This is a genomic window from Veillonella sp. (assembly GCF_032470285.1).
GTDB lineage: Bacteria > Bacillota > Negativicutes > Veillonellales > Veillonellaceae > Veillonella.
In genome coordinates this window covers 115344-230686 of record NZ_JAWEKP010000003.1, presented here as the reverse complement: position 1 = coordinate 230686, position 115343 = coordinate 115344, and the positions used below count along the sequence as shown (strand labels likewise).

The following is a 115343-nucleotide window of genomic DNA, read 5'->3' as shown; positions in this document are numbered from 1 at the left end:
AGAAATTGGCAAGTTAGATCAAGAGGTACCTGAATTGGTACGTCACATACAGGAAATGATGAGGAGTTTAAATGGCCGTCGTTACTGTTGAGAAGGCACTCCAATTGTGGGATGAAGCCTTACAAACGCAAGTTCATAAAGTTGAAACGATTGCAGTTAAGACTGCGAAGGGATATGTACTAGCAGAGGATATTATTGCGCCAACGGATGTACCTGCTTTTTCAAAATCTGCTATGGATGGATATGCCATCGCCTATGAAGAAGGCCGTAATGAATATATCGTTGACGGTATCATTGGTGCTGGTGTTATATGGGAACATCCCGTAGAAGTTGGTCATGCGGTGCGTATTATGACTGGTGCACCGGTACCAGACACATGTGATACTGTCATCATGCAAGAACAAGTGGTTGGCACTGGTGAACCACAAACTACAATTACGATTCAAGGCAAATATCATTGTGGTGATCATATTATTCCACAAGGTGAGGAGTGTGTTGCCGGCACCATTGTGATTCCACGTGGTACAGAGGTAACATCTACAGTACAAACCATTTTGACGGGACTCGGTATTATTGAGATATCTGTTAATGCCATGCCTCGCGTGTTAGTTCTTACCTCTGGTCACGAGGTTATTGAACCTGGTGAAAGTTTAACACCTGGTAAAATTTACAACTCCAATCGAGCTATGATTTGTGGGCTCTTGGAGGATTTAGGATTTCACAAGATAACACACTATCATGTAAGTGATGCTCCGGAGGAGCTAGATTCTGAAATCAATCATGTTTTGAAACTTAGTGAAGAAGCAGATATTATTATCAGTTCTGGTGGTGTGTCGGTAGGTCTTTTTGATACGATGCCTCTTATTTATGAAAAATTGGGGGCAGAATCTATCTATGCCCGTATTCAAATGCGACCGGGTGCAGCATCCTATGGTGCGGTTACCACGAAAGGTCAGATTATCTTTGGTTTGTCCGGTAATCCAGGGGCTGCCTTTAATGGATGGCATTTAATCGTAGCGCCTACCTTGAAGCGTTATAAAGGGTTGGCTAATTGGACGACTCCAGTGGTGGCTTGTGTAATGGATACAGAAATCTTCAAACGTAATGCTTTTGATCGTTATGTACAAGGGAAAGTCATATTTTGCGGTGGAGCGCCACGTTTTGTGGCTAATCGTCACTTTAATAGTAGTAGTATGTTAGGGCTATATACTGTGAATGCGTTGGCATGTATTCCACGAGGAACTCATGAAGTACATCCTGGTGATACATTTAATGTGTATCTATTAGGCTTGCTGCCTGCAGTTTAGACCCTTTTGATTTTTAGATTCTTACTTTAAGGCGTTAGATTTTTTAGAGTTATAGAGTTTTAGAGTTATAGATACAAATATACTAGTTAAAAAACTATAATATTTATAGCTAATCATAATGTAAAAAGACGAGGTTTCTTAGGAGGCCTCGTCTTTGCGTTTATTCAAAATATTTCGTTTATCCAAAATAATTTTAATTTTGTTACCAAAGATACTGAAATTAAATCTCAATTAAATTATAATAAAATTAAGGGAAGGATATTTTTTTAGTTATATCAATTGGTTTTGATAAAATTGTTTTAATCTACTTTTTATTTACTTTTACTATTATATAGCTATATAAGGAGTGATTTCTATGAGTAAGACTTTCACAAAAAATATCCCAGTAAACGAAATTTTACATCTAGGTGAGCACCTAGAGTATAAAGAGGGTCAAGTGATTAGTATTACAATTGCTCAAAATGAGCGACTCAGCATTACACTATTTGCGCTGCCTAAGGGGGAAGAAATCTCTACGCATGTAACAGTAGGCGATGCGATTGTGCAAATCCTCGATGGAGAAGCGCACATCGTTGTTGGTGATACGGAGCATAATGTGAAGGCTGGTGAAACCTTGATCATGCCGTCTGAAGTGCCTCATAGTTTGGATGCACGAGAAAGCTTCAAGATGCTGTTGACTGTAGTTAAATAAATATATCATAATAAATGCATCCCTTATATCAATAAGGGGTGCATTTTATATGTATTCTTTACAAGCCAGAGCTACACCTAAAGAGCATCACGATGAAATTGTGAAATCTTTGGTATCTAATATTAATGAACTTGAACAGAGTGGACTTTTTGAAAGCGTTCAAGTGTATAAACGTGATTTAGTACGGGTGTATCATTCAAAACAATGCACTGAACCTGTTGGACCTGTGGTAGACCAAATTTTATTCGGTTCTTGGTCTCAGGATGAAATCGATTTGTTGGTGCTAGGTAGAATACAAGAACAGGAGCTGCGAAAGCAGTTATGTTAAAGGACTTTGGAAATTATGGATTACTTCGACTATTCATATAAACATAATTACATAGAGTTTAGCAGCAACATATATCGAGTTGGTACATACCATTACAATTGGTATGGGAAAACGGAGATTTTTATCTTGTTAAAAGGGCGCGTTGAGATGAGTTGTAATGATGAGGTGTTTACATTAGAGCCCTTTGATGCGGTTATTATTTCCCCTCAAGTAGGCCATTCAACACTAGCTCTTGAAGAAGATGTAATCGCTTTTTCAATTCGTGTAGGACATGAGTTTTATCAACAGTATGATTCAGAGTTTGGTTCGTACCATTTTGTTGTTCGTTCCGATGAAAGCACTCGTCATAATCAATTTTTTACAACCTTGCGCCACCATGCAGCTATGATGATGTTGTTGATGGCTAAAGGTGAAAGTCCCGTACATCGCATGTGGGTAGAGCATCATTATTTAGCATTAGCTGGCGATGTGTTTAGGGAGTTTGATCCAGTTAAACTTGTTCATGAAAATGTTAGACCTGGTGATATAAAGCCGGCTACCTTTGATAAGATGATTGCTTATATCGATGAACATTATCAACAAAAAATTGAGTTAGAAGATATTGCTAAAATTGGTGGCTATAATGTAGCTTATACCTCTCAGTTCTTTAAGCGACAAATGGGTATTTCCTTTATTGACTATCTATTACGTTTGAGACTAAGGGAGGCAACAACTCGTTTGACTAGCTCTGATGAGGCAGTTGCTAGGATAGCTAGCAGTTGTGGCTTTGCAGATATTAAAGCCTTTAATGTGGCTTTCAAAAAACATTTCCACTTGACACCAACAGAATATCGTAAACAAGTAAAAGAAATTGGACGTAAAACAACATTACAAAATGGGGTAGAAATTGTTTCTGTTGAAAATCAAGATGTTCTAGATTTGTTACACTCGTTCTTGTCCTACGAAGATGATTCAAGAGCTAAGAGCGAGCTAGAGTTTATGAGTCAAAAACTAGAAACCTTAAAGGCGAAGTTAGCTGATGTTGTAAAGGCGTTATAATTAGTAGTCTAAATTAATGGTCTGACTCCGACTTGTTGTAAATAGAAGTTGGCTTAATGTAAATTAAATTTTTTTGACCATATAGAAATATTGGAATTGGGTGATTTTCTATATATATATAAATACTCTAAAGGTACTAAAAAAGCACTCCTTTTGATAGATAGAGCTTTTTTGCATGTATTTTATAGGTAAATTTATATAATTTTATAGTCTCTAAATAAGAAAAACATATAGAAAACCTTAACTTTTGCTTAATTTAATTCAAAAAATTACCTTTTAATATGGATAGTTAGATTATCCAAACTGAGTAAAATATACTTCATCAGGAGTTCAAAATAATCAGTTAATAATTTTGGAGGATATATGAATCGAGTAAAATTTATGGAAAACTTAGGGAAGGTAGCAACTGTAACTGCTGTAGCAATGTATGTATCTTACTTCCCACAAATTATGAATAACTTAGCGCATCCAGGAACTGGTGATTGGATCCAACCATTAGTGGCGGCTATCAACTGTACATTATGGGTATTATACGGTTTGTTTAAAGAACATAGAGATATTCCAGTAGCATTAGCCAATGCACCAGGTATCTTCTTCGGTTTAGCAGCAGCTATTACGGCTCTTATGTAATATTGATGAGTAAGGCTGTTTTGTTATTAAAGTTTGGTATAAATATAATAATTAAGATGTCGTTGACCAAAGTTAAATAAATATATCATAATAAATGCATCTCTTAGATTAGGAAGGGATGCATTTTTGTATTTCGGTTTTAACTATCTGGTAGGTATTGAAATTAGTGGAGAAATCTTTGCTTGTATTATTTTTACCAGAAAAGATTACCTTTTAATAATTAGTTGTTTGATTTTACAGTGTTTACAGGGAATGATTAGATATCATGGATTACTTTCACTATACATATAAACACAATCATATAGATTTTAGTAGCCACATATATAAGGTTAGCACATATCATTACAACTGGCATGGAGAGACTGAAATTCTTATCTTGTTGAAGGGTCGTATTGAGATGAGTTGTAATAGTGAGGTTTTTACGATGGAACCTCTTGACTCTATTATTATTTCTCCTCAGGTGGGGCATGCCACCCTAGCGCTTGAAGAGGATACGACGGCTCTTGTTATTCATGTAGGGAAAGACTTTTTCCAGCAGTTTGATCCAAATTTTGGAATGTATCAATTTGTGGTGCGTTCAGATAAGTCGAATCGGCATAATTCGTTTTTTACCTCTTTACGACATCATGCAGCGATGATGATGTTGATAAAGGCGAATGGTGAAAGTCCCATTAATCGTATGTGGTTAGAACATCATTATTTAGCATTAGCTAGTGAGGTATACGATGAAATTAATGCGGTTAAGTCGATATATGTACATTCAAAGCCTGTGGATATGACTGTAGCTACCTTTGATAAGATGATTGCTTATATTGATGAAAACTATCAACAAAAGATTGAGCTAGAAGATATTGCAAAAATTGGTGGATATAATGTGAACTATACATCACAATTTTTTAAACGCCAATTAGGAGTCTCTTTTCTTGAGTATCTGTTGCGTTTGAGACTACGTGAGGCCACAGTTCGTTTGGTCAACTCTGAGGATGGGGTAGCGCATATTGCGAGTAGTTGTGGCTTTGCAGATATTAAAGCCTTTAATGTGGCCTTTAAAAAGCACTTCCATACCACGCCATCGGAATATCGCAAGCAAGCAAAAGAATTAGGACGTAAGACAAAGCTTCATGATTGGAAGGAGATCATCTCTACACAAGAGGAAGATATTATAGAAGTACTACAATCTTGCTTACCCTATGAACATGATACTAGGCATAAGCTTGAGCTAGAGGAAGCGAATCAAAAGTTACAAGATGTTAGAGCTCAGCTTGAAGTAGTTGTTAGGAAACTACAGGGCTAGGATCACATTTTTATATCACTGTAATGGTGGAATTATTTCATCATTTTAAGTTCTAATTATGATGAATATACAATCATTAGGTATAGGTAAATTTGTATATATTATAATCCTATAAAAATAAATGGTAAAAGAGCACTACTTTTCGATAGGTAGTGCTCTTTTTGATATTTTGGTATAGGTGTAATTGTATATTTTAAATGGGTAAAAATATAATCATATAGGTGATTTTGTATTAATTTGTCTTGCTTTCACCATCAAAAAACAACTTGTAAATTGGATAGTTATATTCTGAAAAAAGAGTACAATGAAATCATCGAAAGGAGCTAAGGTTCCTAAACAGAAAAAATCAGCATTTAAATAATGAAGTCCTTTTGGAGGTTTACGATGAGTACGAAAGAACAACAAGTACAAGAGATGACAAATGTCATTGCCAAGTTCATTGCTTATATGGCAAAGAAATTACCTGATGATGTGGAAGCTAAGATTAAAGAATTAGCAGCGGATGAAAAAAATCCATTAGCTAAAACAATTTATGAAACAATGCATAAAAATATGGATCTTGCTTACGAATTGAATCGTCCTTCTTGTCAAGATACAGGGGTATTACAATTCTGGGTGAAGGTTGGTTCTAACTATCCATTAATTGGTGAATTGGAAGAAATTTTGCGTAATGCTACATACCAAGCTACACAAGATGCACCACTTCGTCATAACTGTGTTGAAACATTCGATGAATTCAATACAGGTAAAAATATTGGCCGTACTGCACCATATATCATGTGGGATATCGTTCCTGATCGTGATGATGTAGAAATCTTTCCATACATGGCTGGCGGCGGCTGCTCCTTGCCAGGATCTGGTAAAACATTGATGCCAGGTGAAGGTTATGAAGGCGTTGCTAAATTCGTGTTAGATTTGATGACAAGCTATGGTTTGAATGCATGTCCTCCATTATTGGTTGGTGTAGGTATTGCTACATCTATCGATACAGCAGCGGTTATGTCCAAAAAGGCTTTGATGCGTCCTGTATCCTCTAAGGCTGAAAATGAAAAAGCAGCATATATGGAACAATTACTAGAAGATGGTATTAATGCATTACATCTTGGACCTCAAGGTATGGGCGGTGATAAATCCCTTATGGGTGTAAACATCGAACATGGTTCTCGTCATCCATCTGTAATTTCCGTAGCTGTTAACGTTGGTTGCTGGAACCATCGTCGCGGACATATGGTATTTGATAAAGACGGTAAGTACGAAATTCTATCTCACAAAGGAGTGACATTCTAATGGCTAAACATATTTTGACAACACCAATCCAAGCTTCTGATCTCGAAGGTATTAAAGCAGGGGATATCATTTACTTAAATGGTCACATCACAACATGCCGTGATGTAGCTCATCGTCGTCTTGTTGAATATGGTCGTGAATTACCAGTAGATGTTCGTAACGGTGCCATCTTGCATGCTGGTCCAATCGTGCGTGACCATGGGGATGATAAATTCGAAATGATTTCCGTAGGTCCTACTACATCCATGCGTATGGAAAAATTCGAATATGAATTTGTAAAGCAAACTGGTGTACGTCTTATTGTAGGTAAAGGCGGTATGGGGCCTGAAACAGCACGTGCCTGCAAAGATTTTGGTGCACTACACTGTGTGTTCCCAGCAGGTAATGCAGTTCTTGCTGCTACAGAGGTAGAGGAAATTGAATCTGCTAACTGGCGTGAACTCGGGATGCCTGAAACTTTGTGGACTTGCCGTGTAAAAGAATTCGGTCCACTCATCGTATCCATCGATGCAGAAGGCAATAACTACTTTGAAAATAAAAAAGTAGAATACAATGCGAAGAAAGAAGAAGTGTTAAAAGAAATCTATAAACACGTAAGCTTCATTAAATAATCTCATTGTGAGGATTAACTTAATAGGGGGATTATACGGATTTTGTACAATCCTCCTTTTTTGTACCTTTTTTTAGGTATATTACACGTATTGGGAGGTATTTATGGATACAAGTGTAATGATAACTCTTGGCTTCTTGGTGTTTGCCATCGTCATGTTTGCATGGGAGAAAATTCCATTGTCTATTACAGCGATGATTGTGGCTGTAGGCTTACATCTAAGTGGTGTATTATCCGCTAAAGATGCATTCGCAGGTTTTGTAGATCCAAATGTGTTGCTCTTTATGGGTATGTTTGTTATTGGTGCGGCTTTCTTCGAAACGGGTGTAGCCGTAGAGGTAGGGAATGTAGTTCATAAATTTGCTAAAACTGAAACATCCTTACTTGTAGCTGTTATGATGATTACAGGCATTTTATCTGGTTTTTTATCTAATACTGGTACAGCCGCTGTACTGATTCCTGTAATTATCGGTATTTGTAAAAAGAGTGGCTTTAAACAAACTAAATTGTTGATGCCATTGGTGTTTGCTGCTGCAATGGGTGGTAATATCTCTCTTATCGGTGCGCCTGGTAATATGATTGCACAAGCGGGCTTACAACAAGCGGGCCTAGGCTCTTTTGGTTTCTTTGATTATGGTTTAGTAGGTTTACCAATCCTTATCGTAGGCACTATATTCTATGCTACAATTGGTAAACGTTTCTTACCAGATGCTCCAAGTCATCAACCGGATGGTGCTTTTGAAAGTAATGAAGATTATAGCCATGTACCATCTTGGAAAAAATGGACAGCTGCCATCGTATTAATCTTGACAATTGTTGCTATGATTTTTGAAAAACAATTAGGTGTAAAACTCTATGTTAGCGCTTGGGTAGGTGCACTAGTCTTGGTGGCCACTAATGTTATAGGCGAAACAGCAGCAGTAAAATCTATTGATATGAAAACAATTATGCTCTTTGCTGGTTCCATGGCCCTTGGGGATGCAATGGTTAAAACCGGTACAGGTAGTGTTATTGCTGATATTATCGTGAATAGCCTTGGTGCGAGTCCATCCCCAATCGTTGTATTGGTAGTATTGTTTGTTCTTGGCGTGTTTATGACAAACTTTATGTCCAACACGGCGACCTGTGCTTTATTAGTTCCCATTGGGCTTAGCCTAGCATCTCAACTTGGATTTGATCCGAAAGCAGTTCTTGCGGCTATCGTAATTGCTAGCTCCTTAGCATATGCTACTCCGATTGGTATGCCAGCAAATACTATGGTATATAATATAGCGGGTTACAGCTTCATGGATTATGTGAAAGCAGGCTTACCACTTATTGTTGTATCTAGTATTGTGGCGCTTGTGTTATTGCCAATTCTATTCCCATTCTAATAATAAATATAATTTTATAGAAGAAGTCTTAATGCAAATTGTTTTAAGGCTTCTTTTTACTTTGTGTATAAGACTATAACTTAATTACATATGTAAATAAAAAATGATAATAAAAAAAGAAGCGCTTTATGTTTACATCAAAACGTTAAATTTATATACTATAAAAGTATGACTACCATGAAAGGAATTCTCATGGATTATAGTGTTGCTATTACATTGGGATTTCTTGTATTTGCAATTGTAATGTTTGCATTGGAGAAAATCCCATTGTCTATTACGGCTATGATCGTGGCCGTTGGATTACATCTTTCTGGTGTATTAACTGCAACGGAAGCTTTTAAAGGTTTCGTTGACTCTAATGTTATTTTGTTTATTGCTATGTTTATTATCGGCGCTGCTTTCTTTGAAACAGGTGTAGCTGTTGATGTTGGTAACGTTGTTAATAAATTTGCTAAAAATGAAACTATCCTTATTATTGCTATTATGATGCTTACAGGTATTATGTCCGGCTTCTTATCTAATACAGGTACTGCAGCGGTTATGATTCCTGTTGTTATTGGTATTTGCAAAAAGGGTGGTTTTAACCAAACTAAATTCTTAATGCCAATCGTATTTGCCGCTGCTATGGGGGGGAATATTTCCATGATTGGCTCTCCTGGTAATATGATTGCAAATTCTAATTTGCAAGAAGCCGGCCTTGGATCCTTTAGTTTCTTTGCTTATGGTGAAGTAGGTTTACCTATGCTTATCGTAGGTACTTTATTCTATGCATTCATTGGTAAAAGATTCTTACCTGAGGTTCCAACACGTGAACCTGATCCAAATTATCAAAAAAATGCTGATTTCAGTCATGTTCCAGTTTGGAAAAAATGGGTAGCTGGTTTGGTATTGGTGTTGACTATCGCTGCTATGATTTTTGAAAAACAAATTGGCGTATCCTTAGCGGTTAGTGCTTGGGTAGGTGCACTTGTTATCGTAGCGACAGGAGTTATTACCGAAAACGAAGCAGTTAAGTCTATCGATATGAAGACAATTCTACTATTTGTAGGTTCCTTAGCTCTTGGTACAGCAATGGTAAAATCTGGGGCAGGTGCATATATTGCAAATCTTATTGTTGATGCTTTGGGGGATACACCTAATCCATTGGCATTATTAGCGGTACTTTTCTTCCTATCTGTATTTATGACAAACTTTATGTCCAATACAGCAGATGTTGCATTGCTAGCTCCAATCGGATTGTCTTTAGCATCTCAATTAGGTTTTGATCCTAAGGCGATTCTTGTTGCAATCGTAATTTCTAGCTCTCTTGCGTATGGTACACCTATAGGGATGCCTGCGAATACTATGGTATATAATGTAGCTGGTTATAGTTTTAAGGACTATGTGAAAGCCGGCGTACCGTTGATTGTAGTATCTGCAATTGTATCTTTAGTGTTATTACCAATTTTGTTCCCGTTTAACCCATAATTATATTAAGGTTAGTCATACAAGGGGCTGTAACAGGATGTGGTTGTACCACATTCTAGTTGCAGTCCCTTTATAATATAAAAAATACCAAGAAAATTAAGTTTGTAACATCCTAGGTTTTCTTGGTATTTTTTGTTTTTAGATGCACCTAGGGTTGTTTTGTTACAGACCCTTATTTCTATACTATTTGGAGAAAATATTTTGGTAATAAGTTAATATAATATAGAGATAGGCAAGAATTGATTAGACATATGGTCTACTTTCATATATAATAGATTACTGTAGTTGCACAAATATACACCTACAGTAGACAGTTAATATTAAATATTGAATATTAGAGAGTAAGGTTATAGTTGTTATATAGTTTATAGATGGCCTTAGTGCCGAGGAGGCTTTATGTTAAGTGATATTGAGATTGCCCAACAGAATAGAATGGAAAAGATTCAGGTTATTGCCAATAAATGTGGTTTAACACCTGATGACATTGAACAATATGGTCATTATAAAGCTAAAATTTCTTTTGATGCTATTCGTCGTTTAGAATCTAAGCCAGATGGTAAGTTAGTGCTAGTCACAGCGATTACGCCAACACCAGCAGGGGAAGGTAAGTCTACAACGAGCATTGGTCTCGTACAGGGGCTACAAAAAATCGGTAAAAATGCTATCGCTACATTACGTGAGCCATCCTTAGGACCTGTTTTTGGGATTAAAGGTGGTGCAGCAGGTGGTGGTTATGCTCAAGTTGTACCTATGGATGACATCAATCTTCACTTTACAGGTGATATGCATGCTATTACAGCGGCTAACAATTTATTATCCGCTATGATCGATAACCATATCCATCAAGGAAATGAATTGCAAATCGATTTGCGTCAACTATCTTGGACACGTGTTTTAGATATGAATGATCGTGCTCTTCGCAATGTGACAGTTGCACTTGGTGGCAAAGTATGTGGATTCCCTCGGGAAGATCATTTTATGATTACCGTTGCTTCTGAAATCATGGCTATTCTTTGCTTAGCTAAGGATTTAGAAGATTTGAAAGAACGTTTTGGTCGCATCGTTATCGGTTGTAACTTAGCAGGTGATCCTGTTTATGTTCATCAACTTGGTTGCCAAGGGGCAATGGCGCTTCTCATGAAAGATGCTATCAAGCCAAATCTCGTACAAACATTGGAACATACACCAGCTATTGTTCACGGTGGTCCCTTTGCAAATATCGCTCATGGTTGTAACTCCATTGTAGCTACAAAACTAGGACTTAAGCTTGGTGATATCGTAGTTACGGAAGCGGGCTTTGGCGCTGACTTGGGTGCTGAAAAGTTCCTTGATATTAAATGCCGATACGGCGGTATTTTCCCTGATGCAATCGTTATCGTAGCTACATTACGAGCTCTTAAAATGCATGGTGGTGTACCAAAACAAGAGTTGAATACAGAAAATGTTGAAGCCGTAACTAAAGGTTTCAGCAACTTACAAAAAGCAATTGAAAACATGCGTTATTTCAATGTGCCTGTATTAGTGGCAATCAATAAATTTGCTAGCGATACAGATGCAGAAATTGCTGAGTTGACTCGCCTATGTGATGAGTTTGGCGTGCCTGTAGAGCTTAATGAATGTTGGGAAAAGGGCGGCGAAGGCGGCACTGATATGGCAAAAAAAGTCGTAGAGTTACTTGAAGGTCCTAAGCCAACACCTAAATTCGTATATGATTTGGAAGATAGTTTAGAGGATAAAGTTAATAAAATCGTTAAAACTATTTATGGTGGCGATGGAGTTATCTTTACGGACAAAGCCAAAAAGCAAATTAAACAATTAGCAGATTGGGGACTGGATCGTTTGCCTGTATGTATGGCGAAAACGCAATATTCCTTATCTGATAATCCAGCATTATTAGGGGCTCCAACAGGATTCACTATTACTGTATCCGATATTCGTGTTGCCAATGGGGCAGGCTTTATTGTATGTCGTACAGGTGATGTAATGGTAATGCCAGGCCTTCCTAAACGTCCTGCTGCTCTTAATATGGATATCGAAGCAGACGGCACAATTAAAGGCTTGTTCTAATAGAAAGTGTTTTTACATGAGGCTATGTTATGAAATTAGTAGAACAACGAGTAATAGATTTTGTGGCTGCTACTGCCTCTAAAGCGCCAACGCCAGGTGGTGGTGCTATTGCGGCATTGACTGCCGCAACGGGGGCGGCTTTAGCAGAAATGGTAGCAAACCTTACATTTGGTAAAAAAGGTTATGAAGCGGTTCAGACCGAAATGGAGGAGCTTCAAGCTAAAGCAGAAGCGATTCGCAAGCGCATGCTCGAATTATCTCAAGCTGATGCAGATGTATTTAATATCTTTATGAACGCCTTAGGATTGCCAAAGAATACAGATGAAGAAAAGGCTGCGCGTACAGCTGCTATTCAACAAGCATACAAAGATGCTGCTATGGTACCTTTTGAAATTGGAGAATTAGCGAATCAAATATTTGATTTAGCAGAATTAGCCTCTCGTAAGGGGAATCAAAACCTTATTACAGATGGTATTATTGCGGCTATTAATGCGCGTGCTGCAGTGAAATCGGCTTTTTTGAATGTGCGTATTAATTTATCTGGTATTAAAGATGAAAGTTTTGTAGCAGAACTAACATCTAAGATGTATGCCATTGAAAAAGATCTTGATGTTAAAGAGTCGTCTATCATAGGGTTATATGAATAATAAGAGATTATAATATAAATCGAATAATATAACCGAGCAAACTATAAAAGTTCGGGAAATAATATAAAGAGAGCCTATTAATACATATAAAATAATAGACTCTCTTTTTTCTATTGTTATAATCCGAACGATAGTGTAAAATAAATGGGTGATATTTCGAGGCTTTATGTAGGAGACATTATGACAGATCAGAACCAAATAAATACAGTCGATAGTATGTTGCCCATACCACAGCTCTTTGCCTTTGGTTTACAGCATGTACTTGCCATGTATGCTGGAGCTGTTGCGGTACCGATTATCGTGGCACAGGCGATGAATTTACCGGTGGAGGACTTGATTCGTCTTATTACAGCAGACTTGTTTACTTGTGGCATTGCGACCTTAATTCAAACATTAGGCTTCGGTAATATAGGTGGGCGTATCCCTATGATCCAAGGTGTTACTTTTGCATCTGTCGGACCTATGACTATGATTGGGGCACAGCATGGTATGACTGCCATTTACGGTGCCATTATTGTAGCAGGTCTATTTACTTTTATAGTAGCTCCATTCTTTAGCCGTCTAATTCGACTGTTCCCCCCTGTTGTAACGGGAACAATAATTACTCTTATTGGGATTAATTTGATGCCAGTTGCCATTAATTGGATGGGGGGCGGTGTAGGAAATCCAGAATTTGGAAGTTATACGAACATAGGACTTGGATTTCTTACGTTTTTAATTGTTGTATTTGTATACAAGTTTGCTAAAGGTTTCTTAAGTAATCTTTCTGTATTAATCGGTTTGATCGCAGGCACAGCAATTGCCTTTGCAATGGGCGTTGCTAATTTTGACGAAGTTGGTCGTTCTCAATGGGTTGCTTTCATTGAACCATTCTATTTTGGTTTGCCAACATTTGACTGGGCTTCTGTACTATCTATGATTATCGTCATGCTCGTTGTCATGGTAGAGACTACAGGTGATAGTATTGCTATTGGTGAAATTGTGGATAAGCCAATAGGTCGAAAAGAATTGGCTTCTGTTATTCGTGCTGATGGTATTTCCACTTTAATAGGGGGAATTCTTAATAGTTTCCCATATACAGCTTTTGCTCAAAACGTAGGACTTATTGCGGTTACAGGTGTTAAAAGTCGCTTTGTAGTAGCTGCATCTGGAGTAATCTTAATTTTGTTAGGATTATTCCCTAAATTAGCTGCTATAGTTGCTAGCATTCCAAATGCAGTACTCGGTGGTGCTGGCATTGCTATGTTTGGCATGATTGTTGCCAGTGGTATTCGCTCTCTTGGTAAGGTTAGCTTTGATGGTAATCATAACTTGATGCTTGTGGCGATTAGTATTGGAGTGGCTATGATCCCTATTGCGGCGCCGAACTTTTATGCTAATTTCCCTGATTGGGCACAAATTATATTAAAATCTGGCATTACCTTTGGTAGTATTATGGCAATCTTGCTTAATTTATTACTAAATGGTGTTAATAAAGGTGACGAAATTAAAGAAATGGGTCGCCGATAATAATAACTAGATGAGAACTCTACCTCTTTCGGTAGAGTTTTTTTAGTGAATAAAATCACAGGAAAAACATTAGAATATTATGCTATAATATATAGATAATTGTAGAACTATTTTGTGATGCTTTCATAAAATAGAAATATTAATTTGTATTTACAATTAAGTGTTTATAAAAGTTATGTATATGGAATGTTCCCATAAGAAGGGAAGGGCTACGTGGCAGACGGAAAAATTATTGCTATCTCCATAAGTGAGAGAAAAGGGCAAAAAAAACATAATATTGAATCCGCCAATCTCATTGTTGATCATGGGATGGAGGGAGATGCTCATGCAGGAAATTGGCATCGCCAAATCAGCTTGCTTGGTATTGCGAGTATTGATCACATGAGGGCACAAGGTGCAGATGTCAAACCTGGTGATTTCGCTGAAAACATTACAGTAGAAGGCATGGTTCTTTATGAATTAGCTGTAGGGACTCACTTACAAGTAGGTGATGATGTGATTCTTGAAATTACTCAAATTGGCAAGGAATGTCATCAAGGTTGTGAAATTATGAAACAAGTTGGTTCCTGCATTATGCCTACACAAGGTATCTTTGGTAAGGTTCTTAAAACTGGTATGATTCATGTAGGTGATGAAGTATCTATTATTAAATAATTTCGTATTAGTAAATGAGGTGTGTTATGAAAGACGCATGGGGTCGTACAATTGAATATGTACGTCTGTCGTTGACAGATGCGTGTAATTTTTGTTGTCCCTACTGCCGACCTGCAGAAATTACTCCTCAAAGTCAAACACAACTATTATCTGTTGATGAATGGATGAATATATTAGGGGCCTTCCATCATATTGGTGTGAAGGCAGTACGCCTCACAGGCGGTGAGCCTTTGCTCTATCCACATATCGAAGAGTTACTAGGTCGTATTAAAGAAACAGGTTGGTTTGAAGATATTTCTATGACTACCAATGGTAGTTTATTAGCCTCACGAGCGCAACGGTTAAAAAAACTTGGCTTGAATCGTGTGAATATTAGTTTGGACTCTCTTGAAACTGAAGCTTTTGCCACCTGTGTTGGTAAAGCGGGACAGTTGGAGTCTGTCCTCGACGGTATACGTAGTGCTATTAATGCTAACTTTAAATCCGTTAAGATTAATACGGTTTTATCTCGTTATTGGTCCGATGATGAAGTTAAATCTTTATTACAATATGTTGAAAAATGGCCTGTTGTTTGGCGATTTATTGAATACATGCCGTTCCAAGGTGATGCCTTTCATGGGCCTACCTTTGATGAATGGAAGGAACAATTAGAACGCGTTAGTGGCGGATCTCTCACAGAGGTTCATTCTGTTTATGGCTTTGGTCCAGCTACATATTTGGCATTACCTAGTGGTGAGGCTGTAGGCTTTATTTTTTCTATGTCTCATAGTTATTGTGATACATGCAATCGTGTGCGCCTTACATCTGATGGTCAAATGCGATTGTGCTTGTTGCGAGATGATGAGGCTGACCTTGTATCGCTCGTGCGCAATGGTGCCTCAGAAGAGGCTTTAGCCAAGCATATCGAACGTGCTTTGCAACGAAAACAAGAACGACATGATGGTATAGGCATGGAGCAACCAGAACGACCAATGTGGCGAATCGGAGGGTAGTATGGGATTTCTTGATTTTTTAAAGCCTAGATCAAAGGAGAATGTTGAATCATGCTGGCCTGGAGGCAAGATGCTTCAAGTCCATATAGAATACGATACACAAGAGTCTGTTTTTACCTATTTTGGTCGTTATGGTTTACAGTTTAGCGTTCCTAAGTCTAATTTGACGAATGTTATTGTAAAAGAAGTAAGTCGCACTCATAGTGTGCTTCAACTATATAGTGGTGAAAACTGCGTAGGGACTAGTGATCTACTCCCTACTGAGGCCTGTAATATTATGAAGGATTGGATATTACAATATTAATAATATGAATGTTGATATTTTATAGGAGTGTAATAAATTTTCTTTACATTCCTATAAAATAAGCATATAATTATTCATGTCATGGACCACTAGCTCAGCTGGCAGAGCACCTGACTCTTAATCAGGGTGTCCAGGGTTCGAACCCCTGGTGGTCCACCAGAGTAAAGAACTCACATTTTGTGTGAGTTCTTTTTTTGTGTAAATAATTTTCTTTTAGCTTTTTACATATCTTTTTAGCCTTTATATAGTTATTTACATGGTTAAAATACGTTGTGGTTTAATCCTATTTTTCTCAAACGAGTAGTCATTGATTTAATTAAGTTTATAAACTTTGATATTAATTGAATATAGTATTGATACAATATAATATATTTTATAGACAGTAAAACTATAATAGCTTATGATGGTTTTATAATAGTTTTTCTCATTAGGAGGTACCAAATGGCAGTAGATGTTTCTAGAACACAAGATGTGTATAAAGATGCTGGCCAAAGTGTCAACTTCACCACTTTGTTATTAAACCGTAAAGATTATGAGGCAGAGCTTGAAGTGATTCAAGATATGGCAGATCGTATTCAAGCCATTAAACGTTCTGTTAGTATTCGCGCTAATGGGGAAGGTTTGGGCATTGCCTTTGGCTTTAGCCGTAAGGCATGGGATTATTTGTTCCCTAATGCACCGGTACCAAAAGAGTTAGAAGACTTCCAAGGCATAAAAGGTGATAAACAAGATGTACCAGCTGTAGCAGCTGACTTATTTTTGCATGTCCGCTCTAATGATGAATCTGTTACGTATACTGTAGTAGATCAAATTATGGAGTTCTTACGCCCTATTACATCTGTTGTAGATGAAACCCATGGCTTCCACTACGAACAAGGTCGTGCGATTATTGATTTCGTTGATGGTACGGAAAACCCTGTTGGCCAAGAGGCTGTAGAGTGGGGCGTTATTGGAGATGAAGATCCTGAATTTACTAACGGTTCTTATGCATTTGCACAAAAATATGAACATGATCTTGATGCATGGCGTGCACTTCCTACAGAAATGCAAGAGAAATTCATTGGCCGCCGCAAATTTAGTGATATCGAATTGGAGGATGATGAAAAAGATCCGGCAGCTCATAATGTAGTGGCTCAAGATAATCGTGATGATGAAGAGCATAAGATCGTTCGTATGAATGTCCCATTTGCTCAACCTGGTCAAGGTGTCCGAGGTACATACTTTATAGGTTATGCTCGTTATTGGGATGTGACCAAAACAATGCTTACCAATATGTTTACACAAAACGATAAATTGCTCGATTACTCCAAGCCTATTACGGGCATGCTATTCTTTATTCCGTCTATTGATACATTGGATGCTATTGCAGAAGGTGAATTATAAGGGATTTCTGATTGATAGTGGAGACTAAACATTTATCTAATTAGTTAGTAATGTTTAGTTTTATCTATCAGATTAAAATTTATTATATAATTCTATAGAAAGCGCCCCAAGTGGGCGCTTTTATGCTATAATAAATCTATTAAACTCGTAAAAATCCATTGTAGTTATGAATGAGGTATTCCATGAATTATACTAGCACCCGCGGTACCGTTGCGGTAAATGAAACATATGCATTGTTGCACGGCTTAGCAGAGGATGGTGGTCTATATGTACCATCTTTATTCCCTACAAATTGCTTAACTTACAAAGATGTGAAAGATAAAAACTACCAAGAAGTAGCAGCCGTTGTTTTAGCAAAGTTGTTTCCATGCTTTTCCGAAGCTCATTTAAATGAAATGATTAATTCTGCTTACTGCGATGCTAATTTCAGCACCCGTGATATTGCACCATTACACTCTTTATTGGAAAAGGTTTCTGTATTGGAACTATTCCATGGTCGCACACAAGCTTTCAAAGATATGGCTTTGTCTTTATTCCCATATCTCTTAGTAGCTGCTAAAGAGGCCGAGGGCGAGAAAAAAGAAGTTCTTATCTTAACCGCTACATCTGGTGATACTGGTAAAGCGGCACTTGAAGGCTTTAAAGATGTACCTGATACTCATATTCAGGTATTCTACCCAACTGATGGCGTTAGTCCTATGCAAGCGGAACAAATGCAAAAACAAGAAGGGGCGAATGTCAATGTCACAGCCATTCATGGTAACTTTGACGATGCGCAACAATTCTTGAAACGTCTCTTTGTTGATAAAGCGACTGCTGAAGAGGTTGCTGAAAAAGGGGTTATATTCTCCAGTGCGAACTCTATCAATATTGGTCGTTTAGCTCCACAAGTAGTTTACTATGTAAATGCCTATGCTGAACTGGTTGCACAAGGTGCAATCCATGAAGACGAAGCTTTCAACGTTGTAGTTCCAACTGGTAACTTCGGTAATATTTTGGCTGCTTACTATGCTAAAAAAATGGGGATTCCTATCGGTAAATTGATTTGTGCATCTAATCAAAACAACGTACTTACTGATTTTTTTGAAAACGGTACCTACGATATGAATCGTCCATTCTATACGACGATTTCTCCATCCATGGATATTCTTGAATCCTCTAACTTTGAACGATTCTTATATTATATTTCTGGTGAAGATAGCGAACGTACAGCAGGATGGATGAAAGATCTTAAAGCAACAGGCAAATTAACTGTTAATGAAGAAGAGTTTAAACGTGTTAAGACTGATTTTGCTGGTGCCTATGTTGATGATGAAGAAACGAAAGCAATCATTGAACAAGTATACAATTCTTACGGTTATGTAATGGATCCTCACACGGCGGTTGCTATGGGGGCGTATATGAAGGAGTTGGAGAAGCATCCTGAAGATGGCGCTCGTCATACAGTGATTGCATCTACAGCACATCCATTTAAATTCCCTACACCAATCTGTGAGGCATTGGATATCAAGGTGGGCGAGACTCCTTATGAAAGCTTAGATAATATCTCTGCTGTAACGGGTGTTGCCTTCCCTAAACAATTGGAAGCCTTACAATCCAAACCATTGCGCTTTACAAAAGCAATCGACAAAGAGAATATGAAACAAGAAATCTTAGATTTTGTAGATACATTCTCTAAATAATACAATGCCGCCTTTCCTTAGAAGGGCGGCATATCTATATGTTTCTTATTGAGTAATCATTTTTTATTGATTAACTAACTAAATTTATTTTCTCACTAAATTAACATTCATCATATATAATATGGAATTTTGTTAGTATGTATTGATGTATCCATTATTTATAGAAATATGGGTTTATAATTATATAGAGAAATATAATTATAGGAGGGGCTATGGCTAAAAAAGGCCTTATATATGCATTATTATCTGCACTTTTATTTAGTACGATGAATGTATTCGTAAAACTGTTGGGGACGAATATTCCACCTGGGGAAATCGCTTTTGCCCGTGGATTCTTTGGGACTGTTGCGGTGCTCATTATCATGTATGTGAAGGGAATCCGTTTTTCAAAAGAGGATAGAGGGCTCCTCGTCATGCGTGGCCTATATGGCGGTTTTGGTATGGTATGTAATTTTATTGCTTTGGTACACATAAAATTATCTGATGCAACAATTTTATTTCAGACGACAGGAATATTTGTTTTTATCTTTAGTGCGCTGTTTCTGAAGGAATCGATACCAAAAGGGGCTGGTAAATGGCTCGGAGTCATTTTGATTGCTGTCTTAGTAATGGTAAATCCTTTTAGTTATGAATCATTTTCTTGGTATGCCTTGGTAGCAATTTTAGGTGCTGCTCTAGCTGCGGCGGCTTATACGACAATACGAACTATTAGTAAACGCGGACAACATAGTAATTTTGAAATCATGGCCTATTTTATGATTACTGGTATGATTGCGGGCCTTGTCACTACAGAACAGCTCGTTATGCCTCAAGGTACAGACTGGCTCATTATCTTTGCTATCGGTGGTATTAGTGTAGTGGCTCAGTTTTTCTTGACCGGAGCCTTTGTTACGACCAATGCTGTAGTGGCTCAATTCTTGCAATACGTTGGCGTATTTATTAGTTCCTTCTACGGGTTCTTGATCTTTGGTGAAAGCTTATCTATAGCAACAGTGGGCGCTGGTATTGCTATGTTTATATCTTCTGTTATGTTGGCGCGTCTTAAAGAACAGAGTGGTCCATTAAGAGAGGGCAAGGTCATAGAGGATAAAATCAAATAAATGTCGAATATATACAATATCAGATTGTATATGACAGTGGGGTGCTGATTACATTCGTGATTAGCACCTTTTTACATAAAAGAGATAATACAAGGGTATTAGTTAGTGATTTGTGGTAATGAAATATACTAGAGCTCTTTCATTTTGAAAGTAGCTACAGACGGAGGAGCTATGTATATAAAATGGATGCATATTGAAAACTATAGGAACTTAGCCGATGTAACGCTAAGCTTTCACAATGATATTAATTACTTTGTCGGTGAGAATGCGGTGGGTAAGTCTAATTTTCTAGATCTCTTAGAAATTATCATGGAGTGCCATGGGTTCATTGAAAGTGATTTCACGGATGTAAACAAGCCTATTCGCATTGATTTTGAAATATCTCTAGGTGAGTTAAATTATAAAAGCATGTATACTGCTGATGAGGGACCTACCTACCGTTTACGACTTGAACAAGTTGTACAAGAGGTATATCCACGATTATACAGAGTCACTGATGCAGGGATTGAGCCTATGCCGTTGTCTATGATTCGTCATGCTTTATATGTGTGTCATCGCGATACCTCAGAGCAGGAACTGTTTTCTATACCGTCCTCTATATATGTAGAATTAGGACAGCTATTACAAGCTTATGTGTCTCGATTAGAAATGCCTACTGATGATTTTCAGCGTGAAATTGTTAGTTTACGTAAGGATTTAGATCCTTACTGTATGCTCAATATTCAACATCTTGTAGAGGTATTGTCTACATCCTCCGCTATGGAACGTAAGTATTCTGCTGATAATGTACGATTGATTATGGCTGTGGCTCTCAAGATTTTGGCTCAAATTTATATGAAAGTGAGTAGTGCAACTACAAATTTAGAATCTTTACTTGTATATGATGCAAAGGGATACAAGTTTTTACCAATCTTTATAAGTGTGGATGAGCCTGAGCTACATTTAAGTCCGTATTTGCAACGGGCTGTGCTCAATTATTACCGTCAAATTGCAACTAATGAAAATGAAGAGTTTTTAGCATTGCTGCGAGATATTTTTAAAATAGATGGATTGTTAGGACAGCTCTTTGTGGTTACTCACAGTACGGATGCGCTAGTTGACGATTATCGTCATATTATTCGGCTTTATCGGGATGAAAATAATATGGTCTGTGCAGCGTGTGGAGTTACTTTCAATTTTCCTAAAGAGGTAGAGAAACACTTGATTATGCATTTTCCTGAGGCAAAAGAGGCTCTATACGCTCGGTGTATTATCATCGTAGAAGGGGAGACTGAGTACGGTAGCTTTACAGGCTTTGGTAAAAAATTAGGCGTGGACTTTGACTATTTTGGAATCTGTCTTATCAACGCTCGGGGCGAGTCCTCTATCAGTAAATTGCAAAAATTGTTTAATAGATTCTCTATTCCTACAGTAGCTCTCTATGATCGCGATGTAGAGGGAAAATATGCAAAAGCACATAGCAATATATTCTATACGGAGGAAATTTGTTTTGAAATGGATTTTGTATCGTATCTACTTGCGATGCACAAGCGTTCCATAATGGATGCCATCATCAAGGACATTATTGATGACGCTCGTCCAATGGTAACAAAGGATATGGCGCGGCGTGGTTATGCTAAATTAGGTATTACTAAAAGCCAAATTGTACAACGATGTTTACCAAATATTTCGGATCGTAAGTTGGATGATTTACATATCTATTACTTCTCTTGGTTTTATGCTAATAAAGGAGTAATTGTAGGGCGACGTATTAGTCAATTTTTAGATGCTTCCATGATACCACCTGCATTTATTGCAGTAATAGAGCGTGCTAAACTTCTTTCGCTAGGCTTAGGTTAATGGAGTAATACATTACTACTTCTAATTAATAGAGTCTGACCAAAGTTTTGTTAGACTCTATTTTTTCGAAGGTAACATAGCGTTTTAGAGTGTAGGCATAGGAAATATGGTGCAAAAAATACGCATAATAAGCGATTTATTACTATAATAGATAGAATTATAAAAAACTATATTAACTAAATTTTAAAAACTACATCGAAATTTCTTGACATCTTTTTATCTTTATTTTATGATTAGTACTGTTATTAATGCATTCTCAATTAAACGTATCTAGGAGTATGAAAATGAAAGACTTTCTAAATGACTTTAAAGCATTTGCTTTCAAAGGCAATATGATGGACCTAGCTATTGGTATGATTATTGGTGCTGCTTTCACAGCATTGGTTAATTCTGTTGTAAACAACTTATTCATGCCTATTCTCAGTGTATTCACAGGTGGTATTGATTTTAGTAATTTGTACTTGCCATTGAGCACAGGTTCTAAAGATGCATTCATGTCTGGTGCTGATATTGCTACAGCTCGTGCAGCTGGATCTGTATTGCCATATGGTACATTTATTACTGATTTGATTCAATTCTTGATTTTGGCATTTGTTGTATTCTTGATGGTTCGTGGTTTGGCTAAAATGATGAAATCTGCGAAAGAAGAGGAAGTTGCAGAAGCACCTGCAACGAAAGAATGTCAATTCTGTAAATCTGAAATCAATATCAATGCAGTTAAATGCCCTAACTGTACTGCAGATTTGAACTAGTTCAAATTTAAATTATACATAAAAGGAGTGAGGTTTTGACCTTACTCCTTTTTGTTGTATTACGTTAGCTTTCTAGTATAAAATATAATTATAATATATAGAATTTTTTAGGGAGGGATATACATGGAAAAGAAACCTCTAGTAGTAGTAAATGGACTGGTTCGCAAAGATGCGATTGCATATTTAAAAGAGCATGTAGATGTGCGCCAATGGACTGAAAAAGCAGTGATGCCTCGTGAGGTACTGAAGGAATGGCTCATTGATGCGGATGGTTTGTGGTGTGTACGACCTTTAGATGTAGATGGTGATCTTGTAAAGAATGCGCCAAATTTAAAGGTTATAGCACAAGCGGCCGTAGGTTATGATAATGTAAATATTGATGAACTAACAGTGGCAGGTATTCCTTATGGCAATACGCCAGGTGTTCTCAATGAAACGGTAGCAGAACTTGCATTTACGTTGATTGCCACGGCTAGTCGTCGTATTATAGAAAATGCTAACTTTGTAAAAGACGGTCGTTGGGCTCAAAGACCTTCTAATATTAAAGGTTTTGATTTAAGTCGTCGCACTCTTGGTATCATTGGCATGGGGGCTATCGGCGTATCCATTTCTCGACGTGCCCGTGCGTTTGGTATGACTGTTGTGTATCATAATCGTAATCAACGTTTGGATGATAAGATTCATAAGACTACTTATATGGAGTTAGATGATTTATTAGCCATTAGTGATGTAGTATGCGTTATGGCTCCATTGACAGATGAAACATATCATATGTGTGATGAAGCGTTTTTCAAGAAGATGAAGAATACAGCTTTATTTGTTAATGTTGGTCGTGGACCTATCGTAGATACTGATGCACTTATCAATGCTCTTAAAACGGGTGAAATCGATTATGCTGCCCTCGATGTAACGGATCCAGAACCATTACCAGCGGATCATCCATTGTTAGATGTAGAAAACTGCCTTATTGTACCGCATATTGGCTCTTACACAGATAGAACTCGTTATGACATGTCTATTTTGACAGCGGATAATATTATTGCCGGCGTTCATAAGAAACCTTTAAAAACATGTGTAAATGAAGAAGTAAATTATAAGAAACCTCAAATGGATGTAGAGTCTGCGCTAGAAGAGCTTAAAAAGGCTGGCGTTGATTTAACTGATTTCGACTAAAAGTGGAAGACATTAAAAGATATGCGGTTTTATACAAAATATGGTAAAATAAAAGAATATTTTTCCTATGGAGGTAAGAACGTTGGAACATAAAGACATTGAAAAAGATGTAGCTCCTGAAGAAGTTGTATCTGTTAACTTTATTGAAGCTATTATCAACAAAGATAACGAAACTGGCAAATACGGTGGCCGTGTATTGACTCGCTTTCCACCAGAACCAAATGGTTACTTGCATATTGGACATGCTAAATCTATTTGCCTCAACTTTGGTATTGGTAAACAATACAATGGCTTAACAAATCTTCGCTTTGATGATACAAATCCTGTAAAAGAAGATGTCGAATATGTAAACTCCATCATGGAAGACGTTAAATGGCTTGGATTTGATTGGAATGAACAACCACGCTATGCATCTGATTATTTTGACCAAATGTATGAGTATGCTAAGAAATTAATCACCCTTGGCAAGGCTTATGTAGATGATCAAAGTGCAGATGAAATTAAACAAAATCGCGGCGATTTCTCTACTCCTGGTGTCAATAGTCCATACCGTGAGCGTAGTGTAGAAGAAAACTTGGCACTCTTCGAAGAAATGAAGGCTGGCAAGTATAAAGATGGGGAAAAGGTATTGCGTGCAAAAATCGATATGGCGCATCCTAATATCGTAATGCGTGATCCTGTTATTTATCGTATTGTAAATACAGAGCATCATAATACGGGTAATGAGTGGAAAATTTACCCTATGTATGATTTTGCCCATCCTATTGAAGATGCTATTGAACGCATTACGCATTCTATTTGTACATTGGAATTTGAAGTTCACCGGCCATTATATGATTGGGTGTTAGAGGAATGGGATGATACTGAAATTCCTCAACAAATTGAGTTTGCTCGCTTGAATGTAACTAAAATGGTTATGTCCAAACGTAAATTGCGTGCTCTTGTTGAGGCAGGCCTTGTAGCTGGTTGGGATGATCCCCGTATGCCGACAATTTCAGGTTTGCGCCGCCGTGGTTATACACCGGAATCTATTCGTGATTTCTGTGATCGCATTGGTGTAGCGAAGGCGGATAGCGTTGTTGATATTGCTTTGCTTGAGTTCTGTATCCGTGAAGATTTGAAACTCAAAGCTACACGCCCTATGGTAGTTATTGATCCTGTGAAAGTTGTTATTACGAACTATCCAGAAGGTCAAACTGAACTTTGCACAGTTGAAAACAATCCAGAAAATGAAGAGTTGGGTAACCGTGAAGTTGTATTCGGTCGTGAAATCTACATTGAACGCAATGACTTTATGGAAGAACCAGTTAAGAAATTTTTCCGCTTGGCACCAGGTAAAGAAGTACGCTTAAAAGGTGCATACTTCATTACATGTACTGATGTTATTAAAGATGAAAATGGCAATATTACAGAAATACACTGTACATATGATCCAGAAACTAAGAGTGGTAGCGGTTGCACTCGTAAGGTAAAAGGGACATTGCACTGGGTTGAAGCATCTACTGCAGTAGATATTGAATCTCGCTTATATGATTATTTACTTAAAGAAGATTCGGATGGTAAAGACTTCTTGGGCGATTTCAACCATGACTCCTTACAAGTATTCCATAGTAAAGGGGAAGCATGTCTTGCTAATACTGTACCAGGTGATCATTTCCAATTCTTGCGTCAAGGTTACTTTGTAACTGATAAAGACAGTACTTCAGACCATATTGTGATGAACCGTATTGTTGGTTTACGCGATAGTTGGGCTAAGGCACAAAAGAAATAATATAACGCTTATTTTATATTACTATAATGTTAAAGAACCGCTCCTTGGTGGGCGGTTCTTTAACACTGGGTTATTACTATAAATACTTTAATGACAATAGATATTTAGAATAGCCTAAGCCATTGTTTGGCTTTAATCTCTAGATGTTGTATTGCTAGCTTATTATATTAAAGCTTTGATGAGGAAAAACATGAAGAAATTAGTATTACTTGCTACGGCAGCGGCTGTGTTGGCATCTGTGCCAGCTACTGGTTCTGCAGCAAATATCAAGTCCATATTAAGTAGAAGTCAAACTGTAACATATCAAGGTGTTAAATTGCCTAAAGGTGTTACTATGTATCAAAACAATCCTAAAGCATTATTTGCAGGGGAAGGGAAAAAAGACGTTAAATCTGTACTTCTTGAAGCAGGTGTATCTTCTGCAGATGTATATACATTAAATATTAAAACAGAAAACGAAATGCGATATGCTGTTTATGCTAATGTTGTATTAGGTAAACAATTATCTGGTCGTATGAGTGAAGCAAAACATATGAATACAGATTCTTCCTCAATTGGTGCATTGGCCGCTGCTATTAACAAGGGTGAGAGCCCTGCGCTTGGCACTTTTACGGTAATAAATCCATTAGTAAAACAAGGCAATGCCTATGAAGGTACATTGAAATATAAAAGTGTAGCTAATAATAATTCTTATAATGAGATATTACATATTAGTATTTCTGAAGATAAATATACAGGACCAAATGCTCATTTAATCGCTGTTGATGAAGCCAATGATAGTGTTGTATTCCCTAAAGTTAAAGGTTTATTACATACCAAATAATAAATAATTATTGAAAATATATATCAATTATTCTTGACAATTTTTCTCATCAAGAGTACTATGAGCCTATAGGAATTATTCTCATTAGAGGTAATTCTAACGATGTGCAACAGGCAGGTACTATTATGATGAATTCAATTGACCATATCATTGGATATCATTGTGCACCGGCAATTCGAGGTATTAAGCTATCGAACTTGGTTTCTATTCCACGGGACATGAATGAACAAATCCAATTTGTATTGATAGAGTATAATAAAGCGTTCAATGAAAAAGGATTGTTCTTCTTTGAATTATGTCGTTGTAAAGCGCGAAGACTATTATTGGTATTCCGTGAGAAGCAATTAAGAGACTATGTACGCCAACCTGCGGTGATGTTATTTTTGAAAGCCTACGGTTATCATGATCAAATGAGCATTATGGAGATGCTTGAACATCTTAGATATCGTATGGAAGTAAGCATTGAGTTTCCACATGAAATCGGCATTTTTTTAGGTTACCCATTAAAGGATGTGAAATGTTTTATTTCTTATCGTGGTGGAGGATACCGAATGTGCGGAGAGTGGAAGGTTTACCATGATGTGGTAAATGCGCAACGCTCTTTCTTGTGTTACAAAGCATGTCGTGAATTTTGTCAAACTCAATTGATGTTGGGAAAAACATTTAGTTCATTGGTCGCAAGAACGGCCTAGGAGGTACAAGATGATTGGTGTAATTTTTTGGTCCGGTACAGGCAATACAGAACGCATGGCTTATGAAGTAGCTGAAGGTATTAAAGCTGCAGGTCAAGAAGTTGAAGTAAAATCCGTTTCTGAAGTATCTGTTGATGAAGCAGCAGCTTATGAAAAATTAGCTCTTGGCTGTGCTGATATGGGTGCAGAACAATTAGAAGAAGGCGAATTTGAACCATTCTACACTGAACTAGAAGGCAAGTTGAGTGGTAAAAAAATAGCGATCTTTGGCTCCTATGGTTGGGGTGGCACTTGGTTGGAAGACTGGGGCACTCGAATTAAAGATGCTGGTGGCGAATTAGTGGCTGATGGCGTAGCAATCTTGGGCGAACCTGATGATGATGGTAATGCACAATGCCAAGAATTAGGTAAAACATTAGCAAATGCTTAATTTGATTTCAACTACTAAATAAATACTAATAGTTAATAATAAAAAGGCTGTAATGACGATAAGTCGTTATTACAGCCTTTTTTGTATGTATTTATGATTGATAGGATGAAGCATAGGTCATTAAAAATTTTAATATCATTAAGTAAATGTGATGAAAATCATAATATTTATTTATCTTTATCTCTATTCGTGTATATAAGCGCATAATTATAAATAACTTTAATGCATAATTATATTGCATTTTTGTACACATAGTCCTATAATTTAGTTAAAGAACCTAACAAAAATTTAGGTTAATACAAAAATAGTTAGGGTTAATTTTATATTAGCTATTAATCGGGCTGGCGTAATTTAAATTGGAAAGGTTAATTAATGACATTGGAAGAGGGGTTATTTCAATGAGTACATTAGAGCGAATAAAAGTCATAGCCCATGGATTAGCGGCGCAATTTGGCCCATCCTGTGAAGTATTGATTCATGATTTACAAGGGGATATCAATTCGTCTCTTGTATATATTGAGAATGGAACTATAACTAATCGACATGTTGGTGATGGTCCATCGCATGTGGTTTTAGATGTGCTGAGTCATGACGATGGTAGCGAGGGTAGATTTGGTTATCTCACAAAAACTAAAGATGGCCGAATATTAAAATCTTCTACTATGTATATTCGTGATGATACAGGTCGTATAGCATACTTGTTGGGGATTAACCAAGATATAACAGAGTTTGTTATGATGCATCGGCTTTTGGATAGTCTGGTCAATACAGGTCAGGAAGATACAGGATCTGTTGAAAAAATTACGACGAGTGTATCGGAACTATTAGATGATTTATTACTAGACGTAGAACGTATAGTTGGTAAACCAGGACCATTGATGAATAAGGTGGAACGCTTAAAAGCTATTACCTATTTAAACGAAAAAGGGGCTTTTCTTATCTCGAAGTCTTCTGAGAAGATAGCAGAGTATTTTAATATTTCTAAGTTTACTCTTTATAGTGATTTAAATACTGTAAAGGAAGAATCCTAGGAGGCAAATATGGAACGAATTCAGTGGAAACGTAATACGATGGCACCATCAAGTGACAAGTTTTTGTCCGTTATGGATGTTAGAGAGGTTAAGAAAGCTAAAGCGTTTCATGAAAGTTTTCCACAATATAGCATTACTCCACTTGTATCGCTTAAGAATTTAGCATCTCATATCGGTGTTGATGCACTCTTTGTAAAAGATGAATCTTACCGATTTGGCCTTAATGCATTTAAGGTATTAGGCGGTTCCTATGCGATGGCAAAATATGTGGCGCAACAAACTGGTAAAGCTGTTGAGGATGTACCATATGATGTATTAACATCTGCAAAATTAAAAGAAGAGTTTGGTCAAGCTACATTCTTTACTGCAACTGATGGTAACCACGGTCGTGGTGTAGCATGGGCAGCCAATAAATTAGGTCAAAAATCTGTAGTATTTATGCCAAAGGGCTCTACAGAATATCGTAGAAAACAAATCGAAAACGAAGGCGCTACCGTAACAATTGAAGACTTCAACTACGATGAGTGTGTACGCTTAGCAACTAAAAAGTCTAAAGAAGTTCCTAACGGTGTTGTAGTTCAAGATACTGCATGGGAGGGTTATGAAGAAATTCCAAACTGGATTATGCAAGGCTATGGCACAATGGCTATGGAAACAGCAAATCAATTAGAAGCTGATAATTGTAAAGTTCCTACACATGTATTTGTACAAGCTGGTGTAGGCTCCCTTGCCGGTTCTGTAGTGGGTTACTTCACTAATCTATACAGCAATGTGGCTAAAAAACCTAAATTAGTTGTTGTAGAAGCGGCAGCAGCAGCTTGTTTATACAAAGGCGCTGTAGCTGATGATGGTAAACCTCGTATCGTAGAAGGTGATTTAGAAACAATTATGGCAGGTTTAGCTTGTGGTGAACCGAACACGGTTTCTTGGGATATTTTAAGAAATCATGCAGATGTATTCGTTTCTGCGCCTGACTGGGTTGCACGTTTAGGCATGCGCGTTGGTGGTGCACCAATTAAAGGCGATACTCCAATTACTACTGGTGAGTCTGGTGCAGTTCCATTAGGTCTTGTAATGGCCATTATGACGATGCCGGAATATGAAGACTTACGGAAAGAGTTAGAATTAGATGCGTCTTCAAAGGTACTCTGTTTCTCCACTGAAGGTGATACAGATCCTGAAAGATATAAAAATATTATGTGGTATGGTGAAGATCGTTAGGAGGCATTAATTATGGATTTACAAGCAATTAAACAAGCAGCGGCAACTTATGGCCCAGCGATGACAAAGTTTTTACGTGAGATCGTAGCATTTCCAGGAGAAAGTGCTGAAGAAAAAGATCATGTAAAACGTATAGAACAAGAAATGAAAGACCTAGGATTTGATGAAGTTGAAGTAGATCCTATGGGGAATATTCTCGGATATATGGGCACAGGGAAAACTCTCATTGCCTTTGATGGACATATTGATACAGTTGGTATTGGCAATCGTGACAATTGGGATTTTGATCCATATGATGGTTTCGAAGACGAAACTAAAATTGGTGGCCGTGGCGTATCTGACCAATTGGGTGGTATTGTATCCGCTGTATACGGCGCTAAGATTATGAAAGATTTAGGACTTCTAAGTGATAAATATCGTGTACTTGTTGTAGGCACCGTACAAGAAGAGGACTGCGATGGCCTTTGCTGGGAATACATGATTAAAGAACGTAATATCCGTCCTGAATTTGTAGTATCTACAGAACCAACTGATGGCGGTATCTATCGTGGGCAACGTGGTCGTATGGAAATTCGTGTAGATGTACAAGGCGTATCTTGCCATGGTTCTGCTCCTGAACGCGGTGACAACGCAATTTATAAAATGGCAGATATTCTTCAAGACATTCGTGATTTGAATGCTAATTCTGCCGATGAAAGCACAAAAATTAAGGGCCTTGTTAAAATGCTTGACCCTAAATTCAACCCTGACCATTACGAAGAAGCTCGCTTCTTAGGTCGCGGTACAGTAACTACTTCCCAAATTTTCTATACTTCTCCAAGCCGTTGTGCAGTAGCTGACTCCTGTGCTATTTCCTTGGATCGTCGTATGACTGCTGGTGAAACTTGGCAAAGTTGTTTGGCAGAAATCGAAGCGTTGCCACATGTTAAAGAATATGGTGCGAAAGTATCCATGTACGAATATGCTCGTCCATCTTGGACTGGTTTAACCTATCCAATCGAATGCTACTTCCCAACATGGGTAATTCCTAAAGAGCATAAAGTAACAGAAGCTTTGGAAGAAGCATACACTAGCTTATATGGCAACGAACGTATTGGTGCAGAAGATACAGTTGAAATGCGTAAAGCTCGCCCATTAACTGATAAATGGACATTCTCCACAAATGGTGTATCTATCATGGGCCGTAATGGCATTCCATGCATTGGCTTCGGTCCTGGTGCAGAAGCACAAGCACATGCACCTAACGAAATTACATGGAAACAAGATCTTGTAACATGTGCTGCTGTATATGCATTATTACCATCCGTATATTGCAAAAATTAATATCACATACATTGAATTAGATTTAATATAAACGGAATAACTGGAAAATAGTTGATATTTAGAATTTCATATAGTGCCTCACTATTTGATGAGGCATCGTATAAAGTTAGATCCTAAGTAGCCCTTTAGGGAATTGAAAGAGAGGACTTACAGATGACAGACTTCAATAAAAGTATTGAAACTTTACAAAAATTAGACGTTAGTAAAATGTACGGCGAAGATTTCTTCTTAACTTGGGAAAAATCTGATGATGAATTGCAAGGTGTATGGGCAGTAGCTGATGCATTACGTGCTCTTAGAGAACGCAATATCTCTACTAAAGTATTTGACAGCGGTCTTGGCATTTCTTTATTCCGTGATAACTCTACAAGAACACGCTTCTCCTTTGCTTCCGCTTGTAATTTGCTAGGTCTTGAAGTTCAAGATTTAGACGAAGGCAAATCTCAAATCGCTCACGGTGAAACAGTTCGTGAAACAGCTAATATGATTTCCTTTATGGCAGATGTTATCGGTATTCGTGATGATATGTATATCGGTAAAGGCAATGCTTATATGCATCAAGTTTCCGATGCAGTTAAAGAAGGTCATGAAGATGGTGTATTAGAGCAACGCCCAACACTTGTAAATCTACAATGTGATATCGACCATCCTACACAAATCATGGCTGATACAGCTCATATCATCAAAGAATTTGGCGGTGTAGAAAACCTTAAAGGTAAAAAGATTGCTATGACGTGGGCGTATTCTCCATCCTATGGTAAACCTTTATCAGTACCTCAAGGTGCTATTGGTTTATTCACTCGTTTAGGTATGGAAGTTGTATTAGCACATCCAGAAGGCTACGAAGTAATGCCGGAAGTTGAAGAAATCGCTAAGAAACAAGCTGAAGCTAGCGGCGGTTCATTCCGTAGAACTAACGACATGAAGGATGCTTTCAAAGATGCAGACATCGTATATCCTAAGAGCTGGGCTCCATTCGGTGCAATGGAAAAACGTACAAAACTGTATGGTGAAAATGATCATGAAGGTATTAAAGCATTAGAAAAAGTTCTTCTTGAAGAAAATGGTAAACATAAAGATTGGGCATGTACGGAAGAGATGATGAGTCTCACAAAGGACGGCAAGGCTCTTTACTTACATTGCTTACCAGCAGATATTACAGGTGTAAGTTGTGAAGAAGGCGAAGTAGATGCAACAGTATTTGATCGCTACCGCATACCTCTTTATAAGGAAGCAAGCTACAAACCATATGTTATTGCAGCTATGATTTTCCTTAGCAAATTTAAAAATCCTGTAGAAACCTTAAAAGAATTAGAACGGAAGGGAACCGAACGAGTTCAACCGTAAAGTAAAGTTTAGGGGCCATCCGTATTGATGGCTCCTTTTATTCTTAATAGTTTGTTATGAGGCATAACATGAAAAAGAGAGTTGTAGTAGCACTAGGGGGGAATGCATTAGGCAATTCCTTACCAGAACAGAAAATTGCAGTAAAAAGTACAGCTAAAACAATCATTGATTTAGTAGAAGCTGATTGTGACGTAGTGGTAACACATGGTAATGGACCTCAAATTGGTATGATCAACAATGCGATGGCTGCATTGACTCGTGAAGTAGAAGGTCAACCAAACACTCCATTATCTGTATGTGTAGCAATGAGCCAAGCTTATATTGGTTATGACTTACAAAATGCTCTTCACGAAGAGCTTTTAAATCGTGGTATTAAAGATTTGCCAACAATGACTATGGTTACACAAGTACTTGTTGATCAAAATGACCCAGCTTTTCAAAATCCTACAAAACCAATTGGTCATTTTATGACTCAGGAAGAAGCTGAATACGCAGAAAAGAATTACGATTATGTGGTAAAAGAAGATGCGGGTCGTGGTTATCGTCGTGTGGTGGCATCTCCAGCACCAAAAGAAATCATTGAACTAGAAGCAATTAAAGGTTTAGTAGGTAAACAATTAATTGTTGCTTGTGGCGGGGGAGGTATCCCAGTAACTAAAGAAGGTAATGAACTTCATGGTGCAGCTGCTGTTATCGATAAAGACTGGACTAGTAGTTTATTGGCCCAAGAAATTGATGCTGATGTTCTCGTTATTTTAACAGCTGTTGAAAAGGTTGCCATTAACTTTGGTAAAGAAAATGAAAAATGGCTTGATGAAATAACCGTTACACAAGCTAAAGAATATGTATCAGCTGGTGAGTTTGCAGAAGGCTCGATGAAACCAAAGGTAGAAGCCGCTATAGCATTTGCAGAATCCAAAAAAGGCCGTGTCTCAATTATCACATTATTAGAGAAATCTAAAGATGGTATAGCAGGAAAAACAGGCACACGTATCGTATTATAATAATATATAAGTTTATAAGTATGCTTTTCAACGAATCGTTGAGGAGGTGCCCACATGATTATATTAGGAAAAGGTACTGTTATTACTCGCGACGCTGATAGACCTATCATTTATGATGGTGCTGTTGCTATCGACGGGACTCAAATTGTTGATATTGGTAAATATGATGAATTATGCAAAGCTTATGCAAACGCAGAAATTATTGATGCTCATGGTGGCTTGATTATGCCAGGTTTCATTAATGCACATCATCATATTTACTCCGCTCTTGCACGAGGCTTATCGTTGCCAGGTCCAGCACCGACTAACTTCGGTGAAATCTTGGAAGGACTTTGGTTCTACTTAGATAATAAATTGACGGCTCCAGATGTAAAAGCAAGTGCATTACTTACGTATTTAGGCTGTATCGAAAATGGTGTAACTACTATTTTTGACCACCATGCAAGTTATGGTGAAGTTCCTAACAGCTTATCCATCATTGCAGATGTAGCTAAACAATTCGGCGTTCGCTCATGTTTATGCTATGAAGTATCCGACCGCAATGGCGTAGACCAAATGAAAGCCGCTGTTGCAGAAAACGTACGTTTTGGTAAAGAAGCAAAACAAGATCCATCCAGACTGGCGGCGATGATGGGCTTGCATGCATCTTTCACATTGAGCACGGAAACATTAGATTATGTGAAAGCTCATAATGAGGATCAGTTGGGTTATCATGTTCATGTTGCAGAAGGTCCTGAAGATGTGGCCGATAGTAAAGAAAAGTATGGCATGACACCTGTTAGACGCCTCGTAGAGGCAGGTATTTTATGCCCTAAGAGCATCGCTGGTCACTGTGTACACGTAACTAACGAAGATGTGGCATTATTGAAAAAATCTCAAGCTAAGGTCGTACATAACCCAGAAAGTAACATGGGTAATGCAGTAGGCACGACAGATATCTTGAAACTATTAGATGCAGGGATCACTGTTGGGCTTGGCACAGATGGTTATACAAATGATATGCTCGAATCTTATAAAGTAGCGAATTGTCTCGTGAAACATGAGCAACATAAACCATATGTAGGCTGGGGTGAAGTACCTCATATGCTATTTGAAAACAACCGCAAAATGGCTAATGAATTCTTCGATACTACGGTAGGCATCCTTAAAAAAGGTGCTGCAGCTGACGTAATTGTTCTTGATTACGCAGCACCAACACCACTTGATGAAAACAACATCAATGGTCATTTACTATTCGGTGCTAATGGTATGTATGTGGTAACAACTATTAGTGATGGTGTACCACGCATGATTGATCGTAAATTACAAGGCATTGATAAAGCTGAAGTAATGAACGAAGTTTTAGCAACATCTAAAGGTTTATGGAAACGACTAAACCCATAACGCAAACGCTTTAAAGGAGTGTGACATTATGAGTGACATTATGTATCCGGTAAGTTTCGGAAATTTGATGAACCACATTATGACTGAGTACAAGATGTACAATCGTATTTACAATGTAAATAAAATTCATCGTACGAATCATAATCAACGCTTATCTATCTTTGGTAAATCCATTGAAAATCCTGTAGGCCCAGCAGCTGGCCCTAATACACAGTTGGCACAAAACATTGTGGCATCCTATGTAGCTGGTGCTCGTTGCATTGAATTAAAAACCGTACAAATTATGTATGGTGAAGAACTAGGTATTCCTAGACCTTGTATCTACTCTGTAGACGAAGCATATAACGTAGAATGGTCTTCTGAATATAGCTGTGATGAAGCTGCTGATGAATACATTAAAGCTTGGTTCGCATTGAAATTAATCTCTAAAGAATTAGGATTAGGTGATCCAGATGGATTTTTATTCATCATGAGTGTTGGCTATAACTTGGCTGGTATTAAGAGCCCTATGGTTGATAAATTCATCAATACAATGCGAAATACATCTCAATCTCCTATGTGGGATACATGTAAGCAATGGTGTCTTGACCATGTAGATGAATTTGAGCATATTGATGCTGATTATATTAACTCTATTAGTGATGAACTTTGCCAAGCAATTACATTGTCCACAATGCACGGTTGCCCAGCAGAAGAAATCGAATCCATTTGTTCGTACCTTATCAGTGAAAAAGGTCTTCACCTATACTTAAAATGCAACCCTACATTGTTAGGTCCAAAACGCATTAGAGAATTATTGGATAACGCTGGTTTTGAGTACATTGACTTTGAAGATCATCAATTTGAAGTTGACCTTCAATTCGATAAGGCTGTTCCAATGTTAGAGCGTCTTATCGCTCTTGGTGAAAAACACAATAAGATTTTCGGTGTTAAATTGACAAATACATTCCCTGTACAAATTCACAACAATGAATTGCCAGGCGAGCAAATGTATATGTCTGGTAAATCCTTGTTACCTGTAACAATTGGTGTAGCTGAGCTCTTAAGTGCTCAATTCGGCGAACGTTTACCTATGTCTTATAGTGGTGGTGCTGTAAAACAAAATATCAAAGCTATCTTTGATTGTGGTATTTGGCCTGTAACAGTATGTACAATTCTTCTACAAGGTGAAGGTTACAATACTTTCAAAGGCTTAGCAGACGAAGTAGAATCTACTGATTACAATGCTGCTTTAAAAGTTCATAAAGAACTTATAGCTAAACTTGCTAAAGACATCGCTGAGAACAAAATCTTCAAGAAGAGCGATGCAATGAAGAAAAAACGTGAAGCAATGCCATCCTTCCCAGGTACACGTAGTTCTGACTACCACTGCCGCGTTGTTTGTGGTGCTTGTGTTCGCGTATGTCCTAATAGATGTAATGAAGTCGTTACTGTAAATGATGCTAAATTGATCATCCATGTTGATCAAAGCTGTAATGAATGTGGTAACTGTGCGTGTCATTGCGTAGAACCTTGTCAACCATACAAGGATCGCATTACATTCTTCCACAATGCTGAAGCTTTAGCAGATAGTACAAATGATGGTTTCTACATCAAAGGCACTAGCTGTGGTTATCGCTTTAAAGGTGAAGAAGCCGTATGTGACATTGATGCATTACCTGAAGAATTGAAAGGAGTTGTACATGCCTTCTGTAAAGAGCATGTGTACTATGTATCATGATTATCATACAACAAGGGGAATTGGTCTTAACTGACAGAATCCTTACCGGAGATATATTAATTGATGGCGACAAAATTGTCGCCATTGATGAACACCTTTCTGTTCCAGAAGGGGCTAAAGTTCTTAATGCAAAAGGTTGCTATGTGTTCCCTGGATTTATTGATCCTCATACACACTTTCAAATGACAAATGCCTTGGCGTCTACTGCAGATGATTTTGATAGTGGTACAAAGGCTGCTATTCTTGGCGGCACTACTTCAATCATCAACTTTGCTTCTCCTGAGGATGGATCCCTTTGTAAAGGGTTAGAAGTTCATAAGGAGCGTGCCTTGGGGCATTGCTCCTGTGACTACAAATTCCATATGGAGCTTGTAGAAATGAATGAAGAGGTATCTCATGAAATACCAAAGGTTGTAGAAGCTGGTGTATCGTCCTTTAAAGTGTACTTAGCGTATGGCTTCCGTTTAACAGATCGAGAAATTTATGATGCTATTGAAGCTATAAAACCAACGGGTGCGCTTGTAGGGGCTCACTGTGAAAACGGTGATCTTATCGATGCCTTTGTAGCAGATAAACGTAAACGTGGTGAATTAGATGTAGACAATCATCCACTCACAAGACCGGCCATGATTGAATCGGAAGCGATTAAGCGATTTAGTACAATTGGTGCTGCATTAGAGTATCCCGTGCATATTGTGCATGTAAGTTCTAAAGAAGGCGTAGATGAAGTTCTACGTGAGCGGGCATTAGGACATCAAGTGACTTGTGAAACATGTCCACAGTATTTGGTGCTTGATGAATCACGATATAAATTACCTGATTTTGAAGGGGTTAAATATGTGATGAGTCCTCCACTTAGAACGATACAAGATCAAATGGCATTGAAGGATGCACTAGTAAATGGTGTATTCCAAACCATTGGTTCCGACCATTGTAGCTTTACCTTTAATGATCAAAAATTAAAGAGTCGTTATGACTTTACCCGAATTCCTGGAGGTATTCCTGGAGCCGAAGAACGGGGCATCATTGCTTATGATGTGTTGGTTAACCAATGCAATATGAGCGCTGTAGATTTTATGAAATTAGTTAGTGAAAACCCAGCAAAGCTATATGGCATGTATCCCAAGAAGGGTACATTAGCTGTAGGTAGTGATGGGGATATAACAATTGTAGATAAGCATATAGAACATATGCTTTCAAAAGAGTCCGCCCATACAAAGGCTGACTATATACCTTACGAAGGAATATCTGTAACTGGCAAGGTTCGAGATGTTATCCTTAGAGGTCACCATGTGGTACAAGATGGATCCTTAACAGAATCGTATCTTGGTGAATGTATTCCTTAATGAGAGGAGGGCTATATATGTACCGCTTTCAAGTGAATGGCACCCAATATGAGGTTCAAGAGGATCAACGTTTAATTGATTTCTTGCGAGCTGATTTAAAGTTGACGGGCACTAAAGAAGGTTGTAGTGCTGGTGCATGTGGTACGTGTACAGTAATTATAGACGGAAAAAAAGCAAAGGCTTGTGTAAGCAAACTATCTCAATTAGACGGTAAATCAATTGTCACGATTGAAGGTTTATCTGAACGAGAAAAAGCAGTATACACCTATGCTTTTGGTGAATGCGGAGCGGTGCAGTGTGGTTTCTGTATACCAGGTATGATTATTAGTGCAAAAGTATTGATTGACGAAAATAATGACCCTACACCTGACGATGTTAAAAAGGCGATATTAGGTAATATTTGCCGTTGTACAGGCTATGTAAAAATTGAAGAGGGCATTATGCTAGCTGCAAAAATGTTCCGTGAGAATTTACCTGTTCCGGAAAAGGATACTAATGCTGCTGTAGGCGCTCGTTTACATCGTGTAGATGCTGAGGAAAAAGCATTAGGTACTGGACAATACTCTGATGATATCTATATGGATGGCATGATTTATGCCAAAGCATTGCGTTCTAAATACCCACGAGCTAGAGTTGATCGTGTTGATGTGTCTAAAGCTCTTGAACATCCAGCATGTGTAACGGCATTGACTGCTAAGGATGTACCATTCAATAAGACTGGTCATTTAGTACCGGATTGGGATGTACTTATCGCCGAAGGTGATATTACACGTTATGTAGGCGATGGAATTGCACTTGTTGCAACTACAGAAAAGAAATACTTAGACGAAGTATTGGCTCTAGTTGAAGTTGATTATACTGAATTAGAACCCGTACTAGATCCATTGGAAGCACTAAAACCAGATGCTCCTCAGTTACATCCAGAGGGAAATGTATTATCTCGTCAAACATTATCTCGTGGCGATGTAGATAAGGCTATTGCAGAGGCTGCTTTTGTAGTAACAAATCATTATTCCACACCTCAAACCGACCATGCATTTATGGAACCAGAATGTGCCGTTGCATATCGTGAGGGTGATGAAATTCATCTGCATTCAGGTAGCCAAAATGTTTATGATGATCGTCGTGAAGTTGCTCGTATGCTTGGTATTCCGAATGAGGCTGTAAAGGTTCACAGTATGCTCGTAGGTGGTGGCTTTGGTGGTAAAGAAGATATGACCGTACAACATCATGCATCACTCGTAGCTTGGCTTACAGGAAAACCAACTAAGGTACTTTTCTCCCGTCAAGAAAGTCTCAATATTCATACTAAACGTCATGCGATGGAAATGGATATTACAACAGCTTGTGATGCGGAAGGTAATTTGGTAGCAAGTAAGGTAAATATCGTTTCTAATTGTGGCGCGTATGCATCTTTAGGTGGTCCTGTACTTCAACGTGCTGGTACTCATTCTTGTGGCCCTTATCACTTTGATAATTTTGCCTTTGATGGTGTATGTGTTTATACAAATACTGTTCCTGGTGGTGCATTCCGTGGGTTTGGCGTAACACAAACTATCTTTGGTCAAGAGCAAAATATTGATGAATTAGCTGCGTTGGTAGGCATGGATCCTTGGGAATTCCGCTACAAAAATGTTGTACGCCCTGGTGACTCATTACCAAACGGCCAAATTTGTTCCAAAGAAACCGCTTTAGTAGAATGTTTGGAAGCTGTAAAAGATGCATATTATGCCTCTGATCGTACTGGCCTTGCGGTATGTTTGAAAAATAGTGGTATTGGTGTAGGACTACCTGATACGGGTCGCGTTATTTTAGAAGTACGTGATGGTAAAGTTCGTATTCGTACGGGTGCCGCTTGTATTGGTCAAGGCATGGCTACTATGGCAACACAAGTACTTTGTGAAACGACAGGCTTAACGGCGGATAAAGTATTTGTAGAACGACCTGATACAGTACGTACACCAGATTCTGGTACAACTACTGCATCTCGCCAAACGCTCTTTACCGGTGAAGCAACGCGTAAAGCAAGTCTTCGCTTAAAAGAAATGTTAGATACTAAAACATTAGAAGAACTGAATGGCGTAGAGATTTATGAAGAGTTTCTCGGTGAAACAGATCCATTTAATTCTGATAAATCGCATCCAAAAAATCACGTTGCCTATGGTTATGGTGCATGTGTAGCAACAATTGGTGAAGACAATAAGGTTGCTAATTTACATGTAGCATACGATGTAGGTCGTGTAGTGAACCCTCAATCCTGTACAGGTCAGGCCGAAGGTGGTGCCATTATGGGAATGGGGTATGCCGTTACAGAAGACTTCCCTTATAAAGAAGGGTATGTAACATCTAAATACGGTACGCTAGGACTTCTTAGAGCTACCCAATGTCCTCCAATTCATGTAAGTCTTATCGAAAAAGGGACACCAGAACAATATGCATACGGTGCTAAAGGTATTGGCGAAATCTCTAGCATTCCGATTGCACCGGCTATTGCAAATGCGTATCGTCGTATCGACGGAGAACCACGTAGGTCCTTGCCGATTAAACATACAGGTTATAAAAAATAGAATATTTGCTTAATGGTAGGGGCTTTTGCCCCTAGCCATCAAGGTTCCCACGTGAAGTCGATGAGATTTCTAAACTCTATCATGTACGATAGTATGACTATATTGTTTAACTAGTAACTAAAACGTAAGATATGAGGTGATTCTTATGAGTAAAGGTGCATCTGGTGTCGACCATGTAGATGGTATGCTGCCAATCCCGCAGTTATTCGCTTATGGTTTACAGCACGTTCTGGCTATGTATGCTGGGGCAGTAGCTGTACCAATTATTATTGCACAAGCTATGCATTTGCCAATTGAAGATTTAATTCGTTTGATTACAGCTGACTTATTTACATGTGGTGTAGCTACATTGATTCAAACATTAGGGTTCGGACCTGTCGGTGGTCGCATTCCTCTTATTCAAGGTGTAACATTTGCTTCTGTAGGTCCAATGATTCTGATTGGTCAGCAGCATGATATTACTACCATTTACGGTGCGATTATCGTAGCTGGTCTCTTTACATTCCTTGTGGCACCATTTTTCAGTCGTTTGATTCGGCTATTCCCACCTGTAGTAACAGGTACTATCATTACTATTATTGGTATCAACTTGATGCCAGTAGCTGTTAACTGGATGGGGGGGGGCGTAGGCAATAAAAACTTTGGCGATCCACTATACATAGCTCTTGGTGTAGCTACATTTGTTCTCGTTGTATTAACTTATCGATTTGGTAAAGGTTTCCTTGGTAATTTGGCAATCTTAGTTGGGCTTATTCTCGGTACAGCCTTAGCTATGATTGTTGGTATTACAGATTTTTCAGAAGTAGGGCGTTCTCAATGGATTTCTGTTGTGACACCATTCTATTTTGGCCTTCCAACCTTTGACTTTGCTTCTATTGTATCTATGATTATTGTAATGCTCGTAGTTATGGTAGAAACAACTGGTGATAGTATTGCAGTTGGAGAAATCGTAGATAAACCTATTGGTCAAAAAGAGTTGGCTGCGGTACTTCGTGCGGATGGCTTATCCACTATTATTGGTGGTATCCTTAATAGTTTTCCGTATACAGCATTTGCTCAAAACGTAGGTCTTATTGCTGTAACACGTGTTAAGAGTCGTTTCGTTGTAGCAGCATCTGGTGTAATTTTAATTTTATTAGGCCTTTTCCCTAAATTAGCCGCTATCGTAGCTTGTATTCCAAATGCTGTACTAGGGGGCGCAGGAATTGCTATGTTCGGCATGATTATCGCCAGTGGGATTCGTTCTCTTGGTAAAGTTAGTTTCGATGGTAACTATAACCTGATGCTAGTTGCCATTAGTATTGGGGTATCCATGATTCCTCTTGCAGCACCTCAATTCTATACACACTTTCCAGCATGGGCTCAAATTCTTTTGAAATCTGGTATCACAGCTGGTAGTATAGTAGCTGTTATTTTAAATGTAATGTTTAATGGTTTTGGTTATAAAACTGTTAATGAACCTAATCGTGCGACTCGTAAATATCGTCACTTCACACGATTCAAAGGTTATCCTAAACATTTCTACCAATAAGATATAGTTAGACGAGTTTACTCTCATGCGATTATATGTATTGTCTCTCACAGTAGAAACCTTGTTAGTATAGGTAAAACATCAATATATATGTTTTCGTTTGTTAAAAAGATCTCACTCTGATTTGGAGTGAGGTCTTTTTTTATGGAATCGTATACTACTTTGGTATATAATTAAATAATATTATTGTAAAGGAGACGCATTATGAAAGACGAGCGATTTATAGTTATATATAGAATAGAAGCGAGTACATATGAAGAAGCAAAATCAATTGCTTGGGCTGTTCAAGTAGAGCAAACCATAGAATTTCCTTATGAGTTTGTGACGGATCCATACATTAAAGAAACTATTACTGGTCGACTAGAATCTCTTGAACCTATAGTAGAAGACTCTCCTTATATCAATGTAGGTGTGATGCCAAATGCTGTAATTGACACCTCTCGTTACTATTTGGCTCGTATTTCATATCACGTAGATACCACGGCCTTAGAGGCTACACAATTTTTAAATGTTGTCTTTGGTAATTCTTCGTTACAGCCACATATTTGGGTAGTAGATATTGAACTATGTCCAACACTTTACGATGTGTTTAAGGGACCACGATTTGGCTTGCAAGGAATTCGTTGTTTAGTGGAAACCCCGACGCGTCCAATGATTCAAGCCGTTGTAAAGCCGATGGGAACACCAAACGGGGAATTGGCTCGCATGTGTGGAGCCTATACACGTGGTGGGGCAGATGTCATAAAGGATGATCATGGTATTTCTAATCAGTCCTTCTCTCAATATAAAGATCGTGTAAAACGATGTGCTTCTATGGTACAGGAAATGAACACTACACATGGGACACATACATTATATGCAGCAAATGTATCTGGTGATGGCACAGACGTATTGGAACGCGCTTATTTTGCCAAAGAGGCTGGTGCTACAGCTCTCATGGTGGCTTCAGGTCTCGTTGGTTTCGGTTGGTTACACAAATTAGCTACTGATGAAAAATTACGATTGCCTATTATTCATCATCCCGCTTATTCTGGTGGATTTGTGAGCCCTGGTGTATCTGGTGTAGCCGATTACTTACAACTAGGTTTATTACCTCGTATTTTTGGGGCTGATATGCCAATCTTCGTATCTTATGGTGGACGCTTTACTTTTACAGAGGAACAATGCAAGAGGATTTCCTCTTACATTAAACGACCAATGGGCTTGATGAAGGCGGCTTGCCCTGCACCAGGTGGTGGCGTTACAGATACTCGTCTTAATGAACTTGTTGAGCTGTACGGAAATGATACGATGTTCCTTGTTGGAGGCGATATGTTCCGCAGAGGGCCAGATATTGAGGCTAATATGTCGTATTTTGTAGAGCGTCTGACTAAATTATCTGAAAGAACGTAATAATAGCTTGAATTTAAATGAGTTAATACAATATTTAACTAAATAACTAAGCTATTGACTTTTACAGAAATAATAGATTTATGATTAAGTATATGGAGTGTTTTGATGAGTGAATCCTCACCGTTGGAGGTCCATGTCCTTGCCAGTGGTAGTAAGGGCAATTGTACAGTGATAAAAAAAGGGAACTCCGTCATATTGCATGATGTAGGCATCAGTTGTCGACGCATTGTCAATGGGTTAAAAGAATTACAAATTGATATGGCACAGGTAGAGGGTATATTTGTCAGTCATGAACATAGTGATCACATTGCGGGATTACAACAATTACTAAAACGATTTGATATTCCTGTGTATACGAAGCAAGGCACCTGGCGTGAAATCCAAGATAAGTTAATCGTGCCAAAGAATCGATTAATCGAGCTTACAAAGGGCAGTTTGACGTTGGGGAGTCTAATTGTGGAACCTTTTTCGGTAAGTCATGATGCGGCTGATCCAATTGGTATAAATGTGTTTGCTGGGAACGATAAGGCAACTATTGTCACTGATACAGGCGTGATTTCAGATGATATTTTACGTAGAATTGATGATACGACTCTGTTAGTGCTAGAGGCGAATTATGATCCTCATATGTTGCGATTCGGACCATATCAGCCGTTTTTGAAACAAAGGGTGGCTAGTGATGAAGGTCATTTGAGTAATGAAATGGCTGCGCAAGCACTACTCATGATGAAACGTCCTGATTTTATGCAAGTTATATTGGCCCATCGTTCTGAAAATAATAATAACTCTGTCCTTGTTACCCAAACTATTGGCAAAATGCTTGTTGATGGTGGTGTTCGTATTGGACCTGAAATGAAGTTACAACATGGTCAGCCTAATGAAATTGTGTCCATCCAATCTGTGAAGAGGTAAAAATGAGATTTTATGTAGTCTGTATCGGCAAATTGAAGGATGCTTATTTACGTGAGGGCGTAGCAGAGTTTGTGAAACGCATGCGCCCCTATGGTGGCATTACAATTACAGAGCTGAATGAAAGTAAAATTGGAGATAAGCCGAGTAATGCGGATCGCAAACAAGTCGTTGCAGAAGAAGGAGACCGTTTATTAAAAGCGGTCCCTAAAAATGCGTATACCGTATTACTTGACGTGTATGGCAAACCAATGTCCTCTGAAGAACTCGCTAAGACGGTATCTAAGCTTGAGGTGGATGGTGTTAGCGATATGGCTTTCATTATTGGTGGTGCCTTTGGGGTGAGTGATATATTACGTCAGGCTGTAAATTATAAATTATCTTTTAGCCCTATGACTTTTACTCATCAAATGGTTCGATTGCTACTTGTAGAACAAATTTATCGAGCATCAAAAATCAATCGTAATGAACCTTATCATTGGTAGAAGACGTAGACTTAAAAATTATTTGTATAATACTTTCAGAAAAAAGGAGTTTTATTATACTGTGGCGAATAGTATAATAAAGCAAGATGTATTTGTAAGGAGGAATTCACTATGAAAATCCAAGAAGTAATGAATAAATACCCTGTTACTGTTGGCAAAGATGCGCCGATTTCTGATGTAGCTGATTTATTGGTTAAATATAATTTAACAGCGGTGTCCGTAGTGGATGATGATAATAAGTTGTTAGGTATTATCTCTGAAGGTGATTTACTATATAAAAAAGTACGTCCTCATGTGCCTCATTATGTTAATGTATTAGGCGCTAGCATCTATTACAATGGCATTGGCGAATACAATGCTCAATTCAAAAAATTATTGGCATCTCACGTTCATGAGTTGATGACTGATGAAGTAATTACAACCACACCGGATAAAGATGTAGAAGAAATTGTATCTGTTATGCTTGATCAACATTTGAAAAATGTGCCAGTTGTAGATAAAGAGTATCGTTTGATCGGGATTTTGTCTCGTCGTGACATTATCAAATTGATTGCTAAAGATAACTAATTAGCATAATTATGTAAAATATGTAAAGACCACCCATTTTGGGGTGGTCTTTTAGTGTATATTGAGAAGAATTGCATTGACCTTGCATTTATGTTATTATTAGGAGTGCATAATATACTACAGAAATTTGGGCATATTGCCCTTCGAGGAGGACATATTTTAAATGAAAGCAACTGTAAATCCTGTTGATCAACACGTAGTAACGTTAACTATTGAAGTACCTGCAGCAGAAGTAGATAAGGGCATTAAACAAGCTGTAAAACGCATTGCAGGTCAAGTGAACATCCCTGGCTTCCGTAAAGGACATGCGCCTCGCCGTATTTTGGAAATGAACTTCGGCAAAGAAGCTATCTTGGAAGAAGCATTTGAAGTATTGGCTAGCCAAAACTATAGTGCTGCACTTCGTGAAAATGATATCGTGCCTGTATCTGAACCTGAAATCGAACGGGAACAATTCGAAGAAGGCAAAGATTTGATTTTCAAAGCTACTGTAACTAAACGCCCTGAAGTTAAACTTGGCGATTACAAAGGCTTAGAAGCAGAAAAACAAGATGCTACAGTATCTGATGAACAAATCGAAGAACAGTTGAACAATATTCGTGAACAACAAGCAAAAATGGTTGTTGCTGAAGAAGGCGCTACAATTCAAAAAGATGACTTCGCAGTAATCGACTTTGCTGGTTCCGTTGATGGTAAACCTTTTGATGGTGGTGAAGGTAAATCCTACCCATTACAAATCGGTTCTGGTAGCTTCATTCCTGGCTTCGAAGATCAATTAATTGGCGCTAAAGCTGGTGATGATGTAACTGTAAAAGTAACATTCCCTGAAGACTACTTCGTAGCAGAACTTGCTGGTAAAGAAGCAGAATTCAAAACTCATATCCATGATATTAAACGTAAAGAATTGCCTGAATTGAATGATGAATTTGCAAAAGAAGCAAGCTCTTACGAAACTATTGAAGAATTGAAAAAAGATCTTCGCACTAAAATGGAGGAAGAAGCTTCCCGTCGTGCAATCGATACTTACAATGCTGACTTGATTCAAACAGCTGTTAAAAATGCAACTGTAGAAATCCCAGAAGTAATGATTAAAGATCGCGTAGAACAAATGATTCAAGAATTGGCTATGAATATGGAAGGCCGTGGCTTGAAACTTGATGACTACTTGAAATTCTCCAATAAAACTATCGAAGATTTACGCTCTGAATACAAAGATTCCGCAGCTGAAAACGTACGCGCTGATTTAGTATTGGATGCTATTGCAACTGCTGAAGGTATCGAAGTAACTCCAGATGATATGAACCGTGAAATCTTCATTATGGCTCAAAACTTTGGGGCAGATCCTAAAGAAGTTTGGGATATTATTGCAAAAGAAGGTCGTGTAGCTATGTTGGCAGGCTCTGTAGCTCGCAAAAAAGCAGCTCGATTCATTATTGATAATGCAAAAGGCGCTGAAGCGGCTGAATAATAGTTTGCTCAACTAGGTACATGAAAAGGTGATTACATGTATGTACCAATCGTAGTTGAACAAGGTGAACGCGGAGAGCGTTCCTATGATATTTACTCTCGCTTGTTAAAGGATCGCATTATTTTCCTTGGTGGCCCCATCGATGATAATGTGGCAAATGCGGTTATTGCGCAAATGTTATTCCTGGAAGCAGAGGATCCTGATAAGGATATCCATTTGTACATCAATAGCCCTGGTGGTGTTGTAACCGCAGGTATGGCTATTTATGATACGATGCAATATATTAAACCAGATGTGTCTACTATTTGTGTAGGCTCTGCAGCGAGCATGGGTGCTGTGCTTTTAACAGCTGGCACTAAAGGTAAACGATATGCGTTACCTCATGCGCGCATCATGATTCACCAACCATTAGGTGGTGTACAAGGACAAGCATCTGAAATTGAAATCCATGCCCGTGAGATTCTTCGCATGCGTGAAGAGTTAAATGGTATCTTAGCTTCTCGCAGTGGACAAGATATTGAAGTAGTAGCTCGCGATACAGATCGCGATAACTTCATGAGTGCTCAGGATGCCGTTGAATACGGCTTAATTGATGAGGTGCTCACAAGAGAACCTGTAGAAAGCAAGTAATGGAGGCGCCCCTTGGCAAAAGATAAAGACACTATGCGCTGCAGTTTTTGTGGACGCACAAGCGAAGAAGTCCGCAAATTAGTGGCGGGGCCTAACGTGTATATTTGTGATGAATGCGTTGAAGTTTGTGAACGCATCATTGCAGATGAGTTGGGTGCGGTTGAGACGGACGACTTCAATTTAAAAGAATTGCCAACGCCTAGAGAAATTAAAGCTCATCTTGACGAATATGTCATTGGTCAAGATGATGCTAAAATCTCTTTAGCCGTGGCTGTATATAATCACTACAAACGTTTACAAACAGATAATGTAGTTGATGATGTAGAATTACAAAAGGCTAATGTTTTATTCATTGGTCCTACTGGTAGTGGTAAAACACTATTGGCTCAAACCTTAGCGAAAATGCTAGAAGTACCATTTGCTATTGCAGATGCTACAAGCTTAACTGAGGCTGGGTATGTAGGGGAAGATGTAGAAAACATCTTACTCAAAATTATCCAAGCTGCAGATTATGATATAGCTCGGGCTGAACGTGGCATTATCTATATCGATGAAATTGATAAGATTGCTCGTAAGTCTGAGAACCCTTCCATTACACGTGATGTGTCTGGTGAAGGCGTACAACAAGCATTGCTTAAAATCTTAGAAGGTACTGTCGCTTCTGTTCCCCCACAAGGTGGTAGGAAGCATCCTAATCAAGAAATGCTTCAAATTGACACTACGAATATTCTCTTTATTTGTGGTGGTGCATTTGATGGTATGGATAAGGTTATTACTAAGCGTACCGCTAAGAAAACACTTGGCTTTGGTGCAGATGTACAGCGTAAAGAAGAACGCAATGTATCGGCTATCTTAAAAGATGTTGTACCTGAAGATTTATTAAAATTTGGCTTGATTCCTGAGTTTATTGGACGTTTGCCAGTAATGGTGACATTAGATCAATTAGACAGAGATGCGTTAATTCAAATTTTGACAAAGCCTAAAAATGCATTAACAAAACAATATGAAAAAATTCTATCCCTTGATGGTGTAGAATTAACTTTCACTGAAGATGCATTAGAAGAAATCGCTGATGAAGCATTACAGCGAAAAACAGGTGCTCGTGGTTTGCGTGCTATCATTGAAAAGGTGATGAAACGCGTAATGTTTGAGGTTCCTTCCATGCCGGAAGTAACTAAGTGCATTGTGAATCGTGAATCCGTATTAAGCACAGGTGAACCTATACTCAAAAATGAGGCAGACCAAGACATCCAGTTGAAATCGTAATTCGAAGAAACTCATTTCTGTGTAGGAATGAGTTTCTTTTCATAATATATATACCTGGAGGAAGTATGAATTTACTCGAAGTTGGGATCCCTACCGTACCTCTCAGAGGCATGGTAGTATACCCGAATATCGTGATTCACCTCGATATCGGTCGAGACAAATCCATTAAGGCGGTGGAAGCCGCAATGAATGAGGACCGCATTTTAGCCGTCGTAACTCAAAAAGATGATGCTGTAGATGCACCAACAGTTCATGATTTAGCCCAAATGGGTACATTAGTAAAAATTAAACAAATGTTGCGCTTACCAGGTGGTATAGTACGTGTTCTTGTAGAGGGCATCACTCGTATTCGTCTTATGAATATTACTAGCATGGACCCTTATTATATAGGAGACTATGAACGAGTGGCGTCTGAATTTGAAGACGATGTAGAGCTTGAAGCTTATCGTCGTTTGGTTCAAGCTAAATTTGGCGAATGGGCAGAAGAAGCTAAATCAGTTACTGATGAAGGTGTAACGCGCGTTATGGAATTACGCAATCCTTGTGAATTAGCTGACCAAGTTGCATTTCTATTGCCTATTAATAATTTGAAACGTCAAGAGTTACTTGAAGAATTATCTGTGGCTCGTCGTCTTAACATGATTGTAGGCATTTTAAATATGGAATTACAAATCTCTGATTTGGAAAATTCCATCAATAATCAAGTGCGTCAATCTATGGAAAAAGCGCAGAAGGAATATTTCTTGCGCGAAAAAATCCGCGTTATCCACGATGAGTTGGGGGATAAAGGGGATCCCGAGGAGGAGGCAGAAGAACTACGAGTTAAGTTAAAAGCACTTAACCTAAGTGAAGACGTACATACGCGTATTGATAAAGAAATTTCTCGTTACAGCCGCATGCCTCAATTGATGCCGGAAGCAACAATTTTGCGCAATTACCTAGATTGGGTATTGGCATTACCGTGGAACGAATTAACGGAAGATCGTTTAGATATTAAGGGCGCTCATGCTATGCTCGAGGCCGATCATTATGGCCTTGAAAAGGTTAAGAAACGCATTTTAGAATTTTTAGCGGTTCGTAAATTAACCGGTAAAAATAGTGGCTCTATTCTTTGTTTAGTAGGCCCACCAGGCGTTGGTAAAACCTCTTTGGCTACCTCTATTGCTAAAGCAATGAATCGTAAGTTTATCCGTGCATCCTTAGGTGGTGTTCGTGATGAAGCTGAAATTCGTGGACATCGACGTACTTATATTGGTGCTTTACCTGGTCGTATGATTCAGGGGTTAAAAAATGTAGGTACTAAGAATCCTGTATTTTTATTGGATGAAATTGATAAATTAGCATCTGATTATAAAGGTGATCCATCCTCAGCGTTATTAGAGGTATTGGATCCAGAACAAAATAGCACATTTAGTGATCACTTTATCGAAGTACCGTTCGACTTCTCTGAAGTTTTCTGGATTACTACGGCTAACGTAGCATCTAATATTCCTGGTCCATTGTTAGATCGTATGGAAATTATTGAGTTGTCCAGCTATATGGAAGAAGAAAAACTAGAAATTGCTAAGCGTTACTTAACACCTAAGCAAATTAAGAAAAATGGCCTTGAAGATTACAAGGTTAAATTATCTGATGCTGTGTTAAGAAAGGTAATTTCCGAATATACTCGCGAAGCAGGTGTTCGTACTTTAGAGAAAACAATTGCTAAGATTTGCCGTAAGATTGCTTTCAAAGTAGTTGAAGAAGGCGGAGACGCACCAAAAGTCACTACTAAGAATCTTCACGAATTCTTAGGCGCACCAATCTTTGTTGACCAAGAGCGAGAAAAGAAAGCACAAGTTGGCTATGTAAATGGATTAGCTTGGACATCTGTTGGTGGTGTAGTATTACCATGTGAAGCTACAACTATGAATGGTACCGGTAAATTGGCTTTAACTGGTAGTCTCGGCAAGGTTATGCAAGAGTCTGGTCAAGCGGCTATGAGTTATATTCGCCATAATGCAAAAGCTTTAAAGATTGAAGAAGATTTTTATAAAAAGCTTGATATTCACGTTCACTTGCCAGAAGGGGCAACCCCTAAAGATGGTCCTTCAGCAGGTATTACAATGACATTAGCTATGGTATCTATTTTGACTAACCGCAAGGTTCGTTCTGATATTGCCATGACTGGTGAAATCACATTGCGTGGCCGCGTATTACCAATAGGCGGCTTAAAAGAAAAATTATTAGCAGCCTTGTCTCATGGTATTAAAGAGGTGTTGATTCCAAAAGGCAATGAAAAGGATATTGCAGAATTACCTGACATTGTGAAAGAAGGCCTCATCATTACGCCAGTTAAGACAATGGATGAAGTATTAGCAAAGGCATTTGTGTAATGCAAAAGAAGAAAAAATCCACTAAACCAATGGGCCCAAAACCACAATATACACGAAAAGAACCAAAGGGGCCTCGTATTATAGCTGCAAAATATAATACTTCCTGTGTGAAGGCGGATCAATATCCTGAAGGGGATACCGTAGAAATCGCCTTCCTTGGACGCTCTAATGTGGGCAAGTCTTCGTTGATTAATTCTTTATGTAACTATCGTGGGTTAGCCCTCGTTAGTGGTCAGCCAGGTAAGACTAAGACGATAAACTACTTTGATATTGAATCAAAAGAGGATATTTCTGAAACCGAGGAACGCAGATATAACTGGTTTCTCGTTGACCTTCCTGGTTATGGTTTTGCAAAGACAAATAAAGGAAACCGCAATCTGTGGTCTTCCTTTATTGCCGATTATATTTTACATTCTGAACGATTGATGTTGTTGTGTTTACTTATCGATGGTCGCCATCCTGAAATGGCCATTGATAAGGTGGCCTTTGATTGGCTCGTCGAAGCCGGTGTTCCGTTACAAATTGTAGTGACCAAGGCCGATAAATTGACGGCTAAAGAAAAGTCTGCAAACTTGTCTATTATTAAAGAGCTATATCCAACGGCTACCCCGCCGATTTTGTACAGCTCTTTAAAGCATACTGGACGTGAGCTTTTACAACAACGAATCAATAAAATTTTGGTAGGAGATGAAGCATGAGTCAAACGAACGAATTAGAGATTATGGAACGCATTGCTCTAGATTTAGAGCGTGTCGAAGAGTCTCTTGCATCATCTTTTAATACCGGTGCAGAGGACTTCAATGCACTGATTCGACCGTTATCAGCAGCAGGTGGTAAGCGTTTGCGTGCTCAATTGTGTCTATTGATTGCTAATGCAGGTACATCTATAGAGCGTCAACGCATTAAAATTGCTGAGGCTGTTGAAATGCTTCATTTAGCAACACTTATCCATGACGATGTTTTAGATCAAGCTGAAATTCGCCGTGGGGAGGATACAATTCACATGCATAAAGGTAATAAAGTAGCTATCCTTAGTGGTGATTATTTATTTGCTAAAGCATTTAAAATCGTATCTGAAATGACGAATATGAAGTATCTTCAAGTATTCTCTCATATTATCACATGCCTCGTAGAAGGTGAGTTCATGCAAATGGAAGATGTATATCGCATCGATCAAGGCATAGAGCGTTATATGACAAAGACGCAAAAGAAAACAGCAGACTTTATGGAAGGCTGTATGGAGCTTGGTGGTCTCTTAGGAGATTGGCAAGCGAATGAAATCATAGAGTTGAAAAAATATGGTCATGCATTAGGCATGGCATTCCAAATTACAGACGATATTATGGATTATCGTGAAACAGCGGAAACAACGGGAAAGCCTGTAGGGAATGATCTTCGAGAGGGACTATTGACGTATCCGTTATTAAGCATCGTTAACGATGGTAATAAAGATAAATTGCTTGAAGATATTAAAGGCTTAAATAATGGTGGTAATGAGCAAGACATTATTGATTATGTTATTGCTCAAGGTGGAATTGATAATACATTAGCTGTAGCTGATAAATATTGTAAAGATGCTCTAGCGGCACTCGCTGCAGTGCGTGATTTCCCAGGGAAGGAATTCCTTGTGATGGCTGTAGAAAATCTGGCTGATAGAAAGGTATAATATGGAACCATTCGAACCAAAATCGGATTTCGAATATCCCATGCAAAAACCTTCTTTTGATAGTGTAGTTCGTCAAAAACGGCGTGAAGCAGAACAAAAGACTGAGCAAGAACGATATAAGGTGGCAACTCAACACATTCCTGAGGATGTGGAAGATGAACCAGTTTATACGGCTATAGAGCAGAAGATGATGGATGAAGCAAGGGAATTGTCTCTTGTAGGACATCTTTCAGAGCTGCGAAAACGATTGATTATAATAGCTGTAGCAGTTATTGTGGGAACTTGTATTTCTTATTATTATGTAGACTTATTATTGGAAATACTCCTAAAACCGGCTGGCAAGCTCTATTATATGAGACCTACTGAAGCATTTTTTACATATATGAAGGTGTCTGTTGTAGGTGGCTTAGTCATAGCCGCTCCCATTATATTGCATCAGATTTGGCTATTTGTTAAGCCTGCACTAACTGTGCGAGAAAAGCAGCTATCTAACTGGATCTTACCAGTAGCAATTGGTCTATTCGGGATAGGTATTGTATTTTCTTATTTTCTCGTATTGCCTGCAGCGGTGAAGTTCTTTATGGGCTTTGCTACAGATGAATTACAGCCGATGTTTTCTATTGGTCAGTATATGGACTTTGTATTATCCTTTGTATTGCCCTTTGGATTTATCTTTGAGTTGCCGTTGATCTTAATTATTTTGGGATATTTCAACTTAATTACATCACGCTTTTTAAAAACGAAGCGAAAGATATTTATTCTTATATCCTTTATCATAGGTGCTGTCATTTCACCTACACCGGATATGTTCTCGCAAACGATGATTGCATTACCTATGATATTGCTATATGAAACAAGCCTATTTGTATTGGCTAAAATTATGAAGCGCTAAGGAGTCTTTTAGGAGGAACGATGAAAACCTACGAAAATTTAACCACATATAATCCTGGTGAAATAGAAGGCAAATGGTATTCTTATTGGGAAAATCAAGGATACTTTCACGAAGAAGTAGACACGAATAAAGAGCCATTTAGTATCGTATTACCACCTCCTAATGTAACTGGTATGTTGCATATGGGGCATGCCCTTGATAACACATTACAAGACATCCTCATCCGTTTCAAACGCATGCAAGGCTACAATGTATTGTGGATGCCAGGTACAGACCACGCTGGTATTGCTACACAAATCAAAGTAGAAGAGATGCTTGCTAAAGAAGAAGGAAAATCTCGCTATGATTTGGGCCGTGAAAAATTCGTAGAGCGCGTGTGGGAATGGAAAAAAGAATATGGTGATACTATTGTAAAACAAATCCGTAGCCTTGGCGCATCCTGTGATTGGACCCGTGAGCGATTTACTTTGGATGAAGGATACTACCATGCAGTGCGCGAAGTATTTGTAAGCCTTTATGAAAAAGGTTTGATCTATCGCGGTGAACGCATCATCAACTGGTGTCCTCGTTGTGCCACTGCGTTATCTGATGTTGAAGTTGAGCATGAAGACGAACATGGCCATTTATGGCATATTAAATATCCTGTAAAAGGTGAAGATAATCGTTTCGTTGTTGTTGCTACAACTCGTCCAGAAACAATGTTTGGTGATGTAGCAGTAGCAGTAAATCCTGATGATGATCGTTATAAAGATCTCATTGGTAAAACATTAATCTTGCCATTTGTTAATCGAGAAATCCCTGTAATTGCCGATGACTATGTTGATGCTAGCTTCGGTACAGGCTGTGTAAAAATTACACCTGCTCATGACCCTAATGACTTTGAAATGGGTCAACGCCATGATTTAGAGTCCATCGTTGTTATGAACAATGATGCAACAATGAATGAAGGTGCTGGCAAATTTAATGGCTTACCTCGTGAAGAAGCGCGTAAACAAGTAGTAGCTGAACTTAAAGAATTAGGCCTACTTGAAAAAATCGATGATCATGACCATGCAGTAGGTCATTGCTCTCGTTGTAATACAATCATCGAACCAATGGTATCTAAACAATGGTTCGTAGATATGAAACCATTGGCAGAGCCAGCTCTTAAGGTTGTTAAAGACCACGAAGTAGAGTTCGTTCCTGAACGTTTTACAAAAACATATGTGAACTGGCTTGAAAATATCCGCGATTGGACGATTTCTCGTCAATTGTGGTGGGGCCATCGCATTCCTGCATGGTATTGTGATGATTGTGGTGAAACTATCGTTAGCCGTGAAGATATTACAGAATGTCCTCATTGCCACGGTCATGTTACACAAGATCCAGATGTTCTTGATACATGGTTTAGCTCTGGTTTATGGCCGTTTGCCACACTGGGTTGGCCTAAGCAAACTCCAGAACTTAAACAATGGTATCCAACAAGTGTGCTTGTAACTGGTTACGATATCATCTTCTTCTGGGTTGCTCGTATGATCTTTATGGCTCTTGAGTTTGAACATGAAATTCCATTTAAACATGTATTTATTCATGGTCTTGTTCGCGATAGCCAGGGCCGTAAAATGAGTAAATCTTTGGGCAATGGTATTAATCCGCTTGAAGTTATCGACCAATATGGTGCTGATGCATTGCGCTTTACTCTTGTAACTGGCAACACACCTGGTAACGATATGCGTTTCTATATGGAACGTGTTGAGGCTAACCGTAACTTTGCCAATAAGATTTGGAATGCATCAAAATTTGTATTGATGAACCTTACAAATTATGATGAAAGTTTCGTTCCAACAGTAGATGATTTGACATTGGCTGACCAATGGATTGTTCAAAAATACAATGAAACTGTACAAAATGTAACATCTAACCTCGATAAATTCGAATTAGGCGAGGCTGCTAGTTCAGTATATGACTTCATTTGGAATACATACTGCGATTGGTACATTGAATTAGCGAAACCTCGTTTGTATAGTGAAAGTGACGAACGTGATCGTCGTACAGTTCAATATTTACTTGTAACAATCTTACGTCATATGCTCGAATTATTACATCCATTCATGCCGTTCGTAACTGAACATATTTGGCAACATTTGCCACACGAAGGGGACAGCATCGTTGTTACTAAATGGCCTGAAGCATTGAAATTCGATAATCTTGAAGGGGCAGCACGTCAAATGGAAGTTATGATGGATGCTATCAAAGGTATTCGTAACATGCGTGCTGAAATGAATGTGCCTTTAGGTAAAAAAGCTGAGGTTATCGTAGCGCCAACAGATGAAGCATTAGCTAAAACTGTAGCAGAACATAGTGACTACTTCGTAACATTGGCTTGGGCAGAGAAAGTAACAATTCTTGGTACCGATGATCCAAAACCAGAAAATGCGACTGTAACCGTTGTCAATGGTATGGAAGTATATCTCTTACTTAAAGACTTGATTGACGGTGAAAAAGAAAGAGAGCGTATTGCAAAGGAAAAAATCCAAATGGAAAAAGAAATTTCTCGTTTGGAAGGTAAATTGTCTAACCAAGGCTTCTTAGCAAAAGCTCCTGAAGCTGTAGTAGCAAAAGAAAAAGAAAAGTTAGAAGAATATAAACAAAAACAACAAGCGTTATTGGAACGTGAAGCGTTCCTTGAAACCTTATAATAGGAGGTTTATATGACATATCAGGAGGCCTTAGCCTATTTGGAGCAGGCATCTTCATTTGGTATTAAACCTGGCCTTGAACGAATTACGGCTTTTATGGATGTGTTAGGGAATCCACAAGAAGATTATAAAATTGTTCATGTTACAGGTACAAATGGTAAGGGCTCGGTTACCTCATATATTTCCTACGCACTGTTTACAAGTGGATTACGGGTGGGGCGATTTACATCGCCTCACCTTCAATCCTATACGGAGCGTATTCAAATTAATGATGGAAATATAACAGAGGAAGCCTTTGGAAAATTAATTAGTCGCGTAAAGATTGCAGTAGATACTATTATTAGTAATGGAATAGAAGCGCCAACACAATTTGAAATATTAACAGCTGCCGCATTTTTATTCTTTAAGGAGCAAGGTGTCGACTATGCTGTAGTAGAAGTTGGTTTAGGTGGCTTACTAGATTCTACTAATATCGTGACTCCAAAAGTATCTGTTATTACTAATGTAACAATAGATCATCAAGCATATTGTGGTGATACTGTCGAGGAAATTGCACGCCATAAAGCGGGGATTATCAAATCTAAGGTGCCTGTAGTGACAGCTGCACAAGATACACCTCTTAATGTTATTGAGGACGTAGCTAAAAAACAACATGCTAAGCTTTATGTTTTTAATAAAGATTTTGGTATCGATAGCCGCAGCGCTGTAACGGGTGGTCAAATGATTACGGTTAGTTCTAACGATGCTGCACCTGCTATGCTATTTACGACGATGGCTGGCATTCACCAATCTGTAAATCTCGCTTGTGCATTGATGGCCGTACGCCTGTTGATGAAAGAGGATACGAACATCAGTGAAGAAACGATACGTGAAGGATTTGCCCGCACTACGTGGGCGGGGCGCTTTGAAGTTAAACGAGGCTTAGATCGTACCTTTATATTTGACGGTGCTCACAATGCGGCAGGGGCTGAGTCTTTTGCCATGACGTACAATGAACTATTTAAGGACACACCGAAAACGGTGGTAATGGCTATCCTTAAAGATAAAGACCAAGAGGCTATTATTCGTGAAGTAGTTAAATCTGGCGACACAGTCCTCGTTGTACCTGCACCAACAGATAGAACAGAGGTACCTGAAAACTTGGTCGAAGTGATTCGCCGTACTGTACCTAAGGTGACGGCTCAAACTGCAGAATCTGTTGAGGCTGCATTAGCATTGGCTTATAAACATACAAAGACTGGTGATATCATTGCTGTATGTGGTTCTTTATATATTCTAGGGGATGCTCGTCAGTGGTTTTTCCATGAGATGAGTCATTGAGGTGAGAATATGGAACTCTCACTCATTCCTAATCAGAAACGACTTACCTTTTATATTGAACGATTAATCTATGGTGTTGTCATTGCGATGCCTCTTCAACCAATGGTAGGAGATGTACTTCTCTGGTTGGCTATAGGTTTGGCATTATATGATTTAATTTCTAGTAAATCATTGAGTTTGCCGACAGGCTATCTATCTTGGACTGTTATGATCTTTGTTATCTGGACAGGTATATCGTCGTTAATGTCCCCAAACTGGGATTGGTCTATTCAGAGCTGGTTCTACCAAATTGTAGCGGGTGGGGGCATGTACTATTTAGTTCGTACCTATATTCGAACACCTAAACAGTGGAACTATTTTCTTCGTGCTTTTTTAGGTACAGCCGTTCTTGTATGCATTATTGGGGCCTATCAGTATATATTTGTTCCCAATATACATATAAAAGAATGGGTTGATGCAGCACAATTCCCTAAATTGATGCGTCGAATGGCGTCTACATTGCAAAATCCTAACTTGTTAGGGGCCTATCTATTGATGGTACTAAGTGTATGTATTAGCTATATTCTTGTTTATATGAAAGAGAATCGTACTCGTGAAGTTGTTACAATGCTGATTATTGGTGTTGTATTATTTTTAACGATGTTATTAACCTATTCGCGTGGTATTTGGATTAGTTTTGCGGCCATGATTCTGTATTGGGCTATTTTCGTAGAACGAAGACTATTCTTATCCTTGTTAGTGGTACCGTTAATTCTATACTTCTATGAAGGGGAAGTTGCTTCACGACTTTGGTCTATATTCCAAGGTCATGATACGTCATCAGATCTTCGCTGGGCTCTATGGGATAGCACAATGTATATCGTACGAGAAAACCCAATCTTTGGTATTGGGTGGAATACATTCTACTTAGTTTATCCAGAGTATAACTATTACATTCAAGGTCCTAATGTGTTGATGTATCATGCCCATAATTTATATTTAAATATATTGGCTGAAACAGGTATTCCTGGCTTGCTATCATTCCTAGCAGTTATCGTCGGTCATGTTATTACATCTGTTCGTTTGAAAGGGGATATGTTCCGACAAGCTGCACAGATAGGTATAGGCGCTTTAGCAATCGGAGTTCTTTTTAGTGGATTGTCTGATTTTGAGCTCTATAGCCATCAAGTTACTATTGTTTTTTGGCAACTCCTTGGTTGGGTTGGTGCCTTTGTGAAAGTACAACTTTCCACAAAGGCCCATATGTAAAAGGTATATTTTGTATAATTAGTAAGTTTTATGGTAGCGATACAATTTCATAGTATGGTATAATTTATACATACCTTAGCAGGGTAAGCTTAAGTATATTTAACCGGTTTTCTAATGTTAGAATAATTGAACATTATTGCTTGCATTTGAAAACCGGTTTTTTGTATATCTATATTTTTATAGGAGGTGTAGCGGTCAGTTTCTGTATATATTATTTCTTTATTATATTGATAAGGCTCTATATGTTGTATTGAGATAGTTCGATATACATAAAAAACAACAATATATACTATTAAATTGATAATTCCTGTGAGTTATATCGGTGTGAATAAAACTTATGTAAAAATGTAAAAACCTATGCGTTTTGGTCATAATGCACAGTCGGAGTGTGATAAAAAATACATTTTAGTCATATAAGTTGACAATACATTGGATGTGGACTACGATGAAGTCGGTTTAAGGAACGTATTAGACCAAAGAGATTCAATTGTCGTTTAACAATGTTACTCTTAAAGGAGATGGTTATGGTGATAGACATCAAAGACCGCGTAAAAAATGTGGACCTGCAAGGTAAAATTGTCACTGCTTATGATGCAGCTCAGTTGATTAACCCTAATGACAAAGTTGGTATTTCCGGCTTTACACCATCGGGTTATGCAAAAGTTGTGCCATTGGCATTGGCAGAACGAATGGAAAAAGAACCATTCAAAATCGATTTGTGGACAGGTGCTTCCGTAGGTGATGAAGCTGATGGTGCGTTAACTCGTGCTAATGGTATTAATCGCCGCTTTCCATATCAAACCAATAAAGATATGAGAAAGGCTTTAAATGGTGGAGATGTTAAATACATCGATATGCATTTAAGCACAATGGCACAAAATATTCGTTATGGATTTTTCGGAGATTTAGATGTAGCAATAATTGAAGTATGTCAAATCAACGAAGATGGTTCTTTAGTACCGACTACCTCTGTTGGTAATTCTCCAACATTTGTTAGTCAAGCTAAAAAGGTTATCGTAGAGGTAAATGTATCTCAACCATTATCCTTAGTTGGTATGCATGATATCTATGAACCGTTGGATCCGCCATATCGTAAACCAATTCCGTTGGAACAGGCCGGCGATCGCATCGGTACAGAAGCAATACCTTGTGATCCTAGCAAAATTATTGCTGTGGTTCCAAGTGATGTACCTGATACAACAAGACCTTTAGCTGCTATTGATGATGATGCAAAGGCAATGAGTCAACATCTTATCAAATTCTTTGAACAAGAAATTGCAGAAGGTCGTTTGCCTAAAAACTTGCTTCCATTGCAATCCGGCGTAGGTTCTGTAGCAAATGCGGTAATTAGTGGCTTGGCTCAAGGGCCTTTCACAGATTTATCTATTTATACAGAAGTAATTCAAGACGGTATGTTTGACTTGATCGATGCTGGTAAAGTAACTGTATGTTCCGGTACTGCATTGAGTCCTTCTCCAGATGGATTGAAACGTTTCTATGCGAATATTGATGAATATCGTAAAAAAATTATTCTTCGTCCGCAAGAAATTTCCAATAACCCTGGTATTGCTCGTCGTATTGGTGTCATTGCCATGAATACCGCTATCGAATTTGATATTTTTGGCAATGTAAACTCTACTCATATTATGGGTAGCAAAATGATGAATGGTGTTGGTGGTTCTGGTGACTTTGCACGTAGTGCATATCTCACTATCTTCTGTACCAATTCCGTTGCTAAAAATGGCGACATCAGTTCTATCGTTCCATATGTATCCCATGTGGATCATCCAGAACATGACACTATGATTTTCTGTACAGAACAAGGTGTTGCTGACTGTCGTGGTTTGAGCCCAGTGGAAAGAGCTCGTTTGATTATTGAAAAATGTGCTCACCCAGACTACAAACCTATGTTAACTGAATACCTAGAAAAAGCATTAGCTGCAACAAAGAATGCCCATACACCAATGTTGCTTGATGAAGCTCTTTCTTGGCATAAACGCTTCACAGAAACTGGAAGCATGAAAAAATAACCTGTTTTTTTAGGAGGATGATGAAAACATGGCTTACGAAAACTTAAAAGCCCAAATTGCTGAGTACAACAAACTTTGTGACGAAAAATGCGCAAAAACTCCAGAACGTCAAAACTTAAAATACAACCGTGTGTATACACCAGTTGATATTGAAGGCTTTGATTATGAACGCGATTTGGGAATGCCTGGCGAATTCCCTTATACTCGTGGCGTACAACCTACTATGTACCGTGGTCGTTTCTGGACAATGCGTATGTATGCAGGCTTCGCTACAGCTGAAGAATCTAACAAACGTTACCGCTACCTAATCGAATCTGGTGCAACAGGTCTTTCCTGTGCGTTCGACTTGCCAACTCAAATCGGTTATGACTCTGATGATGTTATGGCTGAAGGCGAAGTTGGTAAAGTAGGTGTAGCGATTGACTCTTTGGCAGATATGGAAATCTTGTTCGATGGCATCGACCTTGGCAAAGTATCCACTTCCATGACAATCAACGCTCCAGCATCCGTTTTGTTGGCAATGTATATCGCAGTAGCTGAAAAACAAGGTGTACCTTCCACAGAATTGAAAGGTACTATTCAAAATGATATTTTGAAAGAATATGCAGCTCGTGGTACTTACATTTTCCCTCCAAAACCATCTATGCGTTTGATCACTAATATCTTCGAATATTGTTCTCAATACGTTCCAAAATGGAATACAATTTCTATTTCCGGTTACCACATCCGTGAAGCAGGTTCCACAGCAGCACAAGAAATCGCATTTACAATTGCTGATGGTATCGCATACGTAGAAGCAGCTTTGAAAGCTGGTCTTGATGTTGATACATTTGCTGGTCGTCTTTCCTTCTTCTGGAATGCTCATAATAATGTACTTGAAGAAGTTGCTAAATTCCGCGCATCTCGTCGCTTATGGGCAACAATCATGAAAGAACGTTTTGGTGCTAAAAAACCAAAATCTATGATGCTTCGTGTACATACTCAAACAGCTGGTTCCATGTTGACTGCACAACAAGTTGATAACAACATCGTTCGTGTTGCTCTTCAAACTGCAGCAGCTGTAATGGGCGGTACTCAATCTTTACATACAAACTCTCGTGACGAAGCTTTGGCTCTTCCTACAGAAGCATCTGTACAAGTAGCTCTTCGTACTCAACAAATCGTGGCTTACGAATCTGGTTTGGCTGACGTAGTTGACCCATTGGGCGGTTCCTACTATGTTGAAGCTATGACTAACGCTATCTATGACGAAGCTATGGCATACATCAAGAAAATTGATGAAATGGGCGGCGCTGTAGTAGCAATCGAAAAAGGCTACATCCAAAAAGAAATTCAAGAATCCGCTTACAAATGGCAAATGGAAGTTGAATCTGGCTTGCGCACAATCGTTGGCGTAAACAAATTCCAAGTTGAAGAAGAAGCTCCAAAAGACTTGCTTCGCGTAGACGCTTCCGTAGGTGCTAACCAATCTAAGAAAACTCAAGCAGTTCGTGCTAACCGCGATCAAGCCGCAGTTGATAAAGCCTTAGCTGATTTGAAAGCTGGCGCAGCTGACGAATCTGTTAACTTGATGCCATTAATTCTTGCAGCAGTTAAAACATATGCTACTTTGGGTGAAATTTGTAATGTATTGCGCGAAGTATTCGGTGAATACGAAGCTCATTCCACATTATAATATCGGCTGATTTCGGAGGTAATATATCATGGCAGAAAAACGTATTAGAGTAATTGTAGCAAAACCAGGTCTTGATGGTCATGACCGTGGTGCAAAAGTAGTAGCACGCGCACTTCGCGATGCTGGTTTCGAAGTAATCTATACTGGTCTTCGTCAAACACCAGAACAAATTGTTGAAGCAGCGCTTTCTGAAGACGTTAATGTAGTTGCATTATCTCTTCTTTCTGGTGCTCATAATACATTGTTCCCTAAAATTGTTGAACTTTTGAAAGAAAAAGGCATGGGGGATGTTCTTGTAATCGGTGGTGGCGTTATTCCTGACGCTGATATCCCTGGCTTGAAAAAAGCTGGCGTAGCGGCAGTATTCACACCTGGCACACCAACTAGCGATATCGTTAACTTTATTAAAGAAAACGTAAAATAATTGCTTGGGGCAAAGAGGGGTGCAACTTGAATAGTTGGCTCCCCTCTATTCCCATATTCGAAGATAGGTGGTGAGGCGAATGGATTTAGTTAAAGGCCTTTTTGAAGGTTCTAGACTAGCCTTAGCACGGTCCATAACAGCTGTAGAAAACGAGTATGATAATGCCATCGATATTATGAAGGCAATTTACCCTAAAACGGGGAACGCACGTATTCTCGGTATTACAGGGGCCCCTGGTGCTGGTAAAAGTACTTTGACCGATAAGGTAGTTAAACATTATTTAGATCAAGGTAAAAAAATCGGCATCGTTGCCATCGACCCAACTAGCCCATTCTCTGGAGGTGCTATCTTGGGGGACCGTATTCGAATGAATGATTTAACATTAAATGAAAATGTATTCATTCGAAGCATGGGCACGCGTGGTAGTCTTGGTGGATTATCTAAGAAGACTGCAGACGTTGTAAAACTCATGGATGCCTTTGGCATGGATTTAGTAATTATTGAAACTGTAGGCGTAGGTCAATCTGAAGTAGATATTGTAAAAAATGCTGATACTACATTGGTTGTACTGGTTCCTGGTCTCGGTGATGATATCCAAGCTATCAAGGCGGGTATTCTTGAAATTGGCGATGTATTTGCTATCAACAAAGCTGACCGAGATGGTTGCGATCGTTTGAATGTAGAAATTGAAATGATGCTTGACCTAGATTCTCGTGAAGTAAAATGGCGCCCACCAATTAAGCGCACAATTGCTAGTAAAGACCAAGGCGTAGATGAACTTATCGACGCTTTAGATGAACATTTTGAGTATCTTGAAGATTCTGGTGAATTGGAATCTCGTCGGGCAGAACGTACTCGTGATGAAATCATCGCAATGATTAATGAACAAATTGGTCGTTATGTAGCTGATAAAATTGTTACAAGCGACGAATTTAATAGCCAAGTGGCAGCTGTTAATGAACGCGAAAGCGATCCATATACAGTTGTTAATGGCGTAATGACAAGCGTGCTAAAGTAGACGGCGACTACATAGCATTAGAGATTTAGCCTTGAAAAGGAGATAATCAAAATGGCTTTTAAAGTATTACAAGTGGATCACATCGGTATTGGTGTTAATGATTTAGCAGCAACTAAAGAATTCTATAAAAATGCATTAGGCATTGAACATCTTCCTGAAGACGAAATCGTAGAAGAACAAAAGGTAAAAGTATCCTTCTTCCCTTGTGGTGATGCTGAACTTGAATTCTTAGAAACTACAACTCCAGATGGCCCTATCGGTAAATTTATCGAAAAAAATGGTGGTCGTGATGGTATCCAACACGTTGCATTGCGCGTTGACAATATTGAAAATGCTATTGCTGATTTGATGGCTAAAGGCGTTCGTATGATTGACGAAAAACCTCGTTATGGTGCAGGCGGTTCCTCAATTGCTTTCTTACATCCAAAAGCAACTGGTGGTGTATTGCTTGAATTATGTCAACGTATGAAATAATACAGTATCCAATTCACATCACTATATATGAGTTGTAGATATACATATACATATAATTCTACGTTATATATTAAATATGTATGCTTCTTGAACTTTATTCATTTATGAAATAAAATGATACTGTAACAAGTTTTATTTGGAGGTGCTATAATGGCAACAGTGCAGGAAAAAATCGAGTTATTGCACGAAAAGCTAGCTAAAGTTAAAGCTGGTGGCGGCGAAAAACGCGTTGAGAAACAACATGCTCAAGGTAAAATGACTGCTCGCGAACGCTTGGCTAAATTGTTCGATGATAATTCCTTCGTTGAACTTGATCAATTCGTTAAACATCGTTGTGTTAACTTCGGTCAAGAAAAGAAAGAATTACCAGGCGAAGGTGTAGTAACAGGTTATGGTACTATCGACGGTCGTTTAGTATATGCATTCGCACAAGATTTCACTGTAGAAGGTGGTTCTCTTGGTGAAATGCATGCTGCTAAAATCGTTAAAGTACAACGTTTAGCAATGAAAATGGGTGCTCCTATTGTTGGTATCAACGATTCCGGCGGTGCTCGTATTCAAGAAGCAGTAGATGCCCTTGCTGGTTACGGTAAAATTTTCTTTGAAAATACAAATGCATCTGGTGTTATTCCACAAATTTCCGTAATCATGGGCCCATGTGCGGGCGGTGCTGTATATTCTCCAGCATTGACTGACTTCATCTACATGGTTAAAAATACTTCTCAAATGTTCATCACTGGTCCTGCAGTAATCAAATCTGTAACTGGTGAAGAAGTAACCGCTGAAGATCTTGGTGGTGCAATGGCTCACAACTCCGTGTCTGGTGTTGCTCACTTTGCAGCTGAAAATGAAGATGATTGTATCGCTCAAATTCGTTACTTATTAGGCTTCTTGCCATCCAACAATATGGAAGATGCTCCATTGGTAGATACTGGTGACGATCCAACTCGTGAGGATGAAAGCTTGAATAGCTTGTTGCCAGATAACAGTAACATGCCTTACGACATGAAAGATGTTATCGCAGCTACTGTAGATAATGGCGAATACTATGAAGTACAACCATTCTATGCTACTAATATCATTACTTGCTTCGCTCGTTTTGATGGTCAATCCGTTGGTATCATTGCTAACCAACCAAAAGTAATGGCTGGTTGCTTAGACATTAACGCTTCTGACAAATCTTCCCGTTTCATCCGTTTCTGTGATGCTTTTAATATTCCAATCGTTAACTTTGTTGACGTTCCTGGTTTCTTGCCTGGCACAAATCAAGAATGGGGCGGTATCATTCGTCATGGTGCTAAAATGTTATATGCTTACTCTGAAGCTACAGTACCAAAAATTACTGTCATCACTCGTAAAGCATATGGCGGTTCCTACCTCGCTATGTGTTCCCAAGATTTAGGCGCAGACCAAGTATATGCTTGGCCTACATCCGAAATCGCTGTAATGGGTCCTGCTGGTGCAGCTAATATTATCTTCAAGAAAGACGAAGATAAAGATGCTAAAACAGCTAAATATGTAGAAGAGTTTGCGACTCCTTACAAAGCTGCAGAACGTGGCTTCGTAGATGTTGTAATCGAACCTAAACAAACTCGTCCAGCAGTTATCAACGCTTTGGCAATGCTTGCAAGCAAACGCGAAAACCGTGCTCCAAAGAAACATGGTAATATTCCATTATAATTCGATTCGGTAAACATATCATCGAATTTGGGAGATACCTTTCTTTACTACTTTTTTAGAAAGGGGAATGATTATGGAAGGACAAGCAGTTACTACCAATCCTTGGTTAATCATGGCGATTAATATGACAGTTGTATTTGTTGTGTTGATTCTTTTAGGTATTTTGATGACAATCGTTCATTTGATTGACCCTACTAAGAAGAAAAAAGACGTACCACCAAGTGCACCTGTTGCGGCTCCCGCAGCTACACCGGTGGCTGCACCAAATGCATCTGCTCAAAATGAAGGTGAAGTAGTAGCAGCTATCGTAGGTGCCATTGTGGCGATGGGGTACTCATCTGAACAAATTGCATCTATTCGACCTACAGCAACTAGTGCTAAATGGCGCTTGGAAGGTCGCTTAAGCGGTAGAGGTTAAAATAATTTTAGGAGGCATTTGTAATGAGCAATGCTACAACAACTAACGGTAAAGCTCCATCTCAAGATGTAGTGGCAGTAATCGTTGGTGCATTAGCGGCAATGGGTTATTCCGCTGATCAAATCGCGCATATCCGTCCAATCGTAAGCTACAATTGGAAAATGGAAGGCCGTTTGCGTGGTAATCGATAAGATAATTGGCTAATTTGATAATCCATAGGATTACTCAATTATATGTGTAAAAATATTTATAAGTTTTGTGTAGAAATTACACATTTTGGAGGAATTTAAAATGAAAAAATTCAACGTTACAGTAAATGGTACAGCATATGATGTAGAAGTTAATGAAGTGAAAGCAGCGGCTCCAGCAGCAGCTCCTAAAGCAGCTCCAGCAGCAGCTCCAGCTCCTAAAGCAGCTCCTGCACCAGCACCAGCTCCTGCTGCAGCAGCAGCTCCAGTTCCAGCAGGTGCTGAAACTGTAAAAGCTCCAATGCCTGGTAAAATCTTATCTGTAGCAGTATCTGCTGGTCAAGCAGTTAAAAAAGGCGAAACTTTGTTGATCCTTGAAGCTATGAAAATGCAAAATGAAATCGCAGCTCCACATGATGCTGTAGTTTCCGAAGTTCGCGTATCTGCTAACCAAACTGTATCCACTGGTGACGACATGGTTGTTCTTGGCTAATACCAAGTGTTGTATGACGTGGCTGCGCCACGTCATCTAACAATTTTATATTTGTGAAAGGGGAACGCATATGGAGGCTTTTGCTGTTGCGATTCAATCCGTTATTACAGATAGCGGGTTCCTCGCATTTACAACAGGCAATGCTATTATGATTCTTGTAGGTTTGATCCTATTGTATTTGGCATTTGCTAAAGAGTTTGAACCTTTATTGTTGGGTCCGATTGCGTTTGGTTGTATACTTGCCAATATTCCTCGTAATGGTTTCGAAGAAGGCGTTATGGCACTTATTAGCGCAGGTATCTCCCAAGAAATCTTCCCACCTTTAATTTTCCTAGGTGTAGGTGCAATGACTGACTTTGGTCCACTCATTGCTAATCCTAAAACATTGCTTTTAGGCGCTGCCGCTCAAATCGGCGTATTCGTTGCTTTAGGTGGCGCAATGATGCTTGGCTTCACAGCTCAAGAAGCAGCTGCTATCGGTATCATCGGTGGTGCTGACGGCCCTACATCCATTTACTTAGCTACTAAACTAGCTCCTCATTTATTAGGTGCTATCGCGGTTGCCGCATATTCCTATATGTCCTTGGTACCGTTGATTCAACCGCCTGTAATGAAATTATTCACTACGCAAAAAGAACGCGAAATTGTTATGGAGCAATTGCGTGAAGTTACACGTTTTGAAAAAATCGTGTTCCCAATTGTTGCAACGATCTTCATTTCCTTATTGCTTCCTTCCATTACATCCCTTTTAGGTATGTTGATGTTAGGTAACTTGTTCCGTGAATCTGGCGTAACTGAACGTTTGTCCGATACTTCTCAAAATGCGTTAATCAATACTGTTACAATCTTCTTGGCAACTGGTACTGGTTTAACAATGAGTGCGGAACATTTCTTAAGCGTACAAACAATTCTTATTATCTGCTTAGGCTTAGTTGCATTTATCGGTGGTACTGCTGGTGGCGTATTATTTGGTAAATTGATGAGCTTAGTAGATGGTGGTAAAACAAATCCACTTATTGGTTCTGCCGGTGTATCCGCGGTTCCAATGGCGGCTCGCGTATCTCAAGTAGTAGGTGCGAAAGCTAACCCAGCTAACTTCTTGCTCATGCATGCTATGGGTCCTAACGTAGCTGGCGTTATCGGTACAGCAGTAGCTGCAGGTACAATGCTTGCTATGTTGTCTAACCACTAATAATTTAATAATTATTCACCCAGGTGTACCTAAATAGGTACACCTATTGGTGAATCAAAAAGCCCTTGGTCATTATGTAATCATACATAAAAAGGGAATATTTGCAATAAATGCTTTTCAGATCGGTCATTAGGTGATTAGCAAGATTTCACAGAATAACCTTCTAGTGCTTTATATATAGTAGAGGTGGTCACTTGTTATCAATTGAATTAAAAATACTGATTTGTTTTATATGGGCATTTATTGTTTTTTTTATTACAGCGCTGATTATCGGTAATAAAGGCAAAGCTAAGTGGTTTCAACAAAGAACAAAATATTCTTGGTTTAATCGTCGAGGATTTTTAGGTGAAACTTTATTATTTGGGTATCCTAAAACAAGAGAGGGATATGGGATTACTTTTTTGATGGCTTCTGCCATTGGTATCGTAGGTTATATTTTATACCTATTATAACTATATCAGTGCATTTCTCTGAAGGGAGATGATGATGTATGGGTACTGCAGAACAAACCTTAATCGTCCTTGCAGTCATGGCTGTTTTATTCGTTACGGAAATTATTCCTCTAGCTATTACTTCTTTAGGCGGCGCAATTACATTAGGCCTTATGGGTATTATTACTCCTAAGGTTGTATTCTCTGGTTTATCTGATAGTACAGTTGTGTTGTTTGCAGGCATGTTCGTTGTTGGTGCTGCATTATTCTACACTGGTTTGGCTCAAAAAATTGGGGAAACCGTAGTATCTCATGCAGGAACTAGCGAAAATGGCTTGATGCTTGCGATTATGCTCGTAACAGCTACCATGTCCGCATTCTTATCTAATACTGGTACAACAGCTGCGTTACTTCCTGTGGTTGTTGGTATCTGTGCTGTTGCTAAGATTCCTGCATCTCGCCAATTAATGCCTTTAGCATTTGCTGCAGGTATCGGTGGTATCATTACAATGGTTGGTACACCACCTAATATCATTGTAAGTGGTACATTATCTAAATTTGGCATTGAACCATTTGGTTTCTTTGAATTTGCTTGGATTGGTATTCCTTTGACTGTTGCTACTATCGTATTCATGATGCTCGTTGGTAAACATCTATTACCTAAACATGAAATTACTGATGCTGGTGATGTTGAACAAGAAGTAGCTGCTGAAGATATTTCTAACGATCCTAAGAAACAATTATACTCTGGTCTTATTCTTTTAGGTGTAATCATTGCTATGATTTTAGGGGATCCTCTAAAAACATATTTTGGTATTAATTTACCATTGAGCATGGTTGCAGTTATTGGCGCAATGCTTTGCGTATTAACTGGTTGCTTGAACGAAAAACAAGCTTACACATCTATTGACTGGGTAACAATCTTCTTATTCGCTGGTATGATGCCAGTGGCAACTGCACTTGACCAATCTGGTGCAGGTAAAATGATTGCTGATGCAGTAATCGGTGTTATGGGGTCTGATCCTAGCCCTTACTTTGCAACAGCAGTATTATTTGCATTGTCTTGTATCATGACTCAATTCATGTCTAACACTGCATCTTGTGCATTATTGGCACCTATCGGTATCTCCATTGCTCAAGGTATGGGCGCTGACCCTCATGCAGTATTGATGGCTATCGGCGTTGCTGCATCTTGTGCATTCGGTACACCTGTAGGTACACCTCCAAATACACTAGTACTTGGTCCTGGCCAATACAAATTTACAGATTATGTAAAAGCTGGCGTTCCATTGATTTTAGTTTGCTTCGTAGTAAGCTTAATTATCATTCCAATGGTATGGCCATTCTTCCCTGGTAAATAATAGGGAATAGGTTACTCTACTATACAAGCACACACGAGGTCGAATCGTAAGATTCGGCCTCGTTTTTTATGATTTTAGTCTATATGATTTTAATATAGATTACATATAAGTGTAATCAAAAGCAATATGAATTAAACTAATTTGCATGATTAATTTTACACAATTGACTACATCGAAAAAAATATGATATAGTATATTGTGTAAGATATAATAATGTAATGTTGAATAAGGAGGTCATCTATGACAAAAGAAAGATTTAACATGTTAGTTGGTTCTATTGGTGCATTTATTGGTGTATTTGTATTTTTAGCCTATATCCCACAAATAATTGCTAATCTTCATGGTCAACCTAGTCAACCATGGCAACCATTATTTGCAGCAGTATCCTGTTTGATCTGGGTATTATATGGTTGGACAAAATCACCTAAACGTGATTATATTTTAATCGTACCAAACCTTGCAGGCGTTATTTTAGGTACACTAACATTCTTAACATCTTTCTAAGTGCTATAAGAAAAAAATAGTATTATTGTTATATAGTGAATAATAGTAAAGATATTACTTTACTTTATAAATATAAATGAGGTCGAATCGTATGATTCGGCCTTTTTTAGAGTGAAGTTTATATGTTAGATTAAAATATAGATAAGTGTTAAATCTGTTGTAATAAAAAAATAGTTTTTATGATAATAAATATTGATAATTGAATTCCTAGTATAATAGTACGTATTTTAATTGAAATGATAATTAGTGCATTCTCAATTATTGATTATTAAACTCAATTACATAAATGAAAAGAAATATCAAAATACATATAAATATAGGCTTTTTATGATAAAAAGGAACAATTATTATGCAAAATATTATATAATTTTTTATCATTTTCATTTGACTTTCAATTTGAACTGTGTGATAATGAGAACATAAGTTGAGGCAAGTGCCTTTCTAAATGATAATAAAAAGTTTTGATCTATATTTTGATGGAGGTCCTAATTATGAGAGTTATTGCTGATGGTTGCATTAAATGTGGTTCTTGCGCATCTGTTTGCCCAGTTTCCTGCATTACTGAAGGCGAAACTAAATACGAAATTGGCGATGCTTGCATCGATTGCGGTTCTTGCGAATCCGTTTGCCCAGTTTCTGTAATTTCCGCTGAGTAATCACAAATAAAACACGCCCCTCATTGAGGGGCTTTTTATTTTGCCTAAATTTGCGTAATTTAGTATAATAGGACTATTAAGACTTATATTATAGTAAGGGAGTTAATCTTGTTTTATACAGTACTTATCATTTGGTTATTATTGGACCAATTAACTAAATATTATGTAATGAATCATTTTTTGTTAGGTGAATCTTTACCTGTTATTCCTAATGTATTTCATCTTACCTATATTATTAATCGCGGTGCAGCCTTTGGCATGTTAGCGAATCAACGATGGTTTTTCTTACTAGTAGCTTTTGTTCTATTAGCTGTTTGTGCTTTTTATTGGAAGCGATTAGCTAAGGGCCATTGGACTTTGCAAATCGGATCCGCCTTATTAGTCGCAGGTGCAATTGGTAATGGCATTGACCGATACATGATTCATGGGGTAGTGGACTTTTTTGATTTTCGTGTATGGCCTATTTTTAATGTGGCAGATATTGGTATTTGTATAGGTGTAGCTTTTGTTGTATTTTATTTGTTTTCATTGAAAGAGGACCATGAATAGCTTTCATTATTAGGGCCCTTTATAGATTATTGACTTAATTCGTCAATAAATATATATCTTATACTTGACTCAAAGAGGAATAGAGGATGAATGAATATATTGTAAGTGCTGAGCAAGAAGGCATGAGACTAGATATATTTTTAACTGAACAGATGGAAGGATCTCGTAGCTATATTCAAAGTTTAATTAAAGGTGGTCATGTTACAGTAGGTGATAAAGTAGGAAAGGCTAATCTTCGGCTTACACCTGATACTGTAATTCATGTAGAAATCCCAGAGCCTGAATCGATTGAGGTTAAACCTGAGGATATCCCTTTAGATTATTTATACGAAGATCACGATATTGTTATTGTTAATAAACCTCGTGGCATGGTGGTGCACCCTGCAGTAGGAAATTATTCTGGAACCCTTGTAAATGCTCTATTATTCCATTGTAAGGACCTATCAGGCATTAATGGTGAAATTAGGCCAGGTATTGTGCATCGCTTAGATAAAGATACGTCTGGCGTTATGATGGTGGCAAAAAATGATGCAGCGCATATTGGTTTAGCAGAACAAGTAAAAGCACATTCTGCAAGACGTACGTACTGGGCGCTAGTACAAGGCAATATTGTAGAAGAAAAGGGGACTATAAAGGCGCCTATTGGACGCCATCCTAAGGACCGTATGAAAATGGCTGTTGTCTTTGAAAACAGTAAAGATGCAGTAACACATTTTAAAGTATTGGAGCGTTATGGTCATCAAACATTGGTTGAATGTAATTTGGAGACTGGCAGAACCCATCAAATTCGTGTTCACTTTGCTCATATTGGACATCCTGTTGTTAATGACCCATTTTATGGATATAGACGTATGGATCTTCCTATAGAAGGGCAAGCATTACATTCTAAATCGTTAGATGTTAAACACCCTATTACAGGTGAAGAAATGCACTTTGAAGCACCGGTACCAGCTGATTTTGAGGCGTGCTTAGAATTTGCTAAGACCTACCGTGAAGATAAACGAAAATAGTCTAAATGTTTACATTGATTGTTTAAGTACTTATTTTTACTACTTATTTGGATATAGGGGCATAGAACAATCCTATGCTGTAAGGGCGTATATATGGAAAAGAAACGCTTATTAATGGATCAAGACGCTATAATGCGTGCGATTCGTCGTATTAGTCATGAAATTTTAGAACGCAATAAAGGTTTATCTAATGCGTTAATTGTAGGTATTGAACGGCGTGGTGTCATTTTGGCAAAACGTTTACAAGCGGAAATTGAGCGTATAGAAGGTATTCATATTGATTGTGAGTCTTTGAATGTTGCAGTGTATCGTGATGATCGTGATGCTCGTCCTAAAGAGGGGGAACCGTGTACGATTGATACAACGGAAAAGACAATTATCCTTGTAGATGATGTTTTGTATACGGGCCGTACTATTCGTGCTGCTTTAAATGCATTAATGACGGCTGGCAGACCAAGATCTATTCAATTGGCCGTCCTCGTCGATCGTGGTCATCGTGAATTGCCTATACGAGCGGACTATGTAGGTAAAAATATTCCTACATCACATCTTGAAAGTGTACGCGTTGCCGTCGCTGATCTGGATGGTGAAGAAGGGGTTACAATACAGGAATAATCTGTATTGTAACCCCTTCTTCTTTTTGAGTATTACTATATAATAAGATGATTAACTTAATAAAATTAAATTATTTGACTCTTATATTTATGTGCAGAATGTTTCTACCAGATTGTAGTTCTGCTTATTTTATGTATTGTGGCGTATAGGTGTAGTCCATATGACCCATTCGTTTAACTTCATTATGTAAGCATAAGGCTTGTATATCTGTAGCTAATGTATCAATTTGATGCATCGTTTGTCCCAACGTATTTAATTCATTAGGTGCTTTGGCCCATTTTTGAATAAGTGGTATTTCAAAATCATTTCGAAGCCATTGACGACCTCTATCGTTGAAGGCCAGTAAACGAGCATATTGTGGCGATTCCTGTATAGCACTTTGTAGTAAATCTTTTTGTATTCCTAAGGTGAGATAGGCTCCCATTCGTTGTAAACGGGCATAGGTATAGCGCTTTGATTTTATTTGCTTCATAACCAGGTCCCACGTAGGTTGTTGGGCCGCTTTGGACCATAAGTGTTCAATGCCTTCACTGAACTCTCCAAAGCTTTCTAGCTCCTTAGTTGAAGTACGACGACTTAAGGTATGGACCATATCATAGTAGCGGTTATAGTTTACATAAGCACCATTAGAAATTATATTAGTCATATCGTCTGCAATAGTCTTAGGAATGATTGACTGAAGTTGTAACTCTATTTTACTATTTAGTGTATTTAATTTTGTTAATGTAGTTGCAGTTGCAGTTGAATTTGTACTTGTCGTTGTATCTATATCTGTAGAAGTGTAGATACTATTTTTATTACAATTGTTACTACCTGTAGCCATATTTGTTATAAGTTTACGCAATGCTGTACCAGAAGGAAAATCTTTTGTAATATTCGCGTCGTGATGATCTGATGTGCGTAAGATTGGTATATATTTTAAGGAAGGATAATAGGTAAGTCCTGCCCGAATATATTCAAGTCCTAACAGTGCATTAGGGGTGTTGAGCATCTCTGTATTAAGGGCTTTACGGAAGGCAGAGCCATAGGACATACCTTCGTTAATATAGGTCCGTAATACTGTTTGAGTACTTTCACAATCCATACGTTTAGTTATATCAACGAGTGTATCTAGATCAGCCGTTTCAGAACCAAAGGAGAGTGCATCGATATGTAAAGCTTTTACCATGCGAATAGCACCTGTTCCAAACAGTTGTGCACTACCCAAAGAATAGAGTGTAGGTAGCTCGATAACGATGTCTGCACCACCGAGAATAGCCCAACGAGCACGGTCAAATTTAGAAAAAATAGCAGGTTCTCCTCGTTGTACAAAGGAACCACTCATGATACAAATGCGCAGCGCTTCAGGATGCTCTTGTGCTAAGGTATGTAATTGATGCGCATGTCCATTGTGAAATGGATTATATTCACAGATGATACCGATTGTTTTCATAGTGACTCCTTTCATTATTGTTAGTGTAACAAAGCGAAGAAATGCTGTAAATAACATTTCATGATATCCATATAAAAGGTCTGGTTATAGAAATGATGTTATGTGCAAATATTAAGTTTAGTATAGATTTTCTTGACACTATAGGCTATAATTAACTGTAAATGCTGAATTGATGTGAGGTATATGATGAAACAAAATTGGAAACGTACATTACAAGGGGCTCTGCTCGGTGCTGTGCTGCTAGCAATGGCGGGATGTGGCTCTACAAATGTAATGGATACATATAGTTTTGGCCATCAAGTTATCCGTGCTGGTCAATCTGAAATTACCATTGCTTTGCCTTATGAAATGGGTAAAAGTACAAAAAATATGTCTGATAAGGGGTATCCAATCGATATTTATGGATCTGTTACAGAACATATGGTAATTGAGGTTGAGGCTTTACGGCCTGGTGAAAATAAACCGTTACCTACGGTAGATGAGTATATTAATCACAGTAAGTCTGAATTTGCTAAAGTAGGCGCGACCATCAAAGAAGAGTCCGTAGCATTAGAAGGTGCATCTGCTAAAAAGCTTGATGTTACTGTTACATCGCAAGGACAAATATTTAGAATTTCTCAATACGTATTCTTAGATCATGGCGTATTGTGGAATATAGTCTACCAATATCCTGAAAAGGATCAGGTAGGTGCTGATATCAGCAAAGAAATTCAAAACAAGATTCAAGTTACACAACAGAAAGAGGGTTAATCGATGAACGTATTAGTAGTTAACTGCGGTAGTTCTTCTTTGAAATATCAATTACTTGATATGACAACTGAAACAGAATTGGCAAAAGGTCTTTTTGAAAAGATTGGTGATCAAGATGCTATCTTCACTCACAAACGTCCTAATGCAGATAAATTAGAACGGGTTGAACCAATTTTGAACCATAAAGAAGCGCTTCGCATTTTGCTAGATATTTTAGTTGATGCTGAATTTGGTGTTATTTCTTCCATGGATGAAATCGATGCTGTAGGTCACCGTGTAGTACACGGCGGTGAAAAATTTGCTGATTCCGTATTGATTACTCCAGCAGTTATGGAAGCATTGGAAGAATGTGCTTCTCTTGCACCATTGCATAACCCACCAAACATTCAAGGTATTGAAGCTTGTGAAGCTATTATGCCAAATGTACCTCAAGTTGCTGTATTTGATACTGCATTCCATCAAACTATGCCAAAAGAAGCATATATGTATGCGCTTCCTTACTCTTATTATGAAGATTATGGTATTCGTCGTTACGGCTTCCATGGTACGTCCCATAAATATGTAGCACAACGTTGTGCAGAATTAATGGGTAAACATATGACTGATCTTCGTATCATCACATGCCACTTGGGTAATGGTTCCTCTGTGGCTGCTATTAAAGGTGGTCGCTCCATCGATACTACAATGGGCTTTACTCCATTGTCCGGTTTGATCATGGGTACGCGTACAGGTGATATTGACCCTGCTATCGTTCCATTCTTGATGGAAAAAACAGGTATGACCTATGAAGAAATCGATAGAGTTATGAATAAAGAATCCGGTGTATTAGGGATTTCTGGTGTATCCAATGACTTCCGTGTGATTGAAGAAGCTGCTGCTAACGGCAATAAACGCGCACAATTGGCATTGAATATGTTCCATTACAAAGTTCGCCGTGTAATCGGTGCCTTTGCTGCTGTTATGGGCGGTGTAGATGCTATCATCTTTACTGCTGGTATTGGTGAAAACGGTATTGGTAACCGTGATGCAATCTGTAACGGTTTGGAATATTTAGGTACTCGTATTGATTCTGAACGCAATAATGTTCGTGGTAAAGAACAAGAAATCAGTGCTGAAGGCTCTAAGGTTAAAATCTTTGTAATTCCTACAAACGAAGAAATCATGATTGCTCGTGATACTCAACGTATTACAGCAGCGTTGAAAAAATAATATAGTTCGCATCTGAACTGAGTGACTAATAGAGTCATAAAACCCCGTCTATATCTCGGATATGGACGGGGTTTTTGTAGTTTTTATGCATAGAATATCTTATAATAGGATGTATAGTTATTAATTAGTGATTTCTTTAAAAGGGGTAAAGCATGACAGTATTATATGAAGAAAAATCTCAGCGCACCAGAAGTGCAGAGTTATTGGTAGTATTTTTTGTGATTTTATTGTTGTGTGCAGCAGCTTATACAACGTATCGCAGTATTCAATTACATACGGTTTTATTAGCTGAGTATTTTATTGAAATCATGGCCATCATTGTTATGGTTAAACAGGCTGTTAGTAGATATACATATATTTTGACAGATACAAAGCTTGTGATTGAAGAGCACTCTATCTTTAGAAATCGTCATTTTGAAGTAGATTATAACATGATTGATGGGGTGTTCAAGTTTGAACGTGAGTTGTTGACAAATATTAAATACCGCTATAAATATAGAAAATGTTCTACCTCTGACCCGCGCCCGATTTGGTCTCTTGTGTATTCTATTGTAGATGGAAATAAAGTTAAAAATGGTCGTTTGCTGTTGAAAGCCGACGATAGATTCTTTGAAATATTAGAAGAGCATGTGCCTGGCCGTATTCGTGTGCCTCAAGCGGATATTGTATTTTATGCAGCGGTGCGAGCTGATGCGGTAAAACATGGGGAAGATGTACAAGAATATTATGAAAGATTAATTTCTTCAAAAGAAGATAAAGGAACAACTATGTAAGGGATGGTAAGTTCTGGGGGATAGGCAGGATAGTTTAGTTATACCAAGAATTTTATGTACAAGTTTTTTAATACGAAGGAGCGTATATGGCTGGATTATATTTGGCGAGTCAATCACCACGTAGAACTGAATTATTAACACAGGTTGGGATTGATCATACTGTTGTATCCAGTACTTATGAGGAATCTAATGAGGGTTACGACAACCCTATTGAAATGGTGAAAGCCCAAGCATTAGGTAAGGCTCGTTGTGCTGTAGGTGTTCCAGACGGAAGTATTGTGTTAGGCGCAGATACTATTGTTGTCCTTGATAATAAAGTATTAGGAAAGCCACATGATGAATCCGATGCACGCCATATGTTGGAGCATTTATCGGGTAGAGCACATTCTGTAATCACTGGAGTCGCGTTACTCATCAAAGGGGAGGAGATAGTTTTTCACAATGAAACAAAAGTATATTTTAAACAATTAGCACCCTTTGAAATTGAGTCTTATATTGCTAGTGGGGAACCGATGGATAAGGCTGGAGCTTATGGCATCCAAGGAAAAGGTGCATTATGGGTAGATAAAATAGAGGGCTCTTATACTAATGTGGTAGGGTTACCAGTTGAACATGTATACGAGGAACTGTGCAAGGCGTTAGGGGCAAAATAGTACTAGCGTATTAGACAGATAGTGATATAATTGGCTGTGCTGTGCTGTGCTGTGCTGTGCTGTGCTGTGCTGTGCTGTGCTGTGCTGTGCTGTGCTGTGCTGTGCTGTGCTGTGCTGTGCTGTGCTGTGCTGAATAATTTTTAAGAGAGTAGATGTGTTTATTGTTTGATTTACAAATGGTGTTATCTATTTGAATGGAGAGATTCTATGGAAGTACCAACAGTAAGTGTAAAAGATATGCTACCATTCCAGCGCCCGCGAGAAAAATTTCTCGCCTTAGGCCCTTCACATATGGCGATGGAGGAGTTGTTGGCTATTTTATTGCGTACAGGGGTAAAGGGGCAATCTGCGATTTCTTTGGCAAGTGATATCGTACAATCCTTTGATGATGGCGTATATGGTCTTAACCGAATGACCGTAGATAATCTAACCAAAATCAAGGGTATTGGTAGAGATAAAGCAGTGACGCTATGTGCAGCACTTGAAATGGGTAGGCGTCTAGGGGAGCTTAAGATTAAAGAGACTTATGAAGATTTTTCGCAACCTTTTGTAATAGCTCAATATGTGATGGAACGACTGCGGCACGAAGATGTGGAACATGTGTGGGCTGCCATGCTAACATCTCGAAATAAGCTTATTCAGTTGGAGCATATCTCTAATGGTGGATTGGTATCAAGCCTTGTAGAGCAAAGAGCAGTATTTAAAAAAGCTATAGCATGCAATGCGGCGGCTATTATTCTAATCCATAACCACCCGTCAGGTGATAGTAGACCAAGTGATGAAGATATACGGCTAACGAAAATGTTTGTTAGTGCTGGTCAATTTATGGGGATTCCTGTACTTGATCATATTGTTATAGGGGATAATGAATTTACGAGCCTCAGCGAAATTGGTAAATTGAGCTGAGCCTAAATAAACTGAACAAAGCCAAGTAAGATTATTAAAAGCACTCATTTTGAACTATACCTAATTTTGACGCATGGGTAAGTTCCTATAAATGAGTGCTTTTCCTTATTGTGTATGAGATTATATGTATGAAGTTATGTAATTTTTATGTATGACTTATGAGTACAGGGATTATGCGTTATCTGTGCTTTTAACAAAAGGAAAGGTACTGATATCAATGGAAAAAGTCGCGTTATATATGGTAAAATGGAATGATGATGTAATGAAGGAGAAATTACTATGAGTTCCATTTTACCTACTCTAGGAAAAGATGTAAGTATAGATATTGGTTCCATACAAACGCGCCTCATGGGGGGGACGCGAGGGACTGTTATAAGCGAACCATCGATTATAGCAACTGATACAAAACAAGAAAAAGTAGTAGCCGTTGGTGATGAAGCGGCGCGCCTCGTATTGCGCATGCCCGATATGTGGCGTCCGTTAACGCCTTTAAAGGATGGATTTATCGTTGACTATCGTGTTATGCATACTATGCTTAGCTACTTTCTTAATAAGGTGTCTAATGCGTTGCGTCGAGCCCGCGTTGTCGTAGGGGTTCCTTGTGGCATGACCGATGTTGAGCAACGAGCTATGATGGATGCTGTTATTCAAGCTGGTGCTCGAGAGGTATTCCTCATTGAACGACCTGTGGCAGCTGCTATTGGTTGTGGTGTGCCTATCTTTGAAGCGCAAGGATCTATGGTTATTGACATCGGTGGTGGCACTATTGATATGGGGATTGTTTCTTTAGGTGGTATCGTAGATAGCAAAACAATTCGTTTTGGTGGTTCTGATATTAATAATGCCTTATTGCGCTATGTGCGTGAGTGTTTTGGCGTTATCGTATCTGATGAGACCATATTAGATATTAAGCATACATTAGGTACAGCTATCGCTCCTTTAGAGGATGCAGAGTATGCCTTTCAGGGGCGCGATATGATGAACGGCTTAGGTAGACGTTGTGTGATTCATCAATCTGAAGTGTACCAAGTTGTAAATGAATGTTTGATAGGACTCTTAGATGAGGTTAAGCAAATGATTCGTGCTACGGCACCAGAAATCGTGGCTGATATTATGCAACATGGCATATGGCTTACTGGCGGTACGGCAAGACTATCTGGCTTAGCGGATCGGATTGGTACTGAAGTAGGTGTACCTGTTCACGTTCCTGAAGCACCTGAAACAAAAGTTGTGGTAGGCCTTAATGGGGCCTCATCTGATTTGGTGAGCTTATCGCGTTTTATTGTAAATTCTAAGAATAGAAAGGGCCGAGACTAGCATGATACAGTCAGATAAAAAGTTAATTATCATCGTTGTCATTGGTTGTATCCTAATGGCATTGCTCGGCTTTGCGTGGAAGCAACGGACTAGTATTCCCTTTGTTACGGTTACCCTTGAAGGAATTACAACGCCTTTCTCTTATGGGTCAGCTCGTTTATTAGAGGGCGTCCAAACTAGCTTTACAGTACTTAATAATGCTATTTTCTCTACTATCGAACGTGAAGAGGAAGCATCTCGTAAAGCTACATTGGAACAAAAGGTAGTTAACTACGATGAAGTAGTAGCAGAGAATATTCGCCTTCGTCAGCTTTTAAACTATAAGAGTAGCCATCCAGAATTCTCCATGACCCTAGCAGGTATCATTACAAAGGATTACGGTACTTGGACAAATACTTTCACCATTGATAAAGGGAGTGAAGAAGGTATGGCAGTTAATATGGCTGTTGTTGTACCTAGTGGTGTCGTTGGTTTTATTACAGATGTATATCCGCATTCTGCTCGCGTTCAAACCATTCTTGATCCGCGTAGCGCAATAGGTATCCTTGTACAACGACCTGAATCTCGTTTGTCTGGCGTTGTAAAAGGTAATGGCAATACACCTCGTACACCATCTATGGTAAATATTGCTCGTGATGGTGATGTATTGGTAGGTGATAAGTTGATTACCTCTGGATATGGAGGCATTTATCCGAAAGGTCTACCTGTTGGCAACGTGCAATCTATCGAAAATGATTCGGAAGGATTTGTTAAAAATGCGGTAGTCACACCGAGTGTAGATTTTCATCGTTTAGAAGAAGTTTTTGTGCTTACCTCGTCTTCTCTAAGTGCACCACAAAAACCAGAACTTGAACCTAAACTTGTGCCTCAAACACAACGAGATCAAGTAGAGGGTGCAAAGGGGGCCGTTAAACAATGATGCGTCTAGCTTTAGCTCTCTCTGGATTTTTAATATATTTTATACAAGCGCAATTATTGCCTACTATTTTCCATACAAATTGGTTACCAAACTTAATTTTGACGATAATTGTTATGATTACTTTATTTAAAGGTCGTCGTATGGGGCTGATATCCGCTGTTGTTGGGGGTATCGTACATGATGTATTGATATCTAACTTTTTTGGGCTCCATCTATTCCCTTACGTAATTGTGGTATACCTACTATCTGCCGTAAAGCATCGTATCTATGAAGAACGCTGGTATTGGTCTAGCGGTATAGTAGCTACTTGTACGCTACTAGATGGCGTTATTCGTAGCTTTATGATATTAGCTAGTGGTGGCGATTTGCACTTTGGACTATACTTGTGGCATATGGTATTACCCGTGATGTTCTGGAATGGCTTGTTAGGCGCTATTGTGCATGGTTTGTTATGGCGTAAAGATGATGAACAACAAGGTTATATTTGGTAAGGATTAAGGGGGTGAAAGAGTGCTTGAAGGCCTCTATAAACGAAGAAAAACGAATCGCTTTGATGTACTCTTTTACATTGTAGCCGGCATATTTATAGTCTTGGCATTACGCCTGATGTCGTTGCAAATCTTGTCTGGTGGTTATTACCAAGCTAAGGCAGAAGGCAACCGTTTGCGCATGGTATCCATGACAGCTGCTCGTGGTATTATGTACGATCGAAATGGTCAGATCTTAGTAGGTTCTAGACCGGCATACACTATCTCCATTTTGCCTACGGGGAAGGCTCTAGACGAAGGTGAAGTTGCTAAGTTGGCAACTTTGCTGAAAATTAAACCAGAAGATATTACAAAAAAGGTAAATGATCATAAATATGGTTATGAGCCAATTCGTATTGCTAATGATATTTCTATGGATGTAGTTACAAGCATCGAAGAGCATCGTCATGAATTACCAGGTGTTACCATAGATGTAGAACCACTTCGCTATTATCCATATGAAACGATGGCTTCTCAGCTCTTTGGGTATGTGGGTGAAGTGAGCGAAGAAGAATTAGAAGAGCTAAAACAGCAAGATCCAAATACCCTTATTAGTGGTGGTACTATTTTAGGCCGTTCTGGTCTTGAAAAACTATATGATTCCATCTTGCGTGGCACTGATGGTGGTAAACAGGTAGAGGTTGATGCTACAGGCCGACCGGTTGCGGAGGTAGATAGAAAGCATACAGTGCCTGGATCTAATATTCATTTGACAATAGATGCAAATCTACAAAAGGCTGCTGAAGAAGCTGTTAAGAACCAATTAGAACAGTTGCGTGCCCAAGGCATTCCAGCTCAAGGAGCTGCTGTAGTAGCAATGGATCCAAATACGGGTGCCATTTTGGCCATGGTCAGCGCCCCTGAGTTTAACCCTAATTGGTTTGCGAAGGGGATTACAACGGCACAGTGGAATCAATTGAATAACGATAAGAATCATCCATTTGATAATAAGGTTATTTCTGGTGAATATCCACCAGGTTCTCCGTTCAAGATTATTACAGGTACGGCGGCTTTAGATCTTAAAAAGGTTACCCCTGAAGAAATGATTTTTGATAGTGGTAAACATTGGCTTATCGATAAACGAAATGCAGAAGGTGAAGCATTAGGGTGGCTTAACTTTAATAAAGCTCTTGCAAAATCAGATAATGTTTACTTCTATGAAATGGGCAATCGCGTTGGCATAGAAGGACTTGTAAAATATGCTGGCTACTTTGGTATTGGCGAAAAGACAGGCATCAATCTTGTTGGTGAGGCCTCTGGTAATATGGCAAGTCCTGCTTATAAACGCAAAGTGTATGATGAAGATTGGTATTTAGGTGAAACCTTTGATGCGGCCATAGGTCAGTCTTTTACTTTGGTGACACCATTACAAATGGCTGTTATGCTCAGTGAAGTAGCAAATGGTGGCATTAAATACCGCCCATATGTAGTGAGCCGTATTGATAATAAGGATGGCACGCCAAAAGAAATCTTTGGCCCAGACAAGCTCGGTATCTTACCTGTACCAAAAAATATTATGGATCTTGTTCGCGAAGGCTTGCGTGATGTTACTAATGAAGGTGGTACAGCAGGGGAGTTGTTTAAAGGATTCCCTATTGATGTAGCTGGTAAAACAGGTACTTCAGAGAATGCACATGGCAGAGATCACGGCTGGTTTGTAGCCTATGCACCATATGATAAGCCACAAATTGTAGTGGTTGCACTTGTTGAGCAAGGTAGCTTTGGTGCGGGCTCTGCAGGGCCTATCGTAAGAGATATATTGGCTGCGTACTTCAATGTACCAGTGAATAAGAAATCTAATGATACAAATAGTAAGAGCAATAAGGAAACTGCTACGGGGACAAGTATTAATAAAGGGCAAAAACCTCAGAATGCGGTAACTAGTGGACAACCAAGAAAGGATTAGTATGGGCGAGATAATCGGCGTTGTATCCGGTAAGGGGGGCGTAGGTAAGACTACGATTACCGCTTGCTTGGGTTCAGCCTTAAGCAATGCAGGGCATCGCGTATTGCTCTGTGATGGAGATTTTGGATTGCGCGATTTAGACCTTGTGTTAGGAGTGGCAAATGAAATTATTTACGACGCATTAGATGCGAGCGAAGATAAAGACTATATGGATGATGCCATCGTATCAATTGCTGAAAACTTAGATTTTCTACCAGCTAGCCAAAGTGCTCGTTGGGAAGATATAGGTCGTAAAAAATATAAAAAATTAGTCCGTCGCCTCTCTGAGACATATGACTATATTTTAATTGATGCTCCTGCTGGTATCGGTAAGGGCATAGAGTCTATTTTAGAATTAGTAAATCGCTGCATCGTGGTGACGCATCCTTTATGGGTATCCTTGCGTAATGGGGCACGCATGATTCAAGTATGTCAAGAACATAATATTCGTGATTATGCTATTGCTTTTAATGCAGTACCTATCGATGGAGAGGATATCCATTTATATGATATGTTAGAAGTCCTTCGCGCTGAATATGTAGGGGCTATAATTCCTTATGATGAGGATATTTTGACCTATACACAAGATGGTCGTTTGTTAGAATTTGTTTCTAGTGAACTAAAAGCTATGTTAGCACCTCTTGTTGATTATGTAACTACCGGTGATTGTTGGGAAGACTACGATGTACAAAAGCACTTCGATGCTTATGTAACTAAGAAAAAAACATCGAAGGAGCAAGATAGTACACCAAGTCTTGCAACAGTAGGTGAGTCTATTTTTGAGGATTCTAACAATGTTCATTACATTAATCGTGGTGGTTGGACCACGCAACGCTTATTGGTGCAAGGAAAACAAAGCTTATGGCGCCGTAGCAAGTTGAAATAGGTGATATGATGTGGCGTAAAATATGGACAGATAGCGATTGGACTATCATCATATGTACTATATTACTTGTCGGAATTGGTCTTACAGCTATTGGTAGTGCTACCCATGTGAATCATGAAGCTATCGGTTTTGGTAGTTTAGTGGTAAAACAACTCGTATTCTTTTTAGCAAATATAGCTGTCGTTATAGGCATGCAATTTCTAGATTATCATCGCCTTAAAGGGTGGGGGAATATGATTTATGTGATTACCATGCTTATGTTAATTGCAGTTATGGTAGTTGGTACCTCCGCACTAGGTGCACAGCGTTGGATTCAACTGGGGCCAATTACTATTCAGCCTTCAGAGTTTTCTAAACTATTGATGATTATCTGTATGGCTAAAATGCTAGAACCGCGCATTGGCAAGTTAGATACTTTTAAATCCCTATTGATGCCAGTGTTATATGTAGGGATTCCTATCCTTCTCGTATTCTTACAACCTGACTTGGGGACATCCCTCGTATATATTGCTATATTTGTAGGGATGCTCTTTATATCTGGTATCAAAACAAAGCTTATAAAAATCATTGCGAGCGTGGCGTTACTCTTGATGCCTTTAGGTTGGTTTGTACTGAAAGAATACCAAAAGCAACGTATTCTAGTATTTTTAAATCCAGATATTGATCCCTTCGGTTCTGGCTATCATATTATTCAATCTAAGATTGCCATCGGGTCGGGTATGATTTTTGGTAAAGGTATCTTTAATGGTACTCAAAGTCAGTTGAACTTTTTACCAGAAAATCATACGGACTTTATCTTTTCTGTAATCGGCGAAGAATTTGGCTTTGTAGGATGCATTGTAGTATTGCTATTATTGTTTATGCTTATTTATCGCAGCATTCAAGTAGCATATACCTGCAATGATAATTTCGGTATGTTATTAGCAACGGGTATTGGTACGATGTTTGCCTTTGAAGTGCTCGTAAACGTAGGCATGACGATTGGTATCATGCCTGTAACGGGGATTCCGTTGCCATTCCTTAGCTATGGTGTTAGTGCGCTAACAACTAATATGCTGAGCATTGGCATTTTATTAAATATTGCTAGACAGCGGACAAAATATATATTTTAATATCCTTTCATAGGATTGATTGTGAAAGAAGTCTTTCATTAAAGACGGAGGATGTATGATTCAATTAGATACGTCATGGTTACAACATGTCCAAAAGCCTGCTCGCTACACGGGCGGCGAATACAATAGTATCGTGAAAGATCACAGTACTGTTGATGTAACTATGGCTTTAGGTTTTCCCGATGTGTACGAAGTGGCCATGAGTCATTTGGGCATCAAGATTTTGTATGGTCTCGTAAATCGTCGTGAAGATGCGGTAGCCGAGCGCGTATTTGCACCGTGGCATGATATGGAAGAGGAGATGCGGAAGCGTAATATTCCATTATTTTCCTTAGAAACACGTACGCCTATTAAAGACTTTGATGTGTTAGCATTTACGCTTCAATATGAAATGAGCTTTACAAATATCTTGAATATGCTCGACTTAGCAGGTATTCCAATGTATGCTAAGGACCGCGATATGGACTTCCCATTGCTCGTATGCGGCGGCCCTTGTGCGTATAATGTAGAGCCTATTGCAGATTTCTTTGATATCGTATCCCTCGGGGAATCTGAAGAGTGGGGTGATGAGTTTATCGACCTATTCAAAGCAGAAAAAGCGAAAGGCTTCCCAGGTGGTAAAGAAGGCTTCTTGCGCAAAGTAGCTCAAATTCCTGGTACCTATTGTCCAGCTTTATACGATGTTGAATATACAGAACAAGGCGATTTTAAATCGATTATGCCGCGTTTTGAAGACGTACCAGCAGCCGTTGAGAAACGTATTATAGAGGATGTAGAGAATGTATTCTATCCAACAAAGCCTGTTGTACCATTCCTTGATATAGTGCATGATCGTGCTGTATTGGAGCTATTCCGTGGTTGTACTCGTGGTTGTCGTTTCTGTCAGGCTGGTATGTTATATCGTCCTGTCCGTGAAAAGACACCAGAACGTTTGTTGCAAATTGCTAAAGATACGATTGCCAATACTGGGTACAATGAAATATCCTTGATGAGTTTAAGCTCTGCAGACTACTCCAAATTACCTGAGCTTGTAGATATGCTCATGGAAGAGTTTAAAGATAAACAAGTTAGTGTTAGCTTACCGTCCTTGCGTATCGACAGCTTCTCTATTGATATTGCGAAAAAGGTACAGCAAGTGCGCAAGAGCGGGCTTACCTTTGCTCCTGAAGCAGGTACGCAACGAATGCGTGACGTTATCAATAAAGGCGTTAGTGAAGAAGACTTATTGGCGGCCTGTACTAATGCTTTCAAATCTGGCTGGAATACAGTTAAATTATACTTTATGATGGGCCTTCCTACAGAAACAGACGAAGATTTGGCTGGTATTGCGGATCTTGCTTACAAGGTGCTCGACTTGCACCGTGATATTACAGGCAAACGTAATGGTTCTGTAACGGTGAGCGTATCCTTCTTCGTACCAAAAACACATTCTCCATATCAATGGTATGGTCAAGAAGATGTGGAGGAGATTCATCGTAAACAACGTTACTTGAAGTCTCTCATCAATAATCGTAACATTTCTTATCACTATCATGATGGTTATACTGGCTACATGGAAGCCGCTTTTGCTCGCGGAGATCGTAGACTATCTAAAGTTCTCGTAGAGGCTTGGAAAGCTGGTTGTAAATTTGATGGTTGGACTGAGTTCTTTAACTATGAAGCTTGGTTGAAAGCATTCGCTGACTGCGGATTGGATCCTGCGTATTTTGCACGTCGTACACGAGATTTCGATGAGCCATTGCCTTGGGATCATTTAGATTGTACTGTAAGTAAAGCTTTCTTAAAGCGTGAGTGGGAGCAAGCGGTAGCAGCTAATCTTACAGGCGATTGTCGTCGAGCTCCATGTAAGGGCTGTAATGTATGTCCAGAGCTCAATACAGCTATTATTGACTATAAGGAGGGTGGCAGAGTTGAAAAAGTTACGTTTGGCCTTAAATAAGGGCGAAGAATTACGATTCCTGTCACACCTTGATTATGCTCAAGCTGTAGAGCGTATGATTCGTCGCGCAGAAATTAAAATGGCATATTCTGAAGGCTTTAATCCTCATATGAAAATTAGCTTTTCCTCTGCACTTGCTTTAGGCGTAACGGCAGCAGCTGAATATATCGATATGGATGTGCTCGAAGATGATAGTTTAGAGTCCATTATGGACCGCTTAAATCGTGTAGCGCCTCCTGGTCTTGAGGTCCTAGATGGTAAAGAAATGCCTGAAAAGGTGAAAAAAATGATGGCCATCTGTAACTTTGCTATCTATGAGGTAACAGGTCCTGTGACAGATAAAAATACAGATTGGGATGCGTTACTTAAACCTTTTAATGAAGCAACGGAAATTTCTTATGAAAAGGTGACACCTAAGAAAACTCGTACCATTGATGTAAAAGAGTTTGTAAAAGAACCGGTCGTAGCCTCTATTAAGGATGACATGGTGACTCTTACAATGGGCATCGGTATTTATCCGCAAGGGACTATTAAACCTAGCGAAGTATGGAATCTTGGTAAAGAACAGTATAATTGGCCTATTACTTCGGATTACGAAATTCACCGTCAAGCCATTATGGTAGAAAACGAAGAAGGTCGCTATACGCCATTAGAGATTAATTACTAATTATAATTTAGCTGATAAAGAAGGGAGGGATAGGATGCATAAAATTTTGGTCAATGTTATGCGCGAAGAAATTCGCATGGCTGTTATCGATGAAGAAGGTCAGCTAGTGGACTTTGTCTTGGAGCGTACCGATGAGTCTCATATGGCAAATCATATGTACAAAGGCACAGTAAAGAATGTATTGAATGGTATGCAAGCGGCCTTTGTTGATATTGGGGGCTCTCAAAATGCGTACTTGAACTTACAACAAGGGAAGGAACAGAAAATTTTGCCACGCTTATCTGTGGGGCAACAAATTCTCGTTCAAGTAGTGAAAGAAGAAATGCTTGGTAAAGGTGCTCGCGTAACTGCTGATGTCAGTTTGGCGGGCCGCTTTATGGTGCTTTTACCGTATTCTGAAGGCATGCATATTTCTAAAAAGATTACTGACGAAGCCTTGCGTGCAAAGTTGCAAGAATTAGCAGCACCTTATGTACAAGAAGGTTGCGGTTTTATTATTCGCACTGCGGCAGCTAAGGCTAGTGCTGATGAAATAGGCCGTGACATGGATTACTTGTGGCGTACATGGCAACATGTGTTGAAGCGCTTTAAGGTGGCTAAGAGCGGTACAGATTTATATAGTGACGCAGATTTCTGGTTCCGTCTTGTGCGGGACTATGCTCATCGCAATGTAGAAGAAATCATCGTCGATTCCGATATGGGTGAAGATCGATTGATGGATCTCTTAGGTCATGGCCCTACATCGCAACAAATTAAAGTAACACGTCATCGCGATAGCACACCGATTTTTAAAGCAAATCACATTGAACCTCAATTGGAAGATCTTATCTCTCGCGATATTAATCTTCCTTCTGGAGGGTCAATCCGTATTGATCATACGGAGGCTCTCACCGTATTTGATGTAAATTCTGCTCATTATACTGGTAAATCTAATAAGCTAGAAGATTTAGCTTTTACAGTCAATAAAGAGGCGGCAAAAGAGATCTGTCGTCAATTGCGCTTGCGTGATATCGGTGGTATTATCGTCATCGATTTTATTGATATGAAAGATAAAGAACATCAACAAGAGTTATTAAAATTGTTGGGGGCACAAGCTAAGTTAGATAAAATGAAAACCGTTGTATGCGGCATTAGTTCGCTTGGCCTCGTAGAGATGACGCGAAAACGAGCTCGCCAAGGCTTGCAAACCTTGATGTTTGATACATGCCCTCAATGCGGTGGTACGGGCTATATGTTGTCGGGTCGTACTGTATATATGCAGATTGTGCGTCGCATCCGCGAGTTATTTAAATCAGGACGTATTAAAACGAATCTAGAAATCGAAGTTCATCCGGAGGTGGCTCAGTATTTAACAAAAGCTATTGTCGAGGATTTAGGTGGGTCTATAGGTCGCAAGATTTCTATTGTAGTAAATCCACAAATTAGTCGAGAAGGATATTCCTTGATGGCTATAGCCGAATAAGTAAGTAGTTTGTTTATAGGTGAGTATAGTGTCTATATTTGAAATTGTATTAATTAGTATTGGTCTTGCCATGGATGCTTTTGGCGTATCTATTGGTAAGGGGCTGACAATGCCTGTAGGTGAGAATAGTCGGAAGGTCACTTTGGCCTTTCTCTTTGGCTTGTTTCAGTTCCTAATGCCCCTCATCGGTTGGCTCATAGGACGTCAATTTATCGATGTCATATCTGATTGGGATCACTGGATTATCTTTGGTCTTCTTGGCTATTTAGGTATCGCTATGATTCGAGAAGGGCTTAGCGATGATGATGAAGAGGACGATGATAAGCAATTTTTAGGTGTCTGGGAGATGGTGATGCTCTCCGTAGCAACCAGTCTCGATGCGATGGCTGTAGGGTTGACCTTTGCGTTCTTACCTATTAATGTATGGGAAGCTTCTACCATGATTGGTATTATTACCTTTGGCATTTCTTTAATTGGTGTGTACTTAGGTAAATTTATGGGCCAATTTGTTGGAAAATATGCAGATATAGTTGGTTGAGGTGTATTAATTCTCATCGGTACAAAGATACTCTTACAGCACCTTGGAATTATCGGAGAATTTTAAAGCTCTGTATATATAAGTGTTAAAAACTAGGCGAATTCTGTAGTTTTTGGTTTGACATGATAGTGTAAATAGTATATACTATATCAGTATTAGTTCGGTTTTCTGAACTTTGCAATCCGCGTGAAGCAGGTTTAAACGCCCGACCGAAGTTCGGGTCGGGATACCGAATTCAGCGAGTTCGATAACAAGGAGGTGTTCTCATGTACGCAATTATTAAAACTGGTGGTAAACAATATCGCGTTGCTGAAGGCGATGTAATTACTATCGAAAAATTGGAAGCAGCTGCTAACGATTCCGTTACATTCGAAGAAGTTTTGACTGTAGTGAATGACGGCGACGTTAAAGTTGGCGCTCCTCTTGTAAACGGTGCAAAAGTTACAGGTACAGTTCTTGAGCATGGTAAAGGTAAAAAGATTTTAGTATTCAAATACAAAGCTAAATCCAACTACCGTCGTCGTCAAGGCCATCGTCAACCGTTCACAAAAGTTCGTATTGAATCTATCCAAGCTTAATTATGGTTTCCATTGGAATCCAGCGGAATAGTGATGGTCAAGTTATTGGTTGTCATATGTCCGGTCATGCAGGATATGATGAACATGGCTTCGATATCGTATGTGCTGCAGTGTCTGCCTTATCGGCAACGGCAATGTTAGGCCTCACCCAAATTGCTCAACAAGAAGGTGAGTATACGAATAGCGAAGGTCAATGTGATATAGTTCTCTCTGGTACGATTAATCAGAGTGGACAGGATATTCTGGGGACTATGCTTCTCGGTTTGGAGGAAATTAGCCGTCAATATCCAGAGTTTGTCCAAATTCACGAAATATAGGAGGTGAACTTAATGTTTACTTTTGATTTGCAATTGTTCGCACATAAAAAAGGTGTGTCCAGTACTCGTAACGGTCGTGATAGTGAATCTAAACGTCTTGGTGTTAAATGTCATGATGGTTCCATCGTAAAGAGCGGTAACATCATCGTTCGTCAACGTGGTACTCACTTCCACCCTGGTACTAACGTAGGTATCGGTAAAGATGACACTTTATTCGCACTTGTGCCTGGTAAAGTAGCATTTGAACGTGCTGGTCGTTATAACCGTAAAGTTAGCGTATACCCTGTAGAAGCTTAATTTTACAAGACTATTAATCCCTAGTGGTTTCCACTAGGGATTTTTTATTGTTTATTATGGTGTAAGTTGTATTGGTATAATATAATTTAAAGTGATTATTAAATATATCATAGAGTCTTGAAATATGATCGGAGGCATTATGGCACTATTAGAGTTATCTAATATATCCTATGTTGTAAACGAAAAGTCTATTATCCGTGATGTGTCTCTATCTGTACATGAAGGAGAGTATCTCACTGTTGTAGGCCCTTCTGGTAGTGGTAAAAGTACACTTTTAAAATTATGCAGTGATTTGATTAGTCCTACCTCAGGGATTATTACTTATAATGGACGTGATTTAACCACTATAGATCCAGAAAGTTATCGAAAAGAGGTAGGTTATTGCTTTCAAAGACCTTACTTGTTTGCAAAAACGGTGCGTCGTAATATTTTGTTCCCTTATGATATTCGAGGTATGGAACCTGATATGATTCGTATCAAATATCTTTTCGATTTACTTCATATGCCTATTGAATATCTTGAGCGCCATAATGATGAACTATCTGGTGGAGAAATGCAACGGATTTGTCTCATTCGAAGCCTTATCTTTGAACCTAAAGTATTGCTTTTAGATGAGGTTACCTCTGCATTAGATGCTGTTAACACGGCTATCGTGGAACAGGTAATCGATGAACTTCATAATAATGGGATGACCATCATAGCAATAACACATAGTGAGGAACAAAGCTTACGTAAGGCTAATCGCCGCATTACAATTGTAGATGGATCATTAGCTAAAGAGGAGGTATTACGGTGAGTCAATTTCATGCTATTTCAGCCATGTCATTATGTCTTGCATCTATATTAGTTATTATAAGTATGTTTATGTCCTATCGGCAGGAGTTGAAGTTAGAGAAAGATATTTTTATAAGTGCTTTACGAGCTACCATACAGTTATTTGTTATAGGCTTTATTTTAGCTTATATTTTTAGTACTGAAAGTCCTATATTCATAATCGGATTATTAGGTTTTATGGCTATTAATGCAGCCTATAATTCTTCTAAGCGGGGAAAGGGAATTCCTTATGCGCTATGGATTTCTTGGTTTGCTATAACCGTAGGTGCAAGTATTACGTTATTGATTTTGCTTCTAACAGGCGTACTTAACTTTACTGCTTATCAGGTGATTCCTGTTGGAGGGATGGTTATTAGTGGAGCTATGGTAGCAATTGGCCTTTGTTATCGGCAAATGCTATCAAATTTTGAGTTACGCCAACAAGAGGTGGAAATTAAACTAGCGTTAGGAAGTACGCCTAAGCAAGCGTCAAAAGCCATCGTGCGAGATGTTATAAAGACTGGATTGCAACCTACTGTGGATAGCGCTAAGACTTTAGGAATCGTGGCTTTACCAGGAATGATGACAGGTCTTATCTTAGCGGGGATGCCTCCACTTGAAGCTGTAAAATATCAAATGATCGTGACATTTATGAGTTTATCTACTATATCGATTGCTTGCTTTATTACTTGTCAATTAGCGTATAAAACATTTTTTAATAATAGGAATCAATTAAATAGGTAAATTTAGTGCTTTAAATATATTTTATTGTACATCAAATCAGAATATTTACTCATAACTTAGAGTAGTAGCCTTAAGGTTACTGCTCTTTTTTTATAGAAATAATGTTTATATATGATTATAGGAATAAAAATTGTTGGATATAATTCTGTATAGTTATAAAGATTTACTTATTTTGTTTTTAACATTGCATTATTGCTATAAATGATACTGAGATTTATTATTGAAATAGATAGAGCATTGTTGATATAATGTATCAGTAAATTCTATAGTATTTCGTATTGTAAGGAGTTCTTATGAGCAATTATGACGTAGAAACAAGGGGAGGGCGCGCAGCTAAAACTACGCTACTAGGTATACTGGCTTTAGCTATTTTAATTGCCACATCTCTTGGTTCACTCTTCATTGGGATACGCTATATCAGCCTAGATGATATTACTTTATCCTTTACTAACTATGATCCTAATAGTATAGGTCAGATGATCGTTCAAACATTGCGCTTGCCACGTATGATAGCAGGTATCGTTGTAGGTATCAGCTTTGCCGTATCAGGTGCACTGATGCAAGGTGTTACCAACAATCCTATGGCAAGTCCTTCTATTTTGGGGATTAACGCAGGTGCCAGTTTTGGTTTAGCTGTTGGGATGATTTTATTTCCTTATTTAACCTTAAATGGAAGTATTTTGTTTTCCTTCGGTGGGGCCGCATTGGCAACACTGTTCATTTTAGCTCTTGCTAAACGCGTAGGTGGTAAAGCTACTCCTGTATATCTTGCACTTGCAGGTACGGCTATTAGTGCAGTATTTGTGGCTGTTACACATATGCTTGTTGTGTACTTCCAAGTGGCACAAGAGTTAAGCTTTTGGACTGCAGGCGGTATTAGTGGTATTCGTATGGAACAAGTATTACTCGTATTACCTTGGACACTCATTGGTATTCTTATTGCCATGTACGTATCTAAATCTGTTACGCTCTTAAGCTTTGGCGAAGAGGTAGCTATTGGTCTTGGCAGTAATTTAAATCGTGTACGTGTATTATCTGGTTTAACTGTACTTATTCTTAGCGGTTCTGCTGTTGCTCTAGCCGGTCCGATCGGCTTTGTAGGTCTCGTTATTCCACATATAACACGTAAACTGGTAGGCATCGATTATCGTCTTGTAATTCCATTCTCTGCACTCTTTGGTGCAGTACTTGTTATGATTGCTGACGTTGTAGCTCGTATCGTAAATCCCCCATTCGAAACACCATTAGGTGCCATTACTGCTCTTGTCGGTGTTCCATTCTTTATTTATTTAGCAAATCGTAAGGGAGGAAAATAAGATGAAAAAACGCTTTTTTGCCTACTCTTTCGTTATGACGCTCATGTTGTTAGGTGCCATGTATGGACATCTTCATACAGGCTTTAGTGATATGTCTACATCTGATCTTATTCGCATTCTCTTTGGCGGTGGTAATGATGTAGAAAAACTCACAGTTTTTGATTTCCGTTTAGTTCGCACCATCTTGGCTGTATTTATTGGTATGGGCCTTGCTATGTCTGGTGCAATTTTTCAAACTATATCTCGGAATGAATTGGCTAGTCCAAGCTTGTTAGGCGTAAATGCTGGTGCTGGTTTAGGTGTAGTTCTTTTAGTATATTTTGCAGGTTCTACAACGGCGTGGGGGATTTGGACATTACCTACTGTTGCCGTAGCTGGGGCTGTTGTGGCAGCGATTTTAATTTATCTTCTATCTTGTCGCGGTAGAGATATTATTTCGCCATATCGTTTAATCTTAACAGGTATCTCTATGAGTGCAGGATTCCATGCATTGCAAGTCTTACTCGTAACGCGTTTGGACCCTAATAAATTTTATTTAGTTAATACTTGGACCATCGGCACTATTTCGGGTAATACTTGGGAGCATGTATGGGTGCTTGCGCCAGTTGTCATTGTATTATCACTCATTCTCTATGCCCGTTATATGGAGCTAAATTTATTGAGCCTAGCTGATGAAACAGCGATTGGGCTTGGTGTACATATAAATCGCTCTAGATTTGTATACCTTATTATTGCAGTTCTTTTATCTGGGTTCTGTGTAGCTATCGGTGGCAGCATTGGTTTTGTAGGGCTTATTTCCCCGCATATTGCACGCCGCTTAGTCGGTGCTGATCATGCCTATTTCTTGCCATTAACAGGTCTAATTGGAGCTATTTTAGTGGTCACTGCCGACTGGATTGGCCGATCCATTATTGCGCCTGATGAAATCCTCTTAGGGATTATTGTAGCTTTAATCGGGGCACCATACTTCTTGTATATTCTAGCAAAAACAAAAGCGTAAAAGGGGAAATATAAATGAAATTAGAAGTTAAAAACCTAACTACTGGTTACGGTGATACAAAAATTATAGAGAACTTAAATCTTACGATCCCAGAAGGCAAAGTAACAGCATTAATTGGCGCTAATGGTTGTGGTAAATCTACTTTACTAAAAACTATTTGTCGTATTATTCGACCAATGGATGGCGATGTCTTACTAGATGGTAAATCTATCGGTTCTTATGGTAGTAGAGAACTAGCAAAAAAGGTTGCTATTTTGCCTCAAAATCCAACGGCACCTGGTGAAATTACAGTGCGTGAACTTGTTATGTACGGTCGTGCACCGCATCAAGGCAGCTTATTTGCCCGTACTACAAAAGAGGATAAAGAAATTGTAGAGTGGGCTTTGAAGGAGACTGAATTACTTCAGTTTGCAGATCGTGGCATTACAAATATGTCTGGGGGGCAACGGCAACGGGCATGGATTGCCATGGCTATTGCTCAAAATACAGACATTCTATTCCTTGATGAGCCTACGAGCTTCCTTGATGTATCTCACCAAATGGATGTATTACATTTAGTAGAGCATTTGAATAAAGCTTATAACAAAACGATTGTTATGGTTATTCACGAACTTAATGAAGCCGCTCGTTTTGCCGATAATTTAGTTGCCATGAAGGATGGAAAAATTCAATACGAAGGTACGCCTCATACTATCTTCCATAATGAAATGTTGAAAGATGTATTTGGTGTAGATTCTACAATCATGAATGACCCTAAGACAGATCGTCCGTTCTGTATTCCTTATTCTATGAAAAATTATGGCCATACGGCACGTGAGGTGTAGTATGAAGCGTTTGTTAATTTCTGGTCTTTTGGGGGCTTGTATGCTCATGGGAATTACAGGATGTGGTCCACAGGAAAATGGTATGACTCATGAAGCTATCTATGCTAATCTTGATGATAAGGTAAAAACAGCCCTTGAACGGTCAAATGATCCGAAAGACATTGATAAAGAGTTTAAGAAGCGATTAACGGCTATCCAAAAGGCAGCAGATAAAATTGTTACTGTTGAAGGAGATAAGATTATTGTCACTCATAAGCTCGGGACAACAGTTATGCCCAAAGAACATAAACGTATCGTGGTTGTTCGGACAGAAGATCCTATGATTGCATTAGATGAATCTTTTATAGGGGCAAATTTTAATGAAAAAAGCTATCTTTATAATGAATTAAGTAATCGTAATGTTCAAAATTTTAGTATTAATGATGAAACAAAGACTATCAACTATGAGCAGATTCAGGCTTTAAAACCGGATTTGATTATTATGCGTGACTCTTATGGTAAAGCGGCATATAATGCACTTTCTAAAATTGCTCCAACCATTTCTGTCAACGTAAATAAGGAAGAAGTTGCACTACTAACTATTGCTAAAGCACTTGGGGTCCCTGAAAAAGGGGAAGCTCGTTTGAAAGAGTATTATTCACAGGCGAAGAAAACACGGATAGCTTTAGCTGAACATATGCAAGGGGAAACCGTAGCTTTTCTAAGAATTTTAAATAAAGAAATACGATTGTATCCGTATATGAAAAGCGATTTGAATGTCTTTATGGCTGAATTACTTAATATTAAGCCGCCTGATATGGTATTAGAAACAGAACTTAACCCTACGAACAATGCGATTTCTTTAGAGCGATTACCCGATCTTGATGCAGGCTATTTAATCGTTTCTGCTGGTTACGGTGCTTCTAGTGCTAATAATCAAGGTGTAGCAGACCAACGATTGGCAAATCTTAAAAAAGATGAGTTATGGAAAAATTTGCCTGCTGTAAAAGCCGATCATGTATTGCAAGTGGATAGTACTTTGTGGATGGCCCATGGTATTATTGCGAAAGAACGTGCTATGAAAGAGCTGTATGATACATGGGGAAAATAGGACTAAATACATTTGTAATATATAGTTAGTACTATTATGTAAGGGGTTATCTCGTGTAAAAATACATACATACATTTTAGTCATGTTCGATATAGATAATCGATATAGATTAGAAACTCCCATGATATAAAGGTTGCTTCCTCTTATGAGGTGGCAACCTTTTTGCATGTATCAAATTCCTGTGCTTTTTAGTAGGAATAGTGGTATACTATGTACAGTATCAGTGAAATACCAGAAGACTGGTTGTCATATACTTTCATAAACCTAAAGAGGGGTGGCATTGCCACTAGAAAGATTTGAGGTAAGTACTATGTATGATGTAAAATCTCCAAAGGCGGAGGAATTTATTTCCCATCAGGAAATCCTTGACACACTTGCCTATGCAGAGGAAAACAAGGAAAATCGGGAGTTGTTAGATGCTATTTTAGCGAAAGCTGCTACATTTAAGGGATTAAACCACCGAGAAGCAGCAGTTCTCTTAGAGTGTCCGTTACCTGAATATAAGGAGAAGCTTTTTGCTTTAGCAAAGGAAATCAAGAAGGCTATCTACGGCGATCGTATTGTTCTATTTGCACCGTTATACTTGTCTAACTATTGTATCAATGGATGTGTGTATTGTCCGTACCACTCCAAAAATCGCGATATTAAGCGTAAAAAATTAACGCAAGACCAAATTAGAGAAGAGGTTATTGCGTTAGAAGCGATGGGTCATAAGCGTATCGTAATTGAGTCTGGTGAAGATCCTCTTAATAATCCACTGGAATATATTTTGGAATCCATCAAGACGATTTACGGTATCAAAAATAAAAATGGTGAAATCCGCCGTGTAAACGTAAATATTGCAGCTTGTTCCGTTGAGGACTACAAAAAATTACATGAAGCTGGTATTGGCACATATACATTATTCCAAGAAACATATAACAAAGAAAACTATGAAGCTTTACATCCTACAGGCCCTAAGAGCGACTACGCCTACCATACAGAGGCGATGGACCGCGCTATGCAAGGTGGTATTGATGATGTAGGCATCGGTGTTCTTTATGGTTTGGAACATTATAAATATGATTTCGTTGGATTGTTGATGCACGCTGAACATTTAGAGGCTGTGTATGGGGTAGGTCCACATACTATTTCTGTACCTCGTATTTGTCCAGCTGATGATATCGATGTAGATGATTTCAGTAATGCTGTGCCTGATGATGTATTTGAAAAAATTGTTGCTCTTATCCGCGTCTCCACACCGTATACAGGTATGATTATGTCCACTCGTGAAAGTCAGTCCATGCGTGAACGTGGCTTGGCATTAGGTATCTCCCAAATTAGTGGTGGATCTCGTACTAGCGTAGGTGGTTACAAAGAAGAAGAAAAGCCAGAAGATAATACGGCACAATTCGATCGTAGTGATACGCGTACATTAGATGAAATCGTTAACTGGTTGCTAGACCTTGGGTATGTTCCAAGCTTCTGTACTGCTTGTTATCGTGCAGGTAGAACTGGGGATCGATTCATGGCTCTTGCAAAATCCGGTCAAATTCACAACTGTTGTCAACCAAATGCGTTGATGACATTGAACGAATATATCATGGATTACGGCAATGATGAAACTAAGGCTCATGGTTCTAAGGTTATTGAACAACAGTTAGAAAACATCAAAAATGATTTAGTTAAAGATAAAGCTAAAGCTTATATTGCACAGATGAAAGACGGCGAACGGGACTTCCGGTTCTAAGGAATTCACTGATATGGAGCCTCCTATTGATAATGGGAGGCTCTTTCTTGTTGAGAAAATATCAAGCTTTAAATGAGAATAAAATATATAAAATAGTTTATTTTATTTGCATTTTAAGGTATAATAAATAAAAATGATAATGATAATACGTTGAATTCAAGAATAATATTGATTATAAACTACTGAGGGATATGATGATTAAGAAAAAACGTTGGCGCCTTTGTAAAGGTGATCAAGAGAAAGAGAATATCTTAATCCGTGAACTTGGTGTAAACCCTATTGTGGCTAAATTAATGGTGAATCGTCACATTGATGTAGACGAAGGTCGTCAGTTTTTACAAGGTACTTTGTCAGATTTGTTAGATCCATTTACATTAAAAGATATGGATGTGGCTGTTTCACTAGTTATGGAAACAATTGAAAGTCACAAACCAATCGTCATTTATGGTGATTATGATGTAGATGGTATTACTGCAACATCAGTACTTTATCGATTTTTAAAGAAATTAGGTGCCGATGTTACCTATTACATACCAGAACGTCAAAGTGAAGGGTATGGCCTCAATTTAGAGGCTTTAGAGCACCTTATTGAACGGGGAACAGCTTTAGTCATTACCGTTGACTGCGGCATTAGCTCTTACGATATTGTAGAGGCTGTACGAAACCGTATCGATATGATTATTACGGATCACCATACGGCGCCTGATATGATTCCACGAGCCAAGGCCGTTATAAATCATAAGCAAAAGGACTGTCCATATAAGGATAAAAACTTATCTGGAGTAGGTGTTGCTTTTAAGTTATGCCAAGCCTTGTGGCTTACAAAGCGCGGAGAATGGTACTTAGATGATTTAGATATCGTTGCACTTGGTACTGTGGCCGATGTAGTGCCTTTGGTCGGTGAGAACCGTATCATTGTAAAATCAGGCCTTGAGAAGATGAATAGGGAACCTAACTTGGGGATCAAAAAGCTTATTGATGTAGCTGGGCTCCATGAACGAACTATTACATCTGGACATATTGGTTTTACCTTAGCACCTCGTCTTAATGCAGCGGGTCGCGTAACGCATGCAACGCGTGCGGTCGAACTACTTGTGACCGATGACGAGGATATAGTAGAGGCAATTGCGGCGGAACTAAATGAAACGAATCGTGAACGACAAGAGTTAGAACGAAATATTCATGAGTTGGCTCGTGTTGATGTAGCTAATCAAGGACATAAAGCTGATTATGTAACTATTGTGGCCGGCGAAGAGTGGCATCCAGGAGTCATTGGTATTGTTGCTTCTCGTCTAGTAGAGGAGTTTTACAAACCAACCTTAGCCATCAGTATTCATGATGGCATTGGTAAAGGCTCGTGCCGTAGTATAGATGGCTTTAACATATATGATGCATTAAAATCTTGTGAGGATATCTTGCTACAGTTTGGCGGGCATGCTGCGGCAGCAGGCTTTAGCATCGATGCAAATCGTATTGATGAGCTACGAGAACGGTTAACCAAGTATTGCAAAGCAGTTATTACAGAAGAGGAATATATTCCTGTGGTTGCTATTGATGCGGAACTACCTGTTGATGATATCGATGTCGATATCATTGACCGCGTATCAGACCTTGAACCTTATGGGATGGCCAATAGCACGCCAGTCTTTGCTATTATGGAAGCTACCGTGCAAGATATTATGCTCATGGGGCAATTAAAAAATCACTGTAAGGTAATTTTTGCAACTTCGAATGGTACATTAGATGCTATAGCTTGGAATCGTCCAGATTTATTTAGATCTATCTTCGTGGGAACTGTGGTAAAAGTGGCATTTTCTTTGCAAAAGAATGAATGGCAAGGTCTGGTTTCTCCGCAGCTTATGATTCAAGCTATTGAACCGTTGACTGAAGAGCCGATTAAGCTTTCTACAGAAGGACTTAGACAAATGTATGTCATAATAAAACAGTCCATGCGAGGTCGCAGTCAGTCGGTTTATAATGTTGAACAAGATATATTGCGTCGCAAGCCGGCAGATCAGAATAATCGCAGTGCTCTAACATCTATCGATGTATTTAAAGAATTGGGCATTGTTGAAGAATATACAAGTGATGATGGTCAATTAATGCTTAGATGGAATGCCATTGAAGGAAAATTAGATCTTGTCACATCCGTAACATTCCTTACTTATAGTGTATAGGAGGTGACATCATGACAACTGTAAATGAAGAAGGCAAAGCTTTGGTGGAACAAACTACTTTTGATAAAGGTAAAGCCTTAGCTGAGTTTATGGAGTATATCCATACTTATTTAACAGATGATGAGTGTGATCAAGTATTGAAAGCTTTTGAGCTTGCTGACAAGGCTCACGAAGGGCAGTTTAGAGCTTCCGGTGAACCATATATCATGCATCCGCTGGCTGTAGCTGATATTTTGGCACATTTACAAATCGACCATATTACACTCATGGCAGCTCTTATGCATGATGTGGTCGAAGATACATCTTACTCGAAGGAAGACCTAGAGGAGATGTTTGGTTCTGAAGTAGCATTCCTCGTTGATGGGGTAACAAAATTAAACCAATTCCAGTATGAAACAAAAGAAGATCGTCAAATGGAAAACTATCGAAAGATGATTTTAGCCATGGCGAAGGATGTACGTGTCGTAGTTATTAAATTGGGTGACCGCTTACACAACATGCGCACATTAAAGCATATGCGTAGTGACAAACAAAAACGTATTGCTAAGGAAACCCTAGAAATCTTTGCACCTTTGGCACATCGTCTCGGTATCTTCAATGTGAAATGGGAGTTGGAAGATTTATCCTTCCGTTATTTAGAGCCGGAAAAATACTATGATCTAGTCGATCAAATGAAACAAAAACGCCAAGTTCGGGAAGACATCGTTAATGATACGATGAGGCAACTTACAAAGGCCTTAAGCGAAGCTCATATCAAGGCGGATATCAAAGGTCGTCCAAAACACTTCTACAGTATTTATAAGAAGATGAAAAAGGACAATCGCGATTTATCCCAAATTTATGATTTGCTTGCCGTTCGTGTAATCGTTGATAGCATCCCTGATTGTTATGCGGTGCTTGGCATTGCTCATAGCTTGTGGAAGCCATTGCCTTATCGCTTCAAAGATTATATTTCCATGCCGAAGTCTAATATGTATCAATCTTTGCATACAACCGTTATCGGCACGATGGGGCAACCGGTAGAGATTCAAATTCGTACTTGGGAAATGCACCGCGTATCTGAATATGGTGTGGCTGCTCACTGGCGATATAAAGAAGGAAATAAAAACGGCGATAAAGAATTTGATCAAAAGGTTGCATGGCTACGCCAGGTTCTTGAATGGCAAGATACTAGTAATCCAACGGAACTCGTTAATGCTTTGAAATTAGACGTTTTCTCTGGTGAGGTATTTGTATTCACGCCAAAGGGTGACGTTGTTAAGTTGCCAATAGGCTCTGTACCGCTTGACTTTGCCTATCGAGTTCATACCGATGTAGGTCATCATTGTGTAGGCGCTAAGGTAAACGGCAAAATTGTACCGCTGGATTATACCTTGCAAAATGGTGATATTGTTGATATTATCACATCCAAAACAGGTCGTCCTAGCCTCGACTGGTTGAATATCGTAGGTTCTTCTGAAAGTAAGAGTAAAATTCGCAATTGGTTCAAGCGTGAAAATAAAGCTGAAAATATTGAAAAAGGCTTAGAAGCTCTTGAAAAAGAAGCGAAACGATTGAATCATAATTGGAAAGAATTATGTGCAGACAACCGTTTACAACATGTAACGAAACAACTTAAAGCCGGTACAGAAGAGGAAATGTTTGCAGCCTGTGGCTATGGCGGCATTCCTGTAAGCACTGTTCTTTTGCGTTTAATTGAACTTTATAAAAAGTCTAAAGAGGTAGAGGAATCTAAGCGCAGCACAGAGCAAATTATCGAGAAATTAAAATCTCAAGGACAAAAGAAAACTAAAAATGGCACTGGTGTTCTCGTAAAAGGTGAAGCTGGTGTGATGGTGCGTATGGCAAAATGCTGTAATCCTGTACCTGGTGATGATATTATAGGTTACATAACCCGTGGTCGTGGCGTTTCTATTCATCGCTGTGATTGCCCTAGCATGGGCCATTCTCCTGAAGACTTAGAGCGGATGATAGAAGTCTCTTGGGACGGTTCTTCTGGCGAATCTTTCCACGTAGGTATTGATATTCAGGCTTATGATCGAGCTGGTATTCTCATGGAAGTTATGGCGGTGCTTTCAGAATTGAAAATCACCATTACTAACATCAATGCTAAGGTTCAAGAGGATACAAAAAATGTAAGCATCAATTTGGTGGTTGATATCCGCGATATTTCACAACTAGATTTCGTAATGACTAAATTGCGTCGTATTCGTGAAGTTTATACTGTTCAACGTAGTAAAGGAGGGGCTTAATGAGCGAACAACAATTAGTACTTATGCGCATGCCTTTAGGTCCATTAGGAACAAATTGCTATGTTATCGGTGATAAAGCGATAGGTGAAGCTTTCATTATCGATCCTGCAACAGCTGAAGTACTAGATGCGCTAAAAAAACATGACTTAAAGCCTAAGGCGGTTGTACTGACACATGGTCATGGAGATCATATTGGTGGTATTCAAGAGATTGTGAATACCTATCACGTACCTGTATATATTCATAAGGGCGATGTACCGTATTTATCTGATCCTGAACTTAATCTTAGTGCTTATAGCAATCCAACGCCAATTATGGTAAAAGCGGAAATCATCGAGGTTAAACAAGGTGATCACATTACATGTGGTGATATTGATCTTGAGGTGCTTGAAACACCAGGTCATACGCCAGGAGGTGTGTGTTATTACATGGAAGGTCTTGTGTTTGTAGGGGATACTTTATTTAGAGATTCCGTAGGCCGTACAGATTTTCCAAATGGCTCTTATGAGACTCTGATATCATCTATTAAGACTCAGCTTTATACATTGCCTGATAATACAATGGTTTATCCTGGTCATGGACCGGAAACAAATATAGGGTATGAAAAACAATACAACCCATTCGTTGGTCAGTAGGTTTAAACGAATTATTTTTTACAGTCGAGGGGAAATTTATCATGAACACAACATTAGAAAAATTAAAAGAACGCATTAAAGACAAAAAGTACAAATTGACCACACAACGTCAAACAATCTTGCAAGCATTTATCGATGCTGAAGAAAATCATTTGAGTGCTGAAGATGTATATGTTCTTGTAAAAGAGGTAGCACCTGATATCGGGTTGGCAACAATTTACAGAACTCTTGATCTCTTCACAGAACTTGATTTGTTAAAACGTCTTGATTTTGGTGATGGCCGTAATCGTTATGAATTAAATGACGAAGAGTTCGCTCATTTCCATCACCATTTGATCTGCGTAAAATGTGGTAAAGTATCCGAGTTTGAAGATGACATGCTTGAAACATTGGAGTCTATCATCGCTAAGAAATTAAACTTCCGTACCATTGATCATCAATTGAAAGTATATGGTTACTGTAGTGATTGCCAAAATCATATGACTGAAGCAGAATTAGAAAAGCTTGAGCGTATGTCCCATCATGGTTAATGGATATCTATATACGGGTCCATTACCACTTGGCTCCGTAGTAGCTCATAACTGTGGCGCGGCAGGACTCTTTTCTGATAAGGTACATCCAGAGGTTATCCTTGAAGCGCATGAAGTGGAAGGAATATATACATTAACTGTTACTATTGGTGATACAATTAAGATTTTTGAAGGCCCTGTTTCCTCTATGGGGCGTCGTCAAATTGGACAAGCCTTGTTGCGCTATTTGCGTGAATATCAAGGATTACCTGCTGAGGCTCCATGGGGAACCATGGTAGGTGTGCGCCCTACAAAGCTACTACATAAATATATAGATACATATGGCTCTGTCCACGCAGCAACTCGTCACATTAGGGACGAGTTTTCTGTGTCTATGGAAAAGCTTGCTACTTTGGGGTCCATTGGCGAATATCAACGTCCGTTTTTATCTGATACAGATGATAAAAAGGTAAGTCTCTATTGTGGTATTCCTTTCTGCGATACGCGTTGCGTATATTGCTCGTTTCCATATGGTCTCTACCAGGATTATGCTGGTAAAAGTCAATTTCTAAGGGCTTTAAACCGTGATATAGAAGATATGAAATCTATTGTTGATTCCTATAATCTAACAGTAGATACTCTCTATATGGGCGGCGGCACTCCAACAGTGCTAGAGGATGAAGACTTTCACCAAGTCCTAAAACTGTTGTCTATACTTGTGCCAGAAGGACATGAGTTTACCGTAGAAGCGGGGCGGCCAGATTCTGTGAATCCTGTAAAACTACAATCTATGTTAGAGCTAGGTGTAAATCGTATCAGCATTAACCCACAAACGATGCAAGATGATATTTTGCGGCGCATTGGACGCGGTCATAGTGCATGGGATATTGATGAGCTTTTACAATATGTAAAAAACAATACATCATTAGCCGTAAATATGGATTTTATTGCAGGCTTGCCTAACCAAACAATGCCAAATATGATAGAGAATATGGATTATGTATGTCAAAATCTGCCGGAAAATGTTACAATTCATACGTTAGCATTAAAACGTGGTAGTCCGTTGTACGATTTACATATGGAAGATGATATTCCTGAAGAACATCTCATGGCGGAAATGGTACAATATGGTAAAGAGCGTCTTGAAGCAGCTGGTTATGTGCCATATTATTTATATCGCCAACAATATATGAGAGGGCAGTTAGAGAATATTGGCTATACCTTGCCTGGCAAAGCGTGTGAATATAATATTCAGATCATGGAAGAACGGCAGAGTATTCTATCTATGGGGCCTGGCAGCTCGTCTAAGTGGATGCGAGCCCCTGAATATCGTCAACTTAAACAGCATATGCCAAAAGACGTAGATGTTTATCACGAAACGATAGATGCACTTTTAGAGAAACGACATAGAATTTGTGAAAGATTTTGGGAGGTTGTGTAATGGCTATAAGAAAACCAAGAGGTACACAAGACTTTTTGCCAGAACAGATGATACATTGGCATTATATTGAACAACGTATGCGCGAAATTTGTAAAGTATATGGGTTCAATGAAATTCGCACACCTGCCTTTGAAGAAACTAAATTATTCTTACGCGGTATCGGTGAGACTACAGATGTAGTACAAAAAGAGATGTACACCTTTACCACTGGTGATGACGGTGGTTCTAGCTTTACCTTACGCCCTGAAAATACGGCGTCTGCTGTGCGCGCATACTTAGAAAATAAAGTATATGGTAAAGAAGGTCTCACAAAATGGTATTACATGGGCCCTATGTTCCGTCATGATAAACCGCAAGCGGGTCGTTATCGTCAATTCCACCAATTTGGTGCAGAGGTACTAGGTTCGCAATCTCCAGTGGTAGATAGTGAAGTTATCTGCATGGTTGTACAGTTATTAAAAGACTTTGGTCTTAAAGATCTCAATGTAGAGGTGAACTCCGTAGGTTGTCCAACATGTCGCCCTGTATACCGCGAAAAATTAATCGCCTTCTTTGAACCAAAAAAGGAACAATTATGTAGCGATTGCCAAGAACGGTTGTACAAAAATCCTTTGCGCATACTGGATTGTAAAAATGAAACATGTAAATCCTTGTCCGTAGGTGCTCCTGAAATTCACGAACATTTATGTGAAGAGTGTCATGATCATTTTGAAGAATTGAAAACCTATTTAACTGCAGCTAATGTGCAATATACTTTAAATCCTCGTCTCGTACGTGGCCTTGATTACTATACAAAGACAGCCTTTGAGGTACAATATACTCCTTTAGGTGCTCAAAGTGCTGTAGCCGGTGGTGGCCGTTACGATGGTCTCGTAGAAGAGCTCGATGGACCTCATACTCCAGCTATCGGTTTTGCTATGGGCATGGAGCGTTTACTATTAGCTCTTGAAAAACAAAACTTATTGCCTGAGCCAACTGTAGAACCATCTGTATTCGTAGTCGCTCTTGGTGATGCGGCTAAGGTAGAGGCTTTCAAAATTTGCCAAGCCTTACATGATGAATATATTACCGTTGAAATGGACGGGCAGGGCAAGAGTATGAAGGCACAATTAAAATACGCTAACAAAATTAATGCGAAATATGTTATTATATTGGGTGATGATGAATTGGCTCGTAAAGAAGCCATAATTCGATTCATGGATACTAGTGAACAAGAGACTGTATCTCTTGATACAGTGGCTGAACGTATAACTTCTTTGGTGAAAGGATGACAATTAGAATGGAAACAATGCAAGGCTTACACCGTACGCACGGTTGTGGCACCATCTCTGAACAAGAGGTAGGTAAAGAGGTCGTATTATGTGGATGGGTTGAACGCCGTCGTGACCATGGTGGTTTGATTTTCTTGGATTTACGCGATCGTTCTGGTGTAGTACAAGTAGTGGCATCCCCAGATCATAACGTAGAATCGTTCCACAAAGCAGAGGATGTTCGTAATGAATATGTGCTTTGTGTACGTGGTAAGATTACAAAACGTGATGAGGCTGCTATTAATCCAAACCTTCCTACAGGTGCATACGAAATGTTCTGTGAAGAGTTGCGCGTATTGAATTCCGCTAAAACTCCTCCTTTCTATATCCAAGATGATATCGATGTAGATGAAAATATTCGCTTGAAATATCGTTACCTTGACTTACGTCGTCCAGAAATGCAACGCAACTTGATTTTGCGTCACAAAGTAACTAAAGCAATGCACGACTTCTTCGATAGCCGCGATTTCTTGGAAATTGAAACGCCAATGCTTACTAAATCTACACCAGAAGGCGCTCGTGACTATCTAGTGCCGTCTCGTGTAAATGCTGGTACATTCTATGCGTTGCCACAATCTCCACAAATTTTCAAACAAATCTTGATGGTTGCTGGTTATGAAAAATATTTCCAAATCGTTCGTTGCTTCCGCGATGAAGATTTGCGCGCAGACCGTCAACCTGAGTTCACTCAGCTCGACTTAGAAATGTCCTTCGTTGATGAAGAAGATATTTATGCATTGCTTGAAGAGATGATTGCTCATGTATTTAAAACTGCATTAGGTAAAGAAATTTCTTTGCCTATGCCTCGTATTACATGGGACGAAGCAATGGATAAATACGGCTCTGATAAGCCGGATCTTCGTTTTGATATGGCGTTTACTGATGTAACTGATCTTGTAAAAGATACAGAATTCAAAGTATTCCGCTCTGTAATCGACAATGGTGGCGTAGTTAAAGGTATTGTTGTACCTGGTGATGCTGGCATTCCTCGCCGTGAACTTGACGACCTTGTTGAATATGTAAATCGTTACGGCGCCAAAGGCCTTGCATGGGCTTGCTTCAACGAAGATGGTTCTATCAAGTCTCAAATCATGAAGTTCTTAGGTGAAGATACAATTCGCAATATCGGTGAAAAAATGGGCGCTAAAGGTGGCGACCTCGTATTGATGATTGCTGATAAACCTGCAACTGTGGCACGTGCATTAGGCGAATTGCGCCTTGAAATGGCACGCCGCATGAACATGATTGATCCAGATAAATTGGCATTCACATGGGTAACTGATTTCCCTATGTTCGAATATAATGAAGACGAAAAACGTTATGTGGCAATGCACCATCCGTTCACAATGCCACGCCATGCGGATCTTGATAAATTGGAATCCGATCCTGGCAGCGTAAAAGCGATTGCTTACGACATGGTATTGAATGGCGTAGAAATCGGTGGCGGTTCCTTGCGTATCTACCAAGCTGACGTACAAGAAAAAGTATTCAAAGCAATTGGTTTGTCCATTGAAGAAGCACGATCTAAATTCGGCTTTATGCTTGATGCATTCCAATATGGTGCACCTCCTCATGCAGGCTGTGCATTTGGTTTAGATCGTCTTGTTATGTTGATGGCAAAACGTCAATCTATCCGCGACGTAATCGCATTCCCTAAAACTCAATCTGCTTCTGATATCATGAGCCAAGCTCCATCTGAAGTAGAACCAAAGCAATTAAAAGAGTTGCATATTAAACCAGATGTAGAAGAAGAACAAGAGCAATCTTTAGTGTAAAAACATAGGCAAGAATTGATTAAAATCGAAATGTCAAGACTTGTTAATTGCTAATCTTTCTGATACTATTTAAGTATAAGATATCCCTGCCATGTGCGTGTGATATCGCAGTTTTGAGCCAACACATTTACTTTGGGAGTCTGAACTCTCGTCTGAACGTTACGCCCTTACGGGACAACTGCAGGATGAGGAGGACACCCACCTGCCCTTGCAGGATCAAAACGCGGTACATTACGGCATGGTGGGGCTTTTTTGCGTGTAAAAATAGACTGAAATATCATATACTATAAATATATCTTTGGTAAGAATTTAAACTTTTTAAAATCTTAAGAGTCTTAAATGTCATAAACGTTATAAATGTCTTGCCAATATTATCAGTGTTACCGAGTTACTGATGTTATTAGGCTTTTATGACAGGGAAGTAATTGTTTTTTTGATTGAATAGTTATAGATATTAAAATACGATAGTTAAACTGGGTGCGAATTGAGGTGATAGAATGGATAGTTTATTTGATATGACACCTACAAATACATACGAGCCACTTCCTGTACGAATGCGTCCTACTAAACTGGATCATTTATATGGTCAAGAGAAGGCCATAGGGAAGGGGACTTTCTTGCGTGCTATGGTAGAGAAGGATACAATACCATCTATGCTTTTTTATGGTCCTTGTGGAACGGGTAAGACTACATTAGCCGGAATCATAGCTAAGGTGAGTAATAGTCATTTTGTAAACCTGAATGCTACTAACGCCGGTATTGGTGAGTTGCGGACCATCATTGAAGATGCGCGTAAACGAGTTCGCTCTTTACAACAACGCACAATTCTATTCCTTGATGAAATTCATCGTTTTAATAAAAGCCAACAAGATGTGTTGTTACCCTGTGTAGAGGATGGCACTATTATCCTTATTGGTGCTACTACAGAGAATCCATTCTTTGAGGTTAATAGACCGTTATTATCTCGTTTGCGTCTTATTACATTAGAAGCACTTACACCAAAGGCTATTGGTCAAATTTTACGTCGCGCCATTACCGATGAAGAAGTGGGATTAGGCAAACGCCATCTACAGGTAACGGATGAAGTTCTGGAAGATGTGGGGATTTTCGTCAATGGTGATGGACGTATGGCCCTTAATATTCTTGAACAAGCAGCAGCTATGGTTCCCGATGAGGGGACGATTACTATTGAGGTTCTTGAAAAGGTCGTAGGTCGTCGCATATATACATATGATAAAAAAGGCGATAGTCATTACGATACAATTTCAGCTTTTATTAAAAGTATGCGTGGATCCGATGTGCAAGCAACGGTACATTATTTAGCACGCATGATTGAAGCTGGAGAGGATCCTAATTTCATTGCTCGTCGTATTGTTATTTGTGCAGCAGAGGATGTAGGACTTGCGGACCCACAAGCTCTTATACTTGCTAATGCAGCGGCTCAAGCGGCTCATATGGTAGGTTTTCCTGAGGCGCGCATTATATTATCTGAGGCTGCGTGCTATGTTGCTCTCGCACCTAAAAGTAATTCTGCTTATGTAGCTATTGATGCCGCGATATCTGATGTGCGACATAAGGATTGTGGACAAGTACCTGATCATTTGAAAGATAGTCACTATAGCGGGGCTAGTAAATTAGGTCATGGGAAAGCTTATAAGTATGCTCATAATTATCCTAATGGATATGTAAAACAGCAGTATTTACCAACGCCTCTAGTTGATGCAACCTACTATAAGGGCATAAAGAGAGGGACTGAGGAACAGTTACTTCACGACTGGGAGAAACGTTGTAAAAATTAACTTAATATTACGATATATGCTATAATATAATGATAAGTTAATTTACTGTAATGTTATATAAGTAAGGGGTTTGTATAGATTTATGGCAGAAGAAAATACTTCCACCAAAAGACGCAACACACGCCGTAAGCGAACAAGTACAAAACAGCAATCAAAGTCTCAAAGCTTTTCTTTGCGCAGCGAAGTGAAAGGCCTTATTGTCATTGCCTTTGCTGTGATTTCCTTTCTGGGCTTTTTTGGCTTTGAACTCGGCCTTGTAGGACAGATTTTAACAGGTATATTCCGTTATGGCTTTGGCCTAGGGGGTATTATTCCTTGTTTATGCGTTTTCTGGTTAGGTTGGAGATTATTATATAAGGATACATTTATTTCCATTACAAAACGAGGGGTTGTAATGACCTTGTTTTTCCTATTTTTGTTAGCTCTTGTTCCCTTGTGGCGCGTTCCTGAGGGGCAGGAACTCATTACTACACAACTAGCTAATCAAGGTGGTTTCGTAGGTGGTGCAATTGCTACATTCCTTCGTACACTGTTAGGTAATCTAGGGGCTATTATTCTTGATGTATTCTTACTCATAGCTTTTGGATTACTGGTGACACGTTTGTCTTTGCGCAGTGGATTACAGAAGGCCGCGGACAAAACACAGGTTGGCCTTGATGTTGCAAAAGAGGTAGCTGCTGAGAAGGTTGCTGTTGCAAAAGAAGTCTTTGAAGATTGGAATGAACAACGTAAAGAAGCAGCAGAACAGCGTAAAGCTTATAACAGGGAAAAAGATACACGTTTTGCTGATGCGGCAGATCAAGCATTAGATGCATTGGAAAAACAAGGCATTGCTACAGGAAGAGACCTCTTTGACTCTACTACAGCTGTAGATGTTGATCCTATTGAAGATACAGTTACTACTATGGAGTCACAAAAAACTCCTACATCTTGGAAGGAATTGGCTGAGATAGAAGCACGTAATCGTGCGGCTGAGCAATTGGCTAATATATCTGGAGCATTTGGTGATACGAAGTCTTATGAAGCTGATGATTTTGAACAATTCTCCGATATACATAGATCTACGAGTGATGATTATGTATATGTTCCAGATGAGGACTATTCATATACACCAGATGAAGAGTATTCAGATGAGGTTGAAACTGTAGAAAATTCTGATGATGAAGAACCAAAATTCTCTTATCAAAATACAACAATAGGCCCATTAGAAACGAATCACGGTGCTATTGCCTCCGCTGTGCCAGGAACGGGTGCAGCTGCAAGCTCTGTAAGTGCTGGAGCTGGTATGGCAGGTATGGGTTTACAAGTACCGTCCATTATTAGTACTACAGAAGATACGGCGCAAGTAGCTGTATCTAAAGATGGACAGATTCATCGGTCCTATGATAGACCTTACCATTTCCCAAGCCTAGATATTTTGGCGAAAGGGAAGGGGAGTCAAAACAATGGTGAAGAAGTAGCACAAAATGCGATGATGCTTGAACATGTATTGAGTGACTTTGGTATTACTGCAAAGGTTGTTAATGCTACACAAGGCCCAACTGTTACACGTTATGAAATTGAACCTGCACCAGGCGTGAAAGTGAGTCGTATCGTTAATTTAACAGATGATATTGCCCTCAATTTGGCAGCACAACATATTCGTATGGAGGCTCCGATTCCAGGGAAATCTGCCATCGGTATTGAGGTCCCTAATAAAACGACAGAAGCCGTTCATTTACGCGATGTACTTGATTGCAGTGACTTTAAAGATGCTCGTGGAGGTATTCCTGTCGGTCTTGGTAAGGATATTGCAGGAAAGCCTGTTATTACAGACCTTGCGAAGATGCCTCACTTGCTCGTAGCTGGTACAACTGGTTCTGGTAAATCCGTATGTGTAAATACATTAATTTCTAGTATTCTCTTTAGCCGCAAACCGGAAGAGGTTAAGTTATTATTAATCGACCCTAAGATGGTTGAATTGTCTATTTACAATGGAATTCCGCACTTGATGGCTCCAGTTGTAACGGATATGAAAAAAGCAGCAGCTGTATTGCGTTGGGCCGTTCGTGAAATGGAGGCTCGTTATAAGGCGTTTGCTGCATCTGGTAAACGTGATATCAAGAGCTATAATGAAGCGCATCCTAAGGCTGCTATGCCGCTAATCGTGTTGATTATCGACGAGTTAGCTGACCTTATGATGACGGCTCCTGATGATATTGAAGAATCTATTAGTCGTTTAGCACAAATGGCTCGTGCCGCAGGTATTCACATGGTTCTTGCTACACAGCGGCCATCTGTTAACGTTATTACCGGTTCTATCAAGGCCAATGTACCAAGCCGTATTTCTTTTGCTGTAGGCTCTCAAATTGACTCCCGTACCATTCTTGATATGGCAGGAGCAGAGAAACTATTGGGTAAAGGGGATATGTTATTTGCTCCGATTGGTGCAAATAAACCTATTCGTGTACAAGGAGCCTTCATTTCTGATGATGAGGTAGAAAAACTTGTAGAGTTTGTGAAAGCTCAACGAGAACCAGAATATGATAATACGGTAACTCAAGAAGTGGAAAAGGAAGCTGAAAAAGAATCTTCTGATGCTAATGATGTTTACCGCGATGAATTATTAGAGCGAGCTGTCAATCTCGTTATGGAATCTGGTCAAGCTTCCGTATCGATGTTGCAACGTCGTTTCCGCATAGGTTACACCCGTGCGGCACGTCTTGTAGATACAATGGAAGACCTTAAAATCGTTGGCCCTAGCATGGGCAGTAAGGCTCGAGAAATTTTAATGAGTCCTGAACAAGCTAAGGCTAGATATTTCTCCGATTCCAATGATGAGCAATAATTAGCTAATTACTATATGAATATTACGTAGATTTAGAAAGGAACGAAAATGGCTGAATTAGGCGAAGAATTACGACGTGAACGGGTAAGACGTAATCTAACCTTTAAAGATGTGGAGCAAGTGCTGCACATTAAAACAACCTATTTAGAGGCTATCGAAGATGGTAACTATGATATCATTCCTGGTCAAGTCTACGTAAAAGGTTTTATTCGAAACTATGGTAACTACTTAGATCTTGATGGGGATCGCTTGGTAAAAGTATATCAGGGCCAAGTAGGGGACATAGATACCTTTTCTTTACGTTCTGTTACAAGACGGAAGGCTCAAGCAACTCCTAATTTGGTACAAAGTGAGTTTGTTGAATACCAAACATCTAAAAAGCGTATGTCCTTAGAAACGCGTCAACGAAAACGTCAACGCTCTATTGTACAAGAACGCATTATTTTAGGGATTATTTTAGTTTGTATGGCATTATTTTTACTATGGTTATTCCTGTTCTAGTATCTGATTAGGCATGATAGAAAGGCATTTACACAATCAATGGATAGATTTTTAGTAACAGAACCTTCGGATATGAAGGAACGTGGTTGGGCTGAATTAGATTTCGTTCTCATCAGTGGGGACGCTTATGTGGACCATCCATCCTTTGCGCCTGCGGTTATCGGTAGATACTTGGAATCCAAAGGTTATCGTGTAGGCATTATAGATCAACCAGATTGGAATGATGTCGAGGCTTTCAAAAAACTAGGTAAACCACGTCTTGCATCCCTAGTTACAGCAGGGAATCTAGATTCAATGCTCAATAAATTTACGGCAGCAAAGAAAATTCGCCGTCAAGATGATTATTCTCCCGGTGGTGAATCAGGGCATCGTCCGGATCGTGCTACCTTGGTATATGCCAACCGCATGAAGGAGGCTTATAGTGATGTACCTCTTATCATCGGT

104 protein-coding genes, 1 tRNA gene, 1 other RNA gene and 1 pseudogene (2 of these 107 cut by a window edge) are annotated in these 115343 nt (G+C 38.9%); 106 read left to right on the top strand and 1 reads right to left on the bottom strand.

Going from position 1 to position 115343, the window contains the following annotated elements; genetic code table 11:
* The 69 genes from mobB to pyrR all read left to right on the top strand — a co-directional run.
* Nucleotides 1-91: the 3' end of a molybdopterin-guanine dinucleotide biosynthesis protein B gene (mobB, locus tag E7B10_RS05245; protein WP_287511410.1), read on the top strand. 1034 nt of this gene lie to the left of the window's left edge; the window shows 91 of its 1125 coding nt (coding positions 1035-1125); the start codon falls outside the window, past its left edge; it ends in the stop codon at nucleotides 89-91.
* Nucleotides 72-1307, top strand: a complete 1236-nt coding sequence (locus E7B10_RS05240; RefSeq protein WP_287511409.1) for a molybdopterin molybdotransferase MoeA — start codon at nucleotides 72-74, stop codon at nucleotides 1305-1307. The genes mobB and E7B10_RS05240 overlap by 20 nt, the downstream gene beginning before the upstream one ends.
* Nucleotides 1308-1662: 355 nt before the next feature.
* A complete protein-coding gene (locus tag E7B10_RS05235; RefSeq protein ID WP_021148395.1) occupies nucleotides 1663-1998 on the top strand; it encodes a cupin domain-containing protein in 336 nt (111 codons plus the stop codon).
* Nucleotides 1999-2002: 4 nt separating this feature from the next.
* Nucleotides 2003-2326, top strand: a complete 324-nt coding sequence (locus E7B10_RS05230; RefSeq protein WP_316055530.1) for a zeta toxin family protein — start codon at nucleotides 2003-2005, stop codon at nucleotides 2324-2326.
* Between the two features lie 15 nt (nucleotides 2327-2341).
* A complete protein-coding gene (locus tag E7B10_RS05225) occupies nucleotides 2342-3364 on the top strand; it encodes an AraC family transcriptional regulator (protein ID WP_287511408.1) in 1023 nt (340 codons plus the stop codon).
* A 363-nt stretch (nucleotides 3365-3727) separates the two neighbouring features.
* Nucleotides 3728-3994, top strand: coding sequence for a SemiSWEET family transporter (locus tag E7B10_RS05220; RefSeq protein ID WP_024062029.1), 267 nt, complete (start codon nucleotides 3728-3730; stop codon nucleotides 3992-3994).
* A 265-nt stretch (nucleotides 3995-4259) separates the two neighbouring features.
* Entirely contained in the window at nucleotides 4260-5288 is a 1029-nt protein-coding gene (locus E7B10_RS05215) for an AraC family transcriptional regulator (RefSeq protein WP_287511405.1), read from the top strand.
* 384 nt (nucleotides 5289-5672) lie between these two features.
* Entirely contained in the window at nucleotides 5673-6575 is a 903-nt protein-coding gene (gene ttdA, locus E7B10_RS05210) for a L(+)-tartrate dehydratase subunit alpha (RefSeq protein WP_024062027.1), read from the top strand.
* Entirely contained in the window at nucleotides 6575-7186 is a 612-nt protein-coding gene (ttdB, locus tag E7B10_RS05205) for a L(+)-tartrate dehydratase subunit beta (RefSeq protein WP_287511403.1), read from the top strand. The genes ttdA and ttdB overlap by 1 nt, the downstream gene beginning before the upstream one ends.
* 103 nt (nucleotides 7187-7289) lie before the next feature.
* The gene (locus E7B10_RS05200; RefSeq protein ID WP_024062025.1) at nucleotides 7290-8558 is read left to right on the top strand and encodes an SLC13 family permease; all 1269 of its coding nucleotides are present in this window, start codon (nucleotides 7290-7292) and stop codon (nucleotides 8556-8558) included.
* 192 nt (nucleotides 8559-8750) lie between these two features.
* The gene (locus tag E7B10_RS05195; RefSeq protein WP_024062024.1) at nucleotides 8751-10025 is read left to right on the top strand and encodes an SLC13 family permease; all 1275 of its coding nucleotides are present in this window, start codon (nucleotides 8751-8753) and stop codon (nucleotides 10023-10025) included.
* Nucleotides 10026-10421: 396 nt separating this feature from the next.
* Entirely contained in the window at nucleotides 10422-12092 is a 1671-nt protein-coding gene (locus E7B10_RS05190; RefSeq protein WP_004698719.1) for a formate--tetrahydrofolate ligase, read from the top strand.
* A gap of 29 nt (nucleotides 12093-12121) precedes the next feature.
* Nucleotides 12122-12739: a cyclodeaminase/cyclohydrolase family protein gene (locus E7B10_RS05185; protein ID WP_120055458.1), complete on the top strand. Its 618-nt coding sequence runs from the start codon at nucleotides 12122-12124 to the stop codon at nucleotides 12737-12739.
* Between the two features lie 180 nt (nucleotides 12740-12919).
* Nucleotides 12920-14248: a nucleobase:cation symporter-2 family protein gene (locus tag E7B10_RS05180; protein WP_004698615.1), complete on the top strand. Its 1329-nt coding sequence runs from the start codon at nucleotides 12920-12922 to the stop codon at nucleotides 14246-14248.
* A gap of 213 nt (nucleotides 14249-14461) precedes the next feature.
* Nucleotides 14462-14902, top strand: a complete 441-nt coding sequence (locus E7B10_RS05175; RefSeq protein ID WP_004698555.1) for an MOSC domain-containing protein — start codon at nucleotides 14462-14464, stop codon at nucleotides 14900-14902.
* 26 nt (nucleotides 14903-14928) lie between these two features.
* A complete protein-coding gene (gene moaA / locus E7B10_RS05170) occupies nucleotides 14929-15894 on the top strand; it encodes a GTP 3',8-cyclase MoaA (protein WP_316055525.1) in 966 nt (321 codons plus the stop codon).
* A 1-nt stretch (nucleotide 15895) separates the two neighbouring features.
* The gene (locus tag E7B10_RS05165) at nucleotides 15896-16198 is read left to right on the top strand and encodes a hypothetical protein (RefSeq protein WP_038150582.1); all 303 of its coding nucleotides are present in this window, start codon (nucleotides 15896-15898) and stop codon (nucleotides 16196-16198) included.
* 83 nt (nucleotides 16199-16281) lie between these two features.
* A tRNA-Lys gene (locus E7B10_RS05160) sits at nucleotides 16282-16357 on the top strand.
* A 282-nt stretch (nucleotides 16358-16639) separates the two neighbouring features.
* Complete coding sequence (locus E7B10_RS05155; RefSeq protein WP_302146716.1) at nucleotides 16640-17581, top strand: Dyp-type peroxidase; 942 nt, start codon at nucleotides 16640-16642, stop codon at nucleotides 17579-17581.
* A gap of 182 nt (nucleotides 17582-17763) precedes the next feature.
* Nucleotides 17764-19263: a threonine synthase gene (gene thrC, locus E7B10_RS05150; protein WP_316055524.1), complete on the top strand. Its 1500-nt coding sequence runs from the start codon at nucleotides 17764-17766 to the stop codon at nucleotides 19261-19263.
* A gap of 212 nt (nucleotides 19264-19475) precedes the next feature.
* A complete protein-coding gene (locus tag E7B10_RS05145; RefSeq protein ID WP_004696559.1) occupies nucleotides 19476-20363 on the top strand; it encodes a DMT family transporter in 888 nt (295 codons plus the stop codon).
* Nucleotides 20364-20534: 171 nt separating this feature from the next.
* The gene (locus E7B10_RS05140) at nucleotides 20535-22202 is read left to right on the top strand and encodes an ATP-dependent endonuclease (protein WP_039965060.1); all 1668 of its coding nucleotides are present in this window, start codon (nucleotides 20535-20537) and stop codon (nucleotides 22200-22202) included.
* A gap of 284 nt (nucleotides 22203-22486) precedes the next feature.
* Nucleotides 22487-22954, top strand: coding sequence for a large conductance mechanosensitive channel protein MscL (mscL, locus tag E7B10_RS05135; protein WP_039965058.1), 468 nt, complete (start codon nucleotides 22487-22489; stop codon nucleotides 22952-22954).
* Nucleotides 22955-23077: 123 nt separating this feature from the next.
* The gene (locus tag E7B10_RS05130; protein WP_195213096.1) at nucleotides 23078-24127 is read left to right on the top strand and encodes a D-glycerate dehydrogenase; all 1050 of its coding nucleotides are present in this window, start codon (nucleotides 23078-23080) and stop codon (nucleotides 24125-24127) included.
* A gap of 82 nt (nucleotides 24128-24209) precedes the next feature.
* A complete protein-coding gene (locus E7B10_RS05125; protein ID WP_105086679.1) occupies nucleotides 24210-25898 on the top strand; it encodes a glutamine--tRNA ligase/YqeY domain fusion protein in 1689 nt (562 codons plus the stop codon).
* Between the two features lie 190 nt (nucleotides 25899-26088).
* Complete coding sequence (locus tag E7B10_RS05120; RefSeq protein ID WP_316055523.1) at nucleotides 26089-26721, top strand: hypothetical protein; 633 nt, start codon at nucleotides 26089-26091, stop codon at nucleotides 26719-26721.
* Nucleotides 26722-26825: 104 nt separating this feature from the next.
* Nucleotides 26826-27413: a DUF3793 family protein gene (locus tag E7B10_RS05115; RefSeq protein ID WP_008601461.1), complete on the top strand. Its 588-nt coding sequence runs from the start codon at nucleotides 26826-26828 to the stop codon at nucleotides 27411-27413.
* 10 nt (nucleotides 27414-27423) lie between these two features.
* Nucleotides 27424-27843: a flavodoxin gene (locus tag E7B10_RS05110; protein ID WP_004696544.1), complete on the top strand. Its 420-nt coding sequence runs from the start codon at nucleotides 27424-27426 to the stop codon at nucleotides 27841-27843.
* Nucleotides 27844-28241: 398 nt separating this feature from the next.
* Nucleotides 28242-28874 (top strand): transcriptional regulator, encoded by a 633-nt coding sequence (locus E7B10_RS05105; RefSeq protein ID WP_195213098.1) that lies wholly within the window; start codon nucleotides 28242-28244, stop codon nucleotides 28872-28874.
* A gap of 9 nt (nucleotides 28875-28883) precedes the next feature.
* A complete protein-coding gene (gene dpaL, locus E7B10_RS05100) occupies nucleotides 28884-30095 on the top strand; it encodes a diaminopropionate ammonia-lyase (RefSeq protein WP_195213099.1) in 1212 nt (403 codons plus the stop codon).
* Between the two features lie 12 nt (nucleotides 30096-30107).
* Nucleotides 30108-31418: a YgeY family selenium metabolism-linked hydrolase gene (locus E7B10_RS05095; protein WP_287541145.1), complete on the top strand. Its 1311-nt coding sequence runs from the start codon at nucleotides 30108-30110 to the stop codon at nucleotides 31416-31418.
* Nucleotides 31419-31571: 153 nt separating this feature from the next.
* A complete protein-coding gene (ygeW, locus tag E7B10_RS05090) occupies nucleotides 31572-32765 on the top strand; it encodes a knotted carbamoyltransferase YgeW (protein WP_004696537.1) in 1194 nt (397 codons plus the stop codon).
* 68 nt (nucleotides 32766-32833) lie between these two features.
* Complete coding sequence (gene arcC / locus E7B10_RS05085; protein WP_004696535.1) at nucleotides 32834-33769, top strand: carbamate kinase; 936 nt, start codon at nucleotides 32834-32836, stop codon at nucleotides 33767-33769.
* Nucleotides 33770-33823: 54 nt separating this feature from the next.
* The gene (ssnA, locus tag E7B10_RS05080; RefSeq protein WP_316055522.1) at nucleotides 33824-35152 is read left to right on the top strand and encodes a putative aminohydrolase SsnA; all 1329 of its coding nucleotides are present in this window, start codon (nucleotides 33824-33826) and stop codon (nucleotides 35150-35152) included.
* Between the two features lie 28 nt (nucleotides 35153-35180).
* Nucleotides 35181-36872 (top strand): selenate reductase, encoded by a 1692-nt coding sequence (locus tag E7B10_RS05075; protein WP_316055521.1) that lies wholly within the window; start codon nucleotides 35181-35183, stop codon nucleotides 36870-36872.
* Nucleotides 36869-38218 carry a dihydropyrimidinase gene (hydA, locus tag E7B10_RS05070; RefSeq protein WP_004696530.1) on the top strand — a complete coding sequence of 450 codons (1350 nt, stop codon included), beginning with the start codon at nucleotides 36869-36871 and terminating at the stop codon, nucleotides 38216-38218. Before E7B10_RS05075 ends, hydA begins: the two co-directional genes overlap by 4 nt.
* 17 nt (nucleotides 38219-38235) lie before the next feature.
* Complete coding sequence (gene xdh / locus E7B10_RS05065) at nucleotides 38236-40785, top strand: selenium-dependent xanthine dehydrogenase (protein ID WP_316055520.1); 2550 nt, start codon at nucleotides 38236-38238, stop codon at nucleotides 40783-40785.
* A 145-nt stretch (nucleotides 40786-40930) separates the two neighbouring features.
* Nucleotides 40931-42316, top strand: a complete 1386-nt coding sequence (locus tag E7B10_RS05060; protein WP_004696527.1) for a nucleobase:cation symporter-2 family protein — start codon at nucleotides 40931-40933, stop codon at nucleotides 42314-42316.
* A gap of 204 nt (nucleotides 42317-42520) precedes the next feature.
* Nucleotides 42521-43708, top strand: coding sequence for a RuBisCO large subunit C-terminal-like domain-containing protein (locus E7B10_RS05055; protein ID WP_205112520.1), 1188 nt, complete (start codon nucleotides 42521-42523; stop codon nucleotides 43706-43708).
* A gap of 105 nt (nucleotides 43709-43813) precedes the next feature.
* Nucleotides 43814-44620 carry an MBL fold metallo-hydrolase gene (locus tag E7B10_RS05050; RefSeq protein WP_008714316.1) on the top strand — a complete coding sequence of 269 codons (807 nt, stop codon included), beginning with the start codon at nucleotides 43814-43816 and terminating at the stop codon, nucleotides 44618-44620.
* A gap of 2 nt (nucleotides 44621-44622) precedes the next feature.
* The gene (gene rlmH / locus E7B10_RS05045; protein WP_008714315.1) at nucleotides 44623-45102 is read left to right on the top strand and encodes a 23S rRNA (pseudouridine(1915)-N(3))-methyltransferase RlmH; all 480 of its coding nucleotides are present in this window, start codon (nucleotides 44623-44625) and stop codon (nucleotides 45100-45102) included.
* A 111-nt stretch (nucleotides 45103-45213) separates the two neighbouring features.
* Nucleotides 45214-45669, top strand: coding sequence for a CBS domain-containing protein (locus E7B10_RS05040; RefSeq protein ID WP_004696521.1), 456 nt, complete (start codon nucleotides 45214-45216; stop codon nucleotides 45667-45669).
* Nucleotides 45670-45832: 163 nt separating this feature from the next.
* Nucleotides 45833-47137, top strand: a complete 1305-nt coding sequence (tig, locus tag E7B10_RS05035; RefSeq protein ID WP_004698674.1) for a trigger factor — start codon at nucleotides 45833-45835, stop codon at nucleotides 47135-47137.
* Between the two features lie 36 nt (nucleotides 47138-47173).
* Complete coding sequence (gene clpP, locus E7B10_RS05030) at nucleotides 47174-47767, top strand: ATP-dependent Clp endopeptidase proteolytic subunit ClpP (protein WP_004696517.1); 594 nt, start codon at nucleotides 47174-47176, stop codon at nucleotides 47765-47767.
* A gap of 12 nt (nucleotides 47768-47779) precedes the next feature.
* On the top strand, nucleotides 47780-49033 hold the full coding sequence (clpX, locus tag E7B10_RS05025) for an ATP-dependent protease ATP-binding subunit ClpX (RefSeq protein WP_008601448.1): 1254 nt from the start codon (nucleotides 47780-47782) through the stop codon (nucleotides 49031-49033).
* A gap of 65 nt (nucleotides 49034-49098) precedes the next feature.
* Nucleotides 49099-51408 carry an endopeptidase La gene (gene lon / locus E7B10_RS05020; RefSeq protein ID WP_287511318.1) on the top strand — a complete coding sequence of 770 codons (2310 nt, stop codon included), beginning with the start codon at nucleotides 49099-49101 and terminating at the stop codon, nucleotides 51406-51408.
* Nucleotides 51408-52106, top strand: a complete 699-nt coding sequence (yihA, locus tag E7B10_RS05015) for a ribosome biogenesis GTP-binding protein YihA/YsxC (protein WP_024062006.1) — start codon at nucleotides 51408-51410, stop codon at nucleotides 52104-52106. The genes lon and yihA overlap by 1 nt, the downstream gene beginning before the upstream one ends.
* Entirely contained in the window at nucleotides 52103-53074 is a 972-nt protein-coding gene (locus tag E7B10_RS05010; protein WP_278451723.1) for a polyprenyl synthetase family protein, read from the top strand. Before yihA ends, E7B10_RS05010 begins: the two co-directional genes overlap by 4 nt.
* A gap of 1 nt (nucleotide 53075) precedes the next feature.
* Complete coding sequence (gene tatC / locus E7B10_RS05005; RefSeq protein ID WP_278451722.1) at nucleotides 53076-53966, top strand: twin-arginine translocase subunit TatC; 891 nt, start codon at nucleotides 53076-53078, stop codon at nucleotides 53964-53966.
* Between the two features lie 20 nt (nucleotides 53967-53986).
* On the top strand, nucleotides 53987-56644 hold the full coding sequence (locus E7B10_RS05000) for a valine--tRNA ligase (RefSeq protein WP_004698608.1): 2658 nt from the start codon (nucleotides 53987-53989) through the stop codon (nucleotides 56642-56644).
* 12 nt (nucleotides 56645-56656) lie between these two features.
* Nucleotides 56657-57964: a folylpolyglutamate synthase/dihydrofolate synthase family protein gene (locus tag E7B10_RS04995; protein WP_004698575.1), complete on the top strand. Its 1308-nt coding sequence runs from the start codon at nucleotides 56657-56659 to the stop codon at nucleotides 57962-57964.
* 9 nt (nucleotides 57965-57973) lie between these two features.
* Nucleotides 57974-59212: an O-antigen ligase gene (locus E7B10_RS04990; RefSeq protein ID WP_004696499.1), complete on the top strand. Its 1239-nt coding sequence runs from the start codon at nucleotides 57974-57976 to the stop codon at nucleotides 59210-59212.
* Between the two features lie 524 nt (nucleotides 59213-59736).
* On the top strand, nucleotides 59737-61242 hold the full coding sequence (locus E7B10_RS04985) for an acetyl-CoA hydrolase/transferase family protein (RefSeq protein ID WP_118091359.1): 1506 nt from the start codon (nucleotides 59737-59739) through the stop codon (nucleotides 61240-61242).
* 28 nt (nucleotides 61243-61270) lie between these two features.
* Nucleotides 61271-62917, top strand: a complete 1647-nt coding sequence (locus tag E7B10_RS04980) for a methylmalonyl-CoA mutase (protein WP_004696495.1) — start codon at nucleotides 61271-61273, stop codon at nucleotides 62915-62917.
* A gap of 28 nt (nucleotides 62918-62945) precedes the next feature.
* Nucleotides 62946-63341, top strand: a complete 396-nt coding sequence (locus E7B10_RS04975; protein WP_004696492.1) for a cobalamin B12-binding domain-containing protein — start codon at nucleotides 62946-62948, stop codon at nucleotides 63339-63341.
* A gap of 79 nt (nucleotides 63342-63420) precedes the next feature.
* Complete coding sequence (meaB, locus tag E7B10_RS04970) at nucleotides 63421-64359, top strand: methylmalonyl Co-A mutase-associated GTPase MeaB (RefSeq protein WP_004696489.1); 939 nt, start codon at nucleotides 63421-63423, stop codon at nucleotides 64357-64359.
* Between the two features lie 51 nt (nucleotides 64360-64410).
* On the top strand, nucleotides 64411-64833 hold the full coding sequence (mce, locus tag E7B10_RS04965) for a methylmalonyl-CoA epimerase (protein ID WP_004696488.1): 423 nt from the start codon (nucleotides 64411-64413) through the stop codon (nucleotides 64831-64833).
* Between the two features lie 150 nt (nucleotides 64834-64983).
* On the top strand, nucleotides 64984-66513 hold the full coding sequence (gene mmdA / locus E7B10_RS04960; RefSeq protein WP_004696486.1) for a methylmalonyl-CoA decarboxylase subunit alpha: 1530 nt from the start codon (nucleotides 64984-64986) through the stop codon (nucleotides 66511-66513).
* A gap of 73 nt (nucleotides 66514-66586) precedes the next feature.
* Nucleotides 66587-66931 (top strand): OadG family protein, encoded by a 345-nt coding sequence (locus E7B10_RS04955; RefSeq protein WP_039965050.1) that lies wholly within the window; start codon nucleotides 66587-66589, stop codon nucleotides 66929-66931.
* Nucleotides 66932-66954: 23 nt separating this feature from the next.
* Nucleotides 66955-67122 (top strand): hypothetical protein, encoded by a 168-nt coding sequence (locus tag E7B10_RS04950; protein ID WP_004696483.1) that lies wholly within the window; start codon nucleotides 66955-66957, stop codon nucleotides 67120-67122.
* Nucleotides 67123-67222: 100 nt separating this feature from the next.
* Nucleotides 67223-67612 carry a biotin/lipoyl-containing protein gene (locus E7B10_RS04945; RefSeq protein ID WP_004696481.1) on the top strand — a complete coding sequence of 130 codons (390 nt, stop codon included), beginning with the start codon at nucleotides 67223-67225 and terminating at the stop codon, nucleotides 67610-67612.
* 70 nt (nucleotides 67613-67682) lie between these two features.
* Nucleotides 67683-68804 (top strand): sodium ion-translocating decarboxylase subunit beta, encoded by a 1122-nt coding sequence (locus E7B10_RS04940; protein WP_008601435.1) that lies wholly within the window; start codon nucleotides 67683-67685, stop codon nucleotides 68802-68804.
* A 194-nt stretch (nucleotides 68805-68998) separates the two neighbouring features.
* Nucleotides 68999-69256: a hypothetical protein gene (locus E7B10_RS04935; RefSeq protein WP_008601433.1), complete on the top strand. Its 258-nt coding sequence runs from the start codon at nucleotides 68999-69001 to the stop codon at nucleotides 69254-69256.
* Between the two features lie 38 nt (nucleotides 69257-69294).
* The gene (locus tag E7B10_RS04930) at nucleotides 69295-70596 is read left to right on the top strand and encodes an SLC13 family permease (RefSeq protein WP_021148363.1); all 1302 of its coding nucleotides are present in this window, start codon (nucleotides 69295-69297) and stop codon (nucleotides 70594-70596) included.
* A 240-nt stretch (nucleotides 70597-70836) separates the two neighbouring features.
* On the top strand, nucleotides 70837-71100 hold the full coding sequence (locus E7B10_RS04925; protein WP_004696474.1) for a SemiSWEET family transporter: 264 nt from the start codon (nucleotides 70837-70839) through the stop codon (nucleotides 71098-71100).
* A 491-nt stretch (nucleotides 71101-71591) separates the two neighbouring features.
* Entirely contained in the window at nucleotides 71592-71756 is a 165-nt protein-coding gene (locus E7B10_RS04920) for a DUF362 domain-containing protein (protein WP_004696472.1), read from the top strand.
* A 108-nt stretch (nucleotides 71757-71864) separates the two neighbouring features.
* Nucleotides 71865-72305 (top strand): signal peptidase II, encoded by a 441-nt coding sequence (gene lspA, locus E7B10_RS04915; RefSeq protein WP_004696470.1) that lies wholly within the window; start codon nucleotides 71865-71867, stop codon nucleotides 72303-72305.
* An 86-nt stretch (nucleotides 72306-72391) separates the two neighbouring features.
* On the top strand, nucleotides 72392-73315 hold the full coding sequence (locus E7B10_RS04910) for an RluA family pseudouridine synthase (protein WP_287511190.1): 924 nt from the start codon (nucleotides 72392-72394) through the stop codon (nucleotides 73313-73315).
* 93 nt (nucleotides 73316-73408) lie between these two features.
* Nucleotides 73409-73930, top strand: coding sequence for a bifunctional pyr operon transcriptional regulator/uracil phosphoribosyltransferase PyrR (pyrR, locus tag E7B10_RS04905; protein WP_004696466.1), 522 nt, complete (start codon nucleotides 73409-73411; stop codon nucleotides 73928-73930).
* A gap of 124 nt (nucleotides 73931-74054) precedes the next feature.
* Here the strand turns inward: pyrR and E7B10_RS04900 are convergent, their stop codons facing one another.
* Complete coding sequence (locus E7B10_RS04900; RefSeq protein ID WP_287511191.1) at nucleotides 74055-75362, bottom strand: nucleotidyltransferase family protein; 1308 nt, start codon at nucleotides 75360-75362, stop codon at nucleotides 74055-74057.
* A 186-nt stretch (nucleotides 75363-75548) separates the two neighbouring features.
* On the opposite strand from E7B10_RS04900, the gene E7B10_RS04895 reads away from it, so the two are divergent.
* The 37 genes and pseudogenes from E7B10_RS04895 to E7B10_RS04715 all read left to right on the top strand — a co-directional run.
* On the top strand, nucleotides 75549-76112 hold the full coding sequence (locus E7B10_RS04895; protein WP_004696462.1) for a hypothetical protein: 564 nt from the start codon (nucleotides 75549-75551) through the stop codon (nucleotides 76110-76112).
* Nucleotides 76113-76115: 3 nt separating this feature from the next.
* A complete protein-coding gene (locus E7B10_RS04890; protein ID WP_278466384.1) occupies nucleotides 76116-77321 on the top strand; it encodes an acetate/propionate family kinase in 1206 nt (401 codons plus the stop codon).
* Nucleotides 77322-77473: 152 nt separating this feature from the next.
* Nucleotides 77474-78094, top strand: coding sequence for a hypothetical protein (locus E7B10_RS04885; RefSeq protein WP_105086664.1), 621 nt, complete (start codon nucleotides 77474-77476; stop codon nucleotides 78092-78094).
* 86 nt (nucleotides 78095-78180) lie between these two features.
* Nucleotides 78181-78747 (top strand): nucleoside triphosphate pyrophosphatase, encoded by a 567-nt coding sequence (locus E7B10_RS04880; protein WP_004698546.1) that lies wholly within the window; start codon nucleotides 78181-78183, stop codon nucleotides 78745-78747.
* Between the two features lie 207 nt (nucleotides 78748-78954).
* The gene (radC, locus tag E7B10_RS04875; RefSeq protein ID WP_004696456.1) at nucleotides 78955-79653 is read left to right on the top strand and encodes a DNA repair protein RadC; all 699 of its coding nucleotides are present in this window, start codon (nucleotides 78955-78957) and stop codon (nucleotides 79651-79653) included.
* A 279-nt stretch (nucleotides 79654-79932) separates the two neighbouring features.
* Nucleotides 79933-80970 (top strand): rod shape-determining protein, encoded by a 1038-nt coding sequence (locus E7B10_RS04870; protein WP_004698656.1) that lies wholly within the window; start codon nucleotides 79933-79935, stop codon nucleotides 80968-80970.
* A 1-nt stretch (nucleotide 80971) separates the two neighbouring features.
* A complete protein-coding gene (gene mreC, locus E7B10_RS04865) occupies nucleotides 80972-81889 on the top strand; it encodes a rod shape-determining protein MreC (protein WP_004698531.1) in 918 nt (305 codons plus the stop codon).
* Nucleotides 81886-82380, top strand: coding sequence for a rod shape-determining protein MreD (gene mreD, locus E7B10_RS04860; RefSeq protein ID WP_287507292.1), 495 nt, complete (start codon nucleotides 81886-81888; stop codon nucleotides 82378-82380). Before mreC ends, mreD begins: the two co-directional genes overlap by 4 nt.
* Nucleotides 82381-82399: 19 nt before the next feature.
* The gene (mrdA, locus tag E7B10_RS04855; RefSeq protein ID WP_008714278.1) at nucleotides 82400-84322 is read left to right on the top strand and encodes a penicillin-binding protein 2; all 1923 of its coding nucleotides are present in this window, start codon (nucleotides 82400-82402) and stop codon (nucleotides 84320-84322) included.
* Between the two features lies 1 nt (nucleotide 84323).
* Complete coding sequence (locus E7B10_RS04850; protein WP_128114056.1) at nucleotides 84324-85247, top strand: AAA family ATPase; 924 nt, start codon at nucleotides 84324-84326, stop codon at nucleotides 85245-85247.
* Between the two features lie 8 nt (nucleotides 85248-85255).
* The gene (gene rodA / locus E7B10_RS04845) at nucleotides 85256-86359 is read left to right on the top strand and encodes a rod shape-determining protein RodA (protein ID WP_083791376.1); all 1104 of its coding nucleotides are present in this window, start codon (nucleotides 85256-85258) and stop codon (nucleotides 86357-86359) included.
* 55 nt (nucleotides 86360-86414) lie between these two features.
* The gene (locus E7B10_RS04840) at nucleotides 86415-88298 is read left to right on the top strand and encodes a TIGR03960 family B12-binding radical SAM protein (RefSeq protein WP_278604973.1); all 1884 of its coding nucleotides are present in this window, start codon (nucleotides 86415-86417) and stop codon (nucleotides 88296-88298) included.
* Nucleotides 88270-88965 (top strand): TIGR03936 family radical SAM-associated protein, encoded by a 696-nt coding sequence (locus E7B10_RS04835; RefSeq protein ID WP_105086662.1) that lies wholly within the window; start codon nucleotides 88270-88272, stop codon nucleotides 88963-88965. Before E7B10_RS04840 ends, E7B10_RS04835 begins: the two co-directional genes overlap by 29 nt.
* A gap of 34 nt (nucleotides 88966-88999) precedes the next feature.
* Nucleotides 89000-90427 carry an Rne/Rng family ribonuclease gene (locus tag E7B10_RS04830; RefSeq protein WP_105086661.1) on the top strand — a complete coding sequence of 476 codons (1428 nt, stop codon included), beginning with the start codon at nucleotides 89000-89002 and terminating at the stop codon, nucleotides 90425-90427.
* Nucleotides 90428-90455: 28 nt separating this feature from the next.
* A pseudogene (locus tag E7B10_RS04825) lies at nucleotides 90456-91031 on the top strand (manganese efflux pump MntP family protein).
* A 200-nt stretch (nucleotides 91032-91231) separates the two neighbouring features.
* Entirely contained in the window at nucleotides 91232-91543 is a 312-nt protein-coding gene (rplU, locus tag E7B10_RS04820) for a 50S ribosomal protein L21 (protein ID WP_105086659.1), read from the top strand.
* A 2-nt stretch (nucleotides 91544-91545) separates the two neighbouring features.
* Nucleotides 91546-91860, top strand: a complete 315-nt coding sequence (locus E7B10_RS04815; protein ID WP_004698521.1) for a ribosomal-processing cysteine protease Prp — start codon at nucleotides 91546-91548, stop codon at nucleotides 91858-91860.
* A 12-nt stretch (nucleotides 91861-91872) separates the two neighbouring features.
* Nucleotides 91873-92157 carry a 50S ribosomal protein L27 gene (rpmA, locus tag E7B10_RS04810; RefSeq protein WP_004696430.1) on the top strand — a complete coding sequence of 95 codons (285 nt, stop codon included), beginning with the start codon at nucleotides 91873-91875 and terminating at the stop codon, nucleotides 92155-92157.
* A gap of 139 nt (nucleotides 92158-92296) precedes the next feature.
* The gene (locus tag E7B10_RS04805; RefSeq protein WP_119563216.1) at nucleotides 92297-92953 is read left to right on the top strand and encodes an ATP-binding cassette domain-containing protein; all 657 of its coding nucleotides are present in this window, start codon (nucleotides 92297-92299) and stop codon (nucleotides 92951-92953) included.
* Nucleotides 92950-93714, top strand: coding sequence for an ABC transporter permease (locus E7B10_RS04800; RefSeq protein ID WP_287507297.1), 765 nt, complete (start codon nucleotides 92950-92952; stop codon nucleotides 93712-93714). Before E7B10_RS04805 ends, E7B10_RS04800 begins: the two co-directional genes overlap by 4 nt.
* A 293-nt stretch (nucleotides 93715-94007) precedes the next feature.
* Nucleotides 94008-95030: an iron ABC transporter permease gene (locus E7B10_RS04795; RefSeq protein ID WP_004698649.1), complete on the top strand. Its 1023-nt coding sequence runs from the start codon at nucleotides 94008-94010 to the stop codon at nucleotides 95028-95030.
* Nucleotide 95031: 1 nt separating this feature from the next.
* A complete protein-coding gene (locus tag E7B10_RS04790; RefSeq protein WP_024061978.1) occupies nucleotides 95032-96030 on the top strand; it encodes an iron ABC transporter permease in 999 nt (332 codons plus the stop codon).
* A 14-nt stretch (nucleotides 96031-96044) separates the two neighbouring features.
* On the top strand, nucleotides 96045-96854 hold the full coding sequence (locus E7B10_RS04785; protein ID WP_120055415.1) for an ABC transporter ATP-binding protein: 810 nt from the start codon (nucleotides 96045-96047) through the stop codon (nucleotides 96852-96854).
* A 1-nt stretch (nucleotide 96855) separates the two neighbouring features.
* Nucleotides 96856-97944, top strand: a complete 1089-nt coding sequence (locus tag E7B10_RS04780; RefSeq protein WP_287507300.1) for an ABC transporter substrate-binding protein — start codon at nucleotides 96856-96858, stop codon at nucleotides 97942-97944.
* A gap of 310 nt (nucleotides 97945-98254) precedes the next feature.
* Complete coding sequence (gene hydG, locus E7B10_RS04775; RefSeq protein ID WP_004696428.1) at nucleotides 98255-99673, top strand: [FeFe] hydrogenase H-cluster radical SAM maturase HydG; 1419 nt, start codon at nucleotides 98255-98257, stop codon at nucleotides 99671-99673.
* A 194-nt stretch (nucleotides 99674-99867) separates the two neighbouring features.
* Nucleotides 99868-101850 carry a single-stranded-DNA-specific exonuclease RecJ gene (gene recJ, locus E7B10_RS04770; protein WP_287507303.1) on the top strand — a complete coding sequence of 661 codons (1983 nt, stop codon included), beginning with the start codon at nucleotides 99868-99870 and terminating at the stop codon, nucleotides 101848-101850.
* A gap of 11 nt (nucleotides 101851-101861) precedes the next feature.
* The gene (locus tag E7B10_RS04765; RefSeq protein WP_021148338.1) at nucleotides 101862-104102 is read left to right on the top strand and encodes a bifunctional (p)ppGpp synthetase/guanosine-3',5'-bis(diphosphate) 3'-pyrophosphohydrolase; all 2241 of its coding nucleotides are present in this window, start codon (nucleotides 101862-101864) and stop codon (nucleotides 104100-104102) included.
* Nucleotides 104102-104737, top strand: a complete 636-nt coding sequence (locus tag E7B10_RS04760; RefSeq protein ID WP_008601381.1) for an MBL fold metallo-hydrolase — start codon at nucleotides 104102-104104, stop codon at nucleotides 104735-104737. The genes E7B10_RS04765 and E7B10_RS04760 overlap by 1 nt, the downstream gene beginning before the upstream one ends.
* A 41-nt stretch (nucleotides 104738-104778) precedes the next feature.
* Complete coding sequence (locus tag E7B10_RS04755) at nucleotides 104779-105267, top strand: Fur family transcriptional regulator (RefSeq protein ID WP_008601380.1); 489 nt, start codon at nucleotides 104779-104781, stop codon at nucleotides 105265-105267.
* Nucleotides 105260-106687, top strand: coding sequence for a coproporphyrinogen dehydrogenase HemZ (gene hemZ / locus E7B10_RS04750; RefSeq protein ID WP_287507306.1), 1428 nt, complete (start codon nucleotides 105260-105262; stop codon nucleotides 106685-106687). The genes E7B10_RS04755 and hemZ overlap by 8 nt, the downstream gene beginning before the upstream one ends.
* Nucleotides 106687-107958 carry a histidine--tRNA ligase gene (gene hisS, locus E7B10_RS04745; RefSeq protein ID WP_279008323.1) on the top strand — a complete coding sequence of 424 codons (1272 nt, stop codon included), beginning with the start codon at nucleotides 106687-106689 and terminating at the stop codon, nucleotides 107956-107958. The genes hemZ and hisS overlap by 1 nt, the downstream gene beginning before the upstream one ends.
* A gap of 8 nt (nucleotides 107959-107966) precedes the next feature.
* The gene (aspS, locus tag E7B10_RS04740) at nucleotides 107967-109772 is read left to right on the top strand and encodes an aspartate--tRNA ligase (RefSeq protein ID WP_287507309.1); all 1806 of its coding nucleotides are present in this window, start codon (nucleotides 107967-107969) and stop codon (nucleotides 109770-109772) included.
* A gap of 80 nt (nucleotides 109773-109852) precedes the next feature.
* Nucleotides 109853-110024: non-coding RNA, 6S RNA (gene ssrS / locus E7B10_RS04735), on the top strand.
* A gap of 245 nt (nucleotides 110025-110269) precedes the next feature.
* A complete protein-coding gene (locus E7B10_RS04730; protein WP_105086652.1) occupies nucleotides 110270-111571 on the top strand; it encodes a replication-associated recombination protein A in 1302 nt (433 codons plus the stop codon).
* Nucleotides 111572-111653: 82 nt separating this feature from the next.
* A complete protein-coding gene (locus E7B10_RS04725) occupies nucleotides 111654-114398 on the top strand; it encodes a DNA translocase FtsK (RefSeq protein WP_077708565.1) in 2745 nt (914 codons plus the stop codon).
* Between the two features lie 48 nt (nucleotides 114399-114446).
* The gene (locus tag E7B10_RS04720; RefSeq protein ID WP_004698676.1) at nucleotides 114447-114899 is read left to right on the top strand and encodes a helix-turn-helix transcriptional regulator; all 453 of its coding nucleotides are present in this window, start codon (nucleotides 114447-114449) and stop codon (nucleotides 114897-114899) included.
* A 39-nt stretch (nucleotides 114900-114938) separates the two neighbouring features.
* Nucleotides 114939-115343: the beginning of a YgiQ family radical SAM protein gene (locus tag E7B10_RS04715; protein WP_287507311.1), read on the top strand. Its footprint extends 1542 nt past the window's final position; the window shows 405 of its 1947 coding nt (coding positions 1-405); the start codon lies at nucleotides 114939-114941; its stop codon lies beyond the right edge, outside the window.

What these genes read in the sequence shown, in the direction of transcription:
- E7B10_RS05240 (WP_287511409.1), top strand. Translation starts at nt 72, where the DNA reads ATGGCCGTCGTTACTGTTGAGAAGGCACTCCAATTGTGGGATGAAGCC.
- E7B10_RS05235 (WP_021148395.1), top strand. Translation starts at nt 1,663, where the DNA reads ATGAGTAAGACTTTCACAAAAAATATCCCAGTAAACGAAATTTTACAT.
- E7B10_RS05225 (WP_287511408.1), top strand. Translation starts at nt 2,342, where the DNA reads ATGGATTACTTCGACTATTCATATAAACATAATTACATAGAGTTTAGC.
- E7B10_RS05220 (WP_024062029.1), top strand. Translation starts at nt 3,728, where the DNA reads ATGAATCGAGTAAAATTTATGGAAAACTTAGGGAAGGTAGCAACTGTA.
- E7B10_RS05215 (WP_287511405.1), top strand. Translation starts at nt 4,260, where the DNA reads ATGGATTACTTTCACTATACATATAAACACAATCATATAGATTTTAGT.
- ttdA (WP_024062027.1), top strand. Translation starts at nt 5,673, where the DNA reads ATGAGTACGAAAGAACAACAAGTACAAGAGATGACAAATGTCATTGCC.
- ttdB (WP_287511403.1), top strand. Translation starts at nt 6,575, where the DNA reads ATGGCTAAACATATTTTGACAACACCAATCCAAGCTTCTGATCTCGAA.
- E7B10_RS05200 (WP_024062025.1), top strand. Translation starts at nt 7,290, where the DNA reads ATGGATACAAGTGTAATGATAACTCTTGGCTTCTTGGTGTTTGCCATC.
- E7B10_RS05195 (WP_024062024.1), top strand. Translation starts at nt 8,751, where the DNA reads ATGGATTATAGTGTTGCTATTACATTGGGATTTCTTGTATTTGCAATT.
- E7B10_RS05190 (WP_004698719.1), top strand. Translation starts at nt 10,422, where the DNA reads ATGTTAAGTGATATTGAGATTGCCCAACAGAATAGAATGGAAAAGATT.
- E7B10_RS05185 (WP_120055458.1), top strand. Translation starts at nt 12,122, where the DNA reads ATGAAATTAGTAGAACAACGAGTAATAGATTTTGTGGCTGCTACTGCC.
- E7B10_RS05180 (WP_004698615.1), top strand. Translation starts at nt 12,920, where the DNA reads ATGACAGATCAGAACCAAATAAATACAGTCGATAGTATGTTGCCCATA.
- moaA (WP_316055525.1), top strand. Translation starts at nt 14,929, where the DNA reads ATGAAAGACGCATGGGGTCGTACAATTGAATATGTACGTCTGTCGTTG.
- E7B10_RS05165 (WP_038150582.1), top strand. Translation starts at nt 15,896, where the DNA reads ATGGGATTTCTTGATTTTTTAAAGCCTAGATCAAAGGAGAATGTTGAA.
- E7B10_RS05155 (WP_302146716.1), top strand. Translation starts at nt 16,640, where the DNA reads ATGGCAGTAGATGTTTCTAGAACACAAGATGTGTATAAAGATGCTGGC.
- thrC (WP_316055524.1), top strand. Translation starts at nt 17,764, where the DNA reads ATGAATTATACTAGCACCCGCGGTACCGTTGCGGTAAATGAAACATAT.
- E7B10_RS05145 (WP_004696559.1), top strand. Translation starts at nt 19,476, where the DNA reads ATGGCTAAAAAAGGCCTTATATATGCATTATTATCTGCACTTTTATTT.
- E7B10_RS05140 (WP_039965060.1), top strand. Translation starts at nt 20,535, where the DNA reads ATGTATATAAAATGGATGCATATTGAAAACTATAGGAACTTAGCCGAT.
- mscL (WP_039965058.1), top strand. Translation starts at nt 22,487, where the DNA reads ATGAAAGACTTTCTAAATGACTTTAAAGCATTTGCTTTCAAAGGCAAT.
- E7B10_RS05130 (WP_195213096.1), top strand. Translation starts at nt 23,078, where the DNA reads ATGGAAAAGAAACCTCTAGTAGTAGTAAATGGACTGGTTCGCAAAGAT.
- E7B10_RS05120 (WP_316055523.1), top strand. Translation starts at nt 26,089, where the DNA reads ATGAAGAAATTAGTATTACTTGCTACGGCAGCGGCTGTGTTGGCATCT.
- E7B10_RS05110 (WP_004696544.1), top strand. Translation starts at nt 27,424, where the DNA reads ATGATTGGTGTAATTTTTTGGTCCGGTACAGGCAATACAGAACGCATG.
- E7B10_RS05105 (WP_195213098.1), top strand. Translation starts at nt 28,242, where the DNA reads ATGAGTACATTAGAGCGAATAAAAGTCATAGCCCATGGATTAGCGGCG.
- dpaL (WP_195213099.1), top strand. Translation starts at nt 28,884, where the DNA reads ATGGAACGAATTCAGTGGAAACGTAATACGATGGCACCATCAAGTGAC.
- E7B10_RS05095 (WP_287541145.1), top strand. Translation starts at nt 30,108, where the DNA reads ATGGATTTACAAGCAATTAAACAAGCAGCGGCAACTTATGGCCCAGCG.
- ygeW (WP_004696537.1), top strand. Translation starts at nt 31,572, where the DNA reads ATGACAGACTTCAATAAAAGTATTGAAACTTTACAAAAATTAGACGTT.
- arcC (WP_004696535.1), top strand. Translation starts at nt 32,834, where the DNA reads ATGAAAAAGAGAGTTGTAGTAGCACTAGGGGGGAATGCATTAGGCAAT.
- ssnA (WP_316055522.1), top strand. Translation starts at nt 33,824, where the DNA reads ATGATTATATTAGGAAAAGGTACTGTTATTACTCGCGACGCTGATAGA.
- E7B10_RS05075 (WP_316055521.1), top strand. Translation starts at nt 35,181, where the DNA reads ATGAGTGACATTATGTATCCGGTAAGTTTCGGAAATTTGATGAACCAC.
- hydA (WP_004696530.1), top strand. Translation starts at nt 36,869, where the DNA reads ATGATTATCATACAACAAGGGGAATTGGTCTTAACTGACAGAATCCTT.
- xdh (WP_316055520.1), top strand. Translation starts at nt 38,236, where the DNA reads ATGTACCGCTTTCAAGTGAATGGCACCCAATATGAGGTTCAAGAGGAT.
- E7B10_RS05060 (WP_004696527.1), top strand. Translation starts at nt 40,931, where the DNA reads ATGAGTAAAGGTGCATCTGGTGTCGACCATGTAGATGGTATGCTGCCA.
- E7B10_RS05055 (WP_205112520.1), top strand. Translation starts at nt 42,521, where the DNA reads ATGAAAGACGAGCGATTTATAGTTATATATAGAATAGAAGCGAGTACA.
- E7B10_RS05050 (WP_008714316.1), top strand. Translation starts at nt 43,814, where the DNA reads ATGAGTGAATCCTCACCGTTGGAGGTCCATGTCCTTGCCAGTGGTAGT.
- rlmH (WP_008714315.1), top strand. Translation starts at nt 44,623, where the DNA reads ATGAGATTTTATGTAGTCTGTATCGGCAAATTGAAGGATGCTTATTTA.
- E7B10_RS05040 (WP_004696521.1), top strand. Translation starts at nt 45,214, where the DNA reads ATGAAAATCCAAGAAGTAATGAATAAATACCCTGTTACTGTTGGCAAA.
- tig (WP_004698674.1), top strand. Translation starts at nt 45,833, where the DNA reads ATGAAAGCAACTGTAAATCCTGTTGATCAACACGTAGTAACGTTAACT.
- clpP (WP_004696517.1), top strand. Translation starts at nt 47,174, where the DNA reads ATGTATGTACCAATCGTAGTTGAACAAGGTGAACGCGGAGAGCGTTCC.
- lon (WP_287511318.1), top strand. Translation starts at nt 49,099, where the DNA reads ATGAATTTACTCGAAGTTGGGATCCCTACCGTACCTCTCAGAGGCATG.
- yihA (WP_024062006.1), top strand. Translation starts at nt 51,408, where the DNA reads ATGCAAAAGAAGAAAAAATCCACTAAACCAATGGGCCCAAAACCACAA.
- E7B10_RS05010 (WP_278451723.1), top strand. Translation starts at nt 52,103, where the DNA reads ATGAGTCAAACGAACGAATTAGAGATTATGGAACGCATTGCTCTAGAT.
- tatC (WP_278451722.1), top strand. Translation starts at nt 53,076, where the DNA reads ATGGAACCATTCGAACCAAAATCGGATTTCGAATATCCCATGCAAAAA.
- E7B10_RS05000 (WP_004698608.1), top strand. Translation starts at nt 53,987, where the DNA reads ATGAAAACCTACGAAAATTTAACCACATATAATCCTGGTGAAATAGAA.
- E7B10_RS04995 (WP_004698575.1), top strand. Translation starts at nt 56,657, where the DNA reads ATGACATATCAGGAGGCCTTAGCCTATTTGGAGCAGGCATCTTCATTT.
- E7B10_RS04990 (WP_004696499.1), top strand. Translation starts at nt 57,974, where the DNA reads ATGGAACTCTCACTCATTCCTAATCAGAAACGACTTACCTTTTATATT.
- E7B10_RS04985 (WP_118091359.1), top strand. Translation starts at nt 59,737, where the DNA reads ATGGTGATAGACATCAAAGACCGCGTAAAAAATGTGGACCTGCAAGGT.
- E7B10_RS04980 (WP_004696495.1), top strand. Translation starts at nt 61,271, where the DNA reads ATGGCTTACGAAAACTTAAAAGCCCAAATTGCTGAGTACAACAAACTT.
- E7B10_RS04975 (WP_004696492.1), top strand. Translation starts at nt 62,946, where the DNA reads ATGGCAGAAAAACGTATTAGAGTAATTGTAGCAAAACCAGGTCTTGAT.
- meaB (WP_004696489.1), top strand. Translation starts at nt 63,421, where the DNA reads ATGGATTTAGTTAAAGGCCTTTTTGAAGGTTCTAGACTAGCCTTAGCA.
- mce (WP_004696488.1), top strand. Translation starts at nt 64,411, where the DNA reads ATGGCTTTTAAAGTATTACAAGTGGATCACATCGGTATTGGTGTTAAT.
- mmdA (WP_004696486.1), top strand. Translation starts at nt 64,984, where the DNA reads ATGGCAACAGTGCAGGAAAAAATCGAGTTATTGCACGAAAAGCTAGCT.
- E7B10_RS04955 (WP_039965050.1), top strand. Translation starts at nt 66,587, where the DNA reads ATGGAAGGACAAGCAGTTACTACCAATCCTTGGTTAATCATGGCGATT.
- E7B10_RS04950 (WP_004696483.1), top strand. Translation starts at nt 66,955, where the DNA reads ATGAGCAATGCTACAACAACTAACGGTAAAGCTCCATCTCAAGATGTA.
- E7B10_RS04945 (WP_004696481.1), top strand. Translation starts at nt 67,223, where the DNA reads ATGAAAAAATTCAACGTTACAGTAAATGGTACAGCATATGATGTAGAA.
- E7B10_RS04940 (WP_008601435.1), top strand. Translation starts at nt 67,683, where the DNA reads ATGGAGGCTTTTGCTGTTGCGATTCAATCCGTTATTACAGATAGCGGG.
- E7B10_RS04930 (WP_021148363.1), top strand. Translation starts at nt 69,295, where the DNA reads ATGGGTACTGCAGAACAAACCTTAATCGTCCTTGCAGTCATGGCTGTT.
- E7B10_RS04925 (WP_004696474.1), top strand. Translation starts at nt 70,837, where the DNA reads ATGACAAAAGAAAGATTTAACATGTTAGTTGGTTCTATTGGTGCATTT.
- E7B10_RS04920 (WP_004696472.1), top strand. Translation starts at nt 71,592, where the DNA reads ATGAGAGTTATTGCTGATGGTTGCATTAAATGTGGTTCTTGCGCATCT.
- E7B10_RS04910 (WP_287511190.1), top strand. Translation starts at nt 72,392, where the DNA reads ATGAATGAATATATTGTAAGTGCTGAGCAAGAAGGCATGAGACTAGAT.
- pyrR (WP_004696466.1), top strand. Translation starts at nt 73,409, where the DNA reads ATGGAAAAGAAACGCTTATTAATGGATCAAGACGCTATAATGCGTGCG.
- E7B10_RS04900 (WP_287511191.1), bottom strand. Translation starts at nt 75,362, where the DNA reads ATGAAAACAATCGGTATCATCTGTGAATATAATCCATTTCACAATGGA.
- E7B10_RS04895 (WP_004696462.1), top strand. Translation starts at nt 75,549, where the DNA reads ATGAAACAAAATTGGAAACGTACATTACAAGGGGCTCTGCTCGGTGCT.
- E7B10_RS04890 (WP_278466384.1), top strand. Translation starts at nt 76,116, where the DNA reads ATGAACGTATTAGTAGTTAACTGCGGTAGTTCTTCTTTGAAATATCAA.
- E7B10_RS04885 (WP_105086664.1), top strand. Translation starts at nt 77,474, where the DNA reads ATGACAGTATTATATGAAGAAAAATCTCAGCGCACCAGAAGTGCAGAG.
- E7B10_RS04880 (WP_004698546.1), top strand. Translation starts at nt 78,181, where the DNA reads ATGGCTGGATTATATTTGGCGAGTCAATCACCACGTAGAACTGAATTA.
- radC (WP_004696456.1), top strand. Translation starts at nt 78,955, where the DNA reads ATGGAAGTACCAACAGTAAGTGTAAAAGATATGCTACCATTCCAGCGC.
- E7B10_RS04870 (WP_004698656.1), top strand. Translation starts at nt 79,933, where the DNA reads ATGAGTTCCATTTTACCTACTCTAGGAAAAGATGTAAGTATAGATATT.
- mreC (WP_004698531.1), top strand. Translation starts at nt 80,972, where the DNA reads ATGATACAGTCAGATAAAAAGTTAATTATCATCGTTGTCATTGGTTGT.
- mreD (WP_287507292.1), top strand. Translation starts at nt 81,886, where the DNA reads ATGATGCGTCTAGCTTTAGCTCTCTCTGGATTTTTAATATATTTTATA.
- E7B10_RS04850 (WP_128114056.1), top strand. Translation starts at nt 84,324, where the DNA reads ATGGGCGAGATAATCGGCGTTGTATCCGGTAAGGGGGGCGTAGGTAAG.
- rodA (WP_083791376.1), top strand. Translation starts at nt 85,256, where the DNA reads ATGTGGCGTAAAATATGGACAGATAGCGATTGGACTATCATCATATGT.
- E7B10_RS04840 (WP_278604973.1), top strand. Translation starts at nt 86,415, where the DNA reads ATGATTCAATTAGATACGTCATGGTTACAACATGTCCAAAAGCCTGCT.
- E7B10_RS04830 (WP_105086661.1), top strand. Translation starts at nt 89,000, where the DNA reads ATGCATAAAATTTTGGTCAATGTTATGCGCGAAGAAATTCGCATGGCT.
- rplU (WP_105086659.1), top strand. Translation starts at nt 91,232, where the DNA reads ATGTACGCAATTATTAAAACTGGTGGTAAACAATATCGCGTTGCTGAA.
- E7B10_RS04815 (WP_004698521.1), top strand. Translation starts at nt 91,546, where the DNA reads ATGGTTTCCATTGGAATCCAGCGGAATAGTGATGGTCAAGTTATTGGT.
- rpmA (WP_004696430.1), top strand. Translation starts at nt 91,873, where the DNA reads ATGTTTACTTTTGATTTGCAATTGTTCGCACATAAAAAAGGTGTGTCC.
- E7B10_RS04805 (WP_119563216.1), top strand. Translation starts at nt 92,297, where the DNA reads ATGGCACTATTAGAGTTATCTAATATATCCTATGTTGTAAACGAAAAG.
- E7B10_RS04795 (WP_004698649.1), top strand. Translation starts at nt 94,008, where the DNA reads ATGAGCAATTATGACGTAGAAACAAGGGGAGGGCGCGCAGCTAAAACT.
- E7B10_RS04790 (WP_024061978.1), top strand. Translation starts at nt 95,032, where the DNA reads ATGAAAAAACGCTTTTTTGCCTACTCTTTCGTTATGACGCTCATGTTG.
- E7B10_RS04785 (WP_120055415.1), top strand. Translation starts at nt 96,045, where the DNA reads ATGAAATTAGAAGTTAAAAACCTAACTACTGGTTACGGTGATACAAAA.
- E7B10_RS04780 (WP_287507300.1), top strand. Translation starts at nt 96,856, where the DNA reads ATGAAGCGTTTGTTAATTTCTGGTCTTTTGGGGGCTTGTATGCTCATG.
- hydG (WP_004696428.1), top strand. Translation starts at nt 98,255, where the DNA reads ATGTATGATGTAAAATCTCCAAAGGCGGAGGAATTTATTTCCCATCAG.
- recJ (WP_287507303.1), top strand. Translation starts at nt 99,868, where the DNA reads ATGATTAAGAAAAAACGTTGGCGCCTTTGTAAAGGTGATCAAGAGAAA.
- E7B10_RS04765 (WP_021148338.1), top strand. Translation starts at nt 101,862, where the DNA reads ATGACAACTGTAAATGAAGAAGGCAAAGCTTTGGTGGAACAAACTACT.
- E7B10_RS04760 (WP_008601381.1), top strand. Translation starts at nt 104,102, where the DNA reads ATGAGCGAACAACAATTAGTACTTATGCGCATGCCTTTAGGTCCATTA.
- E7B10_RS04755 (WP_008601380.1), top strand. Translation starts at nt 104,779, where the DNA reads ATGAACACAACATTAGAAAAATTAAAAGAACGCATTAAAGACAAAAAG.
- hemZ (WP_287507306.1), top strand. Translation starts at nt 105,260, where the DNA reads ATGGTTAATGGATATCTATATACGGGTCCATTACCACTTGGCTCCGTA.
- hisS (WP_279008323.1), top strand. Translation starts at nt 106,687, where the DNA reads ATGGCTATAAGAAAACCAAGAGGTACACAAGACTTTTTGCCAGAACAG.
- aspS (WP_287507309.1), top strand. Translation starts at nt 107,967, where the DNA reads ATGGAAACAATGCAAGGCTTACACCGTACGCACGGTTGTGGCACCATC.
- E7B10_RS04730 (WP_105086652.1), top strand. Translation starts at nt 110,270, where the DNA reads ATGGATAGTTTATTTGATATGACACCTACAAATACATACGAGCCACTT.
- E7B10_RS04725 (WP_077708565.1), top strand. Translation starts at nt 111,654, where the DNA reads ATGGCAGAAGAAAATACTTCCACCAAAAGACGCAACACACGCCGTAAG.
- E7B10_RS04720 (WP_004698676.1), top strand. Translation starts at nt 114,447, where the DNA reads ATGGCTGAATTAGGCGAAGAATTACGACGTGAACGGGTAAGACGTAAT.